The sequence below is a fragment of the Herbaspirillum rhizosphaerae genome, assembly GCF_046025915.1.
GTDB lineage: Bacteria > Pseudomonadota > Gammaproteobacteria > Burkholderiales > Burkholderiaceae_D > Herbaspirillum > Herbaspirillum rhizosphaerae_A.
In genome coordinates this window covers 115,344-230,686 of record NZ_JAQQFR010000007.1, presented here as the reverse complement: position 1 = coordinate 230,686, position 115,343 = coordinate 115,344, and the positions used below count along the sequence as shown (strand labels likewise).

Annotated in this window: 102 protein-coding genes, 1 tRNA gene, 1 other RNA gene and 1 pseudogene (2 of these 105 cut by a window edge); 65 read left to right on the top strand and 40 right to left on the bottom strand. The window is 57.8% G+C overall.

Annotated features, from left to right (window positions below; all coding sequences use genetic code 11):
• The 4 genes from PQR63_RS12995 to PQR63_RS12980 form a co-directional block, all read left to right on the top strand.
• On the top strand, positions 1 to 38 hold the 3' end of the coding sequence (locus PQR63_RS12995; RefSeq protein ID WP_408168303.1) for an MFS transporter. 1,291 nt of this gene lie to the left of the window's left edge; only the last 38 of its 1,329 coding nucleotides appear in the window; the start codon falls outside the window, past its left edge; the stop codon is at positions 36 to 38.
• Positions 39 to 58: 20 nt separating this feature from the next.
• Positions 59 to 1,042, top strand: coding sequence for a M14 family metallopeptidase (locus PQR63_RS12990; RefSeq protein WP_408168302.1), 984 nt, complete (start codon positions 59 to 61; stop codon positions 1,040 to 1,042).
• Positions 1,043 to 1,087: 45 nt separating this feature from the next.
• A complete protein-coding gene (locus PQR63_RS12985; protein WP_408168301.1) occupies positions 1,088 to 2,698 on the top strand; it encodes a methyl-accepting chemotaxis protein in 1,611 nt (536 codons plus the stop codon).
• A 283-nt stretch (positions 2,699 to 2,981) separates the two neighbouring features.
• On the top strand, positions 2,982 to 4,496 hold the full coding sequence (locus PQR63_RS12980) for a SulP family inorganic anion transporter (protein WP_408168300.1): 1,515 nt from the start codon (positions 2,982 to 2,984) through the stop codon (positions 4,494 to 4,496).
• A 354-nt stretch (positions 4,497 to 4,850) separates the two neighbouring features.
• On the opposite strand, the gene PQR63_RS12975 is transcribed toward PQR63_RS12980, so the two are convergent.
• From PQR63_RS12975 to PQR63_RS12945, 7 genes are all read right to left on the bottom strand, one after another.
• Entirely contained in the window at positions 4,851 to 5,390 is a 540-nt protein-coding gene (locus PQR63_RS12975; RefSeq protein WP_408168299.1) for a DUF2325 domain-containing protein, read from the bottom strand.
• A 26-nt stretch (positions 5,391 to 5,416) separates the two neighbouring features.
• Positions 5,417 to 6,028, bottom strand: a complete 612-nt coding sequence (locus tag PQR63_RS12970) for a superoxide dismutase (RefSeq protein WP_408168298.1) — start codon at positions 6,026 to 6,028, stop codon at positions 5,417 to 5,419.
• Between the two features lie 304 nt (positions 6,029 to 6,332).
• Positions 6,333 to 6,836, bottom strand: a complete 504-nt coding sequence (locus tag PQR63_RS12965) for a DUF1993 domain-containing protein (protein WP_408168297.1) — start codon at positions 6,834 to 6,836, stop codon at positions 6,333 to 6,335.
• A 239-nt stretch (positions 6,837 to 7,075) separates the two neighbouring features.
• Positions 7,076 to 8,620 (bottom strand): efflux transporter outer membrane subunit, encoded by a 1,545-nt coding sequence (locus PQR63_RS12960; RefSeq protein WP_408168296.1) that lies wholly within the window; start codon positions 8,618 to 8,620, stop codon positions 7,076 to 7,078.
• A gap of 29 nt (positions 8,621 to 8,649) precedes the next feature.
• Complete coding sequence (locus PQR63_RS12955) at positions 8,650 to 11,862, bottom strand: efflux RND transporter permease subunit (protein ID WP_408168295.1); 3,213 nt, start codon at positions 11,860 to 11,862, stop codon at positions 8,650 to 8,652.
• Positions 11,863 to 11,935: 73 nt separating this feature from the next.
• Positions 11,936 to 13,141, bottom strand: a complete 1,206-nt coding sequence (locus PQR63_RS12950; protein ID WP_408168294.1) for an efflux RND transporter periplasmic adaptor subunit — start codon at positions 13,139 to 13,141, stop codon at positions 11,936 to 11,938.
• Positions 13,142 to 13,152: 11 nt separating this feature from the next.
• Positions 13,153 to 14,028 (bottom strand): alpha/beta hydrolase, encoded by an 876-nt coding sequence (locus PQR63_RS12945; RefSeq protein WP_408168293.1) that lies wholly within the window; start codon positions 14,026 to 14,028, stop codon positions 13,153 to 13,155.
• A 354-nt stretch (positions 14,029 to 14,382) separates the two neighbouring features.
• Between PQR63_RS12945 and PQR63_RS12940 the strand changes: the two genes are divergently transcribed.
• The 3 genes from PQR63_RS12940 (at position 14,383) to PQR63_RS12930 (ending at position 18,278) form a co-directional block, all read left to right on the top strand.
• Complete coding sequence (locus PQR63_RS12940; RefSeq protein WP_094565670.1) at positions 14,383 to 15,402, top strand: LysR family transcriptional regulator; 1,020 nt, start codon at positions 14,383 to 14,385, stop codon at positions 15,400 to 15,402.
• Positions 15,403 to 16,173: 771 nt separating this feature from the next.
• Positions 16,174 to 17,178 carry an AraC family transcriptional regulator gene (locus tag PQR63_RS12935; protein WP_408168292.1) on the top strand — a complete coding sequence of 335 codons (1,005 nt, stop codon included), beginning with the start codon at positions 16,174 to 16,176 and terminating at the stop codon, positions 17,176 to 17,178.
• Between the two features lie 92 nt (positions 17,179 to 17,270).
• Entirely contained in the window at positions 17,271 to 18,278 is a 1,008-nt protein-coding gene (locus PQR63_RS12930) for an aldo/keto reductase (RefSeq protein ID WP_408168291.1), read from the top strand.
• Between the two features lie 55 nt (positions 18,279 to 18,333).
• Here PQR63_RS12930 and PQR63_RS12925 read toward each other — a convergent pair whose 3' ends face one another.
• The 6 genes from PQR63_RS12925 to PQR63_RS12900 form a co-directional block, all read right to left on the bottom strand.
• Positions 18,334 to 19,014, bottom strand: coding sequence for a hypothetical protein (locus PQR63_RS12925; protein WP_408168290.1), 681 nt, complete (start codon positions 19,012 to 19,014; stop codon positions 18,334 to 18,336).
• 301 nt (positions 19,015 to 19,315) lie between these two features.
• Positions 19,316 to 20,071 (bottom strand): HpcH/HpaI aldolase family protein, encoded by a 756-nt coding sequence (locus PQR63_RS12920; RefSeq protein ID WP_408168289.1) that lies wholly within the window; start codon positions 20,069 to 20,071, stop codon positions 19,316 to 19,318.
• 90 nt (positions 20,072 to 20,161) lie between these two features.
• Positions 20,162 to 21,442 (bottom strand): D-amino acid dehydrogenase, encoded by a 1,281-nt coding sequence (locus PQR63_RS12915; RefSeq protein ID WP_408168288.1) that lies wholly within the window; start codon positions 21,440 to 21,442, stop codon positions 20,162 to 20,164.
• Between the two features lie 182 nt (positions 21,443 to 21,624).
• Entirely contained in the window at positions 21,625 to 22,785 is a 1,161-nt protein-coding gene (locus tag PQR63_RS12910) for a branched-chain amino acid ABC transporter substrate-binding protein (protein WP_408168287.1), read from the bottom strand.
• Positions 22,786 to 22,847: 62 nt separating this feature from the next.
• Positions 22,848 to 23,987, bottom strand: a complete 1,140-nt coding sequence (locus PQR63_RS12905) for a branched-chain amino acid ABC transporter substrate-binding protein (protein WP_408168339.1) — start codon at positions 23,985 to 23,987, stop codon at positions 22,848 to 22,850.
• 62 nt (positions 23,988 to 24,049) lie between these two features.
• Complete coding sequence (locus PQR63_RS12900; protein ID WP_408168285.1) at positions 24,050 to 25,207, bottom strand: branched-chain amino acid ABC transporter substrate-binding protein; 1,158 nt, start codon at positions 25,205 to 25,207, stop codon at positions 24,050 to 24,052.
• Between the two features lie 207 nt (positions 25,208 to 25,414).
• On the opposite strand from PQR63_RS12900, the gene rnpB reads away from it, so the two are divergent.
• Both rnpB and PQR63_RS12890 read left to right on the top strand, forming a co-directional pair.
• An RNA gene (gene rnpB / locus PQR63_RS12895) (RNase P RNA component class A) lies at positions 25,415 to 25,747 on the top strand.
• 77 nt (positions 25,748 to 25,824) lie between these two features.
• Positions 25,825 to 26,970 carry an enoyl-CoA hydratase/isomerase family protein gene (locus tag PQR63_RS12890; protein ID WP_408168284.1) on the top strand — a complete coding sequence of 382 codons (1,146 nt, stop codon included), beginning with the start codon at positions 25,825 to 25,827 and terminating at the stop codon, positions 26,968 to 26,970.
• 5 nt (positions 26,971 to 26,975) lie between these two features.
• Here the strand turns inward: PQR63_RS12890 and PQR63_RS12885 are convergent, their stop codons facing one another.
• Positions 26,976 to 27,587, bottom strand: coding sequence for a TetR/AcrR family transcriptional regulator (locus tag PQR63_RS12885; protein ID WP_408168283.1), 612 nt, complete (start codon positions 27,585 to 27,587; stop codon positions 26,976 to 26,978).
• A gap of 19 nt (positions 27,588 to 27,606) precedes the next feature.
• Positions 27,607 to 28,080 carry a nuclear transport factor 2 family protein gene (locus PQR63_RS12880; protein WP_408168282.1) on the bottom strand — a complete coding sequence of 158 codons (474 nt, stop codon included), beginning with the start codon at positions 28,078 to 28,080 and terminating at the stop codon, positions 27,607 to 27,609.
• Positions 28,081 to 28,689: 609 nt separating this feature from the next.
• Here PQR63_RS12880 and PQR63_RS12875 point away from each other — a divergent pair.
• From PQR63_RS12875 to PQR63_RS12855, 5 genes are all read left to right on the top strand, one after another.
• Positions 28,690 to 29,532, top strand: a complete 843-nt coding sequence (locus PQR63_RS12875) for an NAD-dependent epimerase/dehydratase family protein (protein WP_408168281.1) — start codon at positions 28,690 to 28,692, stop codon at positions 29,530 to 29,532.
• Positions 29,533 to 29,553: 21 nt separating this feature from the next.
• The gene (locus PQR63_RS12870) at positions 29,554 to 30,432 is read left to right on the top strand and encodes an SMP-30/gluconolactonase/LRE family protein (protein WP_408168280.1); all 879 of its coding nucleotides are present in this window, start codon (positions 29,554 to 29,556) and stop codon (positions 30,430 to 30,432) included.
• Positions 30,433 to 30,572: 140 nt separating this feature from the next.
• Complete coding sequence (locus tag PQR63_RS12865; protein ID WP_408168279.1) at positions 30,573 to 31,604, top strand: TRAP transporter substrate-binding protein; 1,032 nt, start codon at positions 30,573 to 30,575, stop codon at positions 31,602 to 31,604.
• 34 nt (positions 31,605 to 31,638) lie between these two features.
• The gene (locus PQR63_RS12860) at positions 31,639 to 33,552 is read left to right on the top strand and encodes a TRAP transporter large permease (RefSeq protein WP_408168278.1); all 1,914 of its coding nucleotides are present in this window, start codon (positions 31,639 to 31,641) and stop codon (positions 33,550 to 33,552) included.
• Positions 33,553 to 33,636: 84 nt separating this feature from the next.
• Positions 33,637 to 34,404, top strand: coding sequence for a 2-keto-4-pentenoate hydratase (locus tag PQR63_RS12855; protein ID WP_408168277.1), 768 nt, complete (start codon positions 33,637 to 33,639; stop codon positions 34,402 to 34,404).
• A gap of 297 nt (positions 34,405 to 34,701) precedes the next feature.
• On the opposite strand, the gene PQR63_RS12850 is transcribed toward PQR63_RS12855, so the two are convergent.
• Entirely contained in the window at positions 34,702 to 34,986 is a 285-nt protein-coding gene (locus PQR63_RS12850) for an HU family DNA-binding protein (RefSeq protein WP_007880659.1), read from the bottom strand.
• Positions 34,987 to 35,721: 735 nt separating this feature from the next.
• Between PQR63_RS12850 and mraZ the strand changes: the two genes are divergently transcribed.
• From mraZ to lpxC, 17 genes are all read left to right on the top strand, one after another.
• Positions 35,722 to 36,150: a division/cell wall cluster transcriptional repressor MraZ gene (mraZ, locus tag PQR63_RS12845; protein ID WP_094565654.1), complete on the top strand. Its 429-nt coding sequence runs from the start codon at positions 35,722 to 35,724 to the stop codon at positions 36,148 to 36,150.
• Between the two features lie 12 nt (positions 36,151 to 36,162).
• Positions 36,163 to 37,125 (top strand): 16S rRNA (cytosine(1402)-N(4))-methyltransferase RsmH, encoded by a 963-nt coding sequence (gene rsmH / locus PQR63_RS12840; protein WP_408168276.1) that lies wholly within the window; start codon positions 36,163 to 36,165, stop codon positions 37,123 to 37,125.
• Positions 37,122 to 37,394: a cell division protein FtsL gene (gene ftsL / locus PQR63_RS12835; protein ID WP_094565652.1), complete on the top strand. Its 273-nt coding sequence runs from the start codon at positions 37,122 to 37,124 to the stop codon at positions 37,392 to 37,394. Before rsmH ends, ftsL begins: the two co-directional genes overlap by 4 nt.
• The gene (locus PQR63_RS12830) at positions 37,391 to 39,172 is read left to right on the top strand and encodes a peptidoglycan D,D-transpeptidase FtsI family protein (RefSeq protein WP_094565651.1); all 1,782 of its coding nucleotides are present in this window, start codon (positions 37,391 to 37,393) and stop codon (positions 39,170 to 39,172) included. Before ftsL ends, PQR63_RS12830 begins: the two co-directional genes overlap by 4 nt.
• Positions 39,172 to 40,710, top strand: coding sequence for a UDP-N-acetylmuramoyl-L-alanyl-D-glutamate--2,6-diaminopimelate ligase (locus PQR63_RS12825; RefSeq protein ID WP_408168274.1), 1,539 nt, complete (start codon positions 39,172 to 39,174; stop codon positions 40,708 to 40,710). Before PQR63_RS12830 ends, PQR63_RS12825 begins: the two co-directional genes overlap by 1 nt.
• Complete coding sequence (locus tag PQR63_RS12820) at positions 40,707 to 42,146, top strand: UDP-N-acetylmuramoyl-tripeptide--D-alanyl-D-alanine ligase (protein WP_408168337.1); 1,440 nt, start codon at positions 40,707 to 40,709, stop codon at positions 42,144 to 42,146. Before PQR63_RS12825 ends, PQR63_RS12820 begins: the two co-directional genes overlap by 4 nt.
• A 1-nt stretch (position 42,147) precedes the next feature.
• A complete protein-coding gene (mraY, locus tag PQR63_RS12815; protein ID WP_408168273.1) occupies positions 42,148 to 43,317 on the top strand; it encodes a phospho-N-acetylmuramoyl-pentapeptide-transferase in 1,170 nt (389 codons plus the stop codon).
• Positions 43,318 to 43,351: 34 nt separating this feature from the next.
• Positions 43,352 to 45,475, top strand: a complete 2,124-nt coding sequence (murD, locus tag PQR63_RS12810) for a UDP-N-acetylmuramoyl-L-alanine--D-glutamate ligase (RefSeq protein ID WP_408168272.1) — start codon at positions 43,352 to 43,354, stop codon at positions 45,473 to 45,475.
• The gene (gene ftsW, locus PQR63_RS12805; RefSeq protein ID WP_408168271.1) at positions 45,475 to 46,740 is read left to right on the top strand and encodes a putative lipid II flippase FtsW; all 1,266 of its coding nucleotides are present in this window, start codon (positions 45,475 to 45,477) and stop codon (positions 46,738 to 46,740) included. The genes murD and ftsW overlap by 1 nt, the downstream gene beginning before the upstream one ends.
• Positions 46,737 to 47,813, top strand: coding sequence for an undecaprenyldiphospho-muramoylpentapeptide beta-N-acetylglucosaminyltransferase (gene murG / locus PQR63_RS12800; protein ID WP_408168269.1), 1,077 nt, complete (start codon positions 46,737 to 46,739; stop codon positions 47,811 to 47,813). The genes ftsW and murG overlap by 4 nt, the downstream gene beginning before the upstream one ends.
• A complete protein-coding gene (murC, locus tag PQR63_RS12795) occupies positions 47,810 to 49,234 on the top strand; it encodes a UDP-N-acetylmuramate--L-alanine ligase (RefSeq protein ID WP_408168267.1) in 1,425 nt (474 codons plus the stop codon). The genes murG and murC overlap by 4 nt, the downstream gene beginning before the upstream one ends.
• 14 nt (positions 49,235 to 49,248) lie before the next feature.
• Positions 49,249 to 50,259 (top strand): D-alanine--D-alanine ligase, encoded by a 1,011-nt coding sequence (locus PQR63_RS12790; protein ID WP_408168265.1) that lies wholly within the window; start codon positions 49,249 to 49,251, stop codon positions 50,257 to 50,259.
• A 9-nt stretch (positions 50,260 to 50,268) separates the two neighbouring features.
• Complete coding sequence (locus tag PQR63_RS12785; RefSeq protein WP_408168264.1) at positions 50,269 to 51,042, top strand: cell division protein FtsQ/DivIB; 774 nt, start codon at positions 50,269 to 50,271, stop codon at positions 51,040 to 51,042.
• Positions 51,043 to 51,052: 10 nt separating this feature from the next.
• Positions 51,053 to 52,285 (top strand): cell division protein FtsA, encoded by a 1,233-nt coding sequence (gene ftsA / locus PQR63_RS12780; RefSeq protein ID WP_007878109.1) that lies wholly within the window; start codon positions 51,053 to 51,055, stop codon positions 52,283 to 52,285.
• A 143-nt stretch (positions 52,286 to 52,428) separates the two neighbouring features.
• A complete protein-coding gene (gene ftsZ / locus PQR63_RS12775; RefSeq protein WP_408168261.1) occupies positions 52,429 to 53,625 on the top strand; it encodes a cell division protein FtsZ in 1,197 nt (398 codons plus the stop codon).
• A 196-nt stretch (positions 53,626 to 53,821) separates the two neighbouring features.
• A complete protein-coding gene (locus PQR63_RS12770; protein WP_408168260.1) occupies positions 53,822 to 54,328 on the top strand; it encodes a peroxiredoxin in 507 nt (168 codons plus the stop codon).
• A 195-nt stretch (positions 54,329 to 54,523) separates the two neighbouring features.
• Positions 54,524 to 55,459 carry a UDP-3-O-acyl-N-acetylglucosamine deacetylase gene (gene lpxC, locus PQR63_RS12765; RefSeq protein ID WP_408168259.1) on the top strand — a complete coding sequence of 312 codons (936 nt, stop codon included), beginning with the start codon at positions 54,524 to 54,526 and terminating at the stop codon, positions 55,457 to 55,459.
• Positions 55,460 to 55,651: 192 nt separating this feature from the next.
• On the opposite strand, the gene PQR63_RS12760 is transcribed toward lpxC, so the two are convergent.
• Positions 55,652 to 56,056, bottom strand: coding sequence for a DciA family protein (locus PQR63_RS12760; protein ID WP_408168257.1), 405 nt, complete (start codon positions 56,054 to 56,056; stop codon positions 55,652 to 55,654).
• Positions 56,057 to 56,214: 158 nt separating this feature from the next.
• Between PQR63_RS12760 and PQR63_RS12755 the strand changes: the two genes are divergently transcribed.
• From PQR63_RS12755 to PQR63_RS12725, 7 genes are all read left to right on the top strand, one after another.
• A complete protein-coding gene (locus PQR63_RS12755) occupies positions 56,215 to 57,189 on the top strand; it encodes a M23 family metallopeptidase (RefSeq protein WP_408168256.1) in 975 nt (324 codons plus the stop codon).
• A gap of 344 nt (positions 57,190 to 57,533) precedes the next feature.
• Positions 57,534 to 60,308: a preprotein translocase subunit SecA gene (secA, locus tag PQR63_RS12750; RefSeq protein WP_408168255.1), complete on the top strand. Its 2,775-nt coding sequence runs from the start codon at positions 57,534 to 57,536 to the stop codon at positions 60,306 to 60,308.
• A 172-nt stretch (positions 60,309 to 60,480) separates the two neighbouring features.
• Complete coding sequence (sugE, locus tag PQR63_RS12745; RefSeq protein WP_408168254.1) at positions 60,481 to 60,801, top strand: quaternary ammonium compound efflux SMR transporter SugE; 321 nt, start codon at positions 60,481 to 60,483, stop codon at positions 60,799 to 60,801.
• A 27-nt stretch (positions 60,802 to 60,828) separates the two neighbouring features.
• The gene (locus PQR63_RS12740; RefSeq protein WP_408168253.1) at positions 60,829 to 61,581 is read left to right on the top strand and encodes a DUF2272 domain-containing protein; all 753 of its coding nucleotides are present in this window, start codon (positions 60,829 to 60,831) and stop codon (positions 61,579 to 61,581) included.
• A 120-nt stretch (positions 61,582 to 61,701) separates the two neighbouring features.
• Entirely contained in the window at positions 61,702 to 62,937 is a 1,236-nt protein-coding gene (argJ, locus tag PQR63_RS12735; RefSeq protein ID WP_408168252.1) for a bifunctional glutamate N-acetyltransferase/amino-acid acetyltransferase ArgJ, read from the top strand.
• A gap of 231 nt (positions 62,938 to 63,168) precedes the next feature.
• Entirely contained in the window at positions 63,169 to 64,041 is an 873-nt protein-coding gene (locus PQR63_RS12730) for an ATP-binding protein (RefSeq protein WP_408168250.1), read from the top strand.
• 101 nt (positions 64,042 to 64,142) lie between these two features.
• A complete protein-coding gene (locus tag PQR63_RS12725; RefSeq protein WP_408168249.1) occupies positions 64,143 to 64,574 on the top strand; it encodes an NUDIX domain-containing protein in 432 nt (143 codons plus the stop codon).
• A gap of 68 nt (positions 64,575 to 64,642) precedes the next feature.
• On the opposite strand, the gene yacG is transcribed toward PQR63_RS12725, so the two are convergent.
• The 7 genes and pseudogenes from yacG to PQR63_RS12690 form a co-directional block, all read right to left on the bottom strand.
• A complete protein-coding gene (yacG, locus tag PQR63_RS12720) occupies positions 64,643 to 64,831 on the bottom strand; it encodes a DNA gyrase inhibitor YacG (RefSeq protein WP_094565632.1) in 189 nt (62 codons plus the stop codon).
• 19 nt (positions 64,832 to 64,850) lie between these two features.
• Positions 64,851 to 65,606, bottom strand: a complete 756-nt coding sequence (gene zapD / locus PQR63_RS12715) for a cell division protein ZapD (protein WP_094565631.1) — start codon at positions 65,604 to 65,606, stop codon at positions 64,851 to 64,853.
• Between the two features lie 141 nt (positions 65,607 to 65,747).
• Complete coding sequence (gene coaE, locus PQR63_RS12710) at positions 65,748 to 66,392, bottom strand: dephospho-CoA kinase (protein WP_408168247.1); 645 nt, start codon at positions 66,390 to 66,392, stop codon at positions 65,748 to 65,750.
• A gap of 13 nt (positions 66,393 to 66,405) precedes the next feature.
• A complete protein-coding gene (locus PQR63_RS12705) occupies positions 66,406 to 67,245 on the bottom strand; it encodes a prepilin peptidase (RefSeq protein WP_408168335.1) in 840 nt (279 codons plus the stop codon).
• A gap of 50 nt (positions 67,246 to 67,295) precedes the next feature.
• Positions 67,296 to 68,522, bottom strand: a complete 1,227-nt coding sequence (locus PQR63_RS12700) for a type II secretion system F family protein (protein WP_408168246.1) — start codon at positions 68,520 to 68,522, stop codon at positions 67,296 to 67,298.
• 37 nt (positions 68,523 to 68,559) lie between these two features.
• Positions 68,560 to 69,756 (bottom strand): annotated as a pseudogene (locus PQR63_RS12695) (ATPase, T2SS/T4P/T4SS family); the annotation flags it as partial.
• Positions 69,757 to 70,011: 255 nt separating this feature from the next.
• Positions 70,012 to 71,313: an HlyC/CorC family transporter gene (locus PQR63_RS12690; RefSeq protein WP_408168245.1), complete on the bottom strand. Its 1,302-nt coding sequence runs from the start codon at positions 71,311 to 71,313 to the stop codon at positions 70,012 to 70,014.
• 927 nt (positions 71,314 to 72,240) lie between these two features.
• On the opposite strand from PQR63_RS12690, the gene PQR63_RS12685 reads away from it, so the two are divergent.
• The 4 genes from PQR63_RS12685 to PQR63_RS12670 all read left to right on the top strand — a co-directional run bounded on the left by PQR63_RS12685 (position 72,241) and on the right by PQR63_RS12670 (position 77,009).
• Positions 72,241 to 73,389 (top strand): hypothetical protein, encoded by a 1,149-nt coding sequence (locus PQR63_RS12685; protein ID WP_408168244.1) that lies wholly within the window; start codon positions 72,241 to 72,243, stop codon positions 73,387 to 73,389.
• The gene (locus PQR63_RS12680) at positions 73,380 to 74,552 is read left to right on the top strand and encodes a hypothetical protein (protein WP_408168243.1); all 1,173 of its coding nucleotides are present in this window, start codon (positions 73,380 to 73,382) and stop codon (positions 74,550 to 74,552) included. The genes PQR63_RS12685 and PQR63_RS12680 overlap by 10 nt, the downstream gene beginning before the upstream one ends.
• Positions 74,553 to 74,668: 116 nt before the next feature.
• Complete coding sequence (locus PQR63_RS12675) at positions 74,669 to 75,289, top strand: hypothetical protein (protein WP_408168242.1); 621 nt, start codon at positions 74,669 to 74,671, stop codon at positions 75,287 to 75,289.
• Between the two features lie 34 nt (positions 75,290 to 75,323).
• On the top strand, positions 75,324 to 77,009 hold the full coding sequence (locus PQR63_RS12670) for a CsgG/HfaB family protein (protein ID WP_408168241.1): 1,686 nt from the start codon (positions 75,324 to 75,326) through the stop codon (positions 77,007 to 77,009).
• 217 nt (positions 77,010 to 77,226) lie between these two features.
• Here PQR63_RS12670 and PQR63_RS12665 read toward each other — a convergent pair.
• Both PQR63_RS12665 and ispB read right to left on the bottom strand, forming a co-directional pair.
• Positions 77,227 to 77,303: transfer RNA gene (locus PQR63_RS12665), tRNA-Pro, on the bottom strand.
• A 22-nt stretch (positions 77,304 to 77,325) separates the two neighbouring features.
• Positions 77,326 to 78,315, bottom strand: a complete 990-nt coding sequence (ispB, locus tag PQR63_RS12660) for an octaprenyl diphosphate synthase (RefSeq protein ID WP_408168240.1) — start codon at positions 78,313 to 78,315, stop codon at positions 77,326 to 77,328.
• 273 nt (positions 78,316 to 78,588) lie between these two features.
• Between ispB and rplU the strand changes: the two genes are divergently transcribed.
• From rplU to proB, 4 genes are all read left to right on the top strand, one after another.
• A complete protein-coding gene (rplU, locus tag PQR63_RS12655) occupies positions 78,589 to 78,900 on the top strand; it encodes a 50S ribosomal protein L21 (RefSeq protein ID WP_007878066.1) in 312 nt (103 codons plus the stop codon).
• A 35-nt stretch (positions 78,901 to 78,935) separates the two neighbouring features.
• Positions 78,936 to 79,205, top strand: a complete 270-nt coding sequence (gene rpmA, locus PQR63_RS12650) for a 50S ribosomal protein L27 (RefSeq protein ID WP_050479025.1) — start codon at positions 78,936 to 78,938, stop codon at positions 79,203 to 79,205.
• Between the two features lie 402 nt (positions 79,206 to 79,607).
• Entirely contained in the window at positions 79,608 to 80,717 is a 1,110-nt protein-coding gene (gene cgtA / locus PQR63_RS12645; protein WP_408168239.1) for an Obg family GTPase CgtA, read from the top strand.
• A gap of 163 nt (positions 80,718 to 80,880) precedes the next feature.
• Positions 80,881 to 81,999: a glutamate 5-kinase gene (gene proB, locus PQR63_RS12640; RefSeq protein WP_094565623.1), complete on the top strand. Its 1,119-nt coding sequence runs from the start codon at positions 80,881 to 80,883 to the stop codon at positions 81,997 to 81,999.
• A gap of 79 nt (positions 82,000 to 82,078) precedes the next feature.
• Here the strand turns inward: proB and PQR63_RS12635 are convergent, their stop codons facing one another.
• Both PQR63_RS12635 and PQR63_RS12630 read right to left on the bottom strand, forming a co-directional pair.
• Positions 82,079 to 82,654, bottom strand: coding sequence for a CNP1-like family protein (locus PQR63_RS12635; protein ID WP_408168238.1), 576 nt, complete (start codon positions 82,652 to 82,654; stop codon positions 82,079 to 82,081).
• A 5-nt stretch (positions 82,655 to 82,659) separates the two neighbouring features.
• Positions 82,660 to 83,253 carry an RNA pyrophosphohydrolase gene (locus tag PQR63_RS12630; RefSeq protein ID WP_408168237.1) on the bottom strand — a complete coding sequence of 198 codons (594 nt, stop codon included), beginning with the start codon at positions 83,251 to 83,253 and terminating at the stop codon, positions 82,660 to 82,662.
• Positions 83,254 to 83,502: 249 nt separating this feature from the next.
• Between PQR63_RS12630 and PQR63_RS12625 the strand changes: the two genes are divergently transcribed.
• Both PQR63_RS12625 and PQR63_RS12620 read left to right on the top strand, forming a co-directional pair.
• The gene (locus tag PQR63_RS12625; RefSeq protein WP_408168236.1) at positions 83,503 to 85,227 is read left to right on the top strand and encodes a proline--tRNA ligase; all 1,725 of its coding nucleotides are present in this window, start codon (positions 83,503 to 83,505) and stop codon (positions 85,225 to 85,227) included.
• 17 nt (positions 85,228 to 85,244) lie between these two features.
• Entirely contained in the window at positions 85,245 to 85,859 is a 615-nt protein-coding gene (locus tag PQR63_RS12620; RefSeq protein ID WP_408168235.1) for a lytic transglycosylase domain-containing protein, read from the top strand.
• Between the two features lie 213 nt (positions 85,860 to 86,072).
• Here PQR63_RS12620 and PQR63_RS12615 read toward each other — a convergent pair whose 3' ends face one another.
• The 3 genes from PQR63_RS12615 to ffh all read right to left on the bottom strand — a co-directional run bounded on the left by PQR63_RS12615 (position 86,073) and on the right by ffh (position 88,875).
• The gene (locus tag PQR63_RS12615) at positions 86,073 to 86,525 is read right to left on the bottom strand and encodes a hypothetical protein (RefSeq protein ID WP_408168234.1); all 453 of its coding nucleotides are present in this window, start codon (positions 86,523 to 86,525) and stop codon (positions 86,073 to 86,075) included.
• A gap of 262 nt (positions 86,526 to 86,787) precedes the next feature.
• Positions 86,788 to 87,249, bottom strand: a complete 462-nt coding sequence (locus PQR63_RS12610) for an SWIB/MDM2 domain-containing protein (protein WP_408168233.1) — start codon at positions 87,247 to 87,249, stop codon at positions 86,788 to 86,790.
• A 258-nt stretch (positions 87,250 to 87,507) separates the two neighbouring features.
• Complete coding sequence (gene ffh, locus PQR63_RS12605) at positions 87,508 to 88,875, bottom strand: signal recognition particle protein (RefSeq protein WP_408168232.1); 1,368 nt, start codon at positions 88,873 to 88,875, stop codon at positions 87,508 to 87,510.
• 283 nt (positions 88,876 to 89,158) lie between these two features.
• On the opposite strand from ffh, the gene PQR63_RS12600 reads away from it, so the two are divergent.
• The 10 genes from PQR63_RS12600 (at position 89,159) to PQR63_RS12555 (ending at position 100,723) form a co-directional block, all read left to right on the top strand.
• Entirely contained in the window at positions 89,159 to 90,121 is a 963-nt protein-coding gene (locus tag PQR63_RS12600; protein ID WP_408168231.1) for an ABC transporter substrate-binding protein, read from the top strand.
• A 26-nt stretch (positions 90,122 to 90,147) separates the two neighbouring features.
• Positions 90,148 to 90,969 carry an ABC transporter permease gene (locus PQR63_RS12595; RefSeq protein ID WP_408168230.1) on the top strand — a complete coding sequence of 274 codons (822 nt, stop codon included), beginning with the start codon at positions 90,148 to 90,150 and terminating at the stop codon, positions 90,967 to 90,969.
• A 1-nt stretch (position 90,970) separates the two neighbouring features.
• Positions 90,971 to 91,768, top strand: a complete 798-nt coding sequence (locus PQR63_RS12590) for an ABC transporter ATP-binding protein (protein ID WP_408168229.1) — start codon at positions 90,971 to 90,973, stop codon at positions 91,766 to 91,768.
• 185 nt (positions 91,769 to 91,953) lie between these two features.
• Positions 91,954 to 92,763 (top strand): cytochrome C assembly family protein, encoded by an 810-nt coding sequence (locus tag PQR63_RS12585; RefSeq protein ID WP_408168228.1) that lies wholly within the window; start codon positions 91,954 to 91,956, stop codon positions 92,761 to 92,763.
• Positions 92,760 to 93,029: a PP0621 family protein gene (locus tag PQR63_RS12580; RefSeq protein ID WP_408168227.1), complete on the top strand. Its 270-nt coding sequence runs from the start codon at positions 92,760 to 92,762 to the stop codon at positions 93,027 to 93,029. The genes PQR63_RS12585 and PQR63_RS12580 overlap by 4 nt, the downstream gene beginning before the upstream one ends.
• Positions 93,030 to 93,066: 37 nt before the next feature.
• Positions 93,067 to 93,720 carry a 1,6-anhydro-N-acetylmuramyl-L-alanine amidase AmpD gene (ampD, locus tag PQR63_RS12575; protein ID WP_408168334.1) on the top strand — a complete coding sequence of 218 codons (654 nt, stop codon included), beginning with the start codon at positions 93,067 to 93,069 and terminating at the stop codon, positions 93,718 to 93,720.
• A gap of 510 nt (positions 93,721 to 94,230) precedes the next feature.
• Entirely contained in the window at positions 94,231 to 97,206 is a 2,976-nt protein-coding gene (locus PQR63_RS12570) for a ribonucleoside-diphosphate reductase subunit alpha (protein WP_408168225.1), read from the top strand.
• A gap of 146 nt (positions 97,207 to 97,352) precedes the next feature.
• Complete coding sequence (locus PQR63_RS12565; RefSeq protein WP_408168224.1) at positions 97,353 to 98,546, top strand: ribonucleotide-diphosphate reductase subunit beta; 1,194 nt, start codon at positions 97,353 to 97,355, stop codon at positions 98,544 to 98,546.
• A gap of 505 nt (positions 98,547 to 99,051) precedes the next feature.
• Positions 99,052 to 99,795 carry a histone H1-like DNA-binding protein gene (locus tag PQR63_RS12560; RefSeq protein WP_408168222.1) on the top strand — a complete coding sequence of 248 codons (744 nt, stop codon included), beginning with the start codon at positions 99,052 to 99,054 and terminating at the stop codon, positions 99,793 to 99,795.
• 385 nt (positions 99,796 to 100,180) lie between these two features.
• Positions 100,181 to 100,723 (top strand): YggT family protein, encoded by a 543-nt coding sequence (locus PQR63_RS12555; protein WP_408168221.1) that lies wholly within the window; start codon positions 100,181 to 100,183, stop codon positions 100,721 to 100,723.
• 108 nt (positions 100,724 to 100,831) lie between these two features.
• On the opposite strand, the gene PQR63_RS12550 is transcribed toward PQR63_RS12555, so the two are convergent.
• The 9 genes from PQR63_RS12550 to PQR63_RS12510 all read right to left on the bottom strand — a co-directional run bounded on the left by PQR63_RS12550 (position 100,832) and on the right by PQR63_RS12510 (position 108,684).
• Positions 100,832 to 101,386, bottom strand: a complete 555-nt coding sequence (locus PQR63_RS12550) for a peroxiredoxin (RefSeq protein ID WP_408168220.1) — start codon at positions 101,384 to 101,386, stop codon at positions 100,832 to 100,834.
• 138 nt (positions 101,387 to 101,524) lie between these two features.
• Positions 101,525 to 102,460, bottom strand: a complete 936-nt coding sequence (locus tag PQR63_RS12545) for a carbohydrate kinase family protein (RefSeq protein ID WP_408168219.1) — start codon at positions 102,458 to 102,460, stop codon at positions 101,525 to 101,527.
• Between the two features lie 113 nt (positions 102,461 to 102,573).
• Positions 102,574 to 103,812: a DUF3426 domain-containing protein gene (locus PQR63_RS12540; RefSeq protein ID WP_408168218.1), complete on the bottom strand. Its 1,239-nt coding sequence runs from the start codon at positions 103,810 to 103,812 to the stop codon at positions 102,574 to 102,576.
• An 88-nt stretch (positions 103,813 to 103,900) separates the two neighbouring features.
• Positions 103,901 to 104,815 carry a 50S ribosomal protein L11 methyltransferase gene (prmA, locus tag PQR63_RS12535; RefSeq protein ID WP_408168216.1) on the bottom strand — a complete coding sequence of 305 codons (915 nt, stop codon included), beginning with the start codon at positions 104,813 to 104,815 and terminating at the stop codon, positions 103,901 to 103,903.
• Positions 104,816 to 104,855: 40 nt separating this feature from the next.
• The gene (gene accC, locus PQR63_RS12530; RefSeq protein ID WP_050479004.1) at positions 104,856 to 106,235 is read right to left on the bottom strand and encodes an acetyl-CoA carboxylase biotin carboxylase subunit; all 1,380 of its coding nucleotides are present in this window, start codon (positions 106,233 to 106,235) and stop codon (positions 104,856 to 104,858) included.
• Positions 106,236 to 106,402: 167 nt separating this feature from the next.
• Positions 106,403 to 106,867, bottom strand: coding sequence for an acetyl-CoA carboxylase biotin carboxyl carrier protein (gene accB, locus PQR63_RS12525; RefSeq protein ID WP_408168214.1), 465 nt, complete (start codon positions 106,865 to 106,867; stop codon positions 106,403 to 106,405).
• Between the two features lie 141 nt (positions 106,868 to 107,008).
• Entirely contained in the window at positions 107,009 to 107,446 is a 438-nt protein-coding gene (aroQ, locus tag PQR63_RS12520) for a type II 3-dehydroquinate dehydratase (RefSeq protein WP_408168213.1), read from the bottom strand.
• Positions 107,447 to 107,521: 75 nt separating this feature from the next.
• Positions 107,522 to 108,055 (bottom strand): TlpA family protein disulfide reductase, encoded by a 534-nt coding sequence (locus PQR63_RS12515; protein WP_408168212.1) that lies wholly within the window; start codon positions 108,053 to 108,055, stop codon positions 107,522 to 107,524.
• Positions 108,055 to 108,684 carry a hypothetical protein gene (locus PQR63_RS12510; RefSeq protein ID WP_408168211.1) on the bottom strand — a complete coding sequence of 210 codons (630 nt, stop codon included), beginning with the start codon at positions 108,682 to 108,684 and terminating at the stop codon, positions 108,055 to 108,057. Before PQR63_RS12510 ends, PQR63_RS12515 begins: the two co-directional genes overlap by 1 nt.
• Before the next feature lie 88 nt (positions 108,685 to 108,772).
• On the opposite strand from PQR63_RS12510, the gene mpl reads away from it, so the two are divergent.
• From mpl to mtgA, 7 genes are all read left to right on the top strand, one after another.
• The gene (mpl, locus tag PQR63_RS12505) at positions 108,773 to 110,185 is read left to right on the top strand and encodes a UDP-N-acetylmuramate:L-alanyl-gamma-D-glutamyl-meso-diaminopimelate ligase (protein ID WP_408168209.1); all 1,413 of its coding nucleotides are present in this window, start codon (positions 108,773 to 108,775) and stop codon (positions 110,183 to 110,185) included.
• Positions 110,182 to 110,844, top strand: coding sequence for a YqiA/YcfP family alpha/beta fold hydrolase (locus PQR63_RS12500; protein WP_408168208.1), 663 nt, complete (start codon positions 110,182 to 110,184; stop codon positions 110,842 to 110,844). The genes mpl and PQR63_RS12500 overlap by 4 nt, the downstream gene beginning before the upstream one ends.
• The gene (locus tag PQR63_RS12495; RefSeq protein WP_408168206.1) at positions 110,844 to 111,413 is read left to right on the top strand and encodes a chorismate--pyruvate lyase family protein; all 570 of its coding nucleotides are present in this window, start codon (positions 110,844 to 110,846) and stop codon (positions 111,411 to 111,413) included. Before PQR63_RS12500 ends, PQR63_RS12495 begins: the two co-directional genes overlap by 1 nt.
• Before the next feature lie 10 nt (positions 111,414 to 111,423).
• On the top strand, positions 111,424 to 113,505 hold the full coding sequence (locus tag PQR63_RS12490; protein ID WP_408168204.1) for a ribonuclease catalytic domain-containing protein: 2,082 nt from the start codon (positions 111,424 to 111,426) through the stop codon (positions 113,503 to 113,505).
• 46 nt (positions 113,506 to 113,551) lie between these two features.
• Complete coding sequence (locus PQR63_RS12485; RefSeq protein WP_408168203.1) at positions 113,552 to 114,439, top strand: TonB C-terminal domain-containing protein; 888 nt, start codon at positions 113,552 to 113,554, stop codon at positions 114,437 to 114,439.
• 7 nt (positions 114,440 to 114,446) lie between these two features.
• Positions 114,447 to 115,277, top strand: coding sequence for a shikimate dehydrogenase (gene aroE, locus PQR63_RS12480; protein ID WP_408168202.1), 831 nt, complete (start codon positions 114,447 to 114,449; stop codon positions 115,275 to 115,277).
• A gap of 63 nt (positions 115,278 to 115,340) precedes the next feature.
• Positions 115,341 to 115,343, top strand: partial view of a monofunctional biosynthetic peptidoglycan transglycosylase gene (mtgA, locus tag PQR63_RS12475; RefSeq protein WP_408168201.1) — the 5' end (the start) only. Its footprint extends 753 nt past the window's final position; the window shows 3 of its 756 coding nt (coding positions 1–3); the start codon lies at positions 115,341 to 115,343; the stop codon falls past the right edge of the window.

Here is a 115,343-nt window from a genome sequence, read left to right as displayed (position 1 = left end):
TCATCACGCTGGGCCGCCGGATGGGGCGCACCGAATAATTTTAGCTGGAGTCTTTTGCATGAAAACCCTGGAACAAGTACGCGCACAATTGAAACACTATCCGGTCGAGGTGGAGTTTCCCAACATCGACAAATGGCAGCACGGCAATACCGGCGTCGACTATGTGCACAGCATCGACAGCGGCATCGCCGGCCCGCATGTGATGATCCTTGCGCTGATGCACGGCAACGAGGTCAGCGGTGCAATCACCGTTGACCGTCTGTTGCAAGCCGGACTGAAACCGCTCAAGGGACGTATCACGCTGGGCTTTGCCAACGTTGAGGCGTATCGCCGCTTCGATGCAAATAATCCGGATGCGACCCGCTATGTCGATGAAGACATGAACCGCGTCTGGTCGTCATCGCGTCTCGACGGCGCAGAAGACAGCATCGAGCTGCGCCGTGCACGCCAGCTGCGCCCCATCATCGATACCGTCGACTACATGCTGGATCTGCATTCCATGCATGAAGAAGCGCCGCCGCTGATCGTTTGCGGTCCGCTGGACAAGGGCATCCAGTTCGCAGCGGACGTTGGTGCGCCCGAGCACGTGATCATCGACGTCGGCCATCCCAATGGCAAGCGCATGCGCGACTACGCCGGCTTCGGCGATCCGGCCAGCGCCAAGAATGCCTTGCTGATCGAAACCGGTCAGCACTTCTCCGCACGCAGCAAGGAAGTGGCGATGAACTCGGCTTGCCGTTTCATGATCGCCACCGGCGTGATGGCAGAGAACGCGTTGCGCAGCTTCATGCTGACGGGCGAACCTGCACCGCAGTGTTTCATCCGCGTGACCGAGCCGGTGGTGGCGACGTCCTATGATTTTGAATTTGCTGAAGACTATCGTGGCATGGAAATCATCGCCAAGGCAGGCACCGTCATCGCGCGTGAGGGCGAGCGCGAATTCGTCACACCGTATGACAACTGCGTCATCGTCATGCCATCGCTGCGCCAGCTCGGACCCGGTGTGACCGTGGTGCGGCTGGGGCATATCGTCGCGCGCTAGCCAAAGGTTGCGTGCGACACAAAAATTCAGGGGAGTAAGCGCATCATGGGGAAAATGAAAATCGGCAAACGGCTGGCATTGGGATTTGCCGTGATCATGCTGCTGTCCATCGTCATTGCGGCGATCGGCATCTGGCGCTTGCAAGTGGTCTCGGATGTTACGCGGGCGATGGTCGAGCAGTCGGCGCGCAAGGAGCGGCTGATCTCCAGCTGGTACGGCAGCTTGCGGGCAGGGATCGTGCGCACCATCGCGATTTCGCGCAGCGCCGATCCGACGCTCAAGACTTACTTCATTGATGAAGCCAAAGCCTCGACCAACAACTCCACGCGACTGCAAAAAGAGATCGGCGATTTGCTCAGCAGCGAAGAGGAGAAGGCCTTGTTCCAGAACATCGGCGAGCGCCGCAAGGTGTACCTCGCATCGCACTATCACATCCTCGATCTGAAATCAGCCGGCAACATCGAAGAAGGCAATCGCATCCTGGATCAGGAGTTCGTGCCGCTGGCAAAGAGCTATCAGGATTCCATGCTCAAGCTGCTGGAACTGGAGCAGCGCGACATCGACAAGACCACGCAGCAGATCGACGACATCGCCGCCGGCAGCCGTCGCCTGCTGCTGATCCTGGAAGGGATGGCATTGCTGCTCGGTTGCTTTTGCGCCTGGTATCTGACGGTGGGTATTACGCGTCCGATCAATATCGCGCTGGGCATCTCGCGCCGTGTTGCCGATGGCGACCTGACGACGCAGATCACTGATGTCGACGGAAAAGGTGGCAAGCGTGGCGATGAAGTCGGTCAACTACTGTCTTCGTTGAACGACATGAATGGCAGTCTGCGCAACATCGTCAGCAATGTGCGCACCGGCACGCATACGATCGCCATCGCATCGAGCGAGATCAGCACCGGCAACCACGATCTGTCGGCACGTACCGAGCAGCAGGCCAGCGCGTTGGAAGAAACTGCATCGGCGATGGAAGAATTGATTTCCACCGTGCGTCAGAATTCCGACAATGCCGACACCGCCAGCCAACTGGCTTCGGCGGCATCCGGCATTGCCGTCGAAGGCGGCGAAGTGGTCGGCCGCGTGGTGGCGACGATGACCGCCATCAATGGTTCGTCGCGCAAGATCGTCGACATCATCAGTGTGATCGACGGCATTGCCTTTCAGACCAATATCCTGGCCTTGAATGCGGCTGTCGAAGCGGCACGCGCCGGTGAGCAGGGGCGCGGATTCGCCGTGGTGGCGAGTGAAGTCCGCAGCCTGGCGCAACGCAGCGCCACCGCCGCCAAGGAAATCAAGCTGCTCATCGACGACTCCGTAAAGAAAGTCGGTGACGGCAGCGTGCTGGTGGAGCAGGCCGGCGCGACCATGGAACGCGTGGTCGACAGCGTCCGGAAGGTTGCCGAGATCGTCGGCGAAATCAGCCTCGCCAGCCGCGAGCAATCGTCCGGCATCGAGCAGGTCAACGACGCCATCAGCCAGATGGACGAGATGACTCAGCAGAATGCCGCGCTGGTGGAGCAAGCCGCAGCAGCGGCATCCTCCATGCAGACTCAGGCTGCGGCGCTGGCGCAGTTGGTGAGTGTATTTTCGCTGGATCACGCCTCCCGCTCGCCGTCGGTATTGCCTCGCTACGCTGCCGCCCGGCTGGCCTGAGCCGGGCCACCAACGAAGCCACCGCCGGAGCCACCACGGCGGATGCGGTAAAATACGGCATCGGCACAGCGCTATGCTGGCGCCGGTCCGGCTGTCGCATTGCCTCCTACGTAACAATCTGACATCTCCCTTTCTGAGCGCTTCTTGCCTCCGCTGCTGGCGGCAGGTCTGTGGAGCGCCTTTCCTGCAGGTCGTCATTGCTGTTTCGCCTTTGGTTGGTGTGCGGTGCATGTCTCTGACTTGGTCAGACTATTCGCCGGCATCAGATTACGGATAATGACCAATGAATAAAACTTCTTTTCGGGATGAGTGGCTCTCGAATCCCAAAGCCAACGTCCTCGCCGGACTGACCTCGTCCTTTGCGCTGGTGCCGGAGTGCATCGCTTTTGCACTGGTGGCGCAGCTTAATCCCCTGATGGGTTTGTATGGCGCTTTCATCATCTGCACTGTGACGGCGTTGTTCGGCGGCCGTCCAGGGATGATTTCCGGTGCGGCGGGTTCGATGGCAGTGGTGATTGTGGCGCTGGTGGTGCAGCATGGCGCGCAATACTTCCTCGCGACGGTACTGTTGAGCGGCTTGCTCATGCTGCTGTTCGGCGCCTTGCGCCTGGGCAAGCTGGTGCGCATGGTGCCGCATCCGGTGATGCTGGGCTTCGTCAATGGACTGGCCATTGTCATCGCCATGGCGCAGCTGGAACATTTCAAACAGACGACGGCGGACGGTGTGCACTGGCTGCAAGGCACGCCGCTGCTGGTGATGGTGGGGCTGGTGATCGTTACCATGCTGATCGTTTATTTGTTGCCGCGCGTGACCAGGGCGATTCCGCCGGCGCTGGCGGCCATCGTCGGCATCGGCGTGCTGAGTCAGGTGCTGCATCTGCCTACGCGCACGCTGGGCGACATGGCGCACATCGCGGGCGATCTGCCGATTTTTCATTTTCCTGAAGTGCCGTTCACGATGGAGACGCTGCGCATCATTGCGCCGTATGCCGTGCTGATGGCAATTGTCGGTCTGCTGGAAACCTTGCTGACCTTCAACCTCACCGATGATATTACCGAGACGCGCGGCCAGGCCAATCGTGAATGTCTGGCGCTGGGCGCGGCCAATGTCTTGTCCGGCGTGTTCGGCGGCATGGGCGGTTGCGCCATGATCGGCCAGACCATGATTAACCTCGGTTCGGGCGGCCGATCGCGCCTGTCCGGCGTGATCAGCGGCGTGATGATCCTGCTGTTCATCCTGTTCCTGTCGCCGTGGATCGAGCGCATTCCGCTGGCAGCATTGGTGGGCGTGATGTTCGTGGTGGCGCAGGAAACCTTTGCCTGGGGATCGCTGCGCGTTCTGGGTAAAGTGCCGCGCCATGATGCGCTGGTCATCGTGGCCGTCACCGTCATCACCGTCTTCACCGATCTGGCGGTGGCAGTGTTGTGTGGCATCGTGATTGCTGCGCTCAACTTCGCTTGGCAGCATGCGCGTGAAATCCGCGCCGACATCGTGCAAACGGATGCCGATGAAAAGACCTACCAGTTGCACGGCACGCTGTTCTTCGCATCGACCGCGCATTTCCAGGAGATGTTCGACGCGCAACGCGATCCGCATCGTGTGGTGCTCGATTGCCGTCATCTGCACCTGGCCGATCACTCGGCGATTGCCGCGCTGGAGGCGCTGTCTCAACGTTACGGCAAAGCCGGCAAGCAACTGCACATGATGCATTTGTCCAAACGCAATCAACAACTGCTGCAGCGCGCAGGCATGGATCTCAGCCAGTTGGACGTTGCCGCAGCAGGCACAGCCAGCTGATCCTGCCGGACATCACTTCGGCATCTGTTCTTCAAGGCTGGCACTGCGTGCAGCGTCATTGTTTTGATGAATGCGCACGATCCGCACACTGGCAGGTTGCGCCACTAGGGCCTGTTACCAATTAATTTGTGAGATGCGTTGCAGCCAGAAAGCGTGCTGGCAAGGCGCGTGGCGTAGCAGGTGGTGGGCCCACCTGCAAGCCATGCAATGCCGCCAGCGCGCTTTCTGGCTGCAACCCTTCCGGGAACGGCTGCAGGCGTCGTCTGCCGTTGTTGCAGCTCCTTGCCGTAGCACCGCTACGACGCGTCGCCGCGCCTAGGCAGCCAACGCCTGCCGCGCGTTCGCACTCGCAAATTAATTGGTAACAGGCCCTAGCATGCAGGTCTTGCCGGTGCGTTTGCAATGATCCTGTACCCGCCAGTACGCGCCGTGGCTCAGGCAGCCGGTCTGGCAGATCACCAGGTCGGCGGCGACGATGCTGGCTTCCAGTGCGGAGATTTCTTCCGGCTCAGCCGACTTTTTTTCTTCTGCAGACGCATTCTCTGACGGCACGTTCGCACTCGCTGGAAGAGAGATGGTCGGCCGCAATTTCTCTCGCATCAATTCCTGCAGGCGTTTGCTCAGTTCTTTCACGCGTCGCGCCAGCGTGGTACGTTGCGGCAGATCGGGGATGGCCGCTTCCAGCGCCGCACGGTCTTCATAGGCCCAGGCCAGCGCGGTGTCACGCGCGATGATCGCGGCGCGCATGCGCATGGCCTGTGACTTCAGCGCTGCAATTTCGACGGCCTGTTCCTGAATCAAGGCGCTGCAGCGCGTTTGCACGCGCGCCAGATGCGACACCAGTGTGCGTTGCTCATGCTCCAGCAGCGTGACGTCCTGATTCTGCATGTTCATGCGAACCTCCTTGTTGCCTAACGTCGTCATTGCAGGGCGGTCTCATAACGCCGCGCGACTTCCGGCCAGTTCACCACGTTGTAGAAGGCGCCGATGTATTCCGGACGGCGGTTCTGGTAGCGCAGGTAATAGGCGTGTTCCCACACGTCAAGGCCGAGGATGGGCGTATTGCCGTTCATCAGCGGGCTGTCCTGGTTGCCGCTGCTTTCCACCACCAGTTTCTTTTGCGGCGTGACGCTGAGCCATGCCCAGCCACTACCGAAGCGTGAGATCGCTGCCTTGGTGAACGCCTCCTTGAAAGCGTCGAAGCCACCCAGCTCGGCCTCAATGGCCGCCGCCAGTTTGCCGTCGGGTTTACCACCGCCATCAGGCGACATGACCTGCCAGAACAGCGAGTGATTGGCGTGGCCGCCGCCCTGATTGATGACGGCCGCCTTGATGTTGTCAGGCACTTCCTTGACGCGCGACACCAGTTCTTCAACGGTCAGTCTTTCCCACTCGGTGCCGGCGATGGCTGCATTGAGGTTGTTGATATAGGTCTGGTGATGCTTGGTGTGATGGATTTCCATCGTTTGTGAATCGATGTGCGGTTCCAGCGCGTCGTAGGCGTAAGGCAGGGCAGGCAGGCTATAGGGCATGGTTTTCTCCGGTGGTAAGTCATGGCCGGCGCAGAGGCCGGGATGAATAAGGGAGGCTGCCGGATAGGTGGCGGTATGTGCTGCTTATTTGACTGTGCTGGCTGAAACAGAGCTGGCGCTCGTGCGGTGTTGCGGCTGCGCGCGCTGAAACGTGTGGTGCGCAGGCAAGGACGAAAGACTTCGATTTTAGTTGAAAATGGGAATGCGATATCCCTACACTTCATAGGCTTTTCAGTACATTCCAGCAGACGAAAAAAAGCCGGCATGCGCCGGCTTTTCGATCGTGCTGATCTTCGCTATGCGACTAGAACCCGAGATAATCCATCTTGCCGATGACCACACCCTTGTGACGCAGGATGTCGTAGGCAGTGGTGACGTGGAACAGGAAGTTCGGCAGCACAAACGTGAGCAGATAGGCCTGGCCGGTGAACTTCGTTTCCTGGCCGCGCAGTTTGATGACGATTTCGCGTTCTTCGCTGCCGTCGAATTGCTCCGGCTTCACGGTGTCGAGGAAGGCGATGGTCTTGGCGATGCGTTCCTGCAATTGCGGGAAGGTGGTTTCTTCATCGGCAAAGCTTGGCGGCTGGATCGCTGTCAAACGCGACGTGCCAAGTTTGGCAGCGTCGCTGGCGCGCTGGACTTGTCCGATCAGCGAAAACATATCGTCATACAGACGCGTGTTCAGCAGGGTTTCCGGATCGAGCTTGTTTTCTTCTGCGTGGGCGGCGGCCTTGTTGAGCAAGGTCGACAGAATGTTCAGCGCGCGGGTGAATACAGGGATGGAAGCCTGGTACATGGTGAGCGACATAGTGACTCCTGGAAGAAATATGGCAAAGCTGCGGAAGGCACCTTGCCGGTTTTGGATAACAAATGACATCAACGGCTGCTTTTTTCTGTCGATGATAAAGACAATACGAAGCAACCGCAGGGAATAAAAAAACCGACCAGTTCAGCATGGGCTACCGAACCGGCCGGCAAGGGGACGAAACACCTCATAGCGATCCACGGTGTCATCACCGTGGACGCGCTCTTATATCCTTTGGATTCTTACATCTTGCTGCCGGCAGCGTCGTTCTTCGCCTGTGTCTCGGTCGCGGTCAGTGGGCCATGCCAACCACCGCCGAGTGCGCGGATCAGGTTAACGGTCGAGCGAGCACGCTCACCATCCAGCTGCACTGCTGCACGTTGCTGTTGCAGTACGGTGCGGTCGGCATCGATCACGTTGAAGTAGCTGACCGAGCCTTCGCGGTATTGCACATGCGACAGCTTGGCGGCGCGGTTCGAGGCCGACACTGCGTCATCTTGTGCGCGGGTCTGGTCGCCCAGAATGCGCAGGCTGGCGAGGTTGTCTTCGACTTCGCCAAAGGCCGTCAGGACGGTCTGGCGATAGTTGGCGACATCTTCTTCATACGCAGCGCGGGCACGGTTGACGCCGGCTTCGCGACGGCCACCGTCAAAGATCGGCAGTGTCAGCGCAGTACCCACCAACGGGCCGAGCAGGAAGGTGCGGCTGGACCAGTTGAACAGGTCGCCCAGCTTGGCCGATTCATAACCGAGACCACCGGTCAGATCCAGACGCGGGAACCAGGCCGAACGGGCCACGCCGACGCGGGCGTTGGCCGCAGCCATGGCGCGCTCAGCGGCAGCGATGTCGGGACGGCGTTCCAGCAGGTCGGACGGCAGGCCGGCGGGAATCGTGATCGACAAACGTTGCAGCGGTTGTGGTGCGAAGTTGAACTCGGCCGGTGTCTTGCCCAGCAAGATCGCCAGTGCGTGCTCTGCATTGGCGCGCTGACGGGCGATGCCGAAGGATTCCGATTGCGCGGAAGCCAGTTCGGACTTGGCGCGAGCAACATCGACTTCGCTGATGTCGCCTTCATCGAAGCGGCGTTGAACCAGCTTCAGCGATTGCATGCGCAGATCGACGGTACCGCTGTACAGCTCTTGCTCGGCATCCAGTTCGCGCAGCAGGAAGTATTGTTGCGCGACGTCAGCTTGCAGCGCCAGACGTACCGAATGGAACAGCGCTTCGCTGCGTTGTGCATCGGCAGTTGCTGCGTCGACAGTCGAGGCGACGCGGCCGAACAGGTCGGCTTCGTACGACACGCCCAACTGTGCACGCCAGAGGGTGGTCGGCGTGGTGTTGGCGTTCGGTGCCAGACCTTGTGAGGCTGGTGACGGACGTTGACGGGTCGCGCCGAAACCAGCGTCGATTTGCGGGAACAGACCGGAGCGTGCATCTTGGCGCAAAGCACGCGACTGGCTCAGGCGGGCGGCGGCAGCCTTCAGGTTCTGATTGGCGTCGAGCGCCTGGACTTCCAGAGCGTTGAGGCCTTCATCGTTGAAGATCTTCCACCATTCGCCGCGGGCCATGTCTTCCGCAGGTTGTGCGGTCTTCCAGTCGGAAGCTGCTTTTGCGTCTGCAGCTTCCTTGTAGGCGACCGAAGTATTCACCGCAGGGCGTTCGTAAGTCGGTGCCACCGAGCAGCCTGCCAGCACCAGCATGGCTGCCAGCAAGGCCGAACTGATCCGAAGCGGCTTGAGCAGCTTGCCGCCCAGGCCTCCGAGGTTGTTGATTGATAGTGCGTTCATTTTATTTTTCCTTTGCTCATTGGCCGCGATTAACGACCATCGTGCGAATCGGCTGGTGCGACATGTGATCCGGCAGTCAACGGCGCTTCATGCTTGTGTGCAGAATGCAGTTTCTTGCTGCCGCCGATGCTACGCAGCAGCACATAGAACACCGGTGTCAGGAACAGACCGAACAGCGTCACACCCAGCATGCCGAAGAACACCGCGATACCCATCGCATGACGCATTTCCGAGCCGGCACCCGACGACGTCACCAGTGGCACCACACCCATGATGAAAGCAATCGAGGTCATCAGGATCGGACGCAGACGCAGACGGCTGGCGTCGATCGCGGCACGGATCACGGTGCTGCCTTGCAGTTCCAGTTCGCGGGCAAATTCCACGATCAGAATCGCGTTCTTCGCCGACAGACCCACCAGCACCATCAGACCGATTTGCGTAAAGATGTTGTTGTCACCCTTGGTCAGCCAGACACCGGTCAGCGCCGCCAGAATACTCATCGGCACGATCAGGATCACGGCCAGCGGCAGGGTCAGGCTTTCATACAACGCAGCCAGCACCAGGAACACCAGCAGCACGCTGATCGGAAACACCCACACGCCGGCATTACCTGCGAGGATCTTCTGATAAGTTAGATCAGTCCATTCGAAACGTACACCGCGTGGCAGGGTTGCTGCAGCAACGCGTTCAGCCGCTTTTTCAGCCTGATCCGACGAGTAGCCGGGAGCCGGGCCGCCGTTGATGTCGGCAGCGGTAAAGCCGTTGTAGCGCACGACCATTTCAGGACCGAAGGTCTGCTTGACCTTGACCACCGAAGACAAGGGCACCATGTCGCCGGCAGCATTGCGGGTCTTGAGCTGGCCGATGTCGTCGGCTTTGGCGCGGAACGGTGCATCAGCCTGGGCACGCACTTGATACACGCGGCCGAAACGGTTGAAGTCGTTGACGTACAGCGAACCCAGATAGATCTGCATGGTGTTGAACACATCGGTCACGGGAATACCGAGCTGCTTGGCTTTCACGCGGTCGAGGTCGACGTCCAGTTGCGGCACGTTGATCTGATAGCTCGAGAACATCGGGCCCAGTGCAGGTTCCTTGGCAGCGGCCTTCATGAAGGCTTGTGCCGCGGCGTCGAGTTCAGCGTAACCGACAGCACCGTGATCTTCGATCTGCATCTTGAAGCCGCCCAGCGTACCCAGACCCATCACCGGTGGCGGTGGGAACACGGCCGTGAAGGCTTCCTTGATACCGCCGAATTTCTTGTTCAGCGACATGGCGATGGCGGTACCTGACAGTTCCTTGCTCTTGCGTTCGTCGAAGGGTTTCAGACCGACGAAGACGATACCGGCAGACGAGCTGTTGGTGAAGCCGTTGATCGACAGACCAGGGAAGGCAATCGCGCTGTCCACGCCAGGTTCTTTCAGCATGATGTCGCTCATCTTGCGCATCACGTCTTCGCTGCGGTCGATCGATGCACCGTTAGGCAATTGTGCGAAGGCCACCAGATATTGCTTGTCCTGACCCGGCACGAAACCACCCGGTACGATATAAGCGATACCCAACGTCGCTGCCAGCAGCACGACATACACGCCCATCGCCGAAGCCTTGCGCGAGATAACGCCGGTCACGCCCTTGCTGTAGCTCTCGGAAGCGCGGTTGAAGAAACGGTTGAAGCGGACGAAGAAGCCACCGAGGAAGCGATCCATCTGGCGCGTCAGCCAATCCGGCTTTGCTCCGTGGCCCTTGAGCAGCATCGCAGCCAGTGCCGGCGACAATGTCAGCGAGTTGAATGCCGAGATCACGGTCGAAATCGCAATCGTCATCGCAAACTGCTTGTAGAACTGGCCGGTCAAACCTGTCATGAAGGCCAGCGGAACGAACACCGCTACCAGTGTCAGCGCAATCGCAATGATCGGGCCGGACACTTCCTGCATGGCGCGATACGTTGCTTCACGCGGAGACAGACCTGCGCCGATATTCCGCTCGACGTTCTCCACCACCACAATGGCATCGTCGACCACAATCCCGATGGCGAGCACCATGCCGAACAGCGACAGTGCGTTGATGGAATAACCGAAGCCCAGCATCAGCGAGAAGGTACCGACAATCGACACCGGCACGGCCAGCAGCGGAATGATCGATGCACGCCAGGTTTGCAGGAAGATGATCACCACGATCACGACCAGCGCAATCGCTTCCAGCAGCGTATGCACGACGGCTTCAATACTTGCACGCACAAACTGGGTCGGGTCATACACGATCTTGTACTCGACCGATGCCGGGAAGTCTTTCGACAAATCCTTCATCGCGGCGCGCACTTGTGTCGACACGTCCAATGCATTGGCGCCAGGCGCCTGGAAGATGGGAATCGCCACCGCAGGCTTGTTGTCCAGCAGCGAGCGCAGACCGTATTCAGATGCGGCCAGCTCAACGCGGGCAACGTCGCCGAGCTTGGTGATGGCACCACCGGCGTCGCTCTTGAGGATGATTTCGCGGAACTCTTCTTCGCTCTTCAGACGGCCTTGCGCATTGACGGACAATTGCACCGGCACGTCAGGCGAGCTTGGCGATGCGCCGATCACACCAGCGGCAACCTGCACGTTTTGTTCGCGGATCGACTTGATGACGTCGCTGGCGGTCAGGCCGCGCTGTGCCACCTTGTTCGGGTCGAGCCAGACGCGCATGGAGTAGTTACCCGAACCGAACAGGCCCACTTCACCCACGCCCTGGATACGCGCCAGACGGTCTTTCACGTTCAGCACCGCGTAGTTGCGCAGGTAGGTCGTGTCGTAACGGTTATCCGGCGAGATCAAGTGAACCACCATGGTCAGCGTCGGCGAGCTCTTGATTGTGGTCACGCCCAGACGCTGCACGTCTTCAGGCAGACGCGGCAAGGCTTGTGCAACGCGGTTCTGCACCAGTTGCTGCGCCTTGTCGGGATCGACGCCGAGACGGAAGTTGACCGTGATGGTCAGGTTGCCGTCGCTGTTGGCTTGCGACTGCATGTACAGCATGTTTTCCACGCCGTTGATCTGCTCTTCCAATGGCGAAGCCACGGTTTCAGCGATGACCTTCGGATTGGCGCCCGGATACGACGCGCGCACCACGACCGATGGCGGCACCACTTCCGGATATTCGGAAATGGGCAACTGGAACATGGCCAGCACCCCGGCCAGTAGCAGCAGTATCGAGAGCACGCCCGCGAAAATCGGGCGGTCGATAAAGAATTTTGAAATGTTCATGGGAATTCCCCGTTAATAAGCTTTTTGAACCGGATCTTTTGAAGCTCTGTATTAAATTTCTGATGAGCTCGTCTTAAGCTTTCTTGTCTGCCTTGGCACCGGCAACCTTGACCATCGGCACCACGTTCGGTGCGACGGCGTCGCCCGGACGGACGCGTTGCAGGCCGTTGACGACGATGCGCTCACCCGACTTCAGACCGCTTTCGATAACACGCAGGCCGTCTTGATTTGCGCCGACGCGGACTTCTCGGTAAGTAGCGTGGTTTTGCTTGTCGAGCACCAGTACGAAACGCTTGTCCTGATCGGTGCCGAGCGCTTTTTCATCGATCAGCAAAGCTTCACGCGGTGCGCCGCCGCCGAGGCGGATGCGGGCATACAGGCCTGGCAGTAATTGGCCGTCAGCGTTGTCGAACACAGCGCGCACGCGGATCGTGCCGGAGGAAGTGTCGATACGGTTGTCGATCGAACCGACCTTGCCTTCGCGCGAGTAAGCATCCTCATTGGCCAGGCCCAGGAACACCGCGACCGATGTGCCCTTGGCGCGTGCCGGATTGACGTACTTCAGGAAGCTTTGCTCGTCGACGTCAAACGATGCGTAGATCTTCGACATCGACACCAGTGTCGACAGCGCCGGTGTCGCGGAACCGACCGAGACGATATTGCCGACGGTGATTTCGGCGCGCGACATGCGGCCCGAGACCGGTGCGGTGATTTGCGTGTATTCCAGATTCAGCTTGGCCGAACGCAGGGCGGCTTGCGCTGCTTGCACGTTGGCGGCGGCTTCACGGGAAGCGTTTTGCTTTTCTTCGTAGTCGCGCTTGGCGATGGCGTTGTCACCCAGCAGGCGTTGACCGCGCGCTACATCCGAAGCGGTGTAGGCGGCACGGGCTTCGGCGCCGGCCAGTTGCGCTTGCGCGCGAGCGACTTCAGCGGCATAAGGACGCGGGTCGATGGTAAACAGCACATCGCCCTTCTTGACCATCGCGCCATCCTTGAAGTGCACTGCGGTCAGTGTGCCGGACACCAGCGGACGGATCTCGACGCGGTCGACTGCTTCGAGACGGCCGGAGTATTGCTGCCAGTCGGTGATCTGTTTGCTGACGACTTCAGCGACGTCGACGCTTGCGGCTTGCGGCGCTTGCTGTGCAACGGCGGTGGAGTCGACGCCGATGGCCGACAGGGTGCCGGCAACGGCGATGGCGATGACAGTCAGTACGGCCGCTGTGGCCAGATAGCGATTACGGAATGTTGGAGCAGGGGTTTGGATATCGTTAGACATGGTGGACCTCATTAAGAAGGTTGGAAAGCAAGGTTTGTGGGGCCTGTACCGGACACGCTGAAGCGGCGGCGCAGGAATTCGACGATTTCTTTAAGCAGGGGAATGTGGGTGCGCAACGCGCCGTGCGTGACACCGGCGAAGCGTGCGACCTGGGTATGCACGCCGGCGCGGATCAGCGACGAGGCGTATTTTTCCGCTTCGGTATGCAGCACGTCGCATCCGGCTGTGGCGATGTAGGCCGGCGGCAATCCCGCCAGGCGGCTGGCTTCCAGCGGCGCGGCGTAAGGGTGCAGGCGTTGCATGGTCTGCGGCAGGTACTGGCGGTAGCCGGCGGCACATTTCTCTGCAGTGATATCGGAATTCAATTGTTTGGCGTCGCCCAGCAAGGTCATGCTGGGGTCGAGCATCGGGCTGATCAGCACTTGCGCGGCAAACGGCGCGGCGCAGCGATCACGCGTGATCATGGTCAGGCTGGCAGCCAGGTTGCCGCCGGCATCATCGCCCGCGACTGCGATGCGGCTGATGTCGATGTGCAGGTCGGCGGCATTTTTTACGGCCCAGCAGCAGGCGGCGTAGGCATCTTCCGGCGCGGCCGGGAAGGGTTTCGCCGGCGCCAGTGCGTAGTCAACCGACAGCACTACCGCATGGCTATGCTGTGAAATGTATTGCGCTTGCAGGTCTGCATCATCGAGTCCGCCGGAGACAAAACCGCCGCCGTGGAAGTACAGCACCAGTGGCAGCAGGGGGCCGGACTTGCTTTTCAGTTTCAGCTTCAGCTCGCCGTTTGCCAGCGGGTGATACAGGCGCACAGGGATGCGTCCGATCGGGCCGGGTACGGTGAAGTTGCTGATGGCTGATTTAACAACCGATTCTTGTAAAACTTCCATGATGTGGTGGCTGGCCAAAAAGCCAGGTTCGCTAGATTGAAGCGGATTGTGCGCCACAGCATGGGGACGGATAAAGCAGGCAAAATCAACAACACTGTTCGTCATGTTCGAACAATAGGCGTAAAATGATCGAATTAGTTTGAGATAAATGGCGGGCGAGCCAATGCCGCTGCGGTTCTCAGCTGTTTTTGAATTGGCCGGCGAAGCCCTCAAAAAGCCCGTCAATGGCAGCAAAAGATGGCAAATTGGCAGTGAAAAACGCGTTTTTGGCGCTGTTGCAAAACAATCGCCGACGCGGATTTGTACAAATTTGGCGACATTGTTGAGATCAATATTGTTGCTCTGGGGAATCAAATGGACAGATTTCAAGCAATGCAGGTCTTTACGGCCGTGGTCGACGCCAACAGCTTTACGCGTGCGGCTGACAACCTCAATTTGCCGCGTACGACGGTGACGACGATTGTTCAGGGACTGGAGAGTTTGCTGCAAGTGCGTTTGCTCAATCGCACCACGCGCCGCATCAGCCTCACGCCCGATGGCGCGGCTTACTATGAGCGATGTGTGCGCATCCTGGCCGAAGTCGACGAGACCGAAGCATCGTTCCGCAATGTCACGCGCGGCCCGCAAGGACGCCTGCGCATCGACGTGCCGGCATCCATCGGGCGCCTGCTGCTGTTGCCCAATCTGTGCGACTTCTATACCAAGTACCCGGACATCGAACTGGTCATGGGCATGAGCGACCGTCCGGTCGATATGGTGCAGGAGGCGGTTGACTGCGTGATCCGCGTCGGCGATTTGCAGGACTCCAGCATGGTGGCCCGCCGCATCGGCACTTTCCAGGCCGTGACCTGCGGTTCGCCGACCTACTTCGAGCGCCACGGCATGCCGCACACCATCGACGATTTGCAGAATCACAAGTCGGTGCATTACTTCTCCAGTCGCACCGGCCGCACCATCGACTGGGATTTCATGGTCGAGGGCACGACTCAGGAAGTGAAGATGGCCGGCAAGCTCTCGGTCAATGACGGCGATGCTTACGTGGCATGCGCGCTGCAAGGTTTCGGCCTGGTGCAGGCGCCGCTGTACATGATCCAGCCTTACCTCGAAGACGGCCGTCTGGTCGAAATCCTGTCGCAGTGGAAGCCGGTTCCCATGCCGATTTCCGTGGTCTACCTGCACAACCGCCACTTGTCGCCCAAGGTGCGCGCCTTCGTCGACTGGGTCGCCGAACTCTTCGCCACCTGCCCGCTGCAAAAGGGCTGCCAGATGGGCATGGCTGACGAGGCCAAGGAATGTCATTTCACCGCCAAGCCCGAGAGCAACACCATTCGCGCTGTGATCGAGCAGCACAACATCGCCGAGAGCGTGTTCTAAAGCGCTCTTTCCGGTTTTCGTCTTTCCATGCAGCGGCCCGCCTGGCATCAGGCGCGTCGCTGTTTTTGCGTGGGCGATTGCTTGCATGTGCGTCCTTGTTCGTTCGGCCAGTGGCATCGATGCCGGATACGCTGCAATCTGAAAGAAAGCAGTACGTCCCTCCGCCGCAAAGGGCGAAAAGTATCGGGGCTATGGTCTGGAAATTAATGAAGAGCCGAGGCTGTGGCGCGAATGCTCGCGTCGCTCATCGGCGGTCCGGTGAAGCACTGTCTTGCATGGTCGTACCGGAAACGGCGCGACAGACAGTTTGAATCATGTGTTTTGGCGTGAAGAGATTATGCGCGCAGCGCAGCAATTTTCGTTTGCTGAAAGCTGCCGAATATTTGCCTGATTCTCCAAGATGGTGGGGAATTGGGCAGTTTTTCATGAATCCGGATCGAATTCTGCTCGTGTTGAGAGCAGCGATCGTTGAGGCAATTCAGAAAAATGACCGGATTCCAGAAATACGAGCAGGACGGGAAATGTGCGCTGCCTGCCAGTAGATAAAAGGCTTTGCAGCTTGTCGTTTTTAGCGGTACACAAACGCAAGGTGTATCCATCCATGTTGCATTTCGACTTCAGGCTGGCTGGAAATCGGGATCGTGAATCAGGCTCGGATACCTAATTCTCCTGAATATTTGCCTATTTCTCCAGTTGCTAGTGATGGAGATTCAGGCAAGTCTGCAATCTGGAGTAAGCTGAACGCGTTCCCCTCTTTCATCCGAAGCCGCCATGGATCTCAACGACGCTCCCACCGATCTGGACTATAACGCCGACGCGCCTGTGCCTCCTTCATCTGCGGCCATCACTGCGGATGGCGAAGCGGACGAACGGCTGCGTGCGGCGCAGCGCGAGTTGGTTGCGCTGATCTCCCGCCTGACGGAAGGAGTGGAAGGCTCGCTGGAAACCGGTATCGAAGGCTTCTTCCTGCATCGCATTACCAATCCGCAAGGCCCCAAGCATGCCGTGCAAAAGCCGGTGTTCGCAGTGATCGCCCAAGGCGCCAAGCGCTTGTTCGTCGGCGACGACATTTACGACTATGACCCGATGCACTATCTGGTGTCGTCGGTGGATTTGCCGATGGTGGGCAAGGTGACCATCAGCAGTCCTGAGACACCCTATCTGGGTTTGCGCATCGATCTCGACACCAAGGAAATCGGCTCGCTGATCGGCGACGAGCATTTGCCGCAAGGTATTTCGTCGGATGCTTCGCGCGGCTTGTTCGTCAATCGCCTCGACGCCACGCTGCTGGATGCCGTGTTGCGGCTATTGCGCCTGCTGGATACGCCGCGCGATATTCCTATCCTGGCGCCCATGGTCAAACGCGAAATCCTGTATCGCCTGCTGATGAACGGGCAGGGGGCGTTGCTGCGCCAGACCGTGTTGCAAGACAGCCAGATGAACCGCATCGCCAAGGCTATCCGCATGATGAAAGAGAATTTTGTCCAGCCACTGCGTGTGGATGACATCGCGCGCGACGTGCATATGAGCGTGTCGTCGCTGCATCACCATTTCAAGGTAGTGACGGCGATGAGTCCGCTGCAATACCAGAAGAATCTACGCCTGCAGGAAGCGCGCCGTCTGATTCTCGCCGACGACGTCAGCGTGGCGCTTGCTTCGCAAACGGTGGGCTATGAGAGTCCCTCGCAGTTCAGCCGTGAATACAGCCGCATGTTCGGTTCGCCGCCATTGCGCGACAAGCGTCGCTGGCTGGAAGAAGAGGCGCCGATTCTTTAGTCCTCGGCGTTCCGGCAGGAATCGGGGCAAGGCGCTAGAATCGTCTTCCTCGCTTCCTTTGATCTTCATTCCATCCTTATCGGAGAAACACCATGCAATATCGACGCCTCGGCAAAAGCAACCTGAAAGTCTCGGCCCTGTGCCTGGGTTCCATGATGTTCGGCGACCAGACCGCGATTGACGAAGCGCGCAATATCGTCGCGTCGGCGCGCGAGCATGGCGTCAACTTCATCGATACCGCCGACGTCTACAGCAAGGGCAAGTCCGAAGAGATGGTCGGCAAGTTATTGCAAGGGCAGCGCGGTGACTGGATATTGGCAAGCAAGCTGGGCAATCCCATGAGCAGCGCGCCGAATCAGTCGCACTATTCGCGCCACTGGATTACGACCGAGACCGACAATATCCTGCGCCGCCTCGACACCGATTACCTCGACGTGCTGTACATGCACCGCGACTATCACGAAGAAAATCTGGAAGAAGCGATCCAGGCGCTGGGCGACCTGATTCGTGCAGGCAAGATTCGCGGCTTCGGCGTGTCCAACTTCCGCGGCTGGCGCATCGCCGAGATTGCCCGTCTGTGCGAGAAGAACAATGTGCCGCTGCCACTGGTATGCCAACCCTATTACAACTTGCTCAACCGCATGCCGGAAGTGGAAATCCTGCCGGCTTGCCACAACTATGGTCTCGGCGTCGTACCCTACAGCCCGATCGCACGCGGTGTGCTGACCGGCAAATACAAGCCGGGCCAGGCGCCGGATCAAAACACCCGCGCCGGTCGCGGCGACAAGCGCATCATGGAAACGGAATTCCGTGAAGAGTCGTTGGTCATCGCCGAGCGTCTGCAAGAGCACTGCACCGCGCGTGGTGTCAAGCTGGGGCAATTTGCGACGGCGTGGGTGTTGGCCAATTCAGTGATCAGCAGCGTGATCGCAGGTCCGCGCACGCTGGTGCAGATGGAAGATTATTACGATGCCGTTGATCTGAAAATTTCTGCGGAAGAAGAAGCGATGATCGACGCGCTGGTGACGCCGGGACATTCATCGACACCGGGTTACAACGATCCGAGTTATCCGTTTTTCGGCCGCGTTCCCTTCAAATAAAACGCAGTCGGCCCCGTGATGGGGCCGACTCCGAATCAAGCAAATCTGAACGAACTTAGCTGGACGTCGCCGAGGAGATTTTCCTCGGATGTACGACGGACTGTTCTTGCTGCGCTTGTTGTTCTTGCTCTGCGCGACGTTCTTCGCTCCTGCACAGATTGAGCATCATGAAGTGGCTTTGCGGGCCGGGATCTCGCATGAGTGTGCAGGAATGTGCGGACTGCGCCTTCTTTGCCACTGCGAGCGTCAGGTGAGCTGATCCTGCCGGAGAGGTTTGAGTGTCCCCAGGGCGTGCGAGCGTCTTGCCGGTTTCATCGATGGATGTTGCCTGGGCGCTGTCAGAGATAACGTCGATGCTGATGCTTTTGACGATACGCGTAGCGCAGCCGTTGTCGATGTGCATCTCATCGATGTTGACGCTCGCTTGCTCGGTCTTGCGCACGCGTCGGCCGTCTTGCGTCAGGTAAGTAACGCGGTCGCTGATTTCCGGAAACTCCTTGACCGCCAGATGCTGCTGCGCTGCTTCCATCGCACAGGCGCGATAGGTTTGTTCGGCGGCACGCAAGGCGTCGCTCTGCGGCAGCGTATCCCAACTGCTTGCTTCTTTGGTTGACGCGGCCAGTATGGCGCCATGCGGAGCGAATTCGTTATGGCAGGCGCTCAGTAGTAATGTTGCAGCGATCAGTGCAATGCTGGTCAGCGAAACTCGGTTGATTCGGTTCGTCGAAAGCGTCATCGTATTCCCCTGTTATTTCCCTGCTCAACGAGGCGTCGGCTCACGATGAGCTAGCCTGCCGTCGATGTTTCCGGAGGAGATTATGCGAGTTCCCTATTGACGCTTAAATAAGATAATTCTCAAAAATCGATCATTCGCCCAGCGAGCAAAAAAAGTGTCAGCAATCTTTTGTGTGAATGTGGATTCGTTGTCGAAAAATGACGATACGCGGCTTTTCTTGTGTGTTCGCAGGCGGGGAAATGAGTACGCATATGGCACATGCTGCATGTGCCATGTGCGTACTGGAGGAGAAATGTCGGTGTTATCCGCGCAGAATGTTCAGGCGGCGAGTGGTTTCGGCGCGCAACAATTGCGCGTCGGTACCAGGAACGAGCATGTCGACGCCATAGGCTTTCATGCGTTCGGCCATTTCCACTGAGCCGCAAAAAATGCCGACGTATTTGCCGCGTGCCTGACACAGCTTGATCAGATGCTGGAACGCCTGATCGACCTTGTCGTCGTTCCACGCATCGGGCGCCAGGCCCATGTCGATGGCGAGATCACTGGGACCGATGAAGATGCCGTCCAGATCCGGCACCGACAAGATTTCTTCCGCCGCCGCCAAGCCCTGGCGTGTCTCGATCATGGCCAGCGTGAGGATGGTGCGATTGGCGTGTTCGAAATAGTCCTTGCCTCCGTACAGCACGCCGCGTGCAGGTCCGTAGCTGCGACCGCCACGTGGCGAGTAGTGACAGGCGCGCACGAATTTTTCGGCGTCTTCTTTGGTGTTGATGAGCGGGCAGATGATGCCGTAGGCGCCGGCGTCGAGCAGCTTGTTGATTTCGCCGAGACTGTTTTCGGAGCAGCGCACCAGCGGTACGGCCTTGGTGGCGGAAATTGCCTGCAGCATCGGTACTGCCGCTTCGACCGAGAACAGGCCGTGCTGCAAGTCCACCGTCACCGCGTCGTAACCGCAATCGGCGACCAGCTCCGCCAGAAAAGAATTACCGATCGATGCCCAGCCGTTGAAGGCCAGCTTCTTTTGCGCGAACAGCGTGCGCAGATTGTTTTCCCGCATTCCAGTCTCCTTGTATGCCTGTCGTTATGGTCTGGATATGGTATGCGGAATCCGGTGATCATGCTGACCGCCGGAAATCAGGCGAATAAATTAGCGGCCGTAGCGGAACGGCGCATCATCAATGACTGTCTTGCGTCCGCCGATCTGCGCCGCCAGCAACGCGGCGCTGCCGCAGGCGAGCGTCCAGCCCAGCGCACCCTGGCCGATATTCAGATAGAGATTTTTCACCGGCGATGCACCGATCACCGGTACGCCGCTAGGCGTGGCCGGGCGGAATCCTGCCCAAGGAGAAAGTTGCGCTGCCTTCTGGTCGCGGATGCTGCCGGGGAAGAGTTCGTTGGCGCCGTCGATCAGTTCGTTGATGGCGCGATCGGGGATGCGCGTGTCCATGCCGACCAGCTCGACACGGCCGGCAACACGCAGGCGGTTGCCGAGACGGGCGTAGACAATTTTTTTCGAGATGTCGGTGATGGATACTTGGGGCGCGGCCGACTGCGCGAAGCTGTCGTTGAGCGGTACCGTGATGCTGTAGCCTTTGAGCGGATACAGCGGCAAGCTGAAGCCCGCCTGACGTGCGAAGGCTGCGCTATCCGCACCGAGCGCGAGGACGAACGCGTCAGCATCAATCGATTGTGTGCCCGCCGGCGAGGTCGTCTGCAACGATGCGATAGCGCCGTCTTTCATGTGCACTTGCGTGACGGTGGTGGAGGGCAAAAAGCGGAAACCGGCATTGCTGCTCATCGCGTTTACCAGGCCCTGGCAGAACTGCGCACAATCGCCGGCTTCTTCGCTCGGGGTGTAGACGCCACCGGCCCAATCGCGGCTGGCGTTGCCCAGCGCCGGTTCGATGTCGAGACAGCGTGCGGCGTCGATGACCTCTTGCTGGCAGCCGTATTGCGACTGGAAGGCAACCTGCTTGCGTGCCGATACCAGTCCGGCTGGGTCGGTGTACATCACCAGCTTGCCTGCGATGCGGTGGCTGAAGTCGAAGGGTACGGCTTGATGCAATTGCGTCAGTTCATCGCGGCTGTAAAACGCCAGTTGCAGCAGTTCGATGGTGGTCTGTTGTACGCGTTCGGTATTGCAGGCACCGAGAAACTTGAGCAGCCAGCGCCATTGCGCGGGATCCAGTTTGGGTTTCAGTGTCAGCGGCGAGTCGGCGCTGAACAAATAGTGCGGCCAATGCGTCCACACGGACGGATCCGCCAGCGGTGCAACATAGGAGTAACTCAGTTGCGCGCCATTGCCCATACTGGTGCCGCCGCCGGCGACCGGGCGCGCATCGATCAATGTGACCTGATGGCCGTCTTCGAGCAGACGATAGGCAGAAGTGACGCCGATGATTCCGGCTCCCAGTACGCAAATATGCATCGCAGGCTCAGTGGTGAAAGGTAAAAAATGAAAGATGACAAATAGACGACGCCATTGTGTTCCGAGATTCCGGGTTTTACCGTGCGAGGCGTCTTGTCAGGTAGTGAACACTATACGGAGATTCATGGCTGGTGTCGTATGCCAAATTGGCATTGTCAATGTAGAGACGTGCTTGTCACGCACTATTTTTTTGTGTTGATGATTTTGGTGACCGTCCATTTCTGATCTTCTACGGTATAGATGGAAAAAACCGGGGCCTGCAGATTGCCGTCGCTATCGAAGGCGATTGCTCCGGTCAGGCCATTGAAGCGGATGCGATGCAGAGCTGCTGTAATCTTGACGGGATCGGTCGAGTTGGCTTGTTTTAGCGCATTGATAAGCGCTTGGGCGGAATCATAGGCATAGGGCGCATAGAGATCGATATTGGGGCCGAATTTGCTGATGTAGGCATTTTCAAAATGACGCCAGCCGGTCATTTTTTCGAGAGGCGGTCCCATTTCCATGCCGATGACACCGTTGGCCGCAGGCCCGGCGATTTGCAGAAATGGTAGTCCGACCGCGCCGTTGGAACCAGTCATGAGTCTGGCCTGCACGCCAAGGCGTTTGATGTTGCGCGCCAGTTCGCCCGCTTGTTTATAAAAGCCGCTGAAAAAAATCAGATCGACCTTGTCGGAGCGCGCGTCTGCCAGCAGCGTATTGAAGTCGGAGGTCTTGTCGCTGATGGAACTCTTGCTGACGATTTTTCCGCCAGCCTCAGTGACGGCTTTGCTGAATTGCGCCGCGAACCGGATGCCGAAGGGCGTGTTGTTGTCGATGACAGCAATGCGTTGTGCTTGCAAAGTATTGACTGCGTAGTTGCCTGCATAAGTACCGCCGTCGTCGTCATGGCCGATGATGCGGAACATGGTTTTGTATCCCCGCTCGGTGATTTCCTTGCTGCTGGCGGAAGGTGTGATCTGAGGAATGTTGGCGAGACTGTAGATCGGCGCCGTCGCCAGTGTGGTGGTAGTGCTGCCGTTGCCGATGACACCAATCACTCCTTTTTTGACCAAATATTCGGCACCAAGAGCCGCTGTACGTGCGTCCGAACGGTCATCCTGGATGACCAGTTGCAATTGCATCTTGCGTCCGCCAATGGTAATGCCGCGCGCATTGGCCTCATCGACGGCAAGTTGAGCCGCATTGGCCAAGCTTTTTCCGAACTCATCCGATGAGCCGGACATGGGCGCTGCAAAACCGATCAGAATTTCCGGCAGTGCTTCCGCCGCGGCGGCACCGTAGGGTGCGGTTCCCAGTAATGCGCAGCACAGTGTCAAATTCATTAAGCGGAGGAAAGGATGCATGTTATTCCTTTTGAAAGTGTCTTTGTCCAGCAACGCTGCGGATGGCCGTGTAGGCTTAAGTCTTACTTTTTTCCATACGCTTGCACGGCAGTCCATTTTCCTGACTGCACCTGATAAATCGTAAAGGCCGGGTTATTCAGATTGCCCTCGGCGTCAAACGCGATTGTGCCGGTGAGACCTTTGTATTTCATACTGTGCAAGGCTGCATTGATGCGCGCAGGTTGCTGGGAATTGGTTTGCTGGATCGCGGCCACGATCATGTTCGCGGCATCATAGGCGAAAGGAGCAAAGGCCTCGATTGGATCGTCATAGGTGGCGTTGAACTTTTCCTGAAATTTTTTCCAGCCGGTCATTTTTTCCTGAGGTTGTCCCGGTGCCAGTCCGAATGTGCCGTTGCCGCCAGTTCCCGTCAATTGCAAGAATAGGGGGCTGACAATGCCATCGGCGGCCAGCAGCGGAGCAGTGATGCTCATCCGTCTCATGCTGAGTACCAGCGCCGCAGCTTGAGGGCCAAGACCGCCAAAAAATATCAGGTCGGCACTTTTTTTTCCTGACTCCATTAATGCCGCGTTGAAGTCAGAGGTCTTGGAACTGATCAGTTGCTGCGTCACGATTTCGCCACCCTTGTCCTGAACGCCGCGGATGAACTGGGCGGCCAGCATGGTGCCGAAGGTGGTTTCGTCATGAATCACGGCAATGCGTCTGGCCTTGAGATTTTGAAGTGCATAGACGCTTGCAAAACGGCCACCGTCATCGTCGTGGCCAATAATCCTAAAGCTGGTCGCATAGCCATTTTGCGTATATTGGTGTCCGCTTGATCCAGGCGCGATCTGAGGGATGCCGGCCGTGTTGTAAATGCTCGCAGCCTGCATACTTGCACCGGTATGCCAATGTCCAATGACTGCCACGACGCCGGATTTGACCAGATAAGTAGCCACCAATGCTGCTGTGTTTGGATCGCCGCGATCATCCTGGGGAAGAAGTTTGAATATTACCGGTTCTCCGCCGATGGTAGCGCCGCGTGCATTAGCTTCTGCCAGCGCCAGTTCGGCAGCGTGCATCTGGCTTTTTCCGATACGCGCTGAACTCCCCGAAAGCGGCCCTGCAAAACCGATTTGCACGACCCGTACGGATCCGCTGGTCGCGGCTTGCGACGGAGCCGGCAGCCAGCATGTCAGCAGCGCGAGCAGTATCAGCAACATGGACAGGAGGCGGGAGTTTGTTGGACGACGCAGGGCACGGAGCGAAGCGCGATCTTGTCTTGTCATTGTTTGGCGCCTCCGTAGGTCTGGAGAGGAAGCCAGCGCAGCTCCTTCATCTGGTAAATCGTGAACGACGGATTGCACAGATTGCCATTCTGGTCAAAGGAAATCGCACCGGTCAAGCCGCTGTAGCGCACCTTGTACAGTGCGGCGAGGATGTCGGCCGGCGTGAACGAGTTCGCCTCGCGCACGGCTGCAGCCAGCACCTGGACAGCGTCGTAGCCAATCGGGGTGTAGTCGTTGATATTGCCGCCGAAACGTTCCAGATAATTCTTTTCGAAATTCTTCCATCCCGGCATTTTCTCGGGCGGTATGCCGGGGTTGAGTGCGATGACATCCGCAGCGGCCGCACCGGCATCGCGCAGGAAGTTCAGGCCGTTGGTGCCGTTCATGCCATGCACAAAACCCGTTTTCAGGCCGACTCTGCGCATGTTACGTGCCAGCGTCGCAGCCTGGTCGCCAAGGCCTCCGAAGAAGACGATATCCGGCTGCTTGAGTTTGACGGTATTAAGAATGGTGTTGAAGTCGGAAGAGCGAAACTGAATCGATTCACTGATCAGTACGGTTCCCTGGCGTGCCTGGAAGCGTTCCTTGAATGCCTGGCCGAGCGCACGGCCTGCAACAGTGTCGTTGTCGATGATCGCCACGCTCTTTACTTGCAGATTGTCGATAAGGTAATTGGCCAGCAATGGTGCACCTTGGCCACTGTGGCCGATCATGCGAAAGGTAGTGTAACGCTGACCATTGGGCCACGGCGCACTGGTACTGGGTGCCAGCTGGGCGATGCCTGCCTCGCCAAAAATTTTTGTGGTTGCCAGTGTCGTCAGCGTACTGCCGTTGCCGATCGTGGCAACGACACCTTGCTTGACGAGATAGTCGGCAGCCAGCACCGCACTGTTCGTATTGCCGCGTTCATCAGCGACCACCAGCTTGAAATGGATATCCCGGCCGGCGACCTTGGGATTGCGCCGGTTGACATCGTCGATTGCCATTTGCGCGGCATTCACCAGGCTCTGGCCGAATGCCGCGGCCGGGCCGCTTAGCGGCATCGCAATGCCGATCGGAACAACGGTAGTGTCTTTCGCGTTCGCCGTCAGGTGCAACCCAGCCGCCAATGTCAGGCAGAGCAGGGTGCGGCGGCGAAGATGTCCTGTTTTCATCGTATCGACCTTCTCGTGAAACGGGCATTGATTCAATTATCGACAATAAGACGCCGACTCTGAAGCGCAACTCTTGAATTTTCATAAACTTTTTCCAATCTGTTGTTTCTTCCCGGATTCCCGGTCGGCTTATGTTGCGTAATGCTGTAATCATGCTGCACGGCAAGTCCCTGCAGCCGATTCAGCGCGTAAGGTACAATAGCGCCCGAAGCAAGCCAGACAGCCGCTGGTCATCGTGTAATGCGATGGCGGGAGGAAGGTCCGGACTCCATAGAGCAGGGTGACGGTTAACGGCCGTCCGCCGAAAGCCGGCGTAAGCCGGTACAAGGCGAGGAATAGGGCCACAGAGACGAGCGTATTTAGTTACGGTGAAACGCGGTAACCTCCACTCGGAGCAATCTCAAATAGGCACGCGTTGATGTTGCTCGCGGAGCGTGCGGGTAGAGAGCTTGAGCACTGGAGTAATCCAGCGCCTAGAGGAATGGCTGTCATAACGGGCAACCGTCGTAACAGAATCCGGCCTATCGGCTTGCTTCATTAAATTATATAAATCGATCTCCCGGCTCACGAGGCCGGCGAGGTCGCACAAGACGATTTCAGAGACAATCAGGATCCCCATGAGCCAACCGGTTTTGTTTGAAGAACTGGCCACGCAGAATGGCCGCCGTATCGGCGTCGCCACGCTGGCTTCCGAAAAAACCTTGAATGCCCTGTCGCTCGACATGGTGCATCTGCTGACACCGCAGTTGCGGCAATGGGCAAAGGATCCGGACATCGCCATGGTGCTGCTGCAAGCGCAAGGCGAGAAAGCCTTTTGCGCCGGTGGCGATCTGCAGCAACTCTACCGCACCATGCGCGAGCATCACGCCTCGCCGGCACGCGACGACATTCGCGGCAATCGCTACGCTGCGGAATTCTTCGAACACGAATATCGCCTCGATTACGAGATCCACACCTATCCCAAGCCCATCCTGTGCTGGGGCCACGGCATCGTCATGGGCGGCGGCATCGGCCTGATGGCGGGTTGCAGCCATCGCGTGGTCACCGAGCGCTCGCGCCTGGCCATGCCGGAAATCACCATCGGCCTGTATCCTGATGTCGGTGGCAGCTGGTTCCTGAGCCGCGTGCCGGGCAAGCTCGGCGCTTTTCTGGCGTTGACCGGTGCGTTGATGAATGCCGAAGATGCCAAGTTCACCAAGCTGGCCGACTACCGCATCGCACAGGCTGACAAGCAAAAAGTCGTTGACGCCCTGCTGCTGCAAAACTGGGGTGAGGGCGACGACAAGGCGCTGCTCGGCCGCGTGTTGCAACAGGCCGAGCGTGATGTTGCGGCCGATGTGGTCTTCGCACCTTCGGCCTTGCGCGATAACTTTGATCTGATCAATGCGCTGTGCAGCGGTCAGACCGTGCCCGACATCGTTGACGCCATCCTCGCTCTCAAGAGCGACAATCCGTGGCTGCAAAAAGCGGTCGCTACGCTCAACGCCGGTGCGCCGGGTTCGGCGTGGTTGTCACTGGCGTTGCAGGAGCGCGTGCGTTACATGTCGCTGGCGGAAGTCTTCCGTCTGGAATTCGTGGTGTCGCTGCATTGCGCGGCGCGTCCCGATTTTGTCGAAGGCATCCGCGCGCTGATCGTGGAAAAAGATCAGAAGCCGCAGTGGAATCCGGCGCGCCTGGTGGATGCGACGCCGGCATGGGTAGAGGGGTTCTTCACAGATCCATGGCCGGCTGCGGAACATCCGCTGGCTGATCTCGGCAAATAATTTCCTTATACGTTGGTCGCTTGCAAGCGTTGCTGCAAGCGATCCAGCGTTCGTACAAACACCGCATGATCGTCGATGGCGCGCGCCAATACCAGCGCACCCTGGATGGCCGCCAGTATTTCTTCGGTCCAGCCGGCGGCTTCGTCGGCATCGCGGCCGCTGCGTAGCAAAGCATCGTTGAGCGCCGCTGCCCAGTCCACAAAATAATCCTTCACCTTGTCGGCAAAGCGATCGCGCACATTGACCAGCGCGAACACGCCGATCAGGCAGACCTTGCGTCCCGATAAAAAGTAGCTCTTCACCTCGCGAAACATGTGGTCGATGCCGGCCATGGCATCTTCGCCGTCGCCGCTTTCACGCAAGGGAATGAATACCTCGCGCTGGAACCAGCCGTCGATGTGGCTCAGCACGGCGTTCGCCATCTCATCCTTGCCGCCCGGGAAGACGTAATACAGACTGCCTTTGCCCAGCCCGGTGCCTTCGGTGATGCGCGCCAGGCTGGCGCCTTCGTAGCCGTGGGCGCGGAAGATTTCAGCCAGCACCGGGATCAGTTCCTCGCGTTGCGAGAGCGGCTTCGTTGCTGTCGTTGCTGTTGTTGACGTTGTTGCATCCGTCATTGTGTGCGAACCGCTTTCATCACAATCCCAGATCGCTCAGGCTAGGGTGATCGGTCGGGCGTGGAGCGGATTGATCCCAATGGAATTTGCGGTCAGCTTCCTTGATCGGCAGATCATTGATCGAGGCATGGCGCACGCGCATCAGACCGTTCTCGTCGAACTCCCAGTTTTCATTGCCGTACGAGCGAAACCAGTTGCCCGAGTCGTCATGCCATTCATACGCGAATCGAACGGCGATGCGGTTGCCTTCGAACGCCCACAATTCCTTGATCAATCGATATTGCTGTTCGCGCACCCATTTCTTGGAGAGAAAAGCAACGATGGCTTCGCGGCCCTGTACGAAGTCGGCGCGATTGCGCCAGCGGCTGTCCTCGGTGTAGGCCAGCGAGACTTTTTCAGCGTTGCGGGTGTTCCAGCCGTCTTCGGCGGCGCGGACTTTCTGGATTGCGGTTTCGCGTGTGAATGGTGGAAGTGGGGGGCGGGATGTCGTCATGGAGCACCTGTCATCTATAAAGAGTTGAACTGCGGTGAAAGTTTTATGTACCGATCGGTAAACAAAGTCTAGTGCGGCGCCAAACCTGATGCAAGTTGAATCATCGAATCAGCCTGCCATGCGCAACTGTACTTCGCGCCAAGTCGTCAAACTGTGCACTTTGGAAGGCTGGCGAGAGACGTCGCAGTAAAAAATTGTTATCAGTCATCAGATGACATAAAGGCAAGTCATTCTTTTTTTCGAGGATCAGCAAGGACGTGACTTTCGAGGCGATTGTTACTCTCTGCAAGGCGGGTCAACGCGTGAAAAAAATGGCGCTTTAAATGTCCTTGCATTCAAAATTTTCATGTTGTACGATGACTGTCAATTAAAAATAACGACATGCCGGAGACACTCCATGAATGCTTTTACGCTGTTCTGCACTTTCTTTTAGCTGGACGTTTTGCGTGCTTGCTCTGCGTGCTGCAGTCCGGGCGTGCTGACAGGTTGTTGTTCCTTCTTTGCTGAGTAGCCGACATCTGTCGGTATGGTTTTTTAAGGCGTCGGTTCGCCTGAAAATCCATGACGTCCGCTCAGCGTCGGTAGTCCAACCAACGACGATTCATAGACATGAGCAATTCGCAAGATCATCAGCCGGGTTCTTCCGTGTCTGCAAAGCCTTTTCAGCGATTGTTGCTGACGGGTGCCGCGGGCAATCTCGGTCAGCTACTGCGCGAACGTCTGAAGCCATGGGCCGACGTCGTGCGCCTGTCTGATATCGGCGATCTCGGCACGGCCGCGGCGGGGGAAGAAATTGTCACCTGCGATCTGGCCGACAAGGCGGCGGTGCATGCCATGCTAGAGGGTGTCGACGCCGTTCTGCATTTCGGCGGCCTTTCGCTGGAAGCGCCGTTCGAGCAACTGATGCACGCCAATATCCAGGGTACTTACAACTTATATGAAGGCGTGCACAAACGCGGCATCCGTCGCGTGGTCTACGCCAGTTCCAGTCACGCGGTCGGCTACTACCCGACCACCGAGCGCATCGATGCCGATAGTCCCTTGCGTCCCGATGGATTGTACGGGTTGACCAAATGCTTCGGTGAATCGCTGTCGCGTTATTACTTCGACCGTTTCGGCGTGGAGACGGTCTGCTTGCGCATCGGCTCGTGCTTTCCGGAGCCGCGCAACGCCCGCATGCTGGCGACCTATCTGAGCTATGAGGATTTTGTCGAGCTGGTGCGCTGTGCACTCTTCACACCGCGCGTCGGTCACAGTATCGTCTACGGCGTTTCCGACAACCGCATCGATTGGTGGGACAACAGCAAGGCCGGGCATCTAGGTTTCGTCGCGCGCGATTCTGCCGATCCATTTGCCGAGCATTTTCCTTTCAGCGGTGCGTGGCCGGCGGCCGACGATGCCGGCAACTTTCAGGGCGGGCCGTTCATTCTGGCCGGCCCGCAATACGAATAGAAGACCCTTCGGATATTTACCATGCAAGTACTTCCCCTCAACGATCACCGTTACGACGTCGGCGAAAGCCCGTTCTGGCATGCCGCGCAATCGGCCTGGTACTGGGTCGACATCCCGCGCAAGCTGATCTGCCGTCAGACCGTGGACAGCGTTTACAAACAATGGCAACTGCCCGAAATGGTGGCGTGCATTGCGCCCGACGACGCAGGCGGATTGATCGCCGGCATGCATACGGGTGTCTTTAGTGTGACGCTGCAAGACGATGGAAATGTGCTGCTGGACAAGCTCGCACAACCGAGCGGCCTGCAAGCAGAGCAGCGTTTCAACGACGGTCGCTGCGATCGTCAGGGGCGTTTCTGGAGTGGCGTCATGTGCCTCGATATGTCGCTCGCGCGTGCGGACGGCAAGCTCTATCGCTATGACGCTGCGGGTTTGTCGGCACCGATGGTGGATGGCCTGATCGTGCAAAACGGATTGGCGTGGTCGCCCAACGGCAAGACCATGTATTTGTCCGACTCGCATCCGTCGAGCCGCCTGATCTGGGCGTTTGACTATGACATCGACAGCGGCACGCCGTCGCGTCGCCGGGTGTTCGCCGATCTCAATCAGCATCGCGGACGTCCCGACGGTGCAGCGATGGACATCGACGGCTGTTATTGGTCTTGTGCCAATGATGCAGGCTGTTTGCTGCGCTTTACGCCCGACGGCAAGCTCGACCGGGTGATTGAATTGCCTGCGAAAAAGCCATCCATGTGCGCCTTCGGCGGCGACGACCTGAAGACCATGATCGTCACCAGCATCAGTCTCGGTGCGCCGGCAGGCGATGCCGGTGCAGGCATGGTTTGGACATTGAATCCCGGCGTTGTCGGCATGCCGGAACCACCATTTGTGAAAAATTGAAAGGCAAGGCGCACAACAGATACTGATCAGCACAGCAGCGCGTAGTTAGGAAAAATCAGGGCAAGCCAGGACAAGCATCAGACGTAAGTAGTGAATAAATAGTGACAAAGCAGCACCACATAAAACTACAGGAGACAATGATGAGCACCACCAACGCATCCAAACGACAATTCCTGAAAGCCGGACTCGCCATCGGCGCGGCCGCATCGACAGGCCTGTCAGGCAATCTGGCTTTCGCGCAAGATAAGCCGCTGGTCACGCTGCGCATGTCGTCGACGCTGCCGCTCGACGCCAACTCGGCGCACTACGTCTGGTACAGCCGCTTCGCGCAGAATCTGAAGACCGCCGTCGGCAACAAGATCGTCGTCAACTATTTCCCCAGCGATCAGCTCGGCAAGGAATCCGATGTCGTCAATCAGGTGCGCATCGGCAGCGTCGACATGATGATCTCCGGCTCGTCGATCTGGTCGACTACCGTGCCGGAAATCGGTGTGCTCGACATGGGCTATCTGTTCGCCAACCTCGACCATTCCGGCCGCGCGCTGGACGGCAAAGCCGGCGCCATTCTTAGCAAGCTCATGGTCGACCGCATCGGCGTGCAGGTGCTGGGCTGGGCGTATTCGCTGGGCGCGCGCAATGTGTTCACCAAGAATCCGGTGCGCAGCGTGGCCGAGCTCAAGGGAACGAAGATCCGTGTGCTGCCGGTGAAAAATTTCGTCAGCACGCTGCGTTATATGGGCGCGGTGCCGACACCGATCCCTTTCGGTGAAATCTACACTTCGCTGCAGACCGGCGTGGTGGACGGTTTTGAGCACGATGCGCCGACGGCGCTGGCAGGCAAGTTCTTCGAAGTCGCCAAATACTGCGCGCTGACCCAGCATATCTACAATCCGCAAACACCGGTGATCGGCAAGCGCTCTTTCGCCAAGATTCCAGCCGATTTGCAAAAAGCTTTTCTCGACGCCGCCACCGAAGCGACGATGTATCAACGCCAGCGTGCCGCCGACATGGAGCGTGACGCCTTTGAAAAACTCAAAGGCCTGGGCCTGACCGTCTCCACGGTCGATCGCGAAGCACTGCGCAAAGACGTCGCGCCGCTGTGGGGCGAGTTCACCACACAGTATCCGGCAGTCAAACCGGTGGTCGACGAGATCGTCGCCATGCGCGGCTGATGTCTTGCCGACTCTGTAGTCAAAGGAATCCATGATGAAGACAATGACTGCGCCGCTGACGCCGGCTGAAGAAACCGCAGAAATCGAGAACGCAATCCGCTCGCTGCACGCCTCGCCCAACGACGCGGTGGACTATCCGCGGCTGCAACGTGTGCTGGAACTGACGTCGGCGGCGGTGCTGGCAGTGGATGTGCTGGTGGTGTTCTTTTCGGTGGTCTGGCGCTACGCTTTGCACGATCCGCTGGAGTGGTCGGAAGAAGTGGCGCGCGCGCTGATGATCACGCTGGTGTTCTTCGGCGCGGCCAGCGTGCTTGGGCGCAGCCGTCACGTCGGCATCGATAGCCTGCGCGGGGTTTTTCCGAAATCATGGCTGCCCTATATCCTCCGGCTGTGTGACTGGGTGATCGCCTTCGTCGCCATGTCGCTGGCCTATACGACCTGGCTACTGCTGGAAATCTCCAACGACCAGACCACGCCCACGGGTTTGCCGCAGACGATTTTTGTTTTGCCGGTGCTGATTGGCAGTCTCTTGTTGTCAGTCTTCGCCATGACGCATGCGCTGAAGAAGTTCGGCCGTCATGCGCTGGTGTCGGGTTTGCTTGGCGCGGTAGTTGTCGGCGGCGTATTGGCTTTGCAGACGTTCTGGCCTGACCATGCGCTGCGACCGATGCACGTCTTACTGTTTGGCTTCCTGTTCTGTCTGGTGGCGGGTGTGCCGATTGCATTTTCGCTGACCTTTGGCGCGCTGATGTTTTTCTTGCTGGAGCCGTCCTTGTCGGTGATGGTGTTTGCCCAGCAGGTTGCCGCAGGCACCGACCACTTTGTCATGCTGGCGGTGCCGTTCTTCATCCTGGCCGGCATGGTGATGGAATGCAACGGTATGTCGTCGCGCCTGATCGAGCTGTTGCTGCGCATGTTCGGCCGTCTGCGTGGTGGATTGAATCTGATCATGGTGACGGCGATGGCGTTCTTCTCGGGCGTATCTGGCTCCAAGCTGGCTGACGTCGCCGCTGTGGGCGGCATCCTGATGCCGGCGGTGCGCCAGACCAGGCAGAATCCGAACGAGGCAGCAGGTTTGCTGGCGGCTTCAGCGATCATGGCGGAAACGATCCCGCCTTGCATCAACATGATCATCCTTGGCTTTGTCGCCAATCTATCGATCGGCGGCTTGTTCCTCGCCGGGATTCTGCCGGCGCTGGCGATGGCGATCGCCTTGAGCATCCTTGCGTATTACACCGGCCGCAAAGTCGACGTCAGCGTCGTCTTCATCAAGCCGCGTCCGATGGGCAAGCTGATCGGTGGCGCGCTGGTGGGTCTGATCATGATCGTGATGATCGGCAAGGGCGTGGCTTCCGGCGTGGCGACATCGACGGAGATTTCTTCGTTCGCCGTGGTGTACGCGATCGTGGCCGGCTGGCTGGCCTTCCGCGAGCTCAATAGCAAGGTGCTGGTGAAGCTGTTCGTCGATGCGGCCTCAATGTCGGGCATGGTGTTGTTCATCGTGGCAGCAGCCAGCAGTGTGGCGTATGCCCTGACGGTGGAACAGATCCCGCATGCGCTGGCCGAACTGATGGTGAGCCTGGCGCATGATTACGGCCGCTGGATGTTTATTCTCATTTCTGTTTTGGCGCTGATCTTGTTCGGCGCGGTGCTGGAAGGTGCGCCTGCACTGATCATTTTCGGCCCTTTGCTGACGCCGATTGCGGTGCAGCTTGGCTACAATCCTTTGCACTTCGCCATCATCCTGGTGATTTCGATGGGCATCGGTTTGTTCTCGCCGCCGTTCGGGCTGGGGATGTATGCGACCTGCGCGATTGCACAGGTGCGCTTGCAGGATGTGGTGAAGCCGTATCTGAAATATCTGGCCATGCTGCTGGTCACGCTGATCGTGATCATCGTCTGGCCGGATCTGAGTTTGTGGTTGCCGCGGCGCTTTGGATTTTCTTGAGATCCTGTAACGTTGCTGAAGTTTTTTAACCGGCGTCGTCTGCTTTCCATGCAGCGATGCCTTTTCAAGAAGTAAAGTACGACAATGGACAAACAAAAAATCAAGGTGGCGGCCGAGTTGCTGCTGGCGGCGCGCAAGCACGAAATCACGCTGGCGCGCCTGCCTGACGAATACATTCCGGCCGACGCTGCTGAAGCCTACGCAGTGCAGGATACCGTTTCTCAATCGCTGGGAGAGGTCGGCGGTTGGAAGGTCGGCGCCAAAGCACCTGGCGCACAGCCAAGCTGCGCGCCGATGCCGGCGCAGTTCATCTTTGCAGCGCCGTATCATTTCTTCGACTTGCTGACCGCGGGCTCGCGCGGTATCGAAGTCGAGATCGCCTTGCGCATGAAGAGCGATTTACCGGCCCGCGCCACGCCATACACCGAGGAAGAAGTACTGGCCGCAGTCGGCACCGTTCATCCCGCCATTGAACTGGTGTCTTCGCGCTACAGCGAATATCCGGCAGCCAATCCGCTGGCCGGGTTGGCCGATGCGCTGAGCAATTGCGCGTTCATTTACGGTCCGGGGCGCAGCGATCTGGGTCAGATCGATCAAAGCATCCAGCACGCCGAGCTGTATTTCAATGGTCTGGAAGTCGCCAAAACCGTCGGTGGCAACCCCGCAGTCGATATCTGGCCGCTGGTGACCTGGCTGGCGAATCACGTCGGCGAGCGTTGCGGTGGTCTGAAAGCCGGCCAGTTCGTGACGACGGGATCGTGCACAGGTTTGCTGTTCGCCGACAAAGGCAGCAGCGTCAACGCCTTGTTGCAGAACATCGGCAAGGTCGATATCTCGTTCGCGCAAGCCTGATCGAGAATTCTGCGGTTCAATATTCGCCGTAGCCACAAGCTGCGGGAAACAGGTCGGAAACCGATTTGTTTGCTGCGGCACGCGCACGTCTGAAAGATCACGAAAACGCGGAGTGAACGACGTCAGTCAATGTGAAGATCTTGCGAGATGCTGCAGGAAGAGGCGAGAAGACCGGTGAAGCGATAAAGTGTGGAGGATAGGGGGAAAGCGGAGGAGGGGGCGTGCTGCCGCATGAATGCAGCAGCAGCGGTATTTGAATGCCGTGAACTCCTGGTTCACAGCATTCAAATGGAACCATTATTTCTTCTTCTTGTTCACTGCTTCTTTGAACGACTTACCAGCGGAGAACTTCACTGTAGTTGCAGCAGCGATTTTGATTTCTTCGCCAGTTTGTGGGTTACGGCCGGTACGAGCAGCGCGCTTGCCTGTGGAGAAAGAACCGAAGCCAACCAGTTGCACTGTGTCGCCCTTGGTAACTGCCTTGATGATGTTTTCAACAACGGAGTCCAGAGCACGTTGTGCAGCAGCCTTCGAGATTTCTGTATCAGCAGCGATTGCGTCGACCAATTCGGATTTGTTCACTTTAAAATTCCTTTCACTGTTAAGGTGCCGAGATTTTAGCATTGGAATGCGCCTACTCCGCAAGCCCCATCTGATGTTTAATTGATTTGACATGATCTATTTCGCATGAATTTCATCGAATTGAAAAAATCCGGATGTCTGCGGAGAGTTTCACGCCTCGTTTTTTGTGTGGCTTGTTTGGATTTTTGACGCGCCTTTGATTTTTTTGCGCGCTGTTTTTTCAGGCATACTCCGGTTGCCGCTAATTTTTTGAGCGGTGTCGCCGGCGCAGTTTTATGTTTGGATGGAAGTTTGTTTTGAAGTTGCCTTGCCTTTGTATTGTCTTTTGCATTGTCGGTTGGTCCAGCTTGGTGCTTTTGATCGTCTGCAAAATCTCTTCTCAAGTCGTTCGGCGGTTTTTCTTATTCGCTGATCAGTCTCTCCCCCAGAAACCACGCGGAATTCGAGATAAACACATGTGTATATCTCAAGTGGAACATTCAATAGATTCCCTAAGTCATTCATTTTCGAGGAAAAAGCGCTTTTAGACGCTTTTTAACTATGCGCGCTAAGTCTTTGACTTTATTAAAAAAATCCCTGTTTCGGCCCATGAATATCGCTTGACCTGTATTAGTGCATCCTCTAAAGTGGGCGATAGTGTGAAAAAGTGTTTTTTTGTGGGGCATTTTCGAATCCCAAACAGCAAAACACCGAATTCAAGCATGCCAACAGCCACAGGAAAAAAGGTCAAACACAGTGTTTCAGGGCGCGTCATCAATCAATCTCGATGCCAAAGGACGGATGTCTATTCCGGCCAAGCATCGTGACGCCCTGGCGGTTCAGTGCGAAGGACGGGTCACGTTGACGCGCCATCCGCACGGCTGTCTGCTGTTTTTCCCGCGCCCGACCTGGGAAAGCCATCGCGAGCAAATCGCGGCATGGCCGATGTCGGCGCGCGCCTGGCAACGCGTTTTCCTTGGTAATGCGTGCGATGTGGAGCTGGACTCTGCCGGACGCATCCTGATCGCGCCGGAGTTGCGGGCGGCGGTCGGCCTGGAGCGCGACGTCATGTTGCTGGGCATGGGTAGCCATTTTGAAATCTGGGATGCCGCGAAGCTGGCCGAGAACGAATCGGAAGCTGTTGCTGCGGGCATGCCGGATGTGTTGAGCAATTTTTCCTTCTGACGGCACGACGCGATGACTTTGCAATCGGTGCCCGATTTGCAGCACCGTACGGTGTTGTTGGATGAAGCGGTGGATGCCCTGGTAATAGAAGGCGACCGGGCTGATGGTGTCTATCTGGACGGCACCTTCGGTCGTGGCGGGCATAGCCGCAAGATTTTGGAGCGCCTCAGTGCGCGTGGACGTTTGATTGCGTTCGACAAGGATCCGCTGGCGATTGCCACGGCGCAGACCATTGCGGATCCGCGTTTCGCCATTGTGCATGACAGCTTTGCGACGCTGGATCAGGCACTGGCGGCGCATGGCGTCACGCGTGTTGATGGCGTGTTGATGGATTTGGGTATTTCTTCGCCGCAGGTGGATGACGCGGCGCGGGGTTTCAGTTTTCGGTTCGATGGCCCGCTGGACATGCGCATGGATACCACGCGCGGCGTGTCGGCAGCGGAGTGGCTGGCAACGGCGGACGAACAGACGATAGCAAAGGTGATACGAGAATATGGGGAAGAACGGTTTGCTCTTCAGATTGCAAAGACGATTGTTGCTCGCCGGGCAGTCGAGCCAATTTCAACCACACGACAGCTTGCCACGCTCGTGGCACAAGCCGTCAAAACCCGCGAGAAAGGCAAAGACCCGGCCACTCGTACCTTTCAGGCTATACGGATTTTCATCAATCAAGAGCTTGAAGAACTCGAAATAGGACTGGAAAAAGCATTTCAGCAGATGGCGCAGTATGGGAGATTGGTTGTGATCAGCTTTCACTCGTTGGAAGATCGCATCGTCAAGCAGTTCATGGCATCCAAAGCCCATGTGCCGCAGCCTGACCGCCGCCTGCCGATTCGTGCAGTCGACCTGCCGCAACCCCTCGGAAAATTGCACTCCCGTGTCAAGCCGAGCGACGCCGAAGTCGCAGGCAATCCACGCGCCCGTTCCGCCGTGATGCGCTCGCTTGAGCGTACTGTCGCCGAGGATGCGCCATGACCGGCCGTCTGAGCTTTCTGGTGACGGCCGTGCTGGTGCTATGCGCGCTGTCGCTGGTCAACGCTCAATACCAGGCGCGCCGTCTGTTCATCGAACTGGAGCGCGCCCAATCCGCTGCGCGCCAGCTCGACATCGACTGGGCGCAATTGCAATTGGATCAATCCACACTGGGCAAGAATTCCCGTATTGAGGCATTGGCGCGTCGCGACCTGAACATGGTCTCGCTGACGCCCGAACGCACCCAATACCTGACGGTGAGGAACAAATGACGCGCATGCCGCCACGCACCAACGTCACAGGAGGCCGCGTCGCTGCCTCGCGCGGCGTCGCGTTCTCGGCAAGCCCGGTATTGCAGGTCGCGATGCCGGCCTGGCGTTCGCGCGTGGTGTTGTTCGTGCTGTTCATGGCCTTTTTCGCACTGGCTGCGCGCGCGTTGTGGTTGCAGGGGATGTCCACCGATTTCCTGCAAAAACAAGGCGCTTCACGCTACGCGCGTACGCTGGAGTTGCCGGCCACGCGCGGCAAAATCACTGACCGCAACGGCCAGGTGCTGGCCTCGTCGGTGCCGGTCAAGGCGATCTGGGCAATTCCGGATGATGTGCAGGAAGCGCCGAAAGACAAGCTGCGCGACTTGGCCAAACTGCTCGACATGAGCGACGCCGAATTGCGCAAGAAGCTCGATTCCGACCGCAACTTTGTTTATCTGAAGCGCCAGGTCGAGCAAGACACCGCCGACAAGATCGTCAAGCTCGGCATTGCCGGCATCGAGACGCGCAAGGAATACAAGCGCTTCTATCCTGAAGGTGAAGTCATGGCCCACGTTGTGGGCTTTACCAATGTGGAAGACGCCGGACAGGACGGCATGGAACTTGGCTCGCAGAAAACGCTAGCCGGTATGACCGGCAGCCGCCGCGTGATCAAGGATCGTCTCGGCCGCATCGTTGAAGATATCGAAGCCGTGCGCGAGCCGCATGACGGCAAGGATTTGACGCTTTCCATCGACAGCAAGATCCAGTACATCGCCTTTACACAATTGAAAGAAGCCGTCGAAAAGAACAAGGCCAAGGCCGGCGGCATCATCGTCGTCGACGCGCGTACCGGCGAAGTGCTGGCGCTGGCCAATCTGCCGACCTACAACCCGAACGACCGCTCGGTTCTGACTGGCGCGCAACTGCGCAACCGCGTGCTGACTGATACCTTCGAGCCCGGTTCGACATTGAAGCCGTTCACCGTGGCGCTGGCGCTGGACACCCATCGCGTGACGCCGAGCACCGTATTCCAGACTTCGCCCGGCAAAATGACCATCGGTACGGCGACCATCGGCGATTCGCATGCGCACGGACCGCTGACGGTTGCGCAGATTATCGAGAAGTCATCCAACATCGGCACCGCCAAGATTGCACTGGAAATGCCGCCGCAGGAAATGTGGGAAATGTTCACCAGCGTCGGCCTCGGGCAGCAGCCAAAGTTCGGTTTCCCGGGCGCAGTTGCAGGCCGGGTGCGTCCGTACAAATCGTGGCGTCCGATCGAGCAGGCCACGATGAGCTACGGCCACGGTATCTCGGTATCGCTGATTCAACTTGCGCACGCGTATACGATTTTTGCCCGTAACGGCGACCTGATTCCGCTGTCCTTTCAGAAGGTCAACGACATGCCGATCGGTCATCGCGTGATCTCTGAAAACACCGCTCTGCAAATGCGCCGCATGCTGGAAACCGTGGTGGCGCCGGGCGGTACCGCGCCGCAGGCTCAGGTGCCTGGTTATCGCGTCGGCGGCAAGACCGGTACCGCATACAAGATTGAAGGCGGCAAGTACGTGAAGAAATACGTGTCTTCGTTTGTCGGTATTGCGCCGATGTCCGACCCGCGCCTGATCATCGCTGTGATGCTGGATGAACCCAGCGCCGGCAGCCACTTCGGCGGCACTGTCGCCGGCCCGGTTTTTGCCAATGTAACGGCCAACGCTTTACGCGCGCTCAATGTCGCGCCGGATTCCAGCGTGACCAATATCATCATTCCAAAAGACGCCTTAGAGGAGAGCATGTAATGCCTGCGACTATGCTTTCCGCGCAAAAAATTGTCGACTGGCTACAGGGTATTTGCGCTGCGAACGTCAATCTGACTGCGAATTTAACTGCGGACTCCCGACGTGTGCAGGCAGGCGACGTGTTCTTTGCCTATCCCGGTGACAGCGCCGACGGTCGTCGCTATATCGCCGATGCGATAGAGCGCGGCGCCGCAGCAGTCGTCTATGAAGAGGCTGGATTTACCTGGGACGACAAGGAAGATTTGCCGCATTTTGGCGTCAAGGGTTTGAAGCATCTCGCGGGATTCGCCGCCAATATGTTTTACAAGCAGCCCGACAAGGACATGTTCAGCGTCGCGGTGACCGGTACCAACGGCAAGACTTCGTGCTCGTACTGGCTGGGCATGGCGCTGTCGCGTCTGCAAGGTTCTTCGGCGCCGGTAGCGGTTGTCGGCACGCTGGGCGTGGGCATGTTCCAGGACGGCAAACCGCACGCTTTCGACGTCACCGGCTACACCACGCCGGATGCAGTGCTGCTGCAACGCAAGCTGTCGGACCTGCGTACGGCGCGCGCATCGGTGCTGGCGATTGAAGCCTCGTCCATCGGACTCGATCAGGGCCGCATGAACGGGCTGCATGTTGATGTCGCCTTGTTCACCAATTTCACGCGCGATCATCTCGACTATCACGGCGACATGATCGCTTACGAAGCAGCCAAGATTCAGCTGTTTGATTCGCCGGGACTGCAACACGCCGTCATCAATCTGGACGACCAGATGGGGCAGCGTTTGATTCCTTATCTGCAGGCCAAAAATATTCCTGTGATCGGCTATTCGCTGAGCGACATTACTGCGGACGATGTTCCGGTGCTGCGCGCATCGGCAATTCGCAGCACCAATGCCGGCACCAGTTTCCATGTCGAATCGCCATTTGGTTCTGGCCAGGTCAAGACACAACTGGTCGGGCAGTTCAATGTCAGCAACGTATTGGGTATCCTCGGCGTCATGCTGGCCAAGGGCACCGGCTGGGAAGCTGCGCTGGCGGTGATCTCCACGCTGACCGCCGTACCGGGTCGCATGCAACAGTTCGGCGGGCAAGAAGCGCCGTTGATCGTGATTGATTACGCGCACACGCCGGACGCGCTGGAAAAAACCTTGAGCGCCTTGCGCCAGGTTGCCAGCCAGCGTGGCGGCGAGCTGTGGTGCGTGTTCGGCTGCGGCGGCGATCGCGATCCGGGCAAGCGTCCGGAGATGGGTTCCGTTTCAGAACTGGCCGATCATGTGATCCTGACCAGCGACAATCCGCGCAGCGAAGATCCCAACGTCATCATTTCGCATATCAAGAGTGGCATGGCGCGTATCGTGCCGCATGTCATGACTGACCGTGCCGGCGCCATCCTGTGGGCGGTGCGTCACGCGGTCAAACAGGATGTTGTTCTGTTGGCGGGCAAGGGACACGAAACCTATCAGGAAATCGCAGGCAAGAAATATCCCTTCCTCGATGCCGACCACGTCGCACTGGCTCTGGCCGCGCGCGCCACCATGATGGGAGGTGCATAGTGCAGGCATCGCTTGAACAATTGACGCAGTGGCTGGACGGCGCAACCGTGCATAGTGCACATAACGCCGGTGGCGACGTCACTGTGCGTGGCGTCACCACCGACAGTCGCGCCGTTGCGCCTGGCAATCTGTTCGTCGCCTTGCGCGGCGACCGTTTTGATGCGCACGATTTCCTCGACGCCGTCGCCGGTCTGGGCGCTGCCGCTGTCGTGGTGGAACGTATACCTGCAGGACTGAGCGTTCCGGCCATCGTTGTGCCGGATACGCGTGTGGCGCTGGGGCAGATCGCGCGTCATTGGCGTCAGCAGTTTAATGTGCCGGTCATTGCCGTCACCGGCAGCAACGGTAAGACCACTGTCAAGGAAATGATCGCGTCGATCCTGACGGCGGCATTCGGTGAAGACCATAGCCTCGCGACGCGCGGCAATTTCAATAATGAAATCGGCGTACCGCTGACGCTGTTTCGTCTGCGGCCACAGCATCAGGCGGCAGTCGTTGAACTCGGCATGAACCATCCCGGCGAAATCGCGGTGCTGGCAGAAATCGCCCGTCCTACGCTGGCACTGGTCAACAATGCGCAACGCGAACATCAGGAATTCATGGCAACCGTCGAAGCCGTCGCACGTGAAAACGGCGCGGTCTTCGGTGCATTGCCGGCCGATGGCATCGCCGTGTTTCCGGCAGAAGACGAATACGCCTGGGTCTGGCGCGAGATCGCCGGAACACGTCCGGTGATCAGCTTCGGTCTTAATCAGGACGCCGATGTCAGCGGCAGCTATCAGGCGCGCGAATTCGGCAGCGCGATTGCGGTCACTGCGCGCATCGGCGATCGTGTGCAGCAATTTGGTATCAAGCTCGCCGCCGTCGGTGAGCACAACGTGCGTAATGCGCTGGCCGCTACAGCCTGCGCGCTGGGTGCGGGCATTTCAGCCGCCGCGGTCGTGCGCGGTCTGGAAGCTTTCGCGCCGGTCAATGGTCGCCTGCAACGCAAGACCGCCATCAGCGGCGCACTGGTCATCGACGACACCTACAACGCCAATCCGGATTCCGTACGCGCCGCTATCGACGTGCTCGCGCAAGCCGCCACGCCACGTGTGCTGGCCTTGGGCGACATGGGTGAGGTTGGTAACGAAGGTCCTAAATTCCATCGGGAAATCGGCGCTTACGCGCGCGAACGCGGCATTGACCATTTCCTCGGTTTCGGCGACGCCATGTGCGACGCCATCAATGAATACAACGCCGTACCGGGAGCAGTTGTCCCGGCGCGTCATTTCGACACCATCGACGCCGTGAGCGCCGCAGCGCATGAGGCTGCATCCGCGACGGCGACGGTATTGGTAAAAGGTTCGCGCTTCATGAAGATGGAGCGCGTTGTGCAGCATTTGGTCGGGGCGCAGCCGCAGTCCGGTGCGCCACTTCACCAGGAGACTCATTAACATGCTGCTTTGGCTGGCTCAGAATTTTCAGCAGGACTTCAGTTTCCTGCGCGTGTTCAACTTCATCACCTTCCGCGCCGTGTTTGCGACGCTGACGGCGCTGTTGATCGGCCTCGTCGCCGGTCCGGCTGTGATTCGCATGCTGACCCGTCTCAAGGTCGGGCAGGCCGTGCGTACCGACGGCCCGCAAACGCATCTGATCAAATCCGGCACCCCAACCATGGGCGGCGTGCTGATTCTGATCGGCATCGGTGTTTCTACCTTGTTGTGGGCAGACCTCAGCAACCGTTTCGTCTGGATCGTATTGATCGTCACGCTGGGCTTCGGCACCATCGGCTGGGTCGATGACTATCGCAAGGTGGTCTACAAGGATCCGAACGGCATGCGTTCGCGCGAGAAGTATTTCTGGCAATCGTTGATCGGTCTGGTGGCGGCGTTCTACCTCGCATTCTCGGTGTCCGAAGTCAGCAACATGAAGGTGCTGGATCTGTTCTTCGCCTGGGTGCAATCGGGTTTCAACCTCGACCTGCCGCCGAAAGCCGACTTGATCGTACCGTTCTTCAAAACCGTCAGCTATCCGCTGGGCGTGTGGGGTTTCATTGCACTGACTTATTTCGTCATTGTTGGCACCAGCAACGCAGTCAATCTGACCGACGGTCTGGATGGTCTGGCGATCATGCCGACAGTGTTGGTCGGCGGTGCGTTGGGCATCTTCGCCTATCTGACCGGTAGCGCCAGTTATGCCAAATACCTGTTTATTCCGCACATCCCCGGCGCGGGTGAGTTGCTGATTTTCTGCGGCGCGATGGCCGGCGCGGGCCTGGCTTTCCTCTGGTACAACGCCTATCCGGCGCAGGTGTTCATGGGCGACGTCGGCGCACTGGCACTGGGCGGCGCGCTCGGCACTATCGCCGTAATCGTGCGTCAGGAAATCGTCTTGTTCATCATGGGTGGCATCTTCGTGGTGGAAACCCTGTCGGTGATGATTCAGGTGGCTTACTTCAAGTTCACCAAGAAACGCTATGGTGTCGGCAAGCGGGTGCTGCTGATGGCGCCGCTGCATCATCACTATGAACAAAAAGGCTGGAAAGAAACACAAGTCGTGGTGCGCTTCTGGATCATTACGATGATGCTGGTGCTGTTCGGTCTGTCGACGCTGAAATTGCGTTAAGCGGATCATTTTAGAAAGACTCGGGTAATAAAGAATGAATTACGTCGATAAACACGCTCTGGTACTTGGACTGGGTGAATCCGGTCTGGCGATGGCGCAGTGGCTGGTCTACTGCGGCGCGCGCGTGCGTGTGGCCGATACCCGCGAAGAGCAGGCCGTGGCGGAGCGCCTGGCCGTGTTGAGGACTACATCGGCAGAGAGCGAATTCGTCGGCGGCAAGGTTTTTGCGGCGGAACTGCTGGACGGTATCGATTTCGTTGCCGTTAGCCCGGGCCTCGCGCCGGAGCGCGACCTGGCCGTGTTGTCTGCGGCAGCAGCAGAGAAGAATATCCCCCTGTGGGGCGAGATGGAATTGTTCGCGCAAGCCCTCGCGGCTTTGCGTGAAGAGCGCGCCTACGCGCCCAAAGTATTGGCCATCACCGGCACCAATGGCAAAACCACCGTCACCAGTCTGACCGGCATGCTATGCCGTCGTGCAGGATTGACGACCAAGGTCGCTGGCAACATCAGCCCGGCTGCGTTGAATGTCTTGCGCGAAGCACTGATCGAAGATGCAGCCCACGCTATCGTGGTCGCCGCGCAACGCGCCGAAGAAGCAGCGGCTGCGCAGGCCGAGGCGGAAGCCGCTGCAGTTATCGCAGAAGAACAGGCAAAAGCGCAAGCTGAAGCCCAGGCAGAAATCGACGCTGCCGCCGCGAAGGAAACCGCAGCAGCACAAGCTGCCGCAGAAGAAGCATCGCGCCAGCTGGAGCTGACTGAACAAGCCGAGGCTGCTGAGTCAGCTGAAGCTGAAACTGCATCATCAGAACAACTGTCTGCCGAAGCATCGAATACATCGAACGACACCGAGCATGAGCCGTCGGTGCAAGCCGCCCACATCGGTCTGAATGACAACCTGACAGTCGCTGTCGCTGCGCAAAATGAGGATGCGGGTGTCGAAGCCGCAGCAGAGTCTGTCGATGCCTCGGCGTCGCAAGAACCCGCAGCCGAAACGACCACTGAAGAAACAAGCGCAGACGACGCCGCTTTACATGATGCGGAAATTGTGGACGCGGAAGATGTTGCTGTCTCAGCACAGGTTTCGCTTCTCGACGAAGACGACAGCACGCCGCTTCAGCTCGAACTTCCGCCGCCAGAACCAGAGATGGTTTACGAAGGCATCCTGCCGCAAGCCTGGGTGCTGGAATTGTCCAGTTTCCAGCTGCACACGACTTACAGCTTGCAGGCCGATGCTGCGACCGTGCTGAACATCACGCAAGACCATCTGGACTGGCACGGCAGCATGGACGCCTACGCTGCCGACAAGGCGCGGATTTTTGGCGAGAAGACCGTACGCGTACTCAATCGCGACGATGCCGCCGTGATGGCGATGGCCGCGCCCGGCGCCACCGTATCGACTTTTGGCCTGGATGAGCCGAAAAAGGCCGGCAGTTTCGGTCTGGTCGATGAAAACGGCATGCTGTGGCTGGCCGCGGCCGTTGCAGTCGAAGATGAAGAAAAGCCTGAAGGCCGCCGCCGCAAGAAAGACCCAAAAGAAGTCGTTGAGCAGCCTTTCCTGCTCAAGCGCCTGATGCCGGTCGATGCGCTGAAGATCCGCGGTTTGCACAACGCCTCCAACGGCCTGGCCGCGCTGGCATTGTGCCGCGCAGCCGATCTGCCGTTGGCGAACCTGTTGCACGGTCTGCGCGACTACACGGGCGAACCGCATCGCGTCGAGCTGGTGATGACGATTCGCGAAGTGGAATATTACGACGACAGCAAGGGCACCAATGTCGGCGCGACCGTTGCTGCATTGAACGGCCTTGGTCATGGAGGCAAGCCGAATCGCCTGTTGCTGATCGCCGGTGGCGACGGCAAGGGCCAGGATTTTTCGCCGCTGGCGGAGCCGTTGTCGAAATATGGCCGTGCCGTGTTCCTGATCGGTCGCGATGCCGGTGCAATTCGCGCTGCAGTCGCCGACTCCGGTATCGAACTGATCGATTGCACAACGCTGGAAGAAGCCGTCGAAAAAGCCGCTGCCATGGCGCAAGGCGGTGACGCCGTGCTGCTGTCGCCGGCCTGCGCCAGTCTGGACATGTTCCGCAACTATGCCCATCGCGCCGAGGTCTTCGTCGACGCGGTGCGTGAGGTGGCCTTGTCGCGCGGTGAGGTGATGTGATGAAACTGACCCTGCCTTCGATCACCGGCTGGTTCGGCGCCAAAGATGAGCCTGGCGTGCGCGGTAGTGCGCGCGCGAGCAGCAACAGCGGCAGCCTGAAAGGCATCAGCGGTATCGAGCAGCGTTCGCGCATGATGGAGTACGACCAGCCGCTGGTGTGGGTGGTCATGCTGCTGATGCTGTTCGGCATGGTCATGGTGTATTCGGCATCGATTGCGCTGCCCGATTCGCCCAAATATGCGAATTACAAGACGTCGTATTTTCTGGTGCGTCAGGCGATGTTCATCGGCGTGTCGCTGGTGGCCGGCTTGATGGTGTTCCGCATCAAGATCGAAACCTGGCAAAAAATTGCGCCTTACCTGTTCGTCGGCACTTTGATCTTGCTGGCGCTGGTGCTGATTCCCGGTATCGGCAAGGGCGTCAACGGAGCCAAGCGCTGGCTGTCGTTCAAGGTATTCAACTTGCAGCCGTCTGAGCTGATGAAGCTGTTCATCGTCTTGTACGCCGCCGATTACACGGTGCGCAAACAGGCGGTGATGCACAAGCTGACCAAGGGATTCTTGCCGATGACGCTGGCGGTAGGCGTGGTCGGCTTGCTGTTGCTGTTGGAGCCTGATCTCGGCGCATTCGGCGTGATCGTTTGTATCGCGATGGGCATTCTGTTTTTGGGCGGCATCAACGGCGTCTGGTTTGGCGGTATCGGCGCCACGCTGGTGGGGATTTTTTCGCTGGTGATTATCTTGTCGCCATGGCGGCGCGAGCGGATTTTTGCTTACATGAATCCGTGGGTGGAAGAGAACGCACTGGGCAAGGCTTATCAGTTATCGCACTCGCTGATCGCATTTGGTCGCGGCGAATTGTTTGGCGTCGGACTGGGCGGCAGCGTGGAAAAACTGCACTACCTGCCGGAAGCGCATACCGACTTTTTGCTGGCGGTGATTGGCGAAGAACTGGGTTTCGCCGGTGTGCTGGTCGTGGTGCTGTTGTTCTATTGGTTGATCAAGCATGCATTTGAAATTGGCCGTCAGGCAATCGCGCTGGATCTGACCTTCGCCGGTTTGACGGCCAAAGGTATCGGGATCTGGATTGGTGTGCAGACCTTCATCAACATGGGAGTGAACCTCGGCCTGTTGCCGACCAAGGGTCTGACCTTGCCGCTGATGAGCTATGGCGGCTCGGGTTTGCTGATCAATTGTGTCGGCCTGGCGATTTTGTTGCGTATCGATTACGAGAATCGCGTGCTGATGCGTGGGGGCCGCTTATGACCAGGCGTCTTCTGATCATGGCAGCGGGCACCGGCGGGCATATTTTCCCCGGTCTGGCGATTGCCGACACCATGCGCGCGCGCGGCTGGCAGGTTTCCTGGCTGGGGACGACGCACGGCATGGAGCGAGACTTAGTGCCAAAACATGGCGTCGAGATGGATTCCATCGTCTTCGCCGGCCTGCGCGGCAAAGGTTTGACGCATACCGTCAAAGGCGTGTGGCGCATGATCGCCAGCTTCGGATCGTGCTTCCGCATTATCGGCAAGCGTCAGCCGGATGTGGTGTTGGGCATGGGTGGTTATGTGACGGTGCCGGGCGGTGCAATGGCGCGTTTGCGCGGCGTACCGCTGGTGCTGGTGAATGCAGATGCAGCGCTGCTGCTATCGAACAAAACCTTGACGCCATTGGCAGACAAAGTGCTGTTCGGTTTCCCTGCTGATTTCGGTAAGGCTGCCGGAAAAGCGGAAGTCACCGGCAATCCGGTGCGTAAGGAAATCATCGCCCTGGATGAACCGACGCCGCGTTACGCCGCACATAGCGGTCCTTTGCGGATTCTGGTGGTCGGCGGCAGTCTGGGCGCCAAAGTATTGAATGAGTGTGTACCGGCAGCGCTGGCAAAGTTGCCGTTGGATCAGCGTCCGTTGGTGACGCATCAGTCAGGCAAGCAGCATATCGATGCCCTGCGCGTAGCCTATGCGCAGTCGGGCGTCGAGGCGGAAGTGGTGGATTTTATCGACGACATGCCGCGCCGCTATGCGGACGCGGATCTGGTGATCTGCCGCGCGGGTGCGATTACCGTGTCGGAATTAACCGCAGCCGGAGTTGCCAGCGTGCTGGTGCCACTGGTGGCATCGACAACATCGCATCAGCGCGACAACGCCAAATGGATGGCGCAAAGCAACGCCGCAGTGCATCTGCCGCAGACCGAGCTGACGCCGGACAGCCTCGCGGCATTGCTGCAAACGTTGGATCGGCCTGCCTGCCAGAAGATGGCGCAGGCGGCGTATGAACAAGGCAGGCGCAACGCCAATGAGGCGATTGCGCAGGTGCTGGAAAGATTGGTAAAGCAATGAAACATCGGGTTAAAAATATTCACTTCGTCGGCATTGGCGGCTCTGGAATGAGCGGCATTGCCGAGGTCATGCTTAATCTGGGCTACGGCGTGTCCGGCTCGGATCTGGGCAGCAACGCGGCGACACAGCGCCTGGCGCAACTGGGCGCGCGCATTCTCTACGGCCACGCTGCCGACAACATTGAAAACGCCGATGCCATCGTCACCTCGACTGCGGTCAAGGGCGACAATCCGGAGGTGCTGGCGGCACGCAGAAAACATATCCCCATCGTTCCGCGCGCGGTGATGCTGGGCGAGCTGATGCGTCTGAAGCAAGGTATCGCGATTGCCGGCACGCACGGCAAGACCACCACGACCAGCCTGGTTGCAAGCGTGCTGGCGCAAGGCGGACTGGATCCGACCTTCGTGATCGGTGGTCGTCTGACCAGCGCGGGCGCCAATGCCAAACTCGGTTCGGGCGATTTCATCGTGGCCGAAGCCGACGAGTCGGATGCGTCTTTCCTGAATCTGACACCGGTGATCGAAGTCATCACGAACATCGATGCCGATCACATGGAAACCTACAACCACGATTTCGCCAAGCTCAAGCAGGCCTTTGTCGAGTTCACGCAGCGTCTGCCGTTCTACGGTGTCGCCGTACTGTGTCTGGATGATCCGCATGTGCGCGAAATCATGCCGATGATTTCCAAGCCGATTCTGACGTACGGTTTCCACGAAGATGCGGATATCCGCGCCGTGGACGCCAAGGCAGTCGACGGCAAGATGGAATTCACAGTCATGCAAGACGGTTATGCGCCGATGCAGGTCAGTTTGAACCAGCCCGGCATGCACAACGTGCAGAATGCCTGCGCCGCCGTAGCGATCGCACGTGAGCTGGATGTGGCTGATGCGGATACGCAAAAGGCGCTGACCGAATTCAACGGCGTTGGCCGCCGCTTCACCCGCTATGGCGATGTGCCGCTGTTTGATGCAGCAGGCAAACCGGCGGGCTCATTTACGCTGGTGGATGACTACGGTCATCACCCGGTCGAGACTGCCGCCACGATTTCCGCCGCACGCGGTGCTTATCCGGGACGCCGTCTGGTGCTGGCGTTCCAGCCTCATCGTTACACCCGTACGCGCGATTTGTTTGAAGACTTCGTCAAGGTGCTGTCGACGCCTGACGTGCTGGTGCTGGCCGAGGTGTATTCCGCCGGCGAGCAACCGATTGTGGCCGCCGACGGCCGTGCGCTGGCGCATGCGCTGCGCGTGGCAGGCAAGGTTGAGCCGGTGTTTGTCGAAGACATCGCCGACATGCCGGCAACGATCCTGAACGTGGTGCGTGATGGTGACGTTGTCATGACCATGGGAGCCGGCTCGATCAGCGGCGTGCCGGCAAAACTGACAGCGCAATCCGTGGATGCGCAAGGGCAGGGGGCGTGATGACGGACTCGAATATGGCCAAACAATTCGGTAAGGTCGGCGTGCTGTTCGGCGGTCGCTCTGCTGAGCGCGAAGTGTCGCTGATGTCCGGCGAGGGCGTGTTGAAGGCCTTGCGCAGCAAGGGTGTCGACGCACATCCTTTCGATCCGGCGCAGCGCAGCCTGGCTGAGCTGGCAGCAGAAAAATTTGATCGCGTCTTTATCGCGCTGCACGGTCGCTACGGCGAAGACGGCACGCTGCAAGGCGCACTGGAGCAACTGGGTATTCCTTATACCGGCCCGGGTGTGATGGCGTCCTCGATTGCGATGGACAAGGTCATGACCAAGCGCATCTGGATCGGTCATGCGTTGCCGACGCCGCGCTTTATCGTGCTTGATAGCGCTGCTACGCCGCGCGAAGAGTTGCGTCAGGTTCCCGACGTACTCGGTTTGCCGCTGATGCTGAAGGCCCCGCATGAAGGCTCGACCATCGGCATCGCCAAAGTGGCGGGTTATTCAGACATGCAGGAAGCATTCAACCTGTGCGCCAAATATGACGCTGCTGTGTTGGCGGAAGAATTCGTCACCGGCCGCGAACTGACGGTGCCGGTGCTGGGCAAGGGGCGTGATGCCAAGGCCTACCCGGTGATCGAGATCCGCGCACCGGAAGGCAATTACGACTATCAGCACAAGTATTTCACCGACGACACCAAGTATCTGTGTCCAGCGCCGATCGACGACGCCCTGACGCAGCGCGTACAGGATCTCGCCGTGAAGGCATATAACGCACTCGGTTGCCGCGGCTGGTCGCGCGTGGACTTCATGCTGCGTGCGTCCGACAACGAGCCTTTCCTGCTGGAGATCAATACCTCGCCTGGCATGACCGGCCATTCGCTGGTGCCGATGTCGGCCAAGCAGGCGGGAATGAGTTACGAAGATTTGTGCTGCGAGATTTTGAAATCCGCTGCGCTGGATTTGAAGCCGTCCGACGCGTGGAAGCCGCACGCTTCGACCGATGCCGGCGTCAATGTTTCGGACAAGGGATAAAACGCGACCATGTGGCAAGACGTCAAAATGCTCAACGCAATCACCAACGCCCTGCTGGCGCTGGTGCTGCTGGCATTGCTGGCATCCGGCCTGTGGTGGCTGGCGCAGCGGCCGATGTTCACGCTCAAGACCATACGCGTCGAAGGTGTGGCGCAGGAGCAATTGCGCCGCGTGAACCCGCTGACGATACGCGCCAGCGCAGTACCGCGCATCAAGGGCAATTTTTTTACTGCCGATCTGGACGCAGTGCGTGGCGCGTTCGAATCGGTGCCATGGGTGCGTAAAGCCATGGTGCGTCGCGAATGGCCGAACAAGCTGATCGTGACGATTGAAGAGCATCGTGCGCTCGGTACATGGGGTGATGACGGGCGTTTGCTGTCGGTCAAGGGCGATGTGTTTACCGCCAATCTGGCTGAAGCGGAAGACGATGGCGACTTGCTGGAGTTTGATGGACCGGACGGCAGCGAGAAGGAAGTAGTGGCGCGTTTTGATCAGTTCCGCGACTGGCTGGCACCGATCAAGGTGGTGCCGGAAGCCGTGGCCTTGTCGAACCGGTATGCCTGGACTGTGAAGCTGGACAACGGCATCACGGTCGAGCTGGGACGTGCCGAAAGCGACGCCACGCTGAAGGAAAGAATTGCCAGGCTGGTTTCCGTCTATCCGCAGCTGATGGACCGCCTGCAGGGGAAGAAAATTGAAAATGTCGACATGCGCTATCCGAACGGCCTGGCGTTGAAGGCGGATGGATTGGTACTGGCTGCATTGAACGGAAAGAAAAAATAAGCGGAACGATATGACAAAAGACGCAAAAAACCTGATCGTCGGTCTCGACATCGGCACCTCCAAGGTGGTGGCCGTGGTGGCGGAAGTATTGCAGGACGGACGCCACGAAGTGATCGGCCTGGGCCAGTCCGAATCCAAGGGATTGAAGAAGGGCGTGGTGGTCAACATCGAAGCTACGGTCGAATCGATCCAGCGCGCGCTGGAAGAGGCCGAGCTGATGGCGGATTGCAAGATTCGCAATGTCTATACCGGCATCGCGGGCAGTCATATCCGCAGCTTCAATTCGAGCGGCATGGTGGCCATCAAGGACAAGGAAGTCAGCGCCGCGGACGTGTCGCGCGTTATCGAAACCGCCAAGGCTGTCAACATCCCGACCGACCAGCAATTGCTGCATACCGTGCCGCAGGAATTCATCGTCGACAATCAGGAAGATGTACGTGAACCAATCGGCATGAGCGGCATCCGACTCGAGGTAAAAGTGCACATCGTGACCGGCGCGGTGTCGGCGGTGCAGAACATTGTGAAGTGCGTGCGCCGGTGCGGTCTGGAAGTGTCCGATCTGATTCTGCAGCCGATGGCTTCTGCCGATTCCGTGCTGACGCCGGACGAGCGCGAACTGGGTGTGGTGCTGGTCGATATCGGCGGCGGTACGACTGATGTGGCGGTGTTTACCGAAGGCGCAATTCGCCACACCGCAGTGATCCCGATCGCCGGCGACCAGATCACCAACGACATCGCGATGGCCTTGCGTACGCCAACGCTGGAAGCGGAAGAAATCAAGCTGCGTTACGGCGTGGCGAAGCAAATCCTGGCCGATCCGACCGAGACGCTGGAAGTGCCGGGACTGGGTGACCGCAATCCGCGCACCCTGTCGCGCCAGGCGTTGGCGGCTGTGATCGAGCCGCGCGTGGAAGAGTTGTTTGCATTAGTGCATCAGGTGGTGCGCGAATCCGGTTACGAAGAGGTGCTGTCGTCAGGCATCGTCCTCACCGGCGGCTCCGCGATGATGCCAGGAATGATTGAGCTGGCAGAGGACATCTTCCTCAAGCCCGCCCGACTGGGGACGCCGGAATATAGCGGCCAACTGGCTGATGTAGTGCGCAGCCCACGCTATTCGACGGTTTTGGGGTTGTTGTTGGAAGCGAAAAAGCAATATCTGCGCGGGTACATCGTCACCCGACAGGAAGGTTCGGTAAAGGCAATCTGGCAGCGCATGAAGGAATGGTTTTTAGGCAATTTTTAAGCAGTCGCGTCATTCATTTGGTTACTCGTTTTTTAGTCATTCAGTTCTTCGGATCAGCAACACGCAGTTCTCAGTTGCTAGTCGTCACACCGCGTGATGCCTATCAACTGCAAGCTGCACATACATATATTTAAGGAGTCATCATGGAAATAGATATGCTCGACAACGCCACTCTCGGCACGATCATCAAGGTCGTGGGCGTGGGCGGTGCAGGCGGCAACGCGGTGCAGCACATGATCAACAAGGGCGTGTCCGGCGTTGAGTTCATTGCAGCGAACACAGATGCGCAAGCATTGAAGATGTCGAAGGCCGACAATGTCATCCAGATCGGTGAAACCGGCCTGGGCGCCGGCATGCAGCCGCAAGTCGGCCGCCGTCTGGCTGAAGAAACCCGCTCGCGCATCGAAGATGCACTGCGCGGCGCGCACATGGTGTTCATCGCCGCAGGCATGGGCGGCGGCACCGGCACCGGTGCAGCACCGGTGGTGGCAGAAGTTGCCAAGTCGCTGGGTGCACTGACTGTTGCCGTGGTTTCCAAGCCGTTCTCGTACGAAGGTCAGAAGTGCATGGACATCGCTGATCAGGGTCTGGAAGAACTGGCGCAGCACGTCGACTCGCTGATCATCATCCTGAACGAAAAGCTGGAAGAGATCTACGAAGACGACAGCATGATCGAATGGCTGGGCCATGCTGATGACGTGCTGAACAACGCCGTCGCCGGTATCGCCGAAATCATCAACGTGCCGGGCCATATCAACGTCGACTTCAATGACGTCAAGACCATCATGGGCGAGCAGGGCAAGGCCATGATGGGTACGGCAACCGCTTCCGGTATGGATCGCGCCCGCGTGGCGGCAGAGCAGGCAGTGGCATCGCCGCTGCTCGACGGTATCGACCTGTCCGGCGCGCGCGGCGTGCTGGTCAACGTGACCGCCAGCCGTAGCCTCAAGGGTAAGGAAATCAAGGAAGTCATGGCGACCGTCCGCGCTTTCGCTGCAGCTGATGCATCGATCGCACAAGGTATCGCCTACGACGACACCATGGGCGACGACATCCGCGTGACTGTTGTGGCAACTGGTCTGGGTCGTAGCCGCAAGTCGGTGCAATTGGTGCAAACGCCGATGCTGCGCACCGGTACGCACAATGAGCCGATGATGGCCGGCACCGGTACCATGAACAATGGCACCAACGGCGGCGCGCAAACCGGCGCAGCTTTCGGTGGCATGAAGGCGCCGGCGGTATGGCGTCGCGAGTCGGCTTCCGACACCGTGCGTGCGCTGGAAAAGAATGGCATGGAAACGTATGACATTCCGGCTTTTCTGCGTAAGCAGGCTGACTGAGCAAGCTGACCAAGTAATACATGACCGAGGTTACGGCCTGTTTCGCAGGCAGCAACCAAAGTCATAAACAGGCATACTATCGCCTGCGCGCCGCGCCTTTGTGCGCGGCGTTTTTTTGTCTGTCTGCTTAGATATCGCGGGCAGCGCAGACCGAGCATTCCCGAATTATTGAATTACTCACAAGAAGGAAATCATCATGACCATTAAAGTTGGCGATCGCCTGCCGGAAGGCGCACTGGCTGAATTCATCGAGACCGAAACCGAAGGTTGCTCGCTCGGCCCGAACACATTCAAGGTGTCCGATCTGGTCAAGGGCAAGAAGATTGCCTTGTTTGCATTGCCAGGCGCATTCACCCCGACCTGTTCCGCCAAGCACGTGCCGGGCTACATCCAGCACGCAGCTGAGTTCAAGGCCAAGGGCGTTGATGAAATCTGGTGCATCTCGGTCAACGACGCGTTCGTGATGGGCGCATGGGGCCGCGATCAAAAGGCAACCGGCGTGGTGCGCATGCTGGCTGACGGCAGCGCGACCTTCACCAAGGCCGTAGGCCTGGAATTCGATCTGACCGAAAAGGGCATGGGCGTGCGTTCGCAGCGTTATTCGATGCTGCTCGAAGACGGTGTCGTCAAGCAACTGAACCTGGAAGCGCCAGGCAAGTTCGAAGTCTCCAACGCAGAAACACTGCTTGGCCAACTGGGTTAAGCTGAGTTGATCTGTACTCATTTGGAGGGATCAGTCGCTGACTGACTCATGCCGGAAGGGTACTGAAAAAGGCGCGGAAGGCGGTCCGAAAGGGCTGTCTCCGCGCTTTTTACCTTTTTTTGCAGTGCGGGAACTTTTTTGCAACAGTCAGCATGCCGGCAGCAGGCCCAATGCCATCTTGGCTATAATGGCGGGATGTTAAAACAGCGCACCATTAAAAATCTCGTCCAGACCGTCGGCGTCGGTTTGCATTCCGGCACCAAGGTGGAGCTGACCCTGCGTCCGGCTGCCGTCGACACCGGGATTATTTTCCGCCGTATCGACCTAGATCCTGTCGTGGAATTCCCAGCGTCAGCTACCGGGGTGGGCGACACCCGCATGGCCTCGGTGCTGTCGAAGGACGGTGCGCGCGTCTCTACCGTAGAACATCTGCTGTCGGCTTGCGCGGGCCTTGGCATCGATAATCTGTACATCGATCTGACCGCCGAAGAAATTCCCATCATGGATGGTTCGGCGTCCTCGTTTGTGTTCCTTCTGCAGCAAGCCGGTCTGCAAGAGCAAAACTCGCCGAAGAAATTCATCCGCGTCAAAAAGCCCGTGGAAGTACGTGAAGGCCAGGGCGACAAGGAAAAGTGGGCGCGTCTCGAGCCTTACAACGGTTTCAAGCTGAAGTTCTTTATCGAATTCAATCACCCCGCCGTCGACGGCACCGGCCAAACGGCCGAGGTCGATTTCGCCATCGAGTCCTACGTCAAGGAAATCGCGCGTGCGCGTACCTTCGGTTTCATGCAGGATGTGGAAACTTTGCGCGGTATGGGCCTGGCCCGTGGCGGCTCGTTCGAAAATGCGATTGTGATGGACGAATACCGCATTCTCAACGCAGACGGCCTGCGCTACGACAATGAGTTCGTGCGTCACAAGATCCTCGATGCCATCGGTGATCTGTACCTGATCGGTCATCCCTTGCTGGCCAGTTATAACGCTCACAAGTCCGGTCACGGTATGAACAACCAGCTCTTGCGCGCTTTGCTGGATCAGCCGGATGCTTACGATATTGTTACTTTTGACACGCTGGAGTCGGCGCCACAGACGTATGTGATGCAGGCCAAGCAGGAGTGGGCGCTTAACTAAGCCGGAGTCTGAATCCAGGCAAGGTCTCAAGCCTGGTTTTGGGGGCAGTATTTAATCAGATCTGTAGTCTGATGTTTTGTCAGACATCTACCCGATACATTCGCCAATGCAGCCTTCGCTGCACGCGGCGACTCTGGCGAACACCTCTTTCGCCAGAGCAAGAACAAGGCCGGGTTTCTTTCTGTTCTCTTTCTATTTGACGCCGGTATTGCGGCGTACCATGTTCGCCAGTGCAGTCTTGAGCGCCTGATTCTGTTTGGAATCTTCCAGCGCCTCGTTCAGTTCTGCGAATGAGGCAACTGCCGCGGTGGACAAAGTCAGCACCCGGCGCTCGACCGGTGGAACGACATAGTTTTTGCCAACTTGTACTTTGATCCGGATTGCATTAACCTGCCATCCATCTTTTAGCAGACGTTCTTGCAACTTCGGCAATTGTTGTTTGAGCTTCGCGGCAAGCGCCGCATTGGGCATGCTCAGTACCAACTGGCCGCCTTCGAAGTTCATGACGTCGCACGATTTGAAAATAGCCGGCAGAATCGCGGCGCAGCTTTTTTGCAGCGCCGCCATCCGGGTAATGGCAGGCATCAACGTTGCCATTGCATTATCCGACGTCAAAAAATCTGTCGCGTCCCGCGGTTTGCGCATCAGTTGCGCAGCCGACGGACCACGGCGATAAGGGGTAAATGTGGAGCGAGACTTCATCTTTAAACCTTATCACATCTCATCCGAAGCGGATGAGAGTCAAAGGAGTAAAGATGCAAATTATTCTGCTGCACCCGCGCTTTACGCGCGCACGGTCAGTCACGCTGACTTCCAAACATGTCATCGCAGTACTGCTTTTTCTGGTGATCAGTATTGCCGTCTCGGCGGCTGCGTTGTCTTATCTCGTTTTACGTAATGCGGCCGATGGTGAAAGCTCGCCGATGTTGCACAAACTGCTGGTGTCGATGACGCAGCAGGAAGACGATCGCAAAGACAAATATCTCAAGGAAAACCTCGCCGTCATGGCCGTCAAGCTGGGCGAAATGCAGGCGCAGCTGATGCGTCTCGATGCGCTCGGTGAGCGCGTACAGGGGCTGGCAGGCGTGCGTCCGGAGGAATTCAACTTCAAGGAAAAACCGGGGCGCGGCGGTATGGAAGTGTCGTCCATCGGTGGCGCAGGACAAGAAGTGGGCATGGGCGAATTGCAAAAAATGCTCGATGCGCTGGCGGTTGATGTCGGGCATCGCTCCGACTACATGAATGCGGTGGAATCCACGCTCATGGCCGACAAGATCAAGTCGCGCCTGCTGCCGACCAATCCACCCGTCAATGTAGCCTACAACTCATCGAGTTTCGGCTGGCGTCTGGATCCCTTCACCGGCCACAATGCTTTCCACGAAGGCCTGGATTTTCCGGCGTCGACCGGCACGCCCATCGTTGCAGCAGCCGCAGGCGTGGTGATCGCCGCCGAATATCATTATCAGTTCGGCAACATGCTGGAAATCGATCATGGCAATGACCTTATCACGCGCTACGCGCATGCCTCGCAGCTGTACGTGAAAGTCGGCGACATTGTCAAACGCGGCCAGCACGTGGCCGACATTGGTACGACCGGACGTTCGACCGGCCCACATCTGCACTTCGAAGTGCGTATCCGCGGCGTGGCGCAGGATCCGCGCAAATTCCTTGCGCTGGGTAGTCCGGGTGGCGGTCCCAAAGCTGCGCCGGTGTTCGTCGCCGGACATTAAGCTCTTCTCCGGTCGCGGTTCTCCTGGCCGGAAATCTGACTGCCATATTGAATCTTTCAGGCATGGCCCAATCTATCGTCAGTATTTGAACTGACGAACCGACGATTTGCGATAACAAAGATGCCGTTACTGCAATCCGGCATGGATGTTTCGATGATTGTCATGGGGAATGTTTTTCCGGTCATCGATGACTGCGAGCATCTCTCCTCGTGCATGCACCCGGCTGGAACACTGAAGCGGGGCGCTTGCATGCTAAAATCCAAGGTTTATTGGCCTCATTCCGGTTCCGTGCGGGCAAAATTGCCGCGCAGAGTCATTTTTCGGCGCTTTTTTAGAATCCAAGCATGTCATTACTGACCCAGATTTTCGGTAGCCGCAATCAGCGGTTGCTCAAACAATATCAAAAAATTGTCCGCCAAATCAATGCGCTCGAGGCGGATATCGAGAAACTGTCGGATGCCGAGCTGCAAGCCAAGACGCCTGAATTCAAGCAACGCGTGGCCGACGGCGCCAAGCTCGACGACATCTTGCCGGAAGCGTTCGCGGTCTGCCGCGAGGCCAGCAAGCGCGTTCTCAAGATGCGCCATTTCGATGTCCAGCTGATCGGTGGCATGGTGCTGCACTTCGGCAAGATCGCCGAAATGCGCACCGGTGAAGGTAAAACCCTGATGGCAACCTTGCCTGCGTACCTGAACGCCTTGTCAGGCAAGGGTGTGCACGTGGTGACGGTCAATGATTACTTGGCGCAGCGTGATGCTGAATGGATGGGCAAGCTGTATGGTTGGCTGGGTCTCACGACCGGCATCAACCTGTCGCAGATGGAGCACGACCTCAAGCAGGCCGCCTACGCTTCCGACATCACCTACGGCACCAACAACGAATTTGGTTTCGATTACCTGCGCGACAACATGGTGTTCGACGCCGGCGATCGCGTGCAGCGCGGCCTCAATTTTGCGATCGTCGATGAAGTCGACTCGATCCTGATCGATGAAGCGCGTACGCCGCTGATCATTTCCGGCCAAGCTGAGAACCACACCGATCTGTATCACAAGATCAATGGCGTGCCGCCCCTGTTGACACTGCAAATCGGTGAAGAAACTCCCGACGGCAAAGGCAAGGTTGAAGTCCCGGGTGATTACACCAAGGATGAAAAGGGCCATCAGGTTCTGCTGACCGAAGCCGGTCACGAACACGCCGAACAAATCCTGACCAGCATGGGCTTGCTGCCGGAAGGCGCTTCGCTGTACGACGCTTCCAACATCTCGCTGGTGCATCACCTCTACGCAGCCTTGCGCGCTCACACGCTGTATCACAAGGATCAGCAATACGTGGTGCAAAACGGCGAAGTCGTGATTGTCGATGAATTCACCGGTCGCCTGATGACGGGCCGCCGCTGGTCTGACGGTCTGCATCAAGCCGTGGAAGCCAAGGAAGGCGTCAAGATCCAGAACGAGAATCAGACGCTGGCGTCGATCACGTTCCAGAACTACTTCCGCATGTACGGCAAGTTGTCCGGCATGACCGGTACGGCCGATACCGAAGCCTACGAATTCCAGGAAATCTACAGCTTGGAAACCGTGGTCATTCCGCCGAACCGTCCAAGCGCACGCAAAGACCGTCAGGATCAGGTTTACAAGACATCGCAAGAGAAGTACATGGCGATGGTCAAGGACATCCAGGATTGCTACGACCGTGGCCAACCGGTGCTGGTCGGTACGACCTCGATCGAAAACTCTGAACTGCTGTCCGGCATTCTGAATCAGGCCAAGCTGCCGCATAACGTCCTCAACGCGAAGCAACATGCACGCGAAGCGGAAATCATTGCGCAAGCCGGCCGTCCGAAGATGATCACCATCGCCACCAACATGGCCGGTCGCGGTACCGACATCGTGCTGGGCGGCAATGTCGAAAAGCAAATCCAGATCATCGAAGCGGATGCTGCTCTGTCGGATGCCGACAAAGAAGCGCAGGCGCAAAAGCTGCGTGATGAGTGGCAATCGCTGCACGATCACGTGGTTGGCGCAGGCGGTCTGCACATCATCGGTACCGAGCGTCACGAATCCCGCCGCGTCGACAATCAGTTGCGTGGTCGTTCCGGTCGTCAAGGCGATCCGGGCTCGTCGCGTTTCTATCTGTCGCTGGACGACGCACTGCTGCGTATTTTTGCCGGCGATCGCGTGCGCGCGATCATGGACCGTCTGAAGATGCCGGAAGGCGAGCCGATCGAAGCCGGCATCGTTACCCGCTCGATCGAATCGGCACAGCGCAAGGTGGAAGCACGCAACTTCGATATCCGTAAGCAATTATTGGAATACGACGACGTCGCCAACGATCAGCGCAAGGTCATTTATCAGCAACGTAACGAGTTGCTGGAATCCGCCGAAATGGAGGAAATGATCACCTCGCTGCGTGAAGGCGTCTTCACCGAAGCCTTCCGCACCCACGTGCCGGAAGAGTCAGTCGAAGAGCAATGGGACATCCCGGCGCTGGAAGCTGCATTGAGCAACGAATGGCAACTGGCTGTGCCGCTGACCAGCATTTTGGAAGCCGAGCCTAACCTGACCGAAGAAGAATTGCTGGAGCGCGTTCTGTCTGCAGCCGCGACGACGTACGCCGCCAAGGTGGATGTGGTCGGCACGGAAGCCTTCAGCGGTTTCGAGCGTAGCGTCATGCTGCAAAGCATCGACAGCCATTGGCGCGAACATCTGGCTGCTCTGGATCACCTGCGTCAGGGTATCCATCTGCGCGGTTATGCACAGAAGAATCCGAAGCAGGAATACAAGCGCGAAGCATTCGAACTGTTTGCTCAGATGCTCGACCTGATCAAGAACGAAGTGATCAAGATCGTTATGACCGTGCGTATCCAAAGCCGCGAAGAAATCGAAGCGGCAGAAGAAAACCTTGGTCAGTCGCATGTCGAAAACGTGCATTATCAGCACGCCGATTTCGATGCTGATGCAGCGCCGGAAGAATTGCTGGCGCCGACAGCCAACCCCGACAGCAACGATGGCAACAGCGAACAGCCGCTGGTGAATGGTTTGCCGAAGGTCGGCCGCAACGATCCATGCCCATGCGGCAGCGGCAAGAAATACAAGCAGTGCCACGGCAAGCTGGTTTAATTACCAAATTACCCGCTAGCCACGTCAAGCCGCTCCAGCAGTTCGGAGCGGCTTTTTCTTTTTTCTTTTCCCTATGTGCATCGCATTTTACGGATGGCGTGGGCCGATGCGAGGACGACCTCGCACGGTATTGTTCAATGGGGACGGCCCCGGCAACGAAAAGGAGTGAGTGATGGCATGGGTGATATTGGTGCTGGCAGGTTTGTTTGAAATAGCGTGGGCGGTCGGCTTGAAGTACACGGATGGCTTTACGCGCCTGATACCGAGCGTGGCGACGCTCGCCGCGATGGTGGTAAGCATTGGTTTGTTGGCGTTGGCAGTCAAAACGCTGCCGCTCAGTACCGCTTACGCGATCTGGACCGGTATCGGTGCAGTAGGCGCCGTGGTTCTGGGTATCGTACTGTTCCACGAATCAGCATCGCCGGCCCGGCTGGCCTGTTTGGCGCTGATCATCGCGGGTATCGTGGGTCTGAAAATGGTGTCGCCGGAATAAGCGGCACATCCTGAAGGAGGGTTAGTCATGAAATCCCGGTTTCTTAATATTCGGCGCGTGTTGGCCGCAACGGTCTCCGTAGGCGGGCTGTCGCTGTTGGCCGCTTGCAGCAGCAATCTTCCAACTCCTACCGTTTTGAAACCGGTTTCCGGGGCTCGTCAGTACCAGCCGAGCCGCGCTGCCTTGCTCGCTGTTGCCAAAACCGAATGGGATTTCTTCGACCGCCAGCAGATCGACATGCGCAGTGACGTGCTGAGTGCACCGCGCCTGGGTTTGCTGGAAGATGAAGGCGAAGCCGTCCAGCGCGTCGGCTTGTATTGGCAAGCGGTCGGCAAGAGCTACACTGGCGCCGATACGCAGCAAGCCTGGTCGGCGGCATTTATCTCTTATCTGATGCAGACTGCCGGCGTGTCGCCGGACGACTTCCTGTTCAGCGATGTGCATTTCAACTATCTGAGCTTCCTCAAGGCACGTCAAAGCCTGCCTGCGCCGTTGTTTGTTTTGCATCCTGCGGCGACCGAGCCAATTGCGCCGGGCGACTTGATTTGCGCGCCGCGCGATAGCAACCAGGCTGCGACGCTGGACGATATCCTTCCGGGTTTGCCGGGACATTGCGATCTGGTCTATGAAATTCATCCGGAACAAGGCTGGGCCGGCGTGATCGGTGGCAATGTTTTCAATTCGGTATCGGAGTCACTGATTCCTATCGACGCCAATGCCCGGCTGATGCCGCTGGCGCGGCGGCCATGGTTTGTGGTGGCTAAAAATCTGATGCCTTAAAAAACATTCCTGTCACGCACTCCGTTTACAATATCGCTCTCCGTGATCGTCGGCTTTGCGCATTGCACTTGTTTTGCTTCGCCGCGATTTTCACTCACTTTCATCGCAGACTAGACAACCATGGCCGTCAATTCTCCTCTTCCCGTTTCCGCTGATCTGAAACCTGTTGCCGGCATCGAGCTGGGTTACGCCGAAGCCGGCGTGCGCAAAGCCAATCGCAAGGACTTGCTGGTCATGAAACTGGCACCGACGGCTACCGTTGCCGGCGTGTTCACGCTCAATCGCTTCTGCGCCGCACCTGTACAAGTTTGCAAGACGCATCTGGCGCAGGTCAGCGATGCGGCCCCGATTCGGGCGCTGGTGATCAACACCGGCAACGCCAACGCCGGCACCGGCGAAGAAGGCCTGGCGCGCGCCAATGCGACTTGTGTCGAACTGGCAAGCTTGCTCGGCTTTAAGCCTGAGCAGATCCTGCCGTTCTCCACTGGCGTGATTCTGGAACCGCTGCCGGTCGACCGTATCAAGGCCGGTTTGCCAGCTGCCATCAGCAATCTCAAGACCGACAACTGGTTCAACGCTGCCGAGTCCATCATGACTACCGACACGCAGCCCAAGGCCGCATCGCGCACGCTGACTATCGGCGGTAAGCAAGTTGTCATGACCGGCATCAGCAAGGGCGCAGGCATGATAAAGCCGAACATGGCGACCATGCTGGGCTATTTGGCCTTCGACGCCAAAGTGCCGCAAGCGCTGCTCAATCAACTGGTCAAGGACGCCGCCGATCAGTCTTTCAACTGCATCACCATCGATGGTGATACCTCGACCAACGACTCCTTCATGCTGATCGCCACCGGCGCCGGCGAGCTGGAAATCACCAGCGCCGACAGCGCCGAATACAAGGAGCTGGCCGTTGCCGTCAATGCACTGTCGCAGAACCTCGCGCATCAGATCATTCGTGATGGCGAAGGCGCTACCAAGTTCATCGAAATCACCGTGGAAGACGGCAAGAACGTCGAAGAGTGCCGCAAGATCGCCTACTCCATCGGTCACTCGCCATTGGTCAAGACGGCGTTCTTCGCTTCCGATCCAAATCTGGGCCGCATCCTGGCCGCGATCGGTTACGCCGGTGTGGATGATCTGGATGTGTCCAAGCTGAACCTGTATCTGGATGACGTCTGGGTCGCCAAGAATGGTGGCCGCAATCCAGACTACAAGGAAGAAGACGGTCAGCGCGTCATGAAGAAGAGCGAGATCGTGGTGCGCGTGAAGCTGGCACGCGGTACGGCCAAGGCATCGGTGTGGACCTGCGATCTCTCCCACGAGTACGTCACCATCAATGCCGACTACCGTTCGTAAATTGCCTCATAAGCTACTGCGCGGGCCAATCTCGGCGCTGTGATGCTCGCCGTACTTCAGTACGGCTGCGCTTCTCGCACCGACCTTGACCCGCTCGCTACGCTTCTGAAGCAATTTACCTCTCGTTTAAGTTTGAGTTGAACGGGTTTGGGTTTTCACGAATTTTATTCACGCGATGGCGGCTGGGTTTCCGTCACAATGTGACGTAACTATCCACTTTGCCAATTTGTCATGACTCAATTAGATCAGTTTTTGCAGCGCGCCGAGGCTTTGCTGGAGCGTATCGAATCCATCCTGCCGCAATCGGCAGCTTCCGTGGAGTGGGATAAGGGCGTGGCGTTTCGCTGGCGCCGCAGGAACGGCAATGGCGCCGGTTATCTGCAATCGGTGGGACATATCTCGGCCATTTCGCTAGCCGATTTGCATAACATCGGGCCGCAGAAGGAGCAGATCGATCAGAACACTAGGCAATTCGTCGATGGCCGTCCTGCCAACAACGTGTTGCTGACCGGCGCGCGCGGCACCGGCAAGTCGTCGCTGATCAAAGCTTGCCTGAATCAATATGCTGACCGTGGTTTGCGTCTGATCGAGGTGGACAAGGATGATTTGCACGATCTGCCGGACATCGTCGATCTGGTATCGGCGCGTTCTGAGCGTTTCATCATCTTCTGCGATGACTTGTCGTTTGAAGAGGGTGAGAGCGGCTACAAGGCGCTGAAGGTCGCGCTGGACGGCAGTATCGCGGCGCAGTCCGACAACGTGCTGATCTATGCGACGTCCAACCGCCGCCACCTGATGCCGGAGCGCATGTCGGACAATTCGACCTATACGCACACTGATGACGGCGACCTGCATCCGGGCGAAACCGTGGAAGAAAAGATTTCCCTCTCCGAGCGTTTCGGCTTGTGGGTGACGTTTTATCCGTTCAAGCAAGATGACTATCTGGACATCGTGGCGCACTGGTTGCGTCACTTCGGCTGTGATGCCGCGCAGATCGAGGAAGCGCGCGGCGATGCCTTGCGTTGGGCGCTGCAACGCAGCTCGCGCTCCGGTCGCGTGGCGTGGCAATTCTCCAAGGACTACGCCGGAAAGCTGAAGGCTTAGAGCGTGTTATGGATCATTTTCACTCCCGCGTGTCGTCGCGCCTTGCATCCAAACCGTTCCCGGCACTACGCGGGGGCGGAAATAATCTATAACACGCTCCTATGACTGTTGCATCCGAAACAATGGCGGCACCGATCGCAGCTCCCATCGATGTTGCCGTCGGTATCCTGATGAAGCCGAACGGCGATGTCTTGCTGGGCCAGCGCCCGGAAGGCAAGCCGTATGCGGGTTACTGGGAATTTCCGGGTGGCAAGGTCGAGGGTGGCGAGTCGATTCTGGATGCGCTCAAGCGCGAGTTTCTGGAAGAACTGGGTATCGAAGTGATCTCGGCTGAGCCGTGGTGCGGCGTGCAGCACGTCTATCCGCACGCCCACGTGCGTTTGCATTTTTACATCAGCCGGGAATGGCGCGGTGAGCCGCAAAGTCTGGAAGGGCAGGCGTTTGCCTGGCAAGGAAGCGTCGAAGTCGAGCCCTTGTTGCCGGCGACGATACCTCTGATTGAATGGATTGATAAGTTGCGTCTGCCGCTATAAGGCAGGGGATAGAGTCTGGCTCTGTAATACCGGGTGCCCGCTCAATCCAGATCTTTCTTTCTCTTTTTTTATTGCACCGACGAATTGTCTTCGTCCTGCTCCTGAGGCAGGTTGACGGCAGGGATCGCGTATTTCTCTTCAGCCCATGCGCCGAGATCGATTTGTTTGCAGCGTTCCGAGCAAAACGGACGGAATTTGTTCTTTTCAGTCCATTCCACCTTGGTGCCGCATGTTGGGCAGTCGACGATTGTTGCCATTACATCTACCTCTAAAGCCTTAAAAACCGCAAAGCGCCAGTTCAAATGGCACTTCGCCTTCAAACGCCTTGGGTTTCATATCACCATCTTGCGAGGTGAATCTTACCCAAAGCATGTATTTATTCGCTGAAATTTCCGGAATGGCACCCAACTCTTCGTCCAGCACCAGACGCAGCATCTGATAAATCTTTCCTTGCAGCATTTGCTGGTAGCTACCGCCATCGGCGTTGATCTTGACCGCATGGCCCGACTCACGCAGCAGGCGCATGACGATGGTCACTGCGTCAAACAGGGGGACCAACGGTGCAAACCAGTTGGAAATATCGTTGAAGCGCTGCTCAGCCGTGCGTTGCTGCCAGGCGTAATAGGACGGCAAATCGAATTCGCAGGCGCCGCCCGGGATGATCGTGCGGCCGCGGATGCTCATCAGCCACTCGTTTTCGCGAATATTCTGTCCAGTCCGTCCCTGTGAGGCCGCCAGCGCGATGCAGGCACGATCGACTTCACCGAGGATCGCATTGAGCATGTCGGGTTCGACGTTGGGATTGGACTGATAAGCCAGCAGGATTTGCTTCTGGCGTTCCAGTTCTTGCAGCAGATCGGATTTGAGGTCGGCGCGTCCTGCTACTTCGAGCATCTCGAAAATAGTAGAGAGGGCGACATGATGTTGCAGCGGGCTTTCCTGATGCAGGAAGAACACGAATTTCTCGTGCAGATCCTCCAACCGCAACAGCGTGCGAATACGCTCGTTGAAAGGGTATTCGTAAACGATCAAAGCTGCGTCCCTTTAAAGTTGAACCGGATTCGACAACGCGCTTTATGAATATGTCTTGAAATATCGAAGCGATATTGAAGATATTGCCGATATTGATAAGGCGCGCTTAATTTACGTGATTCTGACCCATGCAGCGGAAAATTACAAATGATCACCACTATTTGTTTTTGCGAGCGATAGATAGCGAGCATACAGCGCTGCAATTTGCGGTATCAATGCAGTCGTGTCGAGATTGTTTTCAATGACGTCATCTGCCGCAGCGAGTCGTTCAGCGCGCGTCGCCTGTGCCGCCATGATCGCCTCGACTTGCGCGCGGGACATGGCGTTGCGTTGCATGACGCGGCTGATTTGCACCTCTTCGCTGCAGTCGACAACGAGGATGCGCGAGGTGCGGTTGCGCCACTGTTGCGATTCCACCAGCAGCGGCACAACGAAGATCAGATAATCGCCGCGCGCTTCGGCTGCGGCACGCGCGGTTTCGCTGCGGATCAGCGGATGCAGGATGGATTCCAGCTGTTTTCTGGCATCGACATCGGTGAAGACGTGTGCGCGCATTTTGGCGCGATCCATCGCCCCTTCGGCGGTGATGAAGTCATCGCCGAATGACGTGCGAATGGCCGCAATCGCAGCACCGCCGGGCACGGTCAGTTGATGGGCAATGGCATCGGTGTCGATAATGGCGGCGCCGAGTTCGCCAAACAGATTGGCGACGGTGGTTTTGCCGCTGCCGATTCCACCGGTCAGGCCGATGGAAAAGGGCGCTTGTTGTGTGGAGGAAGAAGTCATCTCGATAGCGCCATCAATACAAGCCGGAATACAAAAATGATTTGCCGTACAGCAGCATCAGCATACCCGCTATTGCCAGATACGGTCCAAAAGGCAGCGTCTGATCAGCGGCTTTTCGTTTCATCAAGACCATGGCGATGCCGATGACGGCACCGAGGCAGGACGCCAGCAGCAGAATAAACGGCAACGCTTGCCAGCCAAGCCATGCGCCCAACGCAGCCATCAGTTTGAAGTCGCCGTAACCGATGCCTTCTTTGTTCGTGATCAGCCGAAAAATCCAATAGACCGCCCAGAGGGAGAGGTAGCCTGCTGCGGCGCCTGATACGGCATCGCTGAGAGGGACGAAGCAGCCGTTCAGGTTGATCAGGAGGCCCAGCCATAACAATGGCAGCGTCAGGCTGTCGGGCAAGAGCTGCGTTTGCGCATCGATGACGCTAAGGGCAATCAGAAAATAAGCAAACAGGAGCGCCGCCAGGCCTGCCGTACCAAGACCGAAGTGCCAGCCCAGCCAGGCCGACATGAGCGCACTGAAAATTTCCACCAGTGGATAACGTAAGGAGATTGTCGCCGCACATCGCACACAGCGGCCACGCAACAGCACATAGCCAGCCACGGGAATGTTGTATCCACCGGGAACCGGCGCCGCGCAATGCGGGCATGCCGAGCGCGGTGTCAACAGGTTGTAGCGATCGGTATGGGGTGGGGCTTGTCCGGCTTCCTGGGCGAGATAGTTGTCTGCTTCACGCTGCATCATCTTCGGCAAGCGATGGATGACGACGTTCAGAAAACTGCCGATCAATAGCCCGATGCACGCGGCAATCAAGGCCGCAAGCGGACTGCCGCCCCGATGCATGTCGGCGGATAGGTGCGATTGCAGCAGTGGTTCCAGCAGCGTGTCCAGCATCAGATAACGGATCCCAGTTTGAAAATAGGCAAATACATGGCAATCACCAGACCGCCGATGACGATGCCCAAGACCACCATGATAAAGGGTTCCATGAGATTGGAGAGCGAAGCGACAGCCTCCGTCACTTCAAGGTCATAGAAGTCGGCGACTTTAAGCAGCATTTGATCGAGCGTGCCCGATTCCTCGCCGATGGCAACCATCTGCCCCACCATGCCGGGAAACAACCCTGTCTGTTCGATGGCGGCGGTCAGGCTGGTGCCGCCAGAAACCTGATGCCGGACGGCAGTGGTGGCATCGGCATAGACGGCGTTGCCTGCCGCGGCGGCAACCGCTTGCAAAGCATCAATCAAGGGAATACCTGCGCCGAACAATGTGGCCAGGGTACGGCTCCAGCGGGCAACCGTTGCTTTACGGACCAGTTCGCCGAAGGCAGGCAGCCTGAGCAGAAAACGATCCGTCCGCGCTTGCCACAAGGCTGAGCGACGCCATGTTCGTACGCTCCAGCCGCCGACGATGGCCAATGAGGCCGCCAATGCCCACCAATATCGCGCCATGAAATCCGACAGTGCGATGACGACGCGGGTCGGCATAGGCAATTCGGCGCCGAAGCTGCTGAAGACGTCTTTGAAGGTCGGCACCACCCAAATCATGATGACGCACGTCACCAGAACGGCTACCGTCACGATGGCTGCGGGGTAGGTTAGTGCTGCGCGTACTTTGCTCTTGAGCGCCAGCGTTTTCTCCTGGTAATTCGCCAGGCTGTCGAGCAACTCGTCCAGGAGGCCAGCTTCTTCGCCGGCAGCAATCAGGTTGCAGAATAGCGTGTTGAAATAGCGTGGATGGCGAGCGAAGGCTTGATTAAGGCTGGTGCCGCTTTCGACGTCGGTGCGCAAATTCAGGATCAGTCGCGCCAGCGCCGGATTGGTCTGGCTGCGCGCGACGATACTGAGTGCCTGCAGCAGCGGCACACCGGCCTTGAGCATGGTCGTCAACTGACGCGTGAAGAGCGCGAGCTCCTTTTCCCGAATTTTGCTGTCGCGCTGAATGCGCTTCTTTTTGATGGATATGGCCTGGATGCCTTGACGGCGCAAGGTGGCGCGGACGACCGTGGTGCCGCTGGCAGGCATCTCTCCACGCGTGAGTCTGCCGCTGCGATCCTTGCCTTCCCAGGCATACAGCGTGGTGCGGCGTCGTGAGGGAGGTAGGCGTGATGATGTCGCCATGAGCGGTGCTTCCTGTAGTTTTTGTAGCCGATGGCCGTCAGAGATTGGTGCAGGCGATGATTTCTTCGAGGCTCGTGACGCCATCGCGGACTTTTCTCAGTCCTGCCTGCCGCAGGCTGAGTACACCTTCCTTGCGCGCCTGTGTTTCGATTTCCAGTGTCGAGCCATGCGTGAGGATGAGCCGCTCAATCGCTTCGCTGATGGGCATGACCTGATAGACGCCGATACGCCCTTTGTAGCCGGTGTTGCTACAGCGCGGGCAGCCAGCGGGGCGGTACAGTGGCCAATTGTTTTGCACGTCGGCCTCGGCGAATCCGGCCTCGCGCAACATACCGGTACGCAATGCCTCGTCCGGGAGATGCGCGGCCTGCTTGCAGCTGCATAGTCGGCGAACCAATCTCTGCGCAGTGATCATGATCACAGAGGAGGCGATGTTGAAGGCCGGCACGCCCATATTCAGAAGCCGTGTCAGTGTCGACGGGGCGTCGTTGGTATGCAGCGTGGAGAGTACCAGATGGCCTGTCTGTGCGGCTTTGACGGCGATGTCGGCGGTTTCAAGATCGCGGATCTCACCGACCATGACAATGTCCGGATCCTGGCGCAGAAAGGCGCGCAAGGCCACCGGAAACGTCAGTCCCGCGCGCTCGTTGACGTTGACCTGATTGATGCCGGGCAGGTTGATTTCAGCCGGATCTTCGACGGTGGAAATGTTGGCGCCGGGTTGGTTCAGCAGATTCAGGCAGGCGTATAGCGAGACCGTTTTGCCCGCGCCGGTCGGCCCGGTCATGAGCACCATGCCATATGGTCGGCGAATGGCTTGCAGGAGCGCTTCCTTTTGCACGGCATCGTAGCCGAGGACATCGATGCCCAGTTGCGCCTGGCTCGCATCAAGCACGCGCATGACGATCTTTTCACCAAACAGCGTCGGCAAAGTGGAGACCCGAAAATCCACGGCGCGCGTCTTGGATAGCGTCAGCTTCATGCGTCCGTCTTGCGGGACGCGTTTTTCCGCAATGTCGAGATTGGCGAGGATCTTGATGCGCGAAGACAGCCGGTCTTTCATCGCCAGTGGCGGTTCGAGCATGTCGCGCAACTGGCCGTCAATGCGAAAACGGATGCGATAGAACTTTTCGAACGGTTCGAGATGCAAGTCGGATGCACCCAGGCTGATGGCGTCGAGCAGGATCTTTTGCAGATAGTGAACGACTGATGTGTCGTCGGTATCGTGGACTGCTGAACGTGTTGGCGGTGTTGGTGCTGACGCGGATGGAGGTGTTGACTGCGTTGATAGTGCTGACGGTGTTGAATGCGGATGCATGGCCGGGATCTTGATCAGGCGGGCGATCCGGGCCGGAGGCCGCCATCAGCATTCGCTTCAGGCCGGCGTGTCCATGTCGGGTCGCTTCTATGAATTTTGGGGATTCAAGGGACTTCTCATAGAGAAGCGGAAGCGCTCGATCATGAAGACGAGGTACAGCTTTGTATATCGTTATTGTTCGGCTTTCACTGCTTTCGTACCTTTCGGCACGATCAGTTTGACGACCTTGATCGCCTGGTTTTGCACCTGAATGATTTCGATGATGCAGCCTGCAATCTTGACCGACACGTTGGCTTCGGGAATGTCCTGCAGCCATTCCAGCAACAGGCCATTGAGCGTCTTGGGGCCGTCCAGCGGCAGGCTCAGACCGAGGCGCTTGTTGATGTCGCGCAGGGTGGTGGCGCCCTCCAGCAGGCATTCGCCGTCTTCATTCCAGTTGAAGCTATCGGCGCGCGCCGCACCGGGAACGGAGGTGGTGAACTCGCCGATCATTTCCTCGATGATGTCTTCCAGCGTCACCAGACCTTGCACTTCGCCATATTCATCGACGATGATGCCCAGACGTTCGTGGTTTTCCTGGAAGTATTGCAACTGCGTGAAGACGTCCGTGTCTTGCGGGATGAAGTAGGGCGCGCTTAGCAGTGGGCGAATGTCATCGCTGGAAATTTCTTCTTCCTGGCTGAACAGAGTGACCACCTTGCGCACATGCAGGATGCCGACGATCTGATTGATTTCACCTTCGTACACCGGCAGTTTGTTGTGATAACAGGTAGCCAGCTGGTGGCGGATCTCATCGATGGAAACCGACAGGTTCAGCGCCTCGACCTGGGCGCGTGGCGTCATCACGTCCTCAACCGATATTTTTTCCAGGTCGAACAGATTGAGCAAGATGCTCTTATGTTTTTGCGGGATGAAATTACCGCCTTCCAGCACGATCGAGCGCAGCTCTTCCGGCGACAGGCGCTGATCATGGGAGCGGCCGCTGGCCTTGATGTGCATGATGCGCAGAATCGAGGACACGATGATGTTGACCACCCACAGCAGCGGCTTGGCCAGCGCCATCAGCGGCTTGAGGACGAAGCTGGTGAACAGCGAGATCCGCTCGGGGAAGGTGGCGCCGATGATTTTCGGCACGATTTCCGCAAAAATGATCAGCAGGCCGGCCACGCAGGCAGTGGCGAGGGTGATGACCTTCTCGTGATTGCCAAATGCCGAAATCGCCAGTGCGGTCACCAGCGCCGTTGCCAGCGCGTTGATCAGCGTATTGGCGATCAGAATCAGCGACAGCAGTTTGTCGGTGCGTTCAAGCAGCCAGAGAATGGTAATCGCACGCCTGTTGCCGTGCTTGGCTAAATGCCTGAGGCGATGCCGGTTGGCAGCCATCAAGGCAGTCTCGGTCATGGAAAAGAAAGCCGAGCAAAGAATCAGAAGTGCCAGTGCAAGAATTTGCACCCATATGGGCACGGTATCCAAAGGGTCACCCTGAGGTAGTTGATGTGATTTTCGTTTTGTTTCGTTTTGGTCGGGGTGAGAGGATTCGAACCTCCGGCCTCTACGTCCCGAAAAATGCGTACAGCAATTGAGCCCCTTTAACCAACGGGGATTTAAACCTGGGTACTACACTTAATGGGGGGCGTCAGGGCAGTCCCAAAAACAAAGATTAGGCTCAAGTCGGCTGGAATTTTACCATCGTTTTTATTTTCTTTATCCGGCGGTAAGATCATCAACTTGTTCTATGCCTGGTAATGCCACGTTGACCATTTCGACCTTCTGCTTAGGGTCACAAGCAGAATTGTGTCCTAAACGCGGATCAATTCTCGATGCAAATTATGCGGCTAATGTAGTGCTCTCTGTCTGGGCCACGGCTAGAGAATGAAGTGATACGTTTGTCGAGCCTTCTCAGTAGGAGCGACACCATGTCAGCAAGAGGGGCATATCGGCGGCGCAGCCTGCAATTCAAGATTCAGATTTGCAATGACGTTCGCAGCGATAAGCTCGGGCGGCGAGAGGCGCTCAAGGTTCACAATTTGTCGGCCAATCTGATGCAGATGTGGCTAGGACTGTTTGAGCGCGGTGAGCCGGGTCTGGCATTGGAGGTTTGCCATCTTGTTTATTTCAGTTACGTGAAATTTACGTAACTATGTTGGCAAACACGAGGGGCGATGTTAATGTATCGCAAAATATTTAAAGCTCAGGAACAGATCGGTACTATCAGGGAAGTCTATTCGTTTCAGTCAGGCTGCGGCAATAGTTACGGTCAAGCCGGATCGGCCTTCCATCAATAATTCAACATATCTTTGACGATCTCAATGTCGTTTGGCGCTCGTTGTTCGCTGCGCGGCATCAACCACTGGGGGGTGGGTGATTTACTTCAAACTTTCCGCATGGCGGCTGGGCTCCATGCTGCTTCTGTTTCTTGCATCTCCGTTAATCTGGGCTCAGCAACCGGTCGATGTTGCTTTCGCCGGATTCGCCTTTTCGGGTGCCCAAAGTACGATCGAGGCTCGCTTTCCTTACTCGCAGCGCTATGAGGCTGCGCAGAAAAGCGCCGGCACGCCCATCTACCAATTGCTGATGCGGCAGTTGCAGGCCAACCCGCCGGCTAACTTCAGGATCATGTCTCAGCTCGACGAGCTCAAGGGACGTGACCAGGCTTTGGCCGTGGCGCTTGTGATCGGCAACGAGACTGTCTCCGACGAAACCTTCGGCAGCTTGCATAAGCTGATGGTGGTCATTCGCGGACAAGTGATGTTCTTCGATTTCAAGTCGATGAATGTGGTTCGCTCCTATCCGGTCAGTTTCGCCTATGTCGACGTACTGGACCATGCTGCTAGCAAGGAAGAAGTCATGGCCCGCGTCAAGCTGGTCTACGAGGGTAGCGGCGACAAGCCCGGCATCCTTGCGCGCTTCGTGAATAATGTGACCAAGGCCCAGATTCCTTCGCAGGTTACGCGCTATCTGCAGGTGACCAATCTGCGCGTGAGCCCCGAGGCGCAAGCTTTCATTCCCAGTTTCCTCAAGTCCGAACCCGGAGCCGTGGAGACCTGGGCTGCCGATCTGGTGGGCGAAGCGATCTCCACCCGTACGGGCGTGCCCATCGTGCCGTATTCCAAGGGTTACGCCATCGGCAACGTGATGTCGCTGCGTGTCTCCGACGGCACGGTGTGGGAACTCAAACTGCCCAAGCCTGACTATGAAATCACCGTCGACCTGACTGGTTTTAAGAAAATAAAGTTCAGCGAGCTCGCTGGTGGCGCGACCACCTACGTCTATGGCGCCTATGGTGCGATCCGCATCGTCGAGCCGCTGGGCAATAAGGTGTATATCGATACCGCGCTCAAGAATGGCGAGTCGCGCGTGATCCCTGCTAGCCAGCAGTACGTGGACGACTTCCCGCATTTCTACGATGCGCTCAATGGGATGTTCGTCAAGCTGGCACAGGTGATCGATGGTAAGGGGGATGAAAAGTGGCTCAAGAGTGCTGCCTCCGCCAGTGCGATCGAACAGCAGATTGTACAAACCAAGGAGTTGATGAAGTCATGCAAATAATCCGATACCTCATTGCGCTGATGATCGCCGTCCTGGTGCTGCCTGCCAGCGCTCAGGTCCAGCAGGCGCGCGGCCAATACTCAATCAATTACAAGGAGGCGGTCGGCGTGTTCGACCGCAAGGAAGCACCGGCGGCCATCAAGCAGAAGGCGCGCCAGGAGGCTGCGCTCAAGGCTGTCGAGACCTATTTTGCCGAGGCGGGACAATCCGAGTCGGCCAACTTCGACGTCATCCGCGCCAAGATTCTCGAAAACCAGGATCGCTACATCCTGGATACCACGGTGCTATCGGAAACCGACGATCCCAAGGATCTCCAATACACCGTAGCAGTACGTATCTCGCTGAACGTGGCCAATCTGCGCAATGCCGTCCAGGCAACATCCGCTATCGGGAAGTCGGCGCAAAACGAAAAATCAGCCATGAGCTTCGTCTTCGTCTCACGCCAGGTGGATTCCGCCAAGTCCTACGATGATCGCGTCTACAAGCGTCAAGACAAATCGGCGCAAGTAGCCGGTTCATCGGTCAACAAGGGCAGCTACAAGGAGTCCACCAGCGAAGGTGAGTCGGTGGGCAAGTCTCGAATCAGCACCAATGGGGCCGTGTCGCGTGAGACCGGTCAGAGTGTCGATGTGTCGGTCAAGAGCACATTCACTTCCGAAACCGGGGGCAGCACTACCCGTAAAGCAACCGAAACGACCTGGCGTGTACTTCCCAGCGCCAATCTGAACCAGGTATTCGTCTCCAAGTTCTCGCAGGCTGGCTACGATGTGATCGAGGCCGCCATGGTTGAGTCGCCCGTGTTCAAGATTGCCAACATTGAGGCTGACTACAAGTCCGGAAATGATCTGCAACCGCAAACTCTGCGTGCCATCGCGACCGGCATGAAAGAAAACCAGATTCCCTATATTGCCTTGGGTACGCTGGACGTTGGCTTGCCGGAAAAGGATCCACAGACAGGCCTCATGCGCGTTGCCGTGACCGTCAATGCCAAGGTGTGGGATGTGACCAAGCCTATTCCGCGCACACGCGTGGCCGTTGGGCCGGTGGCCTATGCCGGTGTTGGTCCGACTGAAGACGAGGCTCGCGGTAATGCACTCAAGTCCGCAGCCAGCAACGCCGCGCAAGAACTCTCCAGTCGTATGACGACAATGGGCTTGCGTTGACGTCTTTTCTCCGGCCTGGCTGCACCAAAGCAATGATGCTGTCCGGGTCGGGATGTATCAATTTTCATTGCTTCTCGCTGTTTATCCCGTTTGCCTATCCATCAAGGAATAAAATCATGAAAAAAATCCTCGCCCTCGCTGTAGTTTCCCTAGCCATCGCACTGCCGATGACTGCTTCTGCCCAGTTCGGCAACCTGCTGGGCGGCAACAAGTCTTCCTCCGGCGGCGGTGCCGACCTGTCTGGTCTGCAGACCCAATTGGTGCGTAACTATGCGGCGGCCGGCAAGGATGTTCTGGTTGCCAATGGTCACATCGGCGATGCGCTGGGTATCAAGCTCCAATCTATCGATGCCTCGGCTACATCTGATTCTCTTTCGGCCAGTGACCTCGAAAGCCGCGACAAAGCCATCAGTGCAAACGCCCAGTCTGTCTCGGACGCACTCAAGAAGGGGGCAACGCTGAAGGATGGCGAAGCCAAGAAGACGTATGCGAAGGGCTTGCTGTCCCTGGCGATCGGTCTGAAGAAGTACATCGGTCTACGCAGCGACGCCCAAAATTTTGCGAATGGCCTGACCAGCGCATCGCCACTGCAACTGCCGGGTCTGCAGGCAGGTGCTTATGTAGCCAAAACCCTGCCTTCCAGCGTTTCCACCCTGACCGACGTGCTCAAGAATGCGGTCGACTTCGCCAAGAGCAATGGCGTGGCAGTGCCGGCTGACGCTACCAGCGTTCTCTGATTCCTGATCATCGCATCCGACAAGAGAGTTTGATATGCAGCGACGAATTGCAGTGGGTGTTATTGCGTTGACGATAGCTCTGCTGTCGGCGTGCGATAAAAAGGAAGAGCCGAAGAAGGTTGTCGAACCGGCGCCGAGCGCGGCTGAGCAGCCCAAGCGTAGCTCGCCTGATTTCGGAGGCGTTACCAAGGTCAGCCGAGAGGTGGAGGCAGTGGGCAGTACGCTGGAACTGGCCGTCGTTTCCGCCTTGCAGTCTGCCGTGGCGCAAGTCAATGGCGTGCAGGTCGCTAGCCAGTTGCAAAGCCTGCGCCAAGGGCTGGACGTGTCTGTGGATGGGCAGAAGGCCGCGTCGGTGCGTGCCGATGCCTTCGTGCAGAGGATGGTGGCTGGCTCCCAGGGTACGGTGCTCGGTTACGAGGTCCTATCCCAAGAAGAAGTCGACAAGCTCGATGAGGAGACCGTGGCCAAGGTACGCGCCAGCGATGGCGGCTATCGTTATTCGGCATCGTCCTCCTCCGACAGCAGCGTGAAGGTCAAGGCTAGCGGTGATAGCAACGCCAGCGCGGGTGACGCCCGCGCCCGCGCCTCGGGTTCGTATTCTGGTTCGGCGTCATCGAGCGAATCGGCTGATGTCGATATCAAGAAAGGGGCCAGTTCCTATTCGTCCGACGTCAGTCACAAGAAGATGCATAGTTACTGGAAGGTCAAGCTGCGCGCCGAGATTGCCCAATACAAGGCAGCTGATGAAAAAGGCCAGCCCAAGATTGTGGTGGTGCTGCCCAAGACCATGGTCGAGAGATATCCTGTCGGCGACAGCAATGTTGCTGCGGACGAAGTGGCCCGTGCCGTGCGCGGCCGCTTGTCCGACATTCTCACGCAGACCAAGCGCTTCATTGTTCTGGATCGTGAGTTTGGTGCCGACATGCAGGCCGAGATCGACCACATCAACAGTGGCAATGTACGCGCGCAGGACAGCGCGCGTATCGGGCAGCAGCTGGCAACGGATCTGTTGTTAATCCCGACCATCGAACGTTTCGAATACCCCAAGTCGGTACGCAAGCTGCGCATGTCTGATCGCGAACTGGTTTCCTATTCGGGCGGTGGGCGCATCACGCTGCGCTTGGTCAATGCTGCGACCGGGCAGGTGGTGATGTCGCAGAGTTTCGAGCACAGACTGGCCGATGCTGATCCCAGCACCATGCCGCGCGTGATCGATGGCAAGAACATGGCCGCCAGCATGATGGATTCGCTCGCTGGTCAGATCGGTGGTGCCATTGTCACGGAAATCTTCCCTGTGTCGGTGGTGTCGCTCGATGGTGATCAGGCGGTATTGAGCCAGGGTGGAGAGTCGTTACAGGTAGGCCAGCGTTGGAAGGCGGTCTATCTGGGCGAAGAGCTGAAGGATCCGCAGACCGGGAATTCGCTGGGGCGCAAGGAGACACCGGTGGGCGTGATCCACATTGATCGCGTCGCATCGCAGACTTCCTACGGTACCGTTGAGGAGGGGGGGAAGCTTAGTGACAAGCCCTTCAAGCCCGGTATCATCGAATTGCGTGGTCAGTTGGGCAAGGCTTCGGCAGCTGGCAAGGATGCTTCGGCGCAAGCTGCGGGCGCATCGTCAGTCGCGACGCCGGCCAAGAGCAAGAGTGCCAAGCCTGCAGCGGTGGAGGCACCCAAGGCAGCTAAGGCCAGCGAGCCTGTCAAGGACGATAAGTGGTAATCGGTGGAGTGTGGCTCGATGCGGTGAAATGGAACTTGGCCACGAAGGTGCCAGCGTCGAATAATATCTAGTTCTTGTCGTATGGTTATATTCTATTTTTCGAGCACTTATTGCTAAGCAAGCAGGGTGCATAGGTGAAATTCGGACATTTGCTACTGGTTACCTCACAAATAAAAACAGCGAGTTGAATAACTCGCTGTTTTTATTTGGGAATTCTTGGTCGGGGTGAGAGGATTCGAACCTCCGGCCTCTACGTCCCGAACGTAGCGCTCTACCGGGCTAAGCTACACCCCGACTGCCCGCATCATTTATTGTATTAATGATTACGGTCCACCGCGAAAGCGGATAATTCTAGCAAAGAATTTTTGTACTTGCTATCCGGCAGCGAGGCAATGGCATCACTCGCGCGGCGGCTTGCTTTTTGCGCTTCCTGACGTGTGTAATCCAGTGCGCCCGAGTTCGTAATTGCGGCAAGAATTTGATTGAAATGCTGCTCGTCGCCGTTCTCGATACAGCTGCGCACCAGCTCGCGTTGTTCCGGTGTGCCGTTCTCCATCAGATAGATCAGCGGCAGGGTTGGTTTGCCTTCGCGCAAGTCGTCGCCGACGTTCTTGCCGATTTCGGCAGCGTTGCCGGAGTAGTCCAGCACGTCGTCGATCAGTTGGAATGCGGTGCCCAACGAACGGCCGTATTCGCCGGCGGCTTGAATGCCGGCTTCGTCCGCGCCGGAGATCAGCGCGCCGAGTTGTGCGGCGGCTTCAAACAGCTTGGCAGTCTTGGAGCGGATCACGCGCAGGTAATCGGCTTCGTTCACATCCGGGTTGTGCATGTTCAGCAGTTGCAGCACTTCGCCTTCGGCAATCACGTTGGTGGCGTCGGCCACGATTTGCATGACGCGGGCGTTACCGACTGTGACCATCATCTGGAAGGCGCGCGAATACAAGAAGTCGCCCACCAGCACCGAAGCGGCATTGCCGAACAGGGCATTGGCGGTTTGCTTGCCGCGGCGCAACGAGGATTCGTCGACCACGTCGTCGTGCAGTAGCGTCGCGGTGTGAATGAATTCGATCACTGCCGCCAGTGAATGATGCGCTGTGCCCTGATAAGAGTAAGCATTGGCGATGAGCAACACGAGAACAGGCCGGATGCGCTTGCCGCCGGCGCTGATGATGTATTCGGAAACCTGATTCACCAGCGGGACTTCGGAATAAAGTTGCTGACGAATAACGGTGTTGACCGCGCCCATGTCGGCAGCTATCGGGTCAATGAAGGAATTTGGCGTAGCGGATTGGAGAGCGGCGGACAAGGCTGAACCTGTGAAAAATCAAGATTGCCGTGATTATACGATGACAAACGTGAAGGTAAGTGCGCTTGCGAATGTATCGCATTGTACTTTTCGCCGAGCGGAATTGCCGTATTGCCATTTTCTCCGGGTGTTGCGCGGGAATGTCAAGACCTTTTGACGAGGGGGCTAAGTCTATGTATAATTGGAGGTTTTCCCGATTCGAAAGCCGCTTTTCATAGGGCAGCCGCTGGGGGAGAAAAAGAAAATTTTTTCATTCATTCGATGAGGTTTCACATGTACGCGGTCATAAAAACCGGCGGCAAACAATATAAAGTTGCCGCTGGTGAAAAACTTAAAGTAGAACAGATACCGGCAGACATTGGCTCCCAAATCACTTTGGATCAAGTGCTCGCAGTGGGCGCAGGCGATACCGTTAAATTCGGTGCGCCTTTGGTCGAGGGTGCAACGGTGCTGGTTACTGTCATAGCGCAGGGTCGCCACGACAAGGTCAAGATCTTCAAAATGCGTCGTCGTAAGCATTATCAGAAGCGTCAAGGCCATCGCCAGAATTACACCGAACTGCAAATCGTCTCGATCAACGCTTAATCGCGTAGGTCAAACTAGATACAAGGAGCTATTAAATGGCACATAAAAAAGGCGGCGGCACTACGCGCAACGGCCGTGATTCAGAGTCGAAACGACTCGGCGTCAAGGTCTATGGCGGTCAAGCGATCAACGCTGGCGGCATCATCATTCGTCAACGCGGCACCAAGGTTCACCCTGGTGAAAACGTCGGCATGGGCAAGGACCACACTCTGTTCGCATTGACAGAAGGTAAAGTCCAGTTCGTGATCAAGGGCGTTGCGAAGCGTCAGTACGTGACTGTTGTTGCTGCTGCAGCTGCTGCTTAAGTTTCAAACTGAGTTTTATAACTCAGTTTCGACTTGAGTCCTGCACATCAGTGACTACATAGAGTACATAAGGCGCAAGCCTTAGCAAAAGTTTGTTTAAGGCTCTGCCTCTGGTAGAGCCTTTTTTAGTTTTAAGCTTGTCTGTTTTGTATTCATCCTGCAGCGCGCAGGGCCTCCGCCCGGTACATTTTTCTGACCAGCGGCACGGCTGACGCGACTGTACTTGTAGCTTCAGGAATCTCTGCCTAAGCTACCCGTGTTCCGATCTCGTGGCCCCTTATTGATTATTGAGGCGCCTCTGCCGTTCGGGCACTGTCTCCGGCGACCGGTCTTCATTGATGCTTACCGCTTGCCAGGTTATTTAAGCAGAGCTTCTTATTTTTTAAGTTAGCGGTAACAATCATGAAGTTTATCGACGAAGCAAAGATCGAACTGATCGCAGGCGATGGCGGCAACGGTGTCGCCAGTTTTTGCCGTGAAAAATTCCGTCCTTTCGGCGGCCCTGACGGCGGCGACGGCGGCAAGGGCGGCAGTATCTGGGCCGTGGGCGACCGTAACGTCAACACCCTGATCGACTATCGTTATTCCAAGCTGCATAAAGCACGCAACGGCGAAAATGGTCGCGGCTCCGATTGCTACGGCAAAGGCGCTGATGATATTTTCCTGCGCATGCCGGTCGGCACCTTGATCGTTGACAACGTCACCGGCGAGCACATTGCCGACCTGACCGAACACGAGCAGGTTGTGCTGCTGGCGCAAGGCGGCGAAGGCGGCTGGGGCAACATCCACTTCAAGACCTCCACCAACCGCGCTCCGCGTCAAAAGACCGAAGGTAAAGAAGGTCAGCGCCGCGAATTGCGCCTCGAGTTGAAGGTGCTGGCGGACGTCGGTCTGCTGGGCATGCCGAACGCCGGCAAGTCGACTTTCATTTCCGCTGTCTCGAACGCGCGTCCAAAGATCGCCGACTATCCATTTACCACTCTGCATCCGAACCTGGGTGTGGTGCGCGTGAGCCATGAAAAGAGCTTCGTCATCGCAGACATCCCGGGTCTGATCGAAGGCGCTGCTGACGGTGCCGGCTTGGGTGTTCAGTTCTTGCGTCATTTGCAACGTACCGGCTTGCTGTTGCACATCGTTGATCTGGCGCCGTTTGAAGATACGGTCGATCCCGTCAAGGAAGCCAAAGCCATCGTCAAGGAGCTGCAAAAGTACGATGACTCGCTGTTCGAGAAGCCGCGCTGGCTTGTGCTCAACAAACTCGACGTCGTGCCGGAAGCCGAACGTGCAAAACGCGTCAAGGATTTCGTCAAGCGTTTCGGCTGGAAGGGCCCGGTCTTCGAAATCTCTGCGCTGACCCGCGATGGTTGCGAAGATCTGATCACGGAAATCTATGGCTATCTGGAAACCAAGCGCAATCAGGAGCACCGCGCCGAAGAAACCCAGATGACCGAAGAAGCCCGCGGTATCTCCTCCATCGATCCGGATGATCCACGCTTCAAGGTTCTCGACTGATTATCAGTTGCTCAGCCGATTAGTGGTTACCGGTCGCCCTCTAAGTGGCCGGTAAATCGTTTACTATCTTGTTCTCGATACCTGTCCGTCGACACTGCCTCTCACAGCGCCAGTGCCGGCGGATAGTTGAATTGCCGTTCCGGCGCGACTTTCCGATAACAACATGCATTCCGTGATACAACAAGCCAAGCGGCTGATCATCAAAGTTGGTTCATCGCTCGTGACAAATGATGGCAAAGGCCTCGATGCCGCCGCCATCGCCAAATGGGCAGAGCAAATTGCGCACTTGCGCACGCTGGGCAAGGAAGTGGTGCTGGTCAGCTCGGGCGCCATTGCCGAGGGCATGCAGCGCCTTGGCTTCGAACGCCGTCCGACCGGTGTACATGAGCTGCAAGCGTGCGCTGCCGTCGGTCAAATGGGCTTGGCGCAAATCTACGAAAGCAGTTTTCGCGCACATCAGCTCGGCACCGCGCAGGTATTGCTGACGCACGCCGATCTTGCTGATCGAGAGCGCTATCTGAATGCGCGCTCCACGCTCTTTACGCTGCTGCAATTCGGCGTTATTCCCATCATCAATGAAAACGACACTGTCGTTACCGACGAAATCAAGTTCGGCGACAACGACACGCTCGGCGCGCTCGTCGCCAATCTGATCGAAGCCGACGCACTGATCATTTTGACCGACCAGCGTGGACTCTATACCGCTGATCCGCGTCGTGATCCGGATGCGCAATTTGTTCATGAAGCCAAAGCCGGCGATTTGTCGCTGGAAGCCATGGCAGGCGGCGCCGGTACCGGTATCGGTCGCGGCGGCATGCTCACCAAGATTCTCGCGGCAAAGCGTGCAGCGACCTCCGGCGCGCATACCGTGATTGCTTGGGGGCGCGAAGATCGCGTCCTGAGCCGCCTGGCCGCCGGTGAAGCAATCGGTACGCAGCTCACCGCGCAGACCGCGCAACTGACCGCGCGCAAGCAGTGGATGGCGGATCATCTGCAAACTGCCGGTCGCGTTGTACTGGACAATGGCGCCGTGCAAAAGCTGACGGCAGAAGGCAAGTCGCTGTTACCGATCGGCGTGACGGAAGTCGGCGGTGAGTTTGGTCGTGGCGACGTCATCACTTGCGTGGATGCATCCGGCAAGGCGATTGCGCGCGGCATCAGCAACTACGCCAGCTCGGATGCGCGACGTATCGTGCGGCATCCATCTTCCGAGATTCTTTCCATTCTGGGGTTTGTGGAAGAGCCGGAGCTGATCCATCGCGACAATCTGGTTCTGCTGTGATTCGGTAATAAAAAATCAGCAGGCAAAAACAAAACGGGCGCAGTGTTCAACTGCGCCCGTTTTGCATTGTCTTCGTCGTTTAGCGACTGGATTCGCGTGCCGGGTCCAGCATGCGGTTGTCGCGCAGGCGTTCGTAAATAGCCTTCTGATTGCCGGCGAGCATGCCGTTCTGACAGAGATAGCCCTTGTACAGAGCGGCGTCCTGGTGATTGGCGCCGGCGTCCTTGATCCGTGTCCACTTGTCCTGGCGCGAACGCGACCATTTGCCGTCAGCGTGACCGAAGGCGTACCACTTGACCTCGTAGGTTTCGCAGCGAATGCCTGCGTAGATGATATTGGTCGCGCCACCATCGGACTTGGTCACCATGGTGTAACGGATAACGTTGTCGCTGCCGATGGAGAACGATTTGAGATCGACATAAGACTTTGACAAGGTGGTCGGGCCGACATAAAACTCGGCCAGATTTTCCTGCACCGGATTTGGTGGCAACTGCACGGCAATTTCTTGCCATGGCTTTTCTTCATCATCGAATTCTTCATCGAAGGTGCCGAGTTGCTGAGCAAAGCTGAGCGAAGCCGAACACAGCAGCAGGCCTGCGGTCAGGGCGCGGGCAAGCCGGCGTGCAGCTTGGGTAGTCCAGAAGCGTTGGGGCATGAAGTTCACTTAGTGGTGGGCGGATTGGCGGATCCGCAAGGATCTGCCTCTGTGGCGTTGTCCGGGTGATCCGATGGCAAGTGGGTGTTCTTGCCTTGCGCATCCGGACGGCGATGTGTTGCCTGCGGGCGGGCCAGGAAGCGTGATAATTCCTTGAGCGCTTGTTGATACACGTCGCGTTTGAATTCAATGACCACGTCCAGCGGCACCCAATAGTCGTGCCAACGCCAGGCATCGAACTCGGGGTGCGAAGTCAGGCGCAGGTTGACGTCGCAATCGCGGCCGACCATGCGCAACAGGAACCAGATTTGTTTTTGCCCGCGATAATGGCCGCGGATTTCACGCTTGATAAAATGATCAGGAACCTCATAGCGCAGCCAGTCGCGGGTGCGACCGATGATCTTGACGTGTTCCGCTTTCAGGCCGATTTCTTCTTCCAGTTCGCGAAACATCGCTTGTTCCGGAGTTTCGCCATGTTTGATTCCGCCTTGCGGAAATTGCCACGAATGTTCCTTAACCCGCTTGCCCCACCATACCTCATTCTGGGCGTTAAGCAGGATGATGCCGACGTTCGGGCGGAAGCCTTCTCGATCCAGCATGTTGGTACCTCAAAACTTTCTGCGGCAGGGCTTCCTCTTTTGCCCAATCCGGTCTACGCCGCCAATGGCTAAATCATTGGCAGCGATCACCTGCATCGGGTGCGGCATTGGATGCATCAGGTGCTCGCGCATCTGCATGAGATGTGCGTGAAACAGCGATCAATTGTGCAAAGAGTGGGCGCATCAGCCAGCTAATCCTTTAAAATTACGTTGATTATAACCCTCCTCTTTTAAAAAGAACTCATCGTCATGCGCGCCTCCCGATTTTTTATTTCCACCTTGAAAGAAGCTCCTTCCGACGCCGAAATCGTCAGCCACAAGCTGATGATGCGGGCCGGTATGATCAAGCGGCTCGGCTCCGGCATCTATACCTACATGCCGATGGGCCTGCGTGTGATCCGCAAGGTGGAAGCGATCGTGCGTGAAGAAATGAACCGCTCCGGTGCCGTCGAACTGCTGATGCCGGTGGTCCAGCCGGCCGAGCTGTGGCAGGAAACCGGCCGCTGGGACAAGATGGGGCCTGAGCTGATGCGCGTGAAGGATCGCCATGGCCGCGACTTTGCTATCCAGCCAACGTCGGAAGAAGTCGTCACCGACGTCGCTCGCACCGAGTTGCGCAGCTACAAGCAATTGCCGGTCAACTTCTATCACATCCAGACCAAATTCCGCGACGAGCGCCGTCCGCGTTTCGGTCTGATGCGTGGCCGTGAATTCACGATGAAGGACGCCTACTCCTTTGACCGCGATGTCGACGGCCTGAAGAAGTCCTACCAAATCATGTATGACGCCTACGTCCGCGTTTTCACGCGTTTCGGCCTGCAGTTCCGTGCCGTGGCCGCCGACAATGGCGCCATCGGCGGTTCCGGTTCGCACGAGTTCCACGTCATCGCCGCCACCGGCGAAGATGCGCTGGTGTACTGCCCGACTTCCGACTACGCCGCCAACATGGAAGCCGCTGAAGCCGTCGCCGTCAACGCCACATGCGGTGTAGCCACCGAAGCGCTGACCAAGACCGCGACGCCGGGCAAAGCCAAGTGCGAAGCGGTGGCCGAGTTGCTGAAGCTGCCGCTGGAACGCACCATCAAGTCCATCGTCCTGACCGTCGAGAAAGACAAGCCGGAAGACAAGGAAGTCTGGCTGCTATTGCTGCGCGGTGATCACGAGCTCAACGAAGTCAAAGCCGGCAAGATCCCGGGCCTGGCCAATTATCGTTTCGCCAACGAAGCCGAAATCGTCGAATGGTTCGGCACGCCGCCAGGCTACCTCGGCCCGATCGGCACCAAGAAGCCCGTCAAGGTTGTTGCCGACCGTACCGTCGCCAACATGAGTGACTTCGTCTGCGGCGCCAATGAAGCGGACTTCCACTACACCGGTGCCAACTGGGGCCGCGATCTGCCTGAGCCTGTCGTCGCCGACCTGCGCAACGTCGTCGAAGGCGATGCGTCGCCGGACGGCAAGGGCGTGTTGGCGATCCAGCGCGGCATCGAAGTTGGTCACGTGTTCCAGCTCGGCACCGCGTATTCGGAGTCGATGAAGGCAACTTACCTCGACGAAGCAGGCAAGCCACAACCGTTGCAAATGGGCTGTTACGGCATTGGCGTCACCCGTATCCTGGGTGCTGCCATTGAACAGAACTTCGACGACAAAGGCATCATCTGGCCGGCCACGCTGGCGCCGTTTGAAGTGGTGCTGTGCCCGATGGGTTACGACCGCAGCGAAGCCGTCAAAACCGAGATCGACAAGCTGTATGACGCGCTGCTGGCTGCCGGCGTCGACGTCATTCTGGATGATCGCGGCGAACGTCCGGGCGCTATGTTTGCAGATTGGGAGTTGATCGGCGTGCCGCATCGCATCGTCATCGGCGACCGTGGTCTGAAAGATGGTCAGATCGAATACCAGGGTCGTCGCGACACGGCTGCAACACCGGTGCCACTGGCCGACGCGCTGGCCTTCATCAAAGGCAAGCTGGCCTGATCTGAAAGCGTAAAAGCATGCGCGCACTATGCCTGCTTCAGCTTTCGTTTCTGACCTTGGCGTGGTGCGGTAATCTGCCCGCCCACGCCGGCAATCAACAGGAAGAGCGCCTGGCCGATTCTGTCACCCTGGCCCTGGCGCAAGCGGTGGCGGACGCTCGTCCGCCGAAGCCGCAATTCAAGGATGTCGAACAGCGCATCGCCTATCTCAACTGGCTCGGCGGCATGTCTGCGCGTCTGTCCGACAAGCTGCCTGATCGCCAAGAAAGAATCGAATTTCTCGAAAGCGCCTGGTATGAAGCCACGCGCGCCGGACTCGAGCCGGCGCTGGTGCTTGGACTGATTCAGGTCGAATCGGCGTTTCGCAAATACGCGATCTCATCCGCAGGCGCCAGTGGCTACATGCAGGTCATGCCATTCTGGACGCGCGCTATCGGCGATGGTGATCGCCGCAAGCTGTTTCACATGCGTAGCAATCTGCGTTACGGCTGCGCCATTCTGCGTCTGTATCTCGATCAGGAAGGCGGGGATTACTTCATGGCGCTTGGCAAGTACAACGGCAGCCGCGGCTTGCCGGAGTATCCGACGGCGGTCTTGAATGCGAAGAAACGATGGGAGTATGCCGCACAATAACCTTCATCCCGAGTAGGGTGGGGCGGTTAAGGCCGGCATCGATTTGATGAGGTATTGCGGGCGTCGAAAGACCTCGCCACCAAATGCGGTGCGAAGAAATAATATGCCAATAAAAAGAGGGAATCTCCGCGTTCCTGCCTTGCGTTGATTCCCTCTGTCGGCGTCGCTAGTCCGTTGGCTTGCCGTGATGAAGTGTTGCGTTCCTTACTTGCCCTATTGGGAAGCCGGCACTATGGTCACTTCCTTGCGCAAGATGCCGCCGGATAGTGCATTGCCGTCAACTTCACTTGGGTTGTCGATGCGCCGTTGGCAGTCTGCCTGATCTTGTGTCGGCAATGACTTGCAGCGTTCTATCGCGTTCCGGCTGTATTGCTGGGACTGGTTAGTCTGCAGGCTGCCTTGTTTGGCCTGCTGATACGCAGCACCTGCTTCACGCAGACAAGTGGCCTTGTCCTGATTCGACTGGCCGCTGGTGCAGACCGCCTTTTCGCGCTGATATTGCGCGTCCAGTTCGGCGTTACTCTTGCCGCTTGCACCCGCTGCAAAAGCAGCGCCGGCGACCAGCAGGCCGGCGGCGGCAACGCTCAGCATGGTAGCTGTTTTACGCAGGGCGAGGTGAGCGAGAGGTTTGGTACTTTGAATAATGTTCTGATGGGGAAATGTCATGCTGGTGTCCTTTCGGGAAACGTCCGTGCAATCTAGACCGGAAGGGAAACGGCAAAGTTCACCCGGCGACAGCGATATAGCCGTCTTGTAGGAATGCACTGTCGGTGCTTGGGATTGTTCGGCGTAGTCGCAATGCGATTGTCTGGATACGCGCCATGGCAACGCGAAAATCATTGCTGAAAAACCATCGGTAGAAAACAAAAACGCCCGCGCGATGCGGGCGTTTTTGTTTTGCAAGCGAGTCTGCAAAAACCTGTATTGCTTATTTCAAATGGCCGGAAATCAGCTTGGTCATTTCAAACATCGATACCTGTTTCTTGCCGCCGAACACAACCTTCAACTTGTCATCTGCGTCGATGTTGCGTTTGTTTTCGGGGTTTTGCAGTTTGTGTTTCTTGATGTATTCCCAAACCTTCTTGGTGACTTCAGTACGTGGCAGAGGTTTGGCGCCGACGACTTCAGCCAGTGCTGCCGACGGTGTCAGCGGCTTCATGAATGCGGCGTTTGGAGTGCGCTTGACTGCTGGTTTTTTTACTGCTGGCTTGGCGGCTGCTTTTGGTGCTGCGGCTTTCTTTGGAGCGGCTGCTTTTGCTGCTGGTTTGGCGGCTGCCTTAGGAGCTGCTGCTTTCTTCGGTGCTGCGACTGCTTTCTTCGGTGCTGCTTTCGGTGCTGCTTTTGCTACGGGCTTCTTCGCTGCGGCTGCGGGTTTTTTGGCTGTGGCCATCTGTAAGCCTCCTTAATAAGGGATCAAAGCAAGGAAAGAGTTGAATGCGCAAATCACGCACCGACAATAGTGGTGCGGTTTTCCCGGCGATGCAAGTGTTTTTTAGCGGTTTTCAGAGGGAAAACACGCTATAAGTCACGACAGCTCCAAAAAACCGCTCCAGCCCTCTAAAAAAGCCGCCTGAAGCGGCTTTTGCACTTGCCTGGATCTCACCTGAAACCGGAGTTTTACCCAGTCCTTCTGCGATCTTGTGAGTGCTTAACGCATGCCGGGCATCATGCCCTTCATGCTGCGCATCATCTTCATCATGCCGCCGCCTTTGAGTTTTTTCATCATCGTTTGCATTTGCTCGAACTGGGCCAGCATGCGGTTGACTTCCTGTACCTGGACGCCGGCACCTGCGGCGATGCGGCGCTTGCGGGTGGCCTTGATCAGTTCCGGCTTGGCGCGTTCCTGCAGCGTCATCGAATTGATCATGCCTTCCATGCGGCGTACCTGTTTTTCAGCCTGATCCATATTGGCGTTGCCTGCGGCTTGCTGCATCTGTGCCGGCAGCTTGTCGAGCAGGCCGGCCATGCCGCCCATTTTTTTCATCTGGCCGAGCTGCGCTTTGAAATCGTTGAGGTCAAACTTGCCGCCGCTCTTGATCTTCTGCGCCAGATCTTGTGCAGCCGCGACGTCGACGCCTTTGCGGGCTTCTTCGACCAGCGCCAGGATGTCGCCCATGCCGAGAATACGATTGGCCATGCGGCTCGGATCGAAGGCTTCCAGACCGTCCAGCTTTTCGGCTACACCGGCGAACTTGATCGGCTTGCCGGTGATGTGACGCACCGATAGGGCCGCACCACCGCGCGAGTCGCCGTCCAGCTTGGTCAACACGATACCGGTCAGCGGCAGTGCATCGCTGAAGGCTTTGGCGGTGTTGATGGCGTCCTGACCGAGCATGGCGTCGACCACGAACAGGGTTTCGATCGGTTTGACGGCGGCGTGCACGGCGCTGATTTCCTGCATCATCGCTTCGTCGATACCGAGGCGGCCGGCGGTGTCGATGATCAGGACGTCATGGAAATGGCGCTTGGCATAATCCAGCGCAGCCAGTGCGATGTCGACCGGCTTGTCGGTGGTCTTGGTCGGAAAGAAGTCGGCGCCGGCTTGGGCGGTCACGGTTTCCAGCTGGCCGATCGCGGCGGGACGGTAGACGTCGGCGGAAACGGTAAGGACTTTTTTCTTGGTGTTCTCGCGCAGGTACTTGGCGAGCTTACCGACGGTGGTGGTTTTACCCGCACCTTGCAGACCGGCCATCAGGATGATTGCCGGTGGCTGGGTGGCGAAGTTGAGCTGCGATGCTTCCGGGCCAAGGTCGGCGCCCATCAGGCTGGCCAGTTCGCGCTGCACCACGCCGACCAGCGCCTGGCCTGGCGTCAGCGAGCCGATGACTTCTTCGCCGACGGCCTTCTCTTTGACCTTGGCGATGAACTCGCGCACGGCAGGCAGGGCAACGTCGGCCTCGAGCAGCGCCAGACGTACTTCGCGCAGCATTTCGGCGGTATTGGTTTCGGTCAGGCGCGCCTCGCCGCGCATGGTTTTGACGACTTTGGCAAGGCGTTGGGTCAGATTGTCGAGCATGATGAACCGTTAGACTTTGAAGAAAAGAGGGCGGTCAGCGTGCCGGGAAAACCGGGCGTCAACCGCAAGGGAAACCGCCATTTTACCTGATCGGCAGGCCCGGCAGCGTTGATCTCGGCAACCGGCTAAGCATGAGTAAGGGAAAGTACGGTATTGTTCTCGCTGGCGTAATTGTGTATACAGTGGCCTTGCATCGAATGGACAGTTCTTCCCATGAGGAAGACGCATATCAACCCCGCGGCGTATTCCGCTGGCGGCGCAAACATAACGACAGGAGAGAGAGATGAACAAGCAACTCATCGCGGCAGCTGCAATGGCTGTTCTGGCTGCAGGAACTTCGCTGAACGCAGCGGCACAAGAAACGGTGCGCCTCGGCAACCTCAAATTCGCCCATTACGGCGCGGTGTCTTATATCAAGGAAATCGCCCCGAAGTGTGGCATCAAGGTCGACGAAAAAGTCTTCCCTAAAGGCCCTGACGTAATGCAAGGCATCCTCGCCGGTGAGCTCGATGTCGGTACCACCGCATCGGAAGCCGCCATCTCCGGCCGCGCCAACGGTGCGCCGATCTATGTCGTTGCCGGTTTCGCCAAGGGTGGTGCGCGTCTGGTGGCGGGCAAGGATTCCGGCATCAAGTCGGTCAAGGATCTGAAGGGTAAAAAAGTCGGCGTGACCCGCGGTGGTATCCATGAAGTGCTGCTCGACGCCGAACTCGGCCAGAACGGTCTGACCTCCAAGGACGTCACCATCGTTTATCTGGCTTTCGCCGATCTGAACCAGGCGCTGCTGGGCAAGAACATCGACGCCATGATGCAGAGCGAACCGCAATCTTCGCAAGCCATCAACAAGGGCTTTGGCGTAGAAGTCATGAAGCCGTACGACACCCCGATCGGCGAGCCGGTGCGGACCATGGTGATGACCGAGAAGTTCTATAAAGAGAAGCGCCCGCTGGCCGAGAAGTTCATGCGCTGCTTCCTGGAAGCCACCAAGACCTTCATGGACAACAAGGAAACCGCCGAGAAGTACGTGCGTGAAGTCATCTTCAAGAATCAGATCACCAAGGAAGATTTCTACGACGCCATCGGTAACTCGCCTTACGCCTATGACATCACGGCTGAGCACATCCAGATCACGACCGACACCATGGCCAAGTACGGCACCGGCAAGATGGCCAAGCCGCCTGTCGCCAAGGATTGGGTAAAGACCGATCTGCTGGAGCAAGCCAAGAAAAGCATGAATCTTAAGTAATCCATTCGCACCCAAGGACCACGAACATGGCAAAACGAAAAATAGGGGGAGCCTTGCAAGGATTGCTGGTGCCGGTGGTGGTGATCGCCATCTGGCAGGGCGCATCTTCGCTGGGCTGGGTTAATCCGCTGGTTTTGCCGTCGCCGTGGGCGGTGGTGCACAAGTGGTTCGAATACTTGTCGCCCACCAAACCGTATGACCCTGCCGACGACAGCTGGCTGGCCTGGCTGTTTTCGGGCGAGCTGATCATCGACGCCATCGGCAGTCTGTATCGCGTGGTGGTCGGTTTCCTGATTGGCGCCGGACTGGCCTTGCCGCTCGGTCTGCTGATGGGATCGAGCCAGCGTGTCTATGGGCTGATGAATCTGACGGTGCAGGTGATCCGTCCGATTCCACCGATCGCCTATATTCCGCTGGCGATCCTGTGGTTCGGGTTGGGTAATCCGCCGGCGCTGTTCCTGATTTCTCTGGGCGCGTTCTTCCCTGTATTGATGAATACCATCGCCGGCGTGCGTCAAGTCGACAGCATCTACCTGCGCGCGGCGCGCAACCTCGGCGCCAGCCAGCGCACGCTGTTCGTACGCGTGATGTTGCCGGCCGCCGTGCCTTATATCCTGTCGGGTGTGCGCATCGGTATCGGCACCGCCTTTATTGTGGTGATCGTGGCCGAGATGATTGCGGTCAGCAACGGCCTCGGTTTCCGCATCATGGAAGCGCGGGAATACTTCTGGTCCGACAAGATCATCGCCGGCATGATCACCATCGGCTTGCTGGGTCTGGCCATCGACATCGGCATGAGCCGTCTGAACAATTACATGCTGCGCTGGCATCGCGGACTGGAGAGCTGACATGAGCGCATCCCAAATCGTCGTTACCGGCGTCAACAAGGTTTTTAAGAGCGACGACCGTGAAGTCGTGGCGCTGAAAGACATCAACCTCGACATTCCTGACGGCCAGTTCGTCTGCCTGCTGGGGCCTTCCGGCTGCGGCAAGTCGACCCTGCTCAACGCCATCGCCGGCTTCGCCTTGCCCAGCAGCGGCAGCATTACTACCAACGGCAAGGTCGTGACCGAGCCCGGCCCTGATCGCGGTATGGTGTTTCAGGAGTACGCGCTGTTTCCCTGGATGACGGTGGAGCAGAACGTCGCCTTCGGTCTGGAAATCAAAGGCGTCGCCAAGGCCGAAATCCAGGCCCGCGTGACGCAGTTGCTGGATAAGCTCGGCTTGATCGACTTCCGCAGCCGTTTTCCCAAAGATCTGTCCGGCGGCATGCGTCAGCGGGTGGCGATTGCCCGTGTGCTGGCGCTGGATTCGCCGATCATGCTGATGGATGAGCCGTTCGGCGCGCTCGACGCGCTCACGCGCCGCAATCTGCAGGACGAGTTGCTGCGCATCTGGGATGAGTTCAAGAAGACCATCGTGTTCGTGACGCACAGCATCGAGGAGGCCATCTATCTGGCCGACCGCATCGTCGTCATGACTTATCGTCCCGGCACCATCAAGCGAGACATCACCGTCACGCTGCCGCGCCTGCGCGACCCGGCGGCCCCTGAGTTCAACGCCCTGAAGCGTGAACTCGGCCAACTGGTCATGGAAGAGCAGCAGCGTCATCATCACGACGAAATGCGCGCTGCGGCAGTCGATTGACGTATTGAATCGCAGCGTACTACGCCATTGATTTTGGCGGTTTGATCCCCACCATATTGCTTTAGCCCGAGGCAATATGGTGGTTTCGTATTTACCTCCCGGCAAGACCGTTCAGCAGGCCCGTAGCGCGCTCTCATCACGTTGTCGGCAGTCAGTGAATTCGCGACATGGTGTAAACTTAGTCGATGCAAACTTATTTTTTCATTCTGGCTGCACTCCTGTATCTGGGTTGCGCCTTCCTGCCTTCCGAACGGCGTCTGCCGATTTCGATCGGGACGGTGGCCGGCTGGCTGTTGCACGGCGGCGCCCTGATGGCAGACATGTTTGCGCCCGAGGCCGTACGCGTCGGTTTTGGCGTGATGCTGTCGGCCACCTTGTGGGTGTCGGTCGCCGCCTACTGGCTGGAAAATCGCAATTTCTCCCTCGACAGCCTGCGCGTACTGGTACTGCCGGTGGCGGCAGTTGCGGTGATTCTGCCGAGCGTCTTCCCAGGCAACATGGTGGCGCTGACGGGCAAGTCGGACTGGTTTCTGTGGCATATCGCCATTTCCATCCTGGCCTACAGCACGCTGACCATCGCTGCTTTCCACGCCGTGCTGATGGTGCTGCAGGAGTCGCGCCTGCATACGCGGCCCGGCCCGGCGCAGAGCGGCTGGTTCTCGATGGCGCTGGATCGTTTGCCGGCGCTGCTGACCATGGAAAAAATCCTGTTCCGGCTGATCGCTTTCGGTTTTATTTTGTTGACGCTGACGGTGTTGTCGGGCGTCGTGTTTTCCGAGCAGTTGTTTGACAAGGCCTTCCGGTGGGATCACAAAACGATCTTTACACTGCTGTCCTGGGGACTGTTCGGTTTGTTGTTGGCGGGACGTAAATGGCAAGGCTGGCGTGGTCGCACTGCGCTCAGTTTCACCCTGACCGGGTTTGCCGTCTTGCTGCTCGCCTATGTTGGCAGCCGCTTCGTGCTCGAAGTCGTGCTGCATCGGATACTGGTATGAAATATCTCATTTGGCTGGTGATCGCATTGGCGGTCGTGGTCTGGCTGCAGCGCGCTAAAAAATCCATCGCGGCAAACGCCGGTTCGCCGCAGGGTTCTGCCGGCGCCAGCCGCAATCCTTTTGCGCGCAAACAGCGCAAGGAGGAAGCCGAGACCATGGTGCAATGCGCCCACTGCGGCATCCATTTCCCGGCATCCGAATCGGTATCGAACGCTGCGGGTATTGTTTACTGCAGCGAAGAACACCTGAGGCTGGCGTCTTCCTGACATGACGGCAGACTCCAGCGACCAGAAGGCAATATCGATGGTCAGCCCGGAGCTGACCGTGACAGCCTCCCCCGCAGTTCCCTCTATACCTGCAAAACTGACGATCGCCGCCGACGGCTGGTGTGACCACGCTCGCCGGCAACCGTCACCGAACTTCGACGCCCGCGCCGAAGGCATGGTGACCGACTTGCTGGTGATCCATAACATCAGCTTGCCGCCGGGGCAGTTCGGTGGTCCGTTCATCGGTGATCTGTTCTGCAATCAGCTCGATTGTGAGGCGCATCCGTATTTCGACCAGCTGCGTCCTTTGCGGGTGTCGGCGCACTTCGTCATTCAGCGCGACGGCCAGCTGCTCCAGTTCGTCTCGGCCAACGACCGCGCCTGGCACGCCGGCGTGTCTTCCTTCAACGGGCGCGAGCGCTGCAACGATTTTTCCATCGGCATAGAATTGGAAGGCACCGACTTCGAGCCCTTCACCGATCTTCAGTATCAGGTGCTGGCGACGCTTGCCGTGGCCTTGCGGCAGCGCTACCCGCTGACCGATGTTGCCGGTCACGAGCACATCGCGCCGGGAAGAAAGACCGATCCCGGTCCGTTTTTCGAATGGCGGAGATTTCAGAAGGATTTCTATTGCCATGTTGAAGCAGCGCAATTGCGCTTCCCTTCTGGGGTCGGTGAAAGTCAAGCGTAAAACATATAAAAATATCCAGAAATAGCGGTTGCATCTCTCGATTCCAGACACTAGAATTAGTCTCAATCATTCCTTTGGAACTAGATGTAGTGTTTTTGGTAAGTAATTCTTTAGTCGTTCTTTGGGTTGGAAGAAGCTGTTCACGGTCACTTTGGTCACTGTTCATGACCCCGGATCAAGGCTCTCAACAAGAGCCGGAGCAGATTCTGCAGGGTTTGGCTTCTGGTTGGGATTCATTGAGATGGCGAGTCTTGAGGCAAGCAACAATTCAAACGATGTCTCGGTAGCACTCCCATTCAAGCATTAATTTCAAGCATCAATTTCAGGTTTTATTTAATCAGTTCGGAACAGGTCGTACTTACATGCAGTCGCGCTCGCGGCAGTATTGGCGTCGTCCTGTTTCTGGTATTCGTGAACCTCTTCATATTTTTGCACCTTATATATATGAAGGGTTCTATTGGCAACGCGGGCAGCTCAGCTGTCCGTCAATCATAGTTTTCAGGAGGCTCAGTGCGCTCTACACAAGAAATTTCCGCTAAATCCCCGGCAGATTTTGGCGTCATTCCCACAGCGGGCAACCAAGACGAAGCAACGTCTTCGCAATCGGTTCGTCCTGCTTCCGGTTTGGGTGAATACAGAATCATCCGTCGCAATGGTGCGGTGGTCGGTTTTGAACCATCGAAGATTTCGATTGCCGTGACCAAGGCATTCCTCGCCGTCAACGGCGGTCAGGGCGCGGCTTCGGCGCGCGTGCGCGAAATGGTCGAGCAATTGACCACCAACGTCGTTTCGGCCCTGGTGCGTCGCCAGCCGACCGGCGGCACTTTCCATATTGAAGATATCCAGGACCAGGTTGAACTGGCCCTGATGCGTTCCGGCGAACATGATGTCGCCCGTGCCTACGTTCTGTACCGCGCCAAGCGCATGGAAGAACGCGCACAGCAAGGCGCCAACACCAAGACCGATTTCGCTGCGCCGCAACTGCATGTGGTGGAAGACGGCCAAAGCCGCCTGCTGGATTTGGATGAAGTGCGTACTCTGATCACCGCAGCTTGCGTCGGTCTGGAAAAGCACGTTGACGCTGACGCCATCCTGGCCGAAACCGTCAAGAACCTCTACGACGGCGTACCGGTTGAAGAATTGCACAAGTCGGCCATTCTGGCTGCCCGCGCGCTGATGGAAAAAGATCCAGCCTACAGCCAGGTCACTGCGCGTCTGCTGATGCACACCATCCGTAAAGAAGTGTTCGGCAAGGAAGTCGCGCAAGCTGATGCGCCTGCCGAATACCTGGACTACTTCGCCAAGTACATCAAGAAGGGCATCGCCGCCGAGCTGCTCGACTCCAAGCTGGCCCAGTTCGATCTGGTGAAACTGGCCAATGCCATCAAGCCTGAGCGCGACCTGCAATTCGGTTACCTCGGCCTGCAAACTTTGTACGACCGCTACTTCCTGCATATTCAAGGTACCCGCATTGAAATGCCGCAAGCGTTCTATATGCGCGTCGCGATGGGCTTGTCGCTGAACGAAATCGACCGTGAGACACGCACCATCGAGTTCTACAACCTGCTGTCGTCGTTCGACTTCATGAGCTCGACACCGACCCTGTTCAACTCGGGTACGCTGCGTTCGCAATTGTCGTCGTGCTACCTGACGACGGTTGCCGATGATCTGGACGGCATCTACGAAGCCATCAAGGAAAACGCACTGCTGGCCAAATACGCCGGCGGTCTGGGCAACGACTGGACTCCGGTCCGTTCGCTGGGCGCGCACATCAAGGGCACCAACGGCAAGTCGCAAGGCGTTGTACCTTTCCTGAAAGTGGTCAACGACACCGCCGTGGCGGTGAATCAAGGCGGCAAGCGCAAGGGCGCAGTCTGCGCTTATCTGGAAACCTGGCACATGGACATCGAGGAATTCCTCGAGCTGCGTAAAAACACCGGCGATGACCGCCGCCGCACGCATGACATGAACACCGCCAACTGGATTCCTGACCTGTTCATGAAGCGCGTCATGGAAAAGGGTGAGTGGACACTGTTCTCGCCATCCGATGCGCCAGACCTGCACGACAAGTTCGGCAAGGCTTTCGAAGAAGCCTACACCGGTTACGAAGCCAAGGCTGCCCGCGGCGAGCTGAAGCTGTTCAAGAAGGTGCAAGCGCTGGATCTGTGGCGCAAGATGCTGTCGATGCTGTTCGAAACTGGTCACCCATGGATCACCTTTAAGGACCCATGCAACATCCGTTCGCCGCAGCAACACGTCGGCGTGGTTCACAGCTCGAACCTGTGCACAGAAATCACACTGAACACCAACGAGTCCGAAATCGCTGTCTGCAACCTGGGGTCGGTCAACATGCCTGCCCACCTAGTGAACGGCGAGATCGACCACGTCAAGCTGCAAAAGACCATCCGCACCGCAATGCGCATGCTCGACAACGTGATCGACATCAACTACTACGCCGTCAAGAAGGCACGTGATTCCAACCTGCGCCACCGCCCGGTCGGTCTGGGCATCATGGGCTTCCAGGACTGCCTGCACATGAAGCGCGTGCCTTACGCTTCGATGGACGCAGTGGAATTCGCCGATCGTTCGATGGAAGCCGTTTGCTACTACGCTTACTGGGCATCGACCGAACTGGCGGAAGAGCGCGGCCGTTACAGCTCCTACCGTGGTTCGCTGTGGGATCGCGGCATCCTGCCGCAAGACTCCCTGAAGTTGCTGGCGCAAGAACGCGGTGGCTATCTGGAAGCGGATATGTCCGAAACACTGGACTGGTCGGCACTGCGTTCGCGCATTTCCGAGTTCGGCATGCGTAATTCGAACTGCGTGGCGATTGCACCAACAGCAACGATTTCGAACATCATCGGCGTGTCGGCTTGCATCGAACCGACTTACCAGAACCTGTATGTGAAGTCGAACCTGTCGGGCGAATTCACCGAAATCAACGAGTACCTGGTACGCGACCTGAAGGCCCGCGGCCTGTGGGACGAAGTCATGATTTCCGACCTGAAGTACTTTGACGGCAGCCTGGCCAAGATCGACCGCATCCCGCAAGACCTGCGCGATATCTACGCCACAGCCTTCGAAGTCGAACCATCCTGGCTGGTGGAAGCAGCATCCCGCCGTCAAAAATGGATCGATCAGGCTCAATCGCTGAACATCTACATGGCCGGCGCTTCGGGCAAGCGTCTGGATGAGACTTACAAGTTGGCATGGTTGCGCGGTCTGAAGACCACCTACTATCTCCGCACCATCGGCGCAACCCACACCGAGAAGTCGACTTCCAAGACCGGCGCATTGAACGCGGTGGCAGTCGACGGCGGCGTCAGCCATAGTGCAGCGGCTGTCTCGGCCCCGGCATCGATGACGGCGTCTGCGGCCAGCACGGCAACCGTGGCGGCAGCAGCAGTTGAAGCAGAAGCCGACGGCGAAGCATGCTATCTGCGTCCAGGCGATGACGGCTTTGAAGAGTGCGAAGCCTGCCAGTAATCAAAACACAGTAAAAACAGGTGGCAGCCGCCGGCAAGTCCGGCGGCAGTCTTCTCCGGAAGATGAACGCGCCGCCTGCATCAATGTCATAAGTCACATCCCGGCCGCGTCGGGACGTCAAAGTAAATTAAGTAAAGGATCAAAACATGCTCTCTTGGGATGATGAAGTGAAGGCCTCGCCGGCACCGTCCGCGCCGCACGCCTCGCAAACGCCTCAGCCTCAATTGCAATCGGCCTCTATCAACAATGCACGTCCGCAGTTCTCTGATGTTGCGCTGAATCCTGCTCTGGTTACCAAAGACGAGGCGCCGGTGGACGTAACCCGCCGTGTCAACGCAGCCGACAAGCGCATCATCAACGGCCACACCGACGTCAATCAGCTGGTGCCGTTCAAGTACAAATGGGCTTGGGATAAATACCTGGCTGGCTGCGCCAACCATTGGATGCCGCAGGAAATCAACATGCAGCGCGACATCGAGCTGTGGAAAAATCCAAACGGCCTGACCGAAGACGAGCGTCGTCTGGTCAAGCGCAACCTCGGCTTCTTCGTCACCGCCGACTCGCTCGCCGCCAACAACATCGTGCTGGGCACCTACCGCCACATCACTGCGCCGGAATGCCGTCAATACCTGCTGCGCCAGGCGTTCGAAGAAGCGATCCACACACACGCCTACCAATACATTGTTGAGTCGCTGGGTCTGGACGAAGCGGAGATCTTCAACGCGTATCACGAAGTGAAGTCGATTCGCGACAAGGACGAGTTCCTGATCCCGTTCATCAACACGCTGACCGATCCTGAGTTCAAGACCGGCACGACAGAGAATGACCAGAAGCTGCTGAAGTCGCTGATCGTTTTCGCGTGCATCATGGAAGGCCTGTTCTTCTATGTCGGCTTCACGCAGATCCTTGCACTGGGCCGTCAGAACAAGATGATGGGCGCCGCTGAACAGTATCAATACATCCTGCGTGATGAATCGATGCACTGCAATTTCGGTATCGATCTGATCAACACGGTGAAGATGGAGAACCCACATTTGTGGACGCCGGAATTCAGAAACGAAATTAAATCGTTGTTTTTAAGCGCCGTAGAGTTGGAATATCGCTACGCAGAGGATACAATGCCGCGAGGCGTGCTAGGTTTGAATGCGCCGATGTTCAAAGGTTACTTACGATTCATCGCTAATCGTCGCGCACAGCAAATCGGACTCGATCCACTGTTCGCGCAAGAAGAAAATCCGTTTCCGTGGATGAGCGAGATGATCGATTTGAAGAAGGAGCGCAACTTCTTTGAAACCCGAGTCATCGAATACCAAACCGGAGGCGCGCTTAACTGGGAATGATGTGCCCATCTCGTCAATGCTCTTCAGCGAGATTTGTGAGGCACTCAACAGTCGGGTAGCTTGCAAGATATCCGACTGCCAAAATACGGAAGGCTTTCACCAAATTTAATGAACAGTAAAAGACCGAAACGATCTTCTCTGTTATCGCCGCTTAACTCGATTAAATCGGGTCAGGCGGCTTTTCCTTTGAAAAACCTGAAGGTTTTTCGGGAATAGTATTCCTGACGCTAGCGTGTAATCCGCTGGCGTTTTTTTTGGTTGTGGCGTTCGCGAAGGCGCGAACCGAAGCTCTGAACCCCTGCACAAGCGGGGTAGAGGCCAGACCAAGATAGCTGAAGTGCTGCATAGGTGAGGGGATGCAGCAGTTCAGCTGGTGCCGAATTCATTAGCGCAAGCAGAAGCTTGCTTGTGCCGATGAATAATCCGCCTGCATCATCGCGATGGTACAGACGGGTTTCTTAAATCAAGCTTGATTTTTTCCATCACGTGAAGAAGGAGAAACAAAATGGCAACAGCAGCAAAGAAACCAGCAGCCAAGAAGCCGGCTGCAAAGAAACCAGCGGTCGCCGCTAAGAAGCCAGTTGCAGCCAAGAAGGCAGCAGCTCCGAAGAAGGCAGTCGCCGCTAAGAAGCCAGTAGCTAAGGCAGCAGCAAAGCCAGTGGCAAAGAAAGCAGCAGCTCCTAAAAAAGCAGTTGCAGCCAAGAAGCCAGTAGCAGCGAAGAAGACAGTTGCAGCTAAGAAGCCGGTAGCAGCGAAGAAGCCAGTCGCTAAAAAAGCAGTAGCAGCGAAGAAGCCAGTAGCAGCGAAGAAGGCAGTTGCAGCCAAGAAGCCAGTCGCTAAGAAAGCAGTCGCAGCGAAGAAGCCGGTAGCGAAGAAGGCAGTTGCAGCTAAGAAGCCAGTCGCTAAGAAAGCGGTCGCAGCGAAGAAGCCAGTAGCAGCGAAGAAGCCAGTCGCCAAGGCAGCAGCAAAGCCAGCAGCAAAGCCAGCAGCCAAGAAGGCAGTTGCAGCGAAGAAGCCAGTAGCGAAGAAGGCAGTCGCCGCTAAGCCTGCTGCTAAGCCAGCAGTCAAGGCTGCAGCAAAGCCGGCCGCTAAGCCAGCAGCAGCTAAGAAGCCTGTCGCCAAGAAGGCAGCAGCAAAGCCAGCAGCTAAGAAGCCAGCAGCGAAGCCAGCTGCAGCAGCTCCAGCTGTGAAGACTGTGCTGAACCCGGCAGCAGCTTGGCCGTTCCCAACAGGCACAACACGTCCATAATCGGACCTGGCCTGGTGCCTGAGTAATCAGGTGCAAAATACCGCTGTGTGACTCGTTCATGCAGCGGTTTTTTTTCGCCGGTGCAGATCTGGGGCTGATGTGGGCGACAAGGTAAGTGCGACGCTGGCGCCGGCGAATAGTCCGGGAGAGCGCTGCTGTACTGTGATAGGTGGACCGTCGCTGCTGCAATCCGCCATCTGCGATTTCGCGGGATTGCTTGCCTGGTTCCAATCGGGCTTTGTTAATTATTCGCCGTCCCCATATAGGGATGAGCGCTGCATGGTTTAGTATGTGCACTGCTGCACTGGGCGTTGAACCCGATGCACATGCTTGGTTTCCGCGCCGCGGGAGCCGATGGGCAAACAGCTTCTTATGGAGAGTAACCGTGTTGCATAGCATTTTCATGTTGATCGTTGACGCCATCGCCAGCGCGCTGGCTGGAGTGCTGTTGCTGCGTTTCTGGATGCAGGTCGTGCAAGTGCGCCCGCCGGCATCGGTGGGGCAGTTCGTGTTTCAGTTGTCGGATTGGCTGGTCAAGCCGCTGCGCAAAGTGCTGCCGGGTGTCGGTGGCTACGATTGGGCCAGCCTTGTCGGCGCTTTTCTGGTGGTGCTGTTGTCGATCATCGCCGCAGTCGGATTCGTCTCCGGGTTTGATTTCCAACCCATCATTCTGTTTTCGCTGGTGCGTTTCTTCCAGTGGATTTTTTACGGTTTCATGGCCACGCTGATCATCGAAGCGATTTTCAGCTGGGTGAATCCTTATGCGCCGTTAGCGCCGTTTGTAAGGGCGCTCAATGAGCCGCTGCTGCGTCCGTTGCGCAAGGTCCTTCCGCTCATCGGCAATGTCGACCTGTCGCCGCTGGCGGCGCTGATACTGTTGCAGATCGCCGTGCGTCTGGTCAGTACCCTGATTCTGTCCATCGGCTGATCGTTTTCAAGCTGTCAAAATAAAACAGGCCGCACGATGTATCGTGCGGCCTGTTTTTGTGTCGGCGTTGTGATGACCTACGCCAAACTTCTCTGCGCTATCTCCAGCTTATTTCTTCTTTGCCGCCCACTGCTGCAATGCCTGCAAGGTGTTTTCAACATGCTTGTCTGGGCTCGGGCTGCTGTATTCGTAGATGATGCTCTTGTCCGGCGCGATGACGTATGACGTGCGGCTGGCATAGTCCGACTTGCTGTTCATCACCGCATCGTAGGATTTCATGATCTTCTGATCGGTATCGGCTGCGACCGCAAACTTACTGCGGCATTCACTGACGGAAAACTTGTTGAGCGTCTCAATCTTGTCGTTTGATACGCCGATGACGGTAGCGCCGAGCGCCTTGTAGCGGTCGATGGCTTCGGCGAAGAGGTGGGCTTCAATCGTGCAGCCGGTGGTAAAGGCTGCAGGGTAAAAATACAGCACCACCGGGCCTTTTTTGAGCGTTTCTGCCAGCGAGAACGTGGATACCTGACCACCGAGCGATGCTTGCGTCGAGAAATCAGGCGCCTTTTCGCCCGGTTTGAGCGCGGCCGATGCGAGCGGGCTGAGCGACAGCGAGCACAGTGAGTACAGTGAGAAGAGCAAGGCAGAAGTGAGGCGTTTCATGGCGATTCCTTTCAATGTCCTGCGGTCTTCGGTGTGCGTACATCTCAGACAATGCCGGCAATATCGGCAATACCGATCGCGCTGCCACCGATGTGTCGAACATCGATGGCAAGCGAGGTCAGTCGTTACTTCAGTCAATCAGGCAAAGCGATAACCGAAGGCCTTGTGGAAACGGTCGTCGATTTCGGCCAGTGTCGGTGCATGGTTTTGCGGGCCTTGCGAAGCGATCTTGATCGAACCCATCAGGCTGGACAGGCGGCCTGTCGTCGCCCAATCCATGCCCTTGGTCAGACCGAACAGCATGCCCGCGCGGAATGCGTCGCCGCAGCCGGTCGGGTCAGCGATGGCATCTGCCGGCACGCAAGGGATGTCGATCTTCTGGCCGTCAGTGAAGATCTCCGCGCCCAGCTCGCCGCGCGTGACAATCAGCGCCGACACTTGTTTGGCGATTTGCTCCAGGCTCAGGCCGGTGCGAGCGGTCAGCAATTCGGCTTCGTAGTCATTCACAGCGACATAAGTTGCCAGGTCAATGAAGTGTTTCAGATCATCGCCGCTGAACATCGGCATGCCTTGGCCCGGATCGAAAATCAGCGGGATGCCGTGTTCGGCGCTATGTTCTGCATGTTGCAACATGCCGTCGCGGCCGTCCGGCGCCACGATGGACAGCTTCACCGGACCTGCATCGGCGACCTTGTTCTCGTGCGAGTAGCTCATCGCACCCGGGTGGAATGCCGTGATCTGGTTGCCGCCGGCATCGGTGGTGATGAAGCATTGGGCGGTGAACGAGCTGTCGATCACGCGGATGCTCTTGGTGGAAATGCCGAGGTTCTTGAAGCGCTCCATGTACGGCGCGCTGTCCTGACCGACGGTTGCCATGATGACGGGTTCGCCGCCGAGCAATTTCAGGTTATAGGCGATGTTGCCGGCACAGCCGCCGAATTCACGTCGCATCGACGGCACCAGGAAAGACACATTAATCTTGTGCAATTGATCCGCCAGCAGCGCATCAGCGAAGCGGCCGTCGTATTGCATGATGTTGTCGTAAGCGAGCGAACCGCAGATAAGTGAACTCATGGCGAATGTCTGAGAAAGTTGAAGAATGCTGCATTGTAGAAGAATCCCGCCGGGTTTGCGGATTTTCGTGCCGACAGCTTAAGCAAGCCGGTGTGCGCTATGGCGGAGAAGAGTCAGGGATAGAACAAGTAGATGCGGTAGCCGGACGCTGCCGGTTGCGCGAGTTCAAACGTCAGTTTGACTTGCTGTTCGCCTTCGCCGGCCAGGCCGTCATCGATCATTTGTGCCGATTTGATGTATTCGCGCGGTGCGAAGACGCGTCGGGTGATGGCTTTCTCATCACCGTCATTCAACGTCAGCTCCATGTACGGCCAGGCTTGTGCGCTGTAGCCGCGATTGCGCAACAGTACCGTCAGGGTATAGATATTCTGATTGGGCGGCACCAGTTGCAATTCGCTGGATTCCAGCGACAACTGGTCGATATTGGTGGGCAGGCCGACCGAGCAATGCAGCGCGGCGCAAACTGACGACAGCAACGGGCGTGTCGATGGCAGCCAGGCAGCGATCGTATTGCGCCAGACATAAGTAGCCTGCAGCAGCAAGGCGATGGTGAGAAATACCGAGCCGACAAGCATGACGACGCGGCCGATCCGGCGCAGGCGTTCGCGGCGTTCTGCTTTCTGAACGAAGGCAGGAGTATCTGCGTCGTCTTCCTCGTATTCCTCTTCGTCGTGTTCTTCCTCATCCTCTTCGTGCTCTTCTGCGTTCTCGGATTCTCTGTGTTCCGAAGTTCCTTCCGCCGCTACTCCCATCTCTGCAGCGGGCGCCGTGTCTTCTGCGCGCGCAGAGGAAGTGAGCGGAACCGGATAAGACAATTCCTGCGTCAGGGTATTGATCGCAGTCTGTTCAGCCTGATCCAGCGACGCCGTGGCAGCGGACGTTTCGGCGGACTTGGCTGGAGTCCCCGGCAGCGGGAAGGATGGTGAGGCAGTGGCTTTTTCCGATTCAGACGAATCCGGTTGCGATGTTGGAGTGACCGACTGTGTTCCCCAGGGCGCATCGTCGGTTTCTGCGGCGATGCTGGCAAATGCCGCGGATAAATCTACCGGTGGGCGAGGCGGGATTGAGGGTATTGGTGCAGGTGGAGAAACGACGGGGGGCGTATTTGTATTGCCCGGCAGCATAGGCCATCCCGTCGGTGCGGGACGATTTGCTGTCTTTTCTGTTGTGGGGGCGGTGGACGGCGGCGCAGCGACGAGTTGTTGCGCGATGTCGGGCGACACCAGGTGTTGGTTGCCGTTGAAAACTTCCTTGCAGCTACCGCAGCGAACCAGGCCGCCACGCAGTTTGAGCTGGTCTTGAGCGACGCGAAATGTCGTCTGGCAGAAGGGACATTGAGTCGCCAGCGCCATCAGCGTACCTCGCCGGGTTCAGCGCAATCCCAAACCGCGTTAAGCCGCGTGTTGCTGACATGGCGAAGAACGATCCGGCGCAGCATGCTTACTCCGTCGGTGCCTGGCCAGCCAGCGCGACCCAGCCTTCATGCTCGGCCCAGACGCTCAGCGTGATATAGGGCGCATAAGCGGCAATCACTTCATCCGCCTGGCGATCCAGCACGCCCGATAACACCAGCGAACCGCCCGGTGCAACGCGCCCGGCCAGCATGGGCGCCATCAATTGCAATGGGCCTGCCAGGATATTGGCGACAACGATGGCGAAAGTCTGATTCTCCGGATAGGTGCGGACAAAGGCTTCCGGCAGGTGGTATTCGATCTCGCACGTATTGCGTTCGCTGTTGAAGCGAGCCGATTCCAGTGCTTGCGGGTCAATGTCGACACCGATGACGTGCTGCGCTCCCAGCTTTTTGGCGACCAGCGCCAGAATGCCGGAACCACAACCGTAATCGAGCACCGTCGATGCGTTGACGGCATGTTCTTCCAGCCACTCCATGCACAGACGCGTCGTCGGATGACTGCCGGTGCCGAAGGCCAGTCCGGGGTCGAGTTCCAGTACGAGAGCATCCGGCTCTGGTGCGTCGTGCCAGCTAGGCACGACCCAGATGCGTTTGCCGATATGGATAGGTTCGAATTGCGATTGCGTCAGGCGTACCCAGTCTTGCTCTTCCACCGAACGCAGGGCGAACGGCAATGCATAGTCCAGACCGATGGCTTTGGCGGCGTCGGTGACGATCGTGGCGTGGTCGGCATCGACGTCGGCCAGTGCCACCACGCGGCTGCGTTCCCACGCCGCCTCGGCCGGCTCCATGCCGGGCTCGCCGAACAGCGGCTGCTCGGCAGTGGTGCCTTCGTCGGCGTCTTCCACCGACACCGACAAGGCGCCGGCTTCCATCAGGGCATCGGACAATGCCTCAGCCTGATCGCGCGTGACTTGAATAACAATTTCGGTCCAGCCCATCGGTTTCTTTGCCTTTACTGCTTCAACTTATTGTTTCAACTTACTTCTTTGCCGGCTTTTCTGCCGGTGGCGCGGTTGGGCGCTCCGCCAGCTTGTGCTCGAGATAATGGATGTTGGTGCCGCCTTCGATGAAGCGGGCATCCACCATCAGTTCACGATGCAGCGGGATGTTGGTCGAAATACCTTCGACCACCATTTCCGACAGAGCGATCTGCATGCGGCGGATGGCCTGCTCGCGGGTCGAACCGTAGGAAATCACCTTGCCGACCATCGAATCGTAGTTCGGCGGAACGAAGTAACCGGCGTAAGCGTGCGAATCGACGCGAATGCCAGGGCCGCCCGGTACGTGCCATGCCGTCAGACGGCCTGGCGACGGGGTGAACTTGAACGGGTCTTCCGCATTGATGCGGCATTCGATCGCGTGACCCTTTAACTCGATATCGCGCTGGCGATAACGCAGCTTCTCGCCGAAGGCGATGCGGATCTGTTCTTGCACGATGTCGACGCCGGTGATCATTTCGGTGACCGGATGTTCAACCTGCACGCGGGTGTTCATTTCGATGAAGTAGAACTCTTCGTTTTCGTACAGGAATTCGAAGGTGCCGGCGCCGCGATAGTTCATCTTGCGGCAGGCTTCGGCGCAGCGCTCACCGATCTTCTCGATGATCTTGCGTGGGATGCCTGGTGCCGGGGCTTCTTCGATAACCTTCTGGTGGCGGCGCTGCATGGAGCAATCGCGCTCGCCCAGCCAGATGGCTTGCTTGTGTTCGTCGGCCAGGATCTGGATTTCCACGTGACGCGGATTCTCCAGGTACTTCTCCATATAGACTTCCGGATTGCCAAAGGCTGCGCCGGCTTCCGTCTTGGTCATGGTGACGGCGTTGATCAGAGCTGCTTCGGTATGCACCACGCGCATGCCGCGGCCACCGCCGCCACCCGCTGCCTTGATGATGACCGGGTAGCCGATCTTGCGTGCGATCTGCACGATTTCTTTCGGATTGTCCGGCAGTGCACCTTCAGAGCCAGGCACGCACGGCACGCCGGCGCGGATCATGGCCTGCTTGGCCGAGACCTTGTCGCCCATCATGCGGATGTTTTCCGGACGCGGGCCGATGAAGACGAAGCCGGATTTCTCAACGCGTTCTGCGAAGTCGGCGTTCTCTGACAGGAAGCCGTAGCCCGGGTGGATCGCTTGCGCGTCGGTGACTTCGGCCGCGCTGATGATCGCCGGCATGTTCAGGTAGCTGAGCGCGGAAGGTGCAGGTCCGATACAGACCGACTCATCCGCCAGCTTGACGTATTTCGCCTCGCGGTCCGCCTCGGAGTGCACGACCACGGTCTTGATGCCCATTTCACGGCATGCGCGCTGGATACGGAGAGCGATTTCGCCACGATTGGCGATAAGGATTTTTTCAAACATAAGAGGAAATGTGCGTCGCCAAGAGTCAAGCGTTTACATACAGGTAACCAGATCCGCCATGGATGGAGCACATGGAAGCGATTCCAGTGCGGGCCTGCAGCTGAGCACCTTCAAGTATTGCCGGGCTCAATGAAACTACAGGCCATCCATCCACATTCTGGCAGGATTTAGCCGATTACGAACAGTGGTTGGCCGAATTCAACCGGCTGACCGTTTTCAACCAGGATTTGCTTGATCACGCCGGCTTTGTCGGCGTCGATTTCGTTCAACAGCTTCATTGCTTCGATGATGCAGATGGTGTCGCCTTCTTTGACTTCCTTGCCGACTTCGACGAATGACGGAGCGCCTGGAGCGGAGGAGCGGTAGAAGGTGCCGACCATCGGCGATTTAACGATATGGCCTTCAGGCGCGGCTGGCGCTGCAGCAACCGGAGCAGCGACAGGCGCAGGAGCGGCGCCGGCTTGCATGGTTTGCGGATAAGCAGCTTGCGGTTGCATCATCACGACTTGATTTTGCGGCGTCGCCGACGACTTGACGATGCGAACCTTGCTCTCGCCTTCGGTGACTTCCAGTTCCTCGATATCCGATTCAGCGACCAGATCGATCAAGGTTTTGAGTTTCCGTAAATCCATGTGAATTCCTCAGTAGTAATAATAGATATAACAAAACAGCTATAACAAACTAAACCGGCCGGCATCGCCTCATGTTCAACGCCTGGCGCTGAATTTTGAATGCCACGCGGCGATGCCGGCCAGAAAATCGGGGTGGTGTCCTTATGGCTGCTGGAGCAGATAATCAATTGCCAGACGGTAGCCGTCGACGCCGAAGCCGCACAGCACGGCCTTGGCAATACCGGACAGGTAAGAAAAATGGCGAAACTCTTCGCGCTGGTGAATATTGGAAATATGTACTTCCACAAACGGAATCGCCACACCGGCCAACGCGTCGCGCAAGGCCACGCTGGTGTGCGTCAAACCGCCCGGGTTGATCACGATGGCGTCGACGCCTTCTTTCCTGGCCGCATGAATGCGGTCGATGAGCGCGCCTTCATGGTTGCTTTGGAAGGCGTTAAGCGTCGCACCGGCTTTGCTGGCCTGCAAAGCCGCGCGCTGTTCGATGTCTGCCAAGGTGGTTGATCCGTAGACTTCAGGCTCCCGGGTACCCAGTAAATTCAGGTTGGGTCCATTGAGGAGGAGAAGGTTTATTGCCATGGAGATAAAGCTCCGTTTGACGACGATGCGCGCATTTTGCCGTCAAATGCCTTCATTTGGCAAGAAAAACTTTATTTACATGTTTTTGAAGGAGGCGAGGTCGCGGCGCAGCTCATCAAAATTCAGGCGCCCAAGATAGACCTTTTTGAGGTTTCCGTCCAGTCCTACCAAGACCGTGAAGGGGAGACCGCCGGCTTGATTGCCGAACTGCCGCAGCAGATCGGTGGCGCCGGTCCCGGCAACGTAGAGAGGATAATAGATATGGAATTTTTCTGCAAACTGGGCGATGTTCTCTTGGGAATCGACGCCGATGCCGATAATTTGCACCGGAGCGACTTCGGCCTGCAGGGCTGCCAGCTCAGGCATTTCTTCTACGCACGGTGCGCACCAGGTGGCCCAGAAGTTGATGATGAGCGGCTTGCCTTTCCATTGTGACAAGGCTTGTGGCTTGCCAGTGGCGTCGGGCATGGTCTGCGCAAACAGGTTGGCGACGGCTTTCGCTTCAGGCGTCTGCGGTGCCGGCTGGTTTTGCTTGTGGCTGGTGACCACGCCGACGCCTGCGGCGATGGCGGCAACCAGGATAAACAGGAATATGTTTCGCGTCTTCATCAGCTTTCTTCCATGATCAGGCGGCGTACCGCATCGATATCAGCGCGTTCGGCACGTTTGCCGGCAGACGTCCTGATGCCGCCGCGCAAGTCGTCGACATCATACACCGCCAGGTGGACGCCTTCCGGTGCCGCGCCGCGTTGCGGCAGCAGATAGCTCAGCGTCTCCACCGGTTCGTGGCCGCCCTTGTGGCTGCTCTTGAAATGGGGGCTTTCGCTGACATCGAAATTGATATTCTTGTTCAAGAGATAAATTTCGACGTCTTTTGCGCTCGATGTAAATAATTGCAAATGGATGTCAGAGTGCTCGCCGGCCGTGCCGTTGAGCACCGCCCCGGTCAGATAGGGATTGAAGCGTGCGAGTTCCTCCATCAATTGCACCGCCAGTTGGCGCAAATGCAATAAACGGGCAGGTTGGGTGTCGCCGAAGAACAGCTCGTTATAGAGGCGGACTTCTTCTTCGATCTGCGCGTTATCGGGCAGAACGTCGCCGCGCGTCTTGTTGTCGCCCAGGATCTGGCGCGCCGCCTTGCGCTTGGCGGTGGCGTAGTCGGCGCCGTCCTCGGCAATCATGCGGGCTGCCGCGGCGGCGATTTCTGAGCGTAAGAGTTCGATGTCGGTCAAATGCATGGCCGCAATAATACCCCGAGCTTGTAGTTATCGCCCGACGAGGCCCTCCGCTCAGGTAAAATCTCGGGATTCCTTATCAAGATTCACTATGCATATTCATATCCTCGGCATTTGCGGCACCTTCATGGGTGGCCTGGCGGTACTGGCGAAAGAAGCCGGTCACAAGGTCACCGGATGCGACGCCAATGTCTACCCGCCCATGAGCACACAGCTGGAAGCTCAGGGGATAGCGTTGATCCAGGGTTTTGATCCCGAGCAAGTCAAGCTGCAACCTGATCTGTTTGTCATCGGCAATGTGGTGTCGCGCGGCAATCCGCTGATGGAAGAAATCCTCAATCGCGGCCTGCCTTATGTGTCGGGGCCGGAATGGATGGGCAATCACATCCTGCAGGACAAATGGGTGCTGGCCGTCGCGGGTACGCACGGCAAGACCACGACGTCCGCCATGCTGGCCTGGATTCTGGAAGACTGCGGCTATGCGCCCGGCTTTCTGATCGGTGGCGTGCCGATGAACTTCGGTATTTCGGCGCGCTTGTCTGGCAAGGATGACAAAAACCAGGATGGCAAAAAAGAAGACTCGATCTTCTTCGTCATCGAAGCCGATGAATACGACACCGCCTTCTTCGACAAGCGCAGCAAGTTCGTGCACTACCACGCCAAGACCGCAATCCTGAACAACCTCGAATACGATCACGCCGACATTTTCCCGGATCTGACGGCCATCGAGACGCAATTCCATCACTTGGTGCGTACTGTGCCCGGCATCGGCCGCCTTGTCGTCAATGGCCGCGAACCCGCCTTGGAGCGTGTGATTGCACGCGGTTGCTGGAGCGAGCACGAGAATTTTGGCGTAGCGGCCGGAGAAAAAGGCTGGTCGCTCAAGACCCACGACGACGGCAGTTTCGATATCGCCTTCAACGGCGAGCCGCAAGGCACCGTGCAGTGGTCGCTGACCGGCGAACATAATCGCATGAATGCATTGGCGGCAATTGCCGCCGCGCGCCATGTCGGCGTGCCGGCAGCGCAGGCGATCGCCGCGCTGGAAAAGTTCGAAAACGTCAAACGCCGCATGGAGTTGCGCGGCACGGTGAACAACATCGCCGTCTACGACGACTTTGCCCATCACCCGACCGCCATCACCACCACGGTCGCCGGTCTGCGCAAGAAGGTCGGCAAGAATGGTGGCGGGCGCATCCTCGCCGTACTGGAGCCGCGTTCCAATACGATGAAGCTGGGCACCATGAAAGATGCCTTGCCCGCCAGCCTGACCGAGGCCGACCTGGTGTTCGGCTACGGCGCCAAGGGCAGCGGCAAGGAAGCCTTGGGTTGGGATCTGGCGCAAGCGCTGTCGCCGCTGGGTGACAAAGCCCAGGCGTTCGACGACCTCGGCGCGCTGGTGCAGGCGATCAAGCAGGCAGCACGTCCGGGCGATCATGTGCTGGTCATGAGTAACGGCGGTTTCGGCGGCGTCCATCAGAAGTTGCTGGACGCGCTCGCATGATTTTGTATCTGCACGGCTTTCGCTCGTCGCCGCAATCGTTCAAGGCGCGTTACATGGCCGAACGTTTGCAGGCGCTGGGACGTCTGCCGGAATATGACTGCCCGCAACTGCCGGCTTCGCCCGCTGCCGCAATCAAGCTGGCGCTGGAGCATGTTGAGCAATTCGCGCCGCAGTTTCCGGTGGAGCAACTGACGGTGGTCGGCTCGTCGCTGGGCGGTTTTTATGCGACCTGGCTGGCAGAGCATCTGGGTTGCCGCGCTGTCTTGCTCAATCCGGCCGTCAAGCCGCCACGCGATCTGGAGTCTTACGTTGGCGTCACGACGCAATACCACTCGGACGAGCCTTTTGAATTCAAGCACGCCTACATCGATGAGTTGCGCGCCTTGACCGTGGACAAGATTACCCGTCCGGAGCGCTATTTCCTGATTGCCGCGACTGGCGACGAAGTACTGGATTGGCGCGAGATGACGGCGCATTACCCCGGCGCGAAGCAAATCGTGATCGAAGGAAGCGACCATGGCATCAGCGAATTCGCCGACTATGCCGACGATGTGCTGGCGTTTTGCGGTGTGGAGGTAGAGCCTTTGAATCCATTGAATCCATTGAATCCATTGAATCCGCCGAACAGCTTGCAAGCCGGCGATGAGGCACTAAGCTGATGGAGAAGCTGCTTGGCCGTGCGCGCTGGTTCGATCATCCGAATGCAGTGCAGGCCGGACCGCAGTTGCGGCAATGGCTGGCGGACCCCGGCTCGATGACTTTCAAGCTGCGTGCGCGTTGCGACGAGCTGCGCGTGCAGCGTCTGCGCCAGCGTCCCGGTAATGCCCTGCAGGATGAATGCGCGCTTCTCGAACTGACCCCGCGCGAGGCGGTTGAAGAACGCGACGTCATTCTGCATTGCGACGGTCATCCGGTGTTGTTCGGCCATACGATCACACCGCTGGCATCGGCGGCGGCCTGGCCTTTTTTTCGTCGCCTCGGCAATCGACCGCTGGGCGGCAGTTTGTTTTCCGATCCGCTGGTGACGCGCGCGCCGATTCAATTCGCCCGCCTGCACGCCGGTCATCCGTTGGTGCGCCGCGTGCGTCAGGCGCTTGATCTTCATTCTCAGCCGCCGCTGCAGCCTTTGTATGCGCGCCGCTCTCTGTTTCGTCGTCACGGCAGCGTCATGCTGGTGACCGATGTTTTTTTACCCGCCCTCAGCACGCTGATGGCATTGAATATGTAAGCAACAATCGATGAATTTATTTTTTGAAGAATCCGGTGATTTCAAGGCTGGCGCCGTGCTGTCGCAGCAAGGCGAGGCCTATCAGGTCGAGATGGCATCGGGCAAGCGCAGCAAGGTCAAGTCCAAGGACGTGATGCTGCAGTTCGCCTCGCCGAGCCCGGCCAAGTTGCTGGAAGACGCGCAAGCCATCGCGCAGGACATCGACCTGGATTTTCTGTGGGAAGTCGCGGGTGAAGACGAGTTTGGCTTTGCCGAGCTGGGTACGGAATATTTCGGACATGCACCGTTGCCGCATGAGGCCGCCGGCTTGCTGCTGCGCTTGCATTCGTCGCCGATTTATTTTTACCGCAAGGGTAAAGGGCGTTATAAAGCTGCGCCGCAGGCATCGTTACAAGCCGCGCTGGCCGGTATCGAAAAGAAGAAGCAGCAAGCACTGGTGCAGGCGCAGTATGTCGAAGAGTTGAAAGCCGGAAAATTGCCGGACTCTTTCAAACCGATGGCGCTGCAATTGCTGTTCCGTCCCGACAAGAACGGTATCGAATTCAAGGCGCTCGACGCCGCCTGCCGAGAATTGCAAACCACGCCGCCGCGCCTGATGCTGTCGACCGGCGGCCTGGCGTCGCCGAAGGATCTGCATTACGCCAAATTCCTGTTTGAATTTTTCCCCAAGGGCAGTGGTTTCCCTGAGGTGAAAATTCCATCCGTGCCCGCTGATTTGCCGCTGGCGGATGTGCAGGCCTTCTCCATCGATGACGTCACCACGACTGAAATCGATGATGCCTTGTCGGTTGTCAAACTGGCTGACGGCAACGTGCGCGTCGGCATCCATATCGCTGCACCGGGTCTGGGCATCAAGCGCGACGATGCGATCGACGCCATGGCGCGTCAGCGCATGTCGACGGTCTACATGCCCGGTGAAAAAATCACCATGCTGCCCGATTCGCTGGTCGAAGCGTTTACGCTCGACGAAGGCAAGAAATGCCCGGCCTTGTCGCTCTACGCCACGCTCGATCCATCCGACTGGAGCGTGATCTCCACCGAGACGCGCGCCGAGATCGTGCCGATTTCCGCCAACCTGCGCCACAACGATCTGGATGCGCTGGTCACTGAAGAGGCACTGGCAGAAAACAGCGGCGAGTATCCGCACAAGGACGACATCAGCTTGCTGTGGCAATGGGTGCAAGTGCTGGAGCGGGGCCGTATGGCCAAGCGCGAAAGTTTCGGCCTGCGTCCGGAACAGAACAACCGCGTCGATTTCAATTTCTACGTCGACAATGATGTCGTCACCATCACGCGCCGCAAGCGCGGTGCGCCGCTGGACAAGATCGTCGCCGAACTGATGATCTTCGCCAATAGCACCTGGGGCAAGTTCATGGCTGACCATGGCGTGCCGGGCATCTACCGCGCACAAGGCGGCGGAGCCGGTGGCTGGGCCGCCAAGATGCAAGTGCGCATGGTCACGCACGCCGCGCCGCATCAGGGCCTCGGCGTCGATCAATATGCGTGGAGCACTTCGCCGCTGCGCCGCTATACCGATCTGGTCAATCAATGGCAGATCCTGGCGTGCCTGGAGCATGGTGTCACCGCGCCGCTGGCAGCACCGTTCAAGCCGCGCGACGCTGATTTGTTCGCCATTGTCTCGGCGTTCGATTCGGCCTATTCCGGCTATGCCGACTTCCAGTCCGGGATGGAGCGCTACTGGTGCCTGCGCTGGCTGGCGCAAGAACAGGCGCGACAAGTCGATGCCGTGGTGCTGAAGGACGAGATTTTGCGTCTGGTCGACATTCCACTGGTGATTCGCCTGCCGGGCATGCCGCAGGTTGCGCGCGGTTTGCAGGTCAAGCTGGATCTGCTGCGCTGGGATGAAGTCGACTTGACCGTCGAAGCGCGCTTGCTGGAGATTCCGACTGCGCAGCAGTCAGCTGACACCGAGCCGATGGATGAAGAAGACGAAGCCATGCTGCAAGGCATGGAAGATGCTGCGCAAGAAGATGCCGAAGCAGCGGCTGAAGGTGCTGAAGAATCGGCCGGAGACAATGCCGGTGATGAGACTGCTGGCGCCACCACCACTCCTGTCCCGGCTGCGGAATGACCTGGGCTTTGGCGTAAAATCGCGTTTTTCATCTATTGAAGTGCCTGTGAAATATTTTGCCGACAATCGCTTCCTGACCATCGCTCTGGCCGGCTCCGTGGTGATCCACGCGATCTTGCTCGGCGTGCACTTCGCTGCGCCGGATGCGTTCAGGCTCAAGCCTGCCGATCCGGGGCTGGAAGTGATCCTGGTCAACGCCAAGCACGACAAGGCACCGGTCAAGGCCGACGCCATTGCGCAGGCCAACCTGGATGGCGGCGGCAACGCCAATGAAGGTCGCGCCAAGTCGCCGCTGCCGGACATGCGCAAGGTCGAGAATGGCGACAGTGTCAAGGCCGCGCAGCGCAAGGTGGCCGAACTGGAAGCGCAGCAGCAGAAGATTCTGTCGCAGATGAACAAGACCACCCAGACCGTCGCCACGCCTGAGCGCGAAAAGCCGAAGGAAGTCACGCCGCAGATCAACGCCAAGGACTTGCTGGATACCGCCAAGGCCGTAGCGCGGATGGAAGCCGAAGTCGCCAAGAACATTGAGGAATACAATAAGCGGCCGAAGAAGACGCAGATCACTGCGCGCACCCGTGAGGCTGGCTACGCTTTGTATTACAAGGCAATGCAGGAAAAAATCGAACGGCTCGGCACGCTCAATTTTCCGCAGTGGGACGGCAAGAAGCTGTACGGCGAACTGGTGATTTATATTCCGGTTTTCCAGGACGGCACGATTTACGATAAGGAAGGCGGCGTGCGTATCGAGCGCGGTTCCGGTAACGCGGCGCTGGATAGTGCGGCTCTGGCGATTGTCCGGCGTTCGGCGCCGTTCGGGCGTTTTCCCGACAACATGCGCACGACCAGCAAGGACGATATCTGGGAAATCATCACCCGTTTTCGTTTTACGCACGAAGAAACTTTGCAGACTGACATGAGCAGCTCACGCTGAGAAGAAAATGGATGCATACGTCGTCATCGGCAATCCGATTGCCCATAGCAAGTCGCCTGAAATCCATGCGCAGTTCGCCGCGCAGACTACGCAACAACTGAGCTATGAGCGCCTGCTGGCGCCGTTGCAAGGTTTCAAGGCGGCAGTCAAGGTTTTCATCGCCAACGGTGGCAAAGGGGCCAACGTCACCGTGCCTTTCAAGCTCGAAGCGCACGCGCTGGCTGATCGCTTAACCGATCGTGCGCGCCTGGCAGGTGCAGTCAATACGCTCAAATTTGAAGGCGGCAGCATCCTCGGCGACAACACGGATGGCGCAGGATTGGTGGTGGATATTGTCCAGAACGCCGGTGTTGCGCTGGCCGGGAAGCGGGTCTTACTGCTTGGCGCCGGCGGTGCTTCACGCGGCGCCCTGCTGCCCTTGCTTGAACAAAAGCCTGCCGAGCTGGTGTTGGCCAATCGCACGCACGCCAAAGCACAGGAGTTGGTGACGCAATTTGCCGAGTACGGCAATCTGGTCGCCGCAGAATATGCACAGCTGACCGGCGCCTTTGATGTGCTGATCAACGCGACGTCTGCCAGTCTCGCTGCCGACGTGCCGCCGATTCCCGTGAGCGTTTTTTCGCGTACAGCTGAGGCAACAACACTGGCTTACGACATGATGTACGGCAAGCAGCCGACGGTATTCATGGAGTTTGCCGCGCGCCACGGTGCCATCGCACGCGACGGTCTGGGCATGCTGGTGGAGCAGGCGGCGGAGGCATTCTTTCTATGGCGCGGCGTGCGGCCGGAAACTGCAGATGTGTTTGCCTCCTTGCGCGCGCAACTGAATCAAAGCTGAGGTCATCGTTTCAGGATTTCCCGGCATCGGGCGCTGTATCAATCAATAACAAACATCAGAAAAATG

Excerpts from the sequence above, each read along its gene's own strand:
- PQR63_RS12990 (WP_408168302.1), top strand. The coding sequence starts at position 59 with ATGAAAACCCTGGAACAAGTACGCGCACAATTGAAACACTATCCGGTC.
- PQR63_RS12985 (WP_408168301.1), top strand. The coding sequence starts at position 1,088 with ATGGGGAAAATGAAAATCGGCAAACGGCTGGCATTGGGATTTGCCGTG.
- PQR63_RS12980 (WP_408168300.1), top strand. The coding sequence starts at position 2,982 with ATGAATAAAACTTCTTTTCGGGATGAGTGGCTCTCGAATCCCAAAGCC.
- PQR63_RS12975 (WP_408168299.1), bottom strand. The coding sequence starts at position 5,390 with ATGAACATGCAGAATCAGGACGTCACGCTGCTGGAGCATGAGCAACGC.
- PQR63_RS12970 (WP_408168298.1), bottom strand. The coding sequence starts at position 6,028 with ATGCCCTATAGCCTGCCTGCCCTGCCTTACGCCTACGACGCGCTGGAA.
- PQR63_RS12965 (WP_408168297.1), bottom strand. The coding sequence starts at position 6,836 with ATGTCGCTCACCATGTACCAGGCTTCCATCCCTGTATTCACCCGCGCG.
- PQR63_RS12960 (WP_408168296.1), bottom strand. The coding sequence starts at position 8,620 with ATGAACGCACTATCAATCAACAACCTCGGAGGCCTGGGCGGCAAGCTG.
- PQR63_RS12955 (WP_408168295.1), bottom strand. The coding sequence starts at position 11,862 with ATGAACATTTCAAAATTCTTTATCGACCGCCCGATTTTCGCGGGCGTG.
- PQR63_RS12950 (WP_408168294.1), bottom strand. The coding sequence starts at position 13,141 with ATGTCTAACGATATCCAAACCCCTGCTCCAACATTCCGTAATCGCTAT.
- PQR63_RS12945 (WP_408168293.1), bottom strand. The coding sequence starts at position 14,028 with ATGGAAGTTTTACAAGAATCGGTTGTTAAATCAGCCATCAGCAACTTC.
- PQR63_RS12940 (WP_094565670.1), top strand. The coding sequence starts at position 14,383 with ATGGACAGATTTCAAGCAATGCAGGTCTTTACGGCCGTGGTCGACGCC.
- PQR63_RS12935 (WP_408168292.1), top strand. The coding sequence starts at position 16,174 with ATGGATCTCAACGACGCTCCCACCGATCTGGACTATAACGCCGACGCG.
- PQR63_RS12930 (WP_408168291.1), top strand. The coding sequence starts at position 17,271 with ATGCAATATCGACGCCTCGGCAAAAGCAACCTGAAAGTCTCGGCCCTG.
- PQR63_RS12925 (WP_408168290.1), bottom strand. The coding sequence starts at position 19,014 with ATGACGCTTTCGACGAACCGAATCAACCGAGTTTCGCTGACCAGCATT.
- PQR63_RS12920 (WP_408168289.1), bottom strand. The coding sequence starts at position 20,071 with ATGCGGGAAAACAATCTGCGCACGCTGTTCGCGCAAAAGAAGCTGGCC.
- PQR63_RS12915 (WP_408168288.1), bottom strand. The coding sequence starts at position 21,442 with ATGCATATTTGCGTACTGGGAGCCGGAATCATCGGCGTCACTTCTGCC.
- PQR63_RS12910 (WP_408168287.1), bottom strand. The coding sequence starts at position 22,785 with ATGCATCCTTTCCTCCGCTTAATGAATTTGACACTGTGCTGCGCATTA.
- PQR63_RS12905 (WP_408168339.1), bottom strand. The coding sequence starts at position 23,987 with ATGTTGCTGATACTGCTCGCGCTGCTGACATGCTGGCTGCCGGCTCCG.
- PQR63_RS12900 (WP_408168285.1), bottom strand. The coding sequence starts at position 25,207 with ATGAAAACAGGACATCTTCGCCGCCGCACCCTGCTCTGCCTGACATTG.
- PQR63_RS12890 (WP_408168284.1), top strand. The coding sequence starts at position 25,825 with ATGAGCCAACCGGTTTTGTTTGAAGAACTGGCCACGCAGAATGGCCGC.
- PQR63_RS12885 (WP_408168283.1), bottom strand. The coding sequence starts at position 27,587 with ATGACGGATGCAACAACGTCAACAACAGCAACGACAGCAACGAAGCCG.
- PQR63_RS12880 (WP_408168282.1), bottom strand. The coding sequence starts at position 28,080 with ATGACGACATCCCGCCCCCCACTTCCACCATTCACACGCGAAACCGCA.
- PQR63_RS12875 (WP_408168281.1), top strand. The coding sequence starts at position 28,690 with ATGAGCAATTCGCAAGATCATCAGCCGGGTTCTTCCGTGTCTGCAAAG.
- PQR63_RS12870 (WP_408168280.1), top strand. The coding sequence starts at position 29,554 with ATGCAAGTACTTCCCCTCAACGATCACCGTTACGACGTCGGCGAAAGC.
- PQR63_RS12865 (WP_408168279.1), top strand. The coding sequence starts at position 30,573 with ATGAGCACCACCAACGCATCCAAACGACAATTCCTGAAAGCCGGACTC.
- PQR63_RS12860 (WP_408168278.1), top strand. The coding sequence starts at position 31,639 with ATGAAGACAATGACTGCGCCGCTGACGCCGGCTGAAGAAACCGCAGAA.
- PQR63_RS12855 (WP_408168277.1), top strand. The coding sequence starts at position 33,637 with ATGGACAAACAAAAAATCAAGGTGGCGGCCGAGTTGCTGCTGGCGGCG.
- rsmH (WP_408168276.1), top strand. The coding sequence starts at position 36,163 with ATGACTTTGCAATCGGTGCCCGATTTGCAGCACCGTACGGTGTTGTTG.
- ftsL (WP_094565652.1), top strand. The coding sequence starts at position 37,122 with ATGACCGGCCGTCTGAGCTTTCTGGTGACGGCCGTGCTGGTGCTATGC.
- PQR63_RS12830 (WP_094565651.1), top strand. The coding sequence starts at position 37,391 with ATGACGCGCATGCCGCCACGCACCAACGTCACAGGAGGCCGCGTCGCT.
- PQR63_RS12825 (WP_408168274.1), top strand. The coding sequence starts at position 39,172 with ATGCCTGCGACTATGCTTTCCGCGCAAAAAATTGTCGACTGGCTACAG.
- mraY (WP_408168273.1), top strand. The coding sequence starts at position 42,148 with ATGCTGCTTTGGCTGGCTCAGAATTTTCAGCAGGACTTCAGTTTCCTG.
- murD (WP_408168272.1), top strand. The coding sequence starts at position 43,352 with ATGAATTACGTCGATAAACACGCTCTGGTACTTGGACTGGGTGAATCC.
- ftsW (WP_408168271.1), top strand. The coding sequence starts at position 45,475 with ATGAAACTGACCCTGCCTTCGATCACCGGCTGGTTCGGCGCCAAAGAT.
- murG (WP_408168269.1), top strand. The coding sequence starts at position 46,737 with ATGACCAGGCGTCTTCTGATCATGGCAGCGGGCACCGGCGGGCATATT.
- murC (WP_408168267.1), top strand. The coding sequence starts at position 47,810 with ATGAAACATCGGGTTAAAAATATTCACTTCGTCGGCATTGGCGGCTCT.
- PQR63_RS12790 (WP_408168265.1), top strand. The coding sequence starts at position 49,249 with ATGGCCAAACAATTCGGTAAGGTCGGCGTGCTGTTCGGCGGTCGCTCT.
- PQR63_RS12785 (WP_408168264.1), top strand. The coding sequence starts at position 50,269 with ATGTGGCAAGACGTCAAAATGCTCAACGCAATCACCAACGCCCTGCTG.
- ftsA (WP_007878109.1), top strand. The coding sequence starts at position 51,053 with ATGACAAAAGACGCAAAAAACCTGATCGTCGGTCTCGACATCGGCACC.
- ftsZ (WP_408168261.1), top strand. The coding sequence starts at position 52,429 with ATGGAAATAGATATGCTCGACAACGCCACTCTCGGCACGATCATCAAG.
- PQR63_RS12770 (WP_408168260.1), top strand. The coding sequence starts at position 53,822 with ATGACCATTAAAGTTGGCGATCGCCTGCCGGAAGGCGCACTGGCTGAA.
- lpxC (WP_408168259.1), top strand. The coding sequence starts at position 54,524 with ATGTTAAAACAGCGCACCATTAAAAATCTCGTCCAGACCGTCGGCGTC.
- PQR63_RS12760 (WP_408168257.1), bottom strand. The coding sequence starts at position 56,056 with ATGGCAACGTTGATGCCTGCCATTACCCGGATGGCGGCGCTGCAAAAA.
- PQR63_RS12755 (WP_408168256.1), top strand. The coding sequence starts at position 56,215 with ATGCAAATTATTCTGCTGCACCCGCGCTTTACGCGCGCACGGTCAGTC.
- secA (WP_408168255.1), top strand. The coding sequence starts at position 57,534 with ATGTCATTACTGACCCAGATTTTCGGTAGCCGCAATCAGCGGTTGCTC.
- sugE (WP_408168254.1), top strand. The coding sequence starts at position 60,481 with ATGGCATGGGTGATATTGGTGCTGGCAGGTTTGTTTGAAATAGCGTGG.
- PQR63_RS12740 (WP_408168253.1), top strand. The coding sequence starts at position 60,829 with ATGAAATCCCGGTTTCTTAATATTCGGCGCGTGTTGGCCGCAACGGTC.
- argJ (WP_408168252.1), top strand. The coding sequence starts at position 61,702 with ATGGCCGTCAATTCTCCTCTTCCCGTTTCCGCTGATCTGAAACCTGTT.
- PQR63_RS12730 (WP_408168250.1), top strand. The coding sequence starts at position 63,169 with ATGACTCAATTAGATCAGTTTTTGCAGCGCGCCGAGGCTTTGCTGGAG.
- PQR63_RS12725 (WP_408168249.1), top strand. The coding sequence starts at position 64,143 with ATGACTGTTGCATCCGAAACAATGGCGGCACCGATCGCAGCTCCCATC.
- yacG (WP_094565632.1), bottom strand. The coding sequence starts at position 64,831 with ATGGCAACAATCGTCGACTGCCCAACATGCGGCACCAAGGTGGAATGG.
- coaE (WP_408168247.1), bottom strand. The coding sequence starts at position 66,392 with ATGACTTCTTCCTCCACACAACAAGCGCCCTTTTCCATCGGCCTGACC.
- PQR63_RS12705 (WP_408168335.1), bottom strand. The coding sequence starts at position 67,245 with ATGCATCGGGGCGGCAGTCCGCTTGCGGCCTTGATTGCCGCGTGCATC.
- PQR63_RS12700 (WP_408168246.1), bottom strand. The coding sequence starts at position 68,522 with ATGGCGACATCATCACGCCTACCTCCCTCACGACGCCGCACCACGCTG.
- PQR63_RS12685 (WP_408168244.1), top strand. The coding sequence starts at position 72,241 with ATGCTGCTTCTGTTTCTTGCATCTCCGTTAATCTGGGCTCAGCAACCG.
- PQR63_RS12680 (WP_408168243.1), top strand. The coding sequence starts at position 73,380 with ATGCAAATAATCCGATACCTCATTGCGCTGATGATCGCCGTCCTGGTG.
- PQR63_RS12675 (WP_408168242.1), top strand. The coding sequence starts at position 74,669 with ATGAAAAAAATCCTCGCCCTCGCTGTAGTTTCCCTAGCCATCGCACTG.
- PQR63_RS12670 (WP_408168241.1), top strand. The coding sequence starts at position 75,324 with ATGCAGCGACGAATTGCAGTGGGTGTTATTGCGTTGACGATAGCTCTG.
- rplU (WP_007878066.1), top strand. The coding sequence starts at position 78,589 with ATGTACGCGGTCATAAAAACCGGCGGCAAACAATATAAAGTTGCCGCT.
- rpmA (WP_050479025.1), top strand. The coding sequence starts at position 78,936 with ATGGCACATAAAAAAGGCGGCGGCACTACGCGCAACGGCCGTGATTCA.
- cgtA (WP_408168239.1), top strand. The coding sequence starts at position 79,608 with ATGAAGTTTATCGACGAAGCAAAGATCGAACTGATCGCAGGCGATGGC.
- proB (WP_094565623.1), top strand. The coding sequence starts at position 80,881 with ATGCATTCCGTGATACAACAAGCCAAGCGGCTGATCATCAAAGTTGGT.
- PQR63_RS12635 (WP_408168238.1), bottom strand. The coding sequence starts at position 82,654 with ATGCCCCAACGCTTCTGGACTACCCAAGCTGCACGCCGGCTTGCCCGC.
- PQR63_RS12630 (WP_408168237.1), bottom strand. The coding sequence starts at position 83,253 with ATGCTGGATCGAGAAGGCTTCCGCCCGAACGTCGGCATCATCCTGCTT.
- PQR63_RS12625 (WP_408168236.1), top strand. The coding sequence starts at position 83,503 with ATGCGCGCCTCCCGATTTTTTATTTCCACCTTGAAAGAAGCTCCTTCC.
- PQR63_RS12620 (WP_408168235.1), top strand. The coding sequence starts at position 85,245 with ATGCGCGCACTATGCCTGCTTCAGCTTTCGTTTCTGACCTTGGCGTGG.
- PQR63_RS12615 (WP_408168234.1), bottom strand. The coding sequence starts at position 86,525 with ATGACATTTCCCCATCAGAACATTATTCAAAGTACCAAACCTCTCGCT.
- PQR63_RS12610 (WP_408168233.1), bottom strand. The coding sequence starts at position 87,249 with ATGGCCACAGCCAAAAAACCCGCAGCCGCAGCGAAGAAGCCCGTAGCA.
- ffh (WP_408168232.1), bottom strand. The coding sequence starts at position 88,875 with ATGCTCGACAATCTGACCCAACGCCTTGCCAAAGTCGTCAAAACCATG.
- PQR63_RS12600 (WP_408168231.1), top strand. The coding sequence starts at position 89,159 with ATGAACAAGCAACTCATCGCGGCAGCTGCAATGGCTGTTCTGGCTGCA.
- PQR63_RS12595 (WP_408168230.1), top strand. The coding sequence starts at position 90,148 with ATGGCAAAACGAAAAATAGGGGGAGCCTTGCAAGGATTGCTGGTGCCG.
- PQR63_RS12590 (WP_408168229.1), top strand. The coding sequence starts at position 90,971 with ATGAGCGCATCCCAAATCGTCGTTACCGGCGTCAACAAGGTTTTTAAG.
- PQR63_RS12585 (WP_408168228.1), top strand. The coding sequence starts at position 91,954 with ATGCAAACTTATTTTTTCATTCTGGCTGCACTCCTGTATCTGGGTTGC.
- PQR63_RS12580 (WP_408168227.1), top strand. The coding sequence starts at position 92,760 with ATGAAATATCTCATTTGGCTGGTGATCGCATTGGCGGTCGTGGTCTGG.
- ampD (WP_408168334.1), top strand. The coding sequence starts at position 93,067 with ATGGTCAGCCCGGAGCTGACCGTGACAGCCTCCCCCGCAGTTCCCTCT.
- PQR63_RS12565 (WP_408168224.1), top strand. The coding sequence starts at position 97,353 with ATGCTCTCTTGGGATGATGAAGTGAAGGCCTCGCCGGCACCGTCCGCG.
- PQR63_RS12560 (WP_408168222.1), top strand. The coding sequence starts at position 99,052 with ATGGCAACAGCAGCAAAGAAACCAGCAGCCAAGAAGCCGGCTGCAAAG.
- PQR63_RS12550 (WP_408168220.1), bottom strand. The coding sequence starts at position 101,386 with ATGAAACGCCTCACTTCTGCCTTGCTCTTCTCACTGTACTCACTGTGC.
- PQR63_RS12545 (WP_408168219.1), bottom strand. The coding sequence starts at position 102,460 with ATGAGTTCACTTATCTGCGGTTCGCTCGCTTACGACAACATCATGCAA.
- PQR63_RS12540 (WP_408168218.1), bottom strand. The coding sequence starts at position 103,812 with ATGGCGCTGGCGACTCAATGTCCCTTCTGCCAGACGACATTTCGCGTC.
- prmA (WP_408168216.1), bottom strand. The coding sequence starts at position 104,815 with ATGGGCTGGACCGAAATTGTTATTCAAGTCACGCGCGATCAGGCTGAG.
- accC (WP_050479004.1), bottom strand. The coding sequence starts at position 106,235 with ATGTTTGAAAAAATCCTTATCGCCAATCGTGGCGAAATCGCTCTCCGT.
- accB (WP_408168214.1), bottom strand. The coding sequence starts at position 106,867 with ATGGATTTACGGAAACTCAAAACCTTGATCGATCTGGTCGCTGAATCG.
- aroQ (WP_408168213.1), bottom strand. The coding sequence starts at position 107,446 with ATGGCAATAAACCTTCTCCTCCTCAATGGACCCAACCTGAATTTACTG.
- PQR63_RS12515 (WP_408168212.1), bottom strand. The coding sequence starts at position 108,055 with ATGAAGACGCGAAACATATTCCTGTTTATCCTGGTTGCCGCCATCGCC.
- PQR63_RS12510 (WP_408168211.1), bottom strand. The coding sequence starts at position 108,684 with ATGCATTTGACCGACATCGAACTCTTACGCTCAGAAATCGCCGCCGCG.
- mpl (WP_408168209.1), top strand. The coding sequence starts at position 108,773 with ATGCATATTCATATCCTCGGCATTTGCGGCACCTTCATGGGTGGCCTG.
- PQR63_RS12500 (WP_408168208.1), top strand. The coding sequence starts at position 110,182 with ATGATTTTGTATCTGCACGGCTTTCGCTCGTCGCCGCAATCGTTCAAG.
- PQR63_RS12495 (WP_408168206.1), top strand. The coding sequence starts at position 110,844 with ATGGAGAAGCTGCTTGGCCGTGCGCGCTGGTTCGATCATCCGAATGCA.
- PQR63_RS12490 (WP_408168204.1), top strand. The coding sequence starts at position 111,424 with ATGAATTTATTTTTTGAAGAATCCGGTGATTTCAAGGCTGGCGCCGTG.
- aroE (WP_408168202.1), top strand. The coding sequence starts at position 114,447 with ATGGATGCATACGTCGTCATCGGCAATCCGATTGCCCATAGCAAGTCG.